The following is a 115343-nucleotide window of genomic DNA, read 5'->3' as shown; positions in this document are numbered from 1 at the left end:
CAAGGCACCCAGGGCCTGCCGGGCCAGTGCGATCGGAGAGCGGTCGCCGAGGTGTTCGGTCTTGGCTCGGGCGAGTGCGTCCAGGTCGACGGCAGCGTCGAACGCCGCACGGGCCACATCGACAGCGTCGGTCAGAGCTTCTTCCGAGAGGTCGCTGGGCTCGCCTTGCCGGTCAGTCTGGACAGCCACCCGGCGATCATAGCGACGGACCCACGCTGTCCCGCCGCCAGCGCTGCCCCGCCCGCGATGATGCTCGCCACAACGGCAGTGCCCGCCGGCGCGGAAGCGGCGACGACCAGGTAACCGAACGCCGATCCCACGGTCAGCAGCGCCAGCCGGGGCCCGGTCCATCGACCCGGGACGCCGAAGCGCGACGACACCAGCATGCCGAGGGTGAGGGCCACCACATGCCCGGCGTCGGTGAAGTCGTGGGTGCCGAGGACGACGACGGCGCCGAGTGTGAGCCACCAGCACACCCACGCCGGGCGGTGGCGTGACGGGATCGCCGCCGTCAGCATGCCCAGCACACCCATGGCGCCGTAACTCATGCCGACGTCGGAGACCCGGGTGATCGAATGCGCAACCCAGTCCTCGTGCACGGCCAGAGCCAGCGCCGCCGCGACCACCAGGGTGGCACCGATATGCGCGACCAGGAAGGTCAGCACGAGCGTGCGGCTGCGCCAGAGCAGCTCGGCCACCGCGAGCAGGCACACCAGACCGGGCAGCCACAATGCCATTCCGCCGTTGTCGACGACGAAGGCGCTGCCGAGCAGCGTCCCGATGCGGCCGTGTGCCAGGTTGTGCAGATTGGTGCTCGCGTGCTGGATCACCCGGTCGTGGACGGCGGGCCCCGCCGCCGCGAGCACCGCGGCGACGGCCACCAGCGCGGCGGCGTAGCCGATGGTCACCCGTAGTCCCGACACCCATTTCACCGGCATGGGCTACCCACCCGCCGCGGTATCTTCTTCGGAGTCCTCGCCCGGGTCTGCGGCGCGGGACCGCACCCAGTACATCTGCAAATCCTCCGGTACCCCGCTCGGCCTCGCGGCGAACAGTGGCTTGCGCACGCGCTTGGCAGACAGCCGCATGGCTTCGAAGTCCTCGTCGGAGATGCCGTCCAGGGTCGACTGGGACACCACCAGCCCGCCCTTGGTGGCCCGCTCCATCACCCGGGAGGCGATGTTGACGTCCACCCCCAGCCAGTCCGAGCCGATGCGCTGCGGGCGGCCGGTGTGGATACCGGCCCGCATCGTCGGCGTGTACCCGTCCACTTCGACGCTGCCGGCCGCATCCAGGGCGGTCAACACGGCCCGCACCGCGGGCACCGGGTTCCGGAACACCACCATGGCGCCGTCGCCCATTCGTTTCACGATATGCCCGCCTGCGGCCAGCAGCGGGGGCTCCACCACGGAGGTGACGCGGCGCAGCAGCCGCAGCGTGGCATCGTCACCGGCACGCAGCGACCAGTCCGAGAAGCCGACGAGGTCGGTGAAGACCAGCGTGACCTCGCGATAAGCAGGCCGCCCCGAGACACGTTCGGTGAGCGCCTGCCACACCTGCAGCGCGCCGAGGCTGACCTCCCGGGAGGCGGCGTCGCGCTCCAGCAGACGGTCCGCGGCCCGGGCTGCGGCTCGCGGGCCGCCGACACCGGCAGCCGAGAGCGGATCGCCGAAATCGGGATCGCCGGGCAGCGCCCGGCGCATCCGCTTGATCAGCGCGATCACCCCAGGGTGGTGGTTGGTGTCCTTGAGCCATTCCAGCGGCCCGCCCAGCGCACCCACCGGTGTCGGAAAATCGACCGCTTCGATGCCGCCGGACGGTCCGTCCAACGGTTCAGCATCCACAGCGCCACGATAGGTGGCACCGCCGGTAGCGGCAATCATGCTGCGACACGACCTTGCTCACACACGGAAAGCACCAGGTCACGGCTTCATGGCAGCAAGATCGCCATCACGTCACGGCCGCGCCCCACACCGTCCGGCACATAGACAACACCCGTTGTCAAGATTATGGTGGCGGGACAACGGTGGGGTTTCGTCAGCGAGGACGCCATGACCACAGCACAGTCTCATGCCGGCACGGAGGATCCAGCTCCTACGGCCACCGTGCCACTGGGCCCCGATTCACTGACCTGGAAGTACTTCGGCGATCTGCGCACCGGGCTGCTCGGGGTGTGGATCGGCTCCATCCAGAACATGTATCCCGAACTCGGCGCGGGCGTGGAAGACCACTCGATTCTGCTGCGCGAGCCGCTGCAGCGGGTGGCGCGGTCGGCGTATCCGATCATGGGCGTGGTCTACGACGGCGACCGCGCCGCACAGACCGGCGAGCAGATCAAGAGCTTCCACCACGACATCAAGGGCGTGGACGCCAACGGCCGGCGCTATCACGCGCTGAACCCGGAGACCTTCTATTGGGCCCACGCCACCTTCTTCATGCTCATCGTCAAGACCGCGGAGTATTTCTGCGGTGGGCTGACCGAGGCGGAGAAGCACCAGCTCTTCGAGGAGCACGTGCAGTGGTACCGGATGTACGGGATGAGCATGCGGCCCGTCCCGGCCACCTGGGAGGACTTCTGCACGTACTGGGATCACAAGTGCCGTGAGGAACTGGAGATCAACCGCGCCACGCTGGATATCTTCACCATCCGCATTCCCAAGCCGTGGTTCGTCCTGATGCCCACGCCGATCTGGGACCAGTTGTTCAAACCGATGGTCGGCGCCCAACGCTGGGTCGCGGCCGGGCTGTTCGACCCGGCACTGCGGGAGAAGGCCGGCATGCGCTGGACACCGGGTGACGAGGTGGTGCTGCGCCTGCTGGGCAAGATGGTCGAGTTGGCCTTCGTTGCGGTGCCCGACGAGATCCGGCTGCATCCCCGAGCGCTGGCCGCGTACCGCCGCGCCTCGGGCAAGGTGCCCGACGACGCTCCGCTGGTGGAGGCACCGGCGTTCATGGCACCGCCCCGGGACCGTCGCGGCCTGCCCATGCACTACCAGCCGCCGCACACGTCGCTGCTGGACCGTGCCGGGTCTCTGATCCACGCCACCTTCTCGCTGACGGGACTCAGTCGTCTCCCCTCACTTCGCTCACCCAGGAAGCCCGCGGGCTCCCGACGAAAGGTTGCCTGACCCGATGCTGGAATGGTCTGACGTCGATATCGCTGTGCGCGATGCGGTGCGCGAGTTCATCGACAAGGAGATCCGGCCTCATATCGACGCCCTCGAAGACGGCGAGCTTGAGCCCTACCCCATCGTCCGGAAGTTGTTCGCCACCTTCGGAATCGACACGATGGCCCGGGAGGCGCTGGAGCGCAGGCTGTCGCGGCTGCGGGACGGCTCCCCTGCCCGGGAAACCAAGTCCTCGGGTGGCATGTTCGGCGGCGGGCCCGAACAGGCCGGCATGGGGTTCGTCCTGATCAGCGAATTGTGCCGGGTGTCCATGGGTCTGGTGACCGGAATGGGCGTCAGCCTGGGACTGACCGTGCCCACCATCCAGAGTCGGGGCACGCTGGCTCAACAGGAACGGTGGCTGCCGGGCCTGGTGACCTACGAGAAGATCGGCGCGTGGGCCATCACCGAACCCGATTCCGGCTCGGATGCGTTCGGCGGCATGAAGTCCTATGTGACCCGTGACGGTGACGGGTATGTGCTCAACGGGCAGAAGACCTTCATCACCAACGGACCTGACGCCGACGTGGTGGTGGTGTACGCCAAGCTGGACGAGGGTGACGGAGCCGCCAAGCGCGATCGCAAGGTGCTGACCTTCGTGCTGGATCGCGGCATGGACGGCTTCGTGCAGTCGAAGCCGTTCCGCAAGATGGGAATTCACAGCTCCCGCACCGGCGAGCTGTTCTTCAACAACGTCCGGCTGGGCCGGGACCGCCTGTTGGGCGAGACGGAGGGAAGCGGCGACGGCACCGATCAGGGCCGGGACAGCGCACGGTCCAGTTTCTCGGCCGAACGCATCGGGGTGGCCGCGATGTCACTGGGCATCATCGAGGAGTGTCTGCGACTGTCGGTGGACTACGCCAAGAACCGGGTGCTGTGGGGCAAGGAGATCTCCCAGTTCCAGCTGATCCAGTTGAAGCTGGCGAATATGGAAGTCGCGCGGATGAATGTGCGCAACATGCTGTTCCGGGTGATCGAGTCGGCCCAACAGGGTTCCCCGATCTCTCTGTCCGAGGCGTCGGCCATCAAGTGGTACTGCTCGCAGGCCGCCACCGATGTCGCGATGGAGGCCGTGCAGTTGTTCGGCGGTAACGGCTACATGACCGAGTACCGCGTCGAGCAGCTGGCCCGCGACGCGAAATCGCTGATGATCTACGCCGGGAGCAACGAGGTACAGATCACGCATGTGGCCAAGGGGCTGCTGCGCGACAGCTAGCCCGTCACAGTCGGTCAATTATCTCTGGCGAGCTTGGGTTCGGCGTGAAGACCACCGGTATCGGTGTCGACGAAGTTGCACGCGCCGCGAGTGGTGAACGGTTCGACGAGTTGTCGCACATAGGCGGTCGGATAGTGGGGCTTGGCAGCCATGCCGAGATCGTCGGTGGTGAACCGGCGCTGCGGGTCATACGAATACGTTCGGTAGAGGTGGTCCCAGACCAGGGTGAACAGTCCGAAGTTGACGTCGCCGACACCGGCCCACTTCAGATGGTGAAACCGGTGGCCTTCGTTGAGGGCCAGTACTGAGCGGAGTGTTCCGACGCGGTAGTCGACGTTGGCATGCTGAAGGAGCAGTTGCACGGCAACGCAGACCGCAAGCACCGAGGCAACGTGTACGGGGATCCCCAAGATGATCAGCGGTAGAACCCCGCCCATCATCTCGACCGCCTGGTGCAGCGGATGCTTCATCAGGCCGTTGAGGCCGTAAAACCGACGAATGCTGTGGTGCACGGCGTGCAATCGCCATAACCATCCGACCTTGTGGCTGGCCAGGTGGATGGTGGTAATGCCGAAATCAGCAACCATGACTGCCAAGAGCACCTGTATGACGAACGGCAACGAGCCGGGCCACCACCGGTGGAAGGGCGTAATCGCGGCCAGCAGGGGAATGACGGCGACGCTGGCCAAGATGGACGTTTCATTGACGATAGCGTGGGCGGCGTCGCGACCCGCGTCATCGAGCCCGATATTCCATTCATCGCGATAGGGCAAGATTCGCTCGGCCGCGAACGAGCAGGCGACTGCTGTCAAAATCAGACTGATCAGCCACAGTTCTGAGACGCCGTGGGCAGCCAAATAGACAGCGGCGCCGTTGATCCCGACCAACATGAACGGCACATAGCCGTATCGGATCACGTTCTTCACCATGCCGACCACCGTCGCGCACGCCGGCGCTTCGTGGCTTGTACAGATCCGTCGTGATCGTCAAGTCACCGACGCTAGGCCCACACCAGGTTGCGGCTCGCTTGACTCGGAGACAACCCGAACATCTCATGGCAGACCCGGTTGGCGTGGGCACTGTCGGTGAAGCCGGCGGCGTGGACGGCATCGGTCAGCGACAGGCCCCGCTGTAACGCTTCGACAGCAAGCCGCAGCCGTACCCATCGCACATACGTGGGAAAAGATTGACCCACTTGGTCGTTGAACAAACGACTCAGTCGACTCGGCGAGAGCGCGACGGCGCGGGCGATCGTGGACAGATCGACACGTTCGGGCAGAAGTTCCGGCACCAGCTCGACTGCCTTGCGCACGCTTGGGTGCCAAGCCTCCCGTCCTGATCCGTCGTCCTGGCGCTGCGCATCGGTGATCCCCCGCAGAATCGACGCCGGGTCAGCCACCAATGGTTCCACCCAACTGAGCGCCTGCCCCGCCTCGGCCCACTGACTCGCGTCGTCGCTACTGCGAACGAGTCTTGCCACGTGAGACGCGACGGGACTTGCCGGGTCGACGAAGACCAGGACTCCACTCACGACCGGCTTCAGGATGCGGATGGAATGGTCGCACCCGGACGGAATGATCGCGGCCGATGTCACCACCCGGTTGTTGTGGCCATCGGCCAGTTCGAAGCTGCCCACCCAAGCGCGCACGAATTGGGTCGCTACGTGATGATGACCGTGGGCATCTGACAGCGCACCGACGTAGCACAAGGCGCCATCGGCGACTGCCAACACGCCTGACCAGGGAGCCACTCCGTTCCCCTGAGCGTCCATCACCAGAAGTCCTCACAATCGCCACGCCGACCGCAGCACCCCGCGACAAACGTCAAGTTCCCGCAACAGCTAGCGCGCTTGCGAACTCTGATACAGACAGATCGCCGCGGCCGCCGCGATGTTGAGGCTCTCGGCGCTGCCCTGCATCGGGATCGTCACCCGATGATCCGCCGCGGCGGCGACCTCGGGAGCCAGCCCGTGCGCCTCGGAACCGAACAGCCACGCTGTAGGAGTGCTCAATTCAGCTGCAGGCAAGGGTGTTTCACCGTCCAACGTGGTCGCGAGCACCTGCAGGCCCGCGTCCCGAAGCGCGGTGATGAGCGCCCCCGTATCGGGAGCCTGCACCACCGGCACCCCGAAGATGCTGCCCGCGGAAGATCGCAGGCACTTCCCGTTGTAGGGGTCCACCGAGTTGCCGGCCAGGATCACCGCGTCGGCGCCCATGGCATCGGCCAACCGGATCAGGGTGCCGGCATTGCCGGGCTCGGAGGTCTCGACGGCCACCGCCACCAGACGCGGCGCACCGGAGAGCACCTGTGCGAGGGTCGTGTCGGGCAGCCGGCACACCGCGACCAGCCCGACCGGGGTGACGGTGTCCGACAAGGCTTTCGCGGCGCGATCGGTGACCTCGAACACGGGTGCCCCGGCAAGCAGATCGCTGAATCGGGCGAGGGCATCCGCGGTGGCGAAAACCTCCTCAACGAGACCACGCCGCAACGCGGCCTCGACGAGGTTGGACCCCTCGGCGAGGAAACGTGCGGCGTGGCGACGTCCCGCGGGACGCTGCAGCTTGATCGCGGCAGCTACCCGATTCGACCGCTCCGTAAGGAGTGTCAGGCGGCTTCGCCCGACGGTGCGTTGACATCCTCGGGCAGCGCGGCCTTGGCGACCTCGACCAGGGCGGTGAACGCGGCCGCGTCGCTGACGGCGATCTCGGCGAGGTTCTTGCGGTCCACCTCGACACCAGCGGCCTTGAGGCCCTGGATCAGACGGTTGTAGGTGATGCCGTTGGCGCGGGCCGCGGCGTTGATACGCGAGATCCACAGCTTGCGGAACTCACCCTTGCGGGCGCGACGGTCACGGTAGGCATAGGTCAAGGAGTGCAGCTGCTGTTCCTTGGCCTTGCGGTAGAGCCGCGAACGCTGGCCGCGGTAACCCTTCGACGCCTTGAGAACTGTGCGCCGCTTCTTCTGGGCATTGAGTGCGCGCTTCACGCGTGCCATGTGAGTGTTCCTATTCTTGCGGGGGGAAGTCGAAAAGTGAAGCGGCTTGCGCCGTTCAACAGAATTAGCCGTTCAGCAGCTTGTTGATACGGCTCGCATCGGCGGGGGCGACCACTGCACGGCCGTCGAGACGACGGGTGCGCTTGCTGGCCTTGTGCTCCAGCAGGTGACGCTTGCCGGCCTTCTGGCGCACGATCTTGCCGGTCCCGGTCTTACGGAAACGCTTGGAAGCGCCGCTGTGGGTCTTGGCCTTGGGCATTGGTGTCCTCTGGTTTTCTCGTGGATCAGGTGGTCGGTGGTTCTTGGTTCTCGGCGGGCGGCTCGGCAGCGGCTGCGGCTGCGTTGCCTCGCTGAGCAGGTGGCGCATCTGCGTCATGGGCCGCCTTGGCGCGAGTCTTCGCGCCGCGGTGCGGCGCCAGCACCATCGTCATGTTGCGGCCATCCTGCTTGGCCGAGGTCTCGACGAAGCCGTAGTCGGCGACGTCGGCGCCCAGGCGCTGCAGCAGTCGGTAACCCAGTTCGGGACGGGACTGCTCGCGGCCGCGGAACATGATCGTGACCTTGACCTTGGATCCGGCTTCGAGGAAGCGGACCACGTGGCCCTTCTTCGTCTGGTAGTCGTGATCGTCGATCTTCGGCCGCAGCTTCTGTTCCTTGACGACGGTCTGCTGCTGGTTCTTGCGAGACTCGCGCTCCTTGAGTGCCGTCTCATACTTGAACTTGCCGTAGTCCATGATCTTGCAAACCGGGGGTTTGGCGTCAGGAGCTACTTCGACAAGGTCGAGATCGGCGTCGACGGCGACGCGGAGCGCATCTTCGATGCGCACGATGCCTACCTGCTCTCCACCCGGTCCGATCAGGCGGACTTCAGGTACGCGGATGCGCTCGTTGATGCGGGTCTCAGTGCTGATGGGGCCTCCTACGTTGTCTGCTAGTCCACGACCGTAGGAAAACGACGGGCCAGCAGGGGGCACCACACCATCGGCACTTCTGCTCTCGCGAACAGAAAGGCCCTGCATATAGCAGGGCCCGATGCCGACCGATCACGGCTTACGCCGCCTGCGCAAAACGCAGTACAGGGCATCCGCAGATGCCTGCGACCGGACCGCGGGACCGTTAAGGTCTGCGGTGGGAGCGGGACTCCACTTGCTGTCCCTGGCGTTCGCCGGGACGGTCGATCGTGACAGTCTATCAGGCATGACGGATGATCAGATACCACCCAGCAGCGACACCGCCGCGGAGTCGTCTGTGCGTGAGCTCGCCGAGATCCCCGCTGTCGAGGTCATCACCCGCTCCGCCGTGATGCTGATGAGCGCGGCTGCCGAGAAGCTGGGCCTGGCCGACCCGGATCCCGACGACAGCCCGCACCGCGACCTGGACGAAGCCCGCCGTCTGATCACCGCTCTCGCCGGTCTGGTGACCGCCTCCGCGGAGTATCTCGGACTGCACGCCGGCCCGTTGCGCGACGGATTGAAGAGCCTCCAGTTGGCCTTCCGGGAAGCCAGCGTGGATCCCGAAGAACCCGGCAAAGGGCCTGGCGAAAAATACACCGGCCCGGTCTGGTAGCCACTCACACGAAATTCATTGTTCAAAGGAATATCCTCGCCGCCTATGACCTCGACAATCGCCCGGCAGCCGTCGAGAACCGGCCGTCGGTCCAGATTTACGTGGGTGCCCGCCGTCGCGGGCTGGATCGTCGGCATCATCGCCACGCTGTCACTGCTCGCCAGCGTATCGCCGCTGGTGCGATTGTTGATCCGGGTGCCGCGGGAGTTCGTCAACGACTACATCTTCAACTTCCCCGACACCAGCTTCGCCTGGGCCGTCGTGCTGGGACTGCTGGCCGCCGCGCTGGCTGCCCGCAAACGGATCGCCTGGTGGATCCTGGTGCTCTACATGGTCGCCGCGGTCGGCTGGAACCTCGGCGATCTCGCCAGCGGCGAGGAGTCGGTCGCCGAAGAACTCGGCGAGATCGTCGGCCTGGTGTTCCACCTGGCCGCCATCGGGGCACTGGTGCTGGCGCGCCCGCAGTTCTGGGCGAAGGTCCGCCGCGGGGCGCTGCTGAAAGCGGCCGCGACGCTGGTCGCCGGGATGACCGTGGGCACTCTCGTCGGGTGGGGGCTGTTGGAGTTCTTCCCAGGTTCCCTGGCCCAGGCCGATCGCCCCTGGTACGCGCTCAACCGGGTGAGCGCGTTCGCGGGCGCCGACGCCGATGCCTTCACCGGCCACCCGCACGGCCTGGTCAATGCTCTGCTCGGATTGTTCGGCGCGGTGGCACTGGTGGTCGCCGCGATCGTGCTGTTCGCGTCGCAGCGCGCCACCAACGCGCTGACCGGTGAGGACGAATCCGCGATCCGCGGGCTGCTCGAACTGTTCGGCAAGAACGACTCGCTGGGCTATTTCGCCACCCGCCGCGACAAGTCCGTGGTGTTCGCCCCCAACGGGCGGGCCGCGATCACCTACCGGGTTGAGGTGGGCGTATGCCTGGCCAGCGGTGACCCGGTCGGCGACCCGCGGGCCTGGCCGGCCGCCATCGAGGCCTGGCTGCACCTGTGCGAGACCTACGGTTGGGCGCCCGGGGTCATGGGCGCCAGCGCCTCGGGTGCACAGGCCTTCCGGGAAGCCGGGTTGAACGCACTGGAGCTCGGCGACGAGGCGATCCTCTACCCCGACGGGTTCAAGCTGTCCGGCCCCGATATGAAGCCGGTACGCCAGGCGGTCACCCGCGCGCGCCGGGCCGGGCTGACGGTCCGGATCCGTCGCCACCGCGACCTGTCGGTCGAGGAGATGGCCCAGGTCATCAAGCGCGCCGATCAGTGGCGCGACACCGAGACCGAGCGCGGCTTCTCGATGGCGCTGGGTCGCCTCGGCGACCCGGCCGACAACGACTGCCTGCTGGTCGAGGCCGTCAGCGCCGGCGACGAGGTGGTGGCACTGCTGTCCCTTGTCCCGTGGGGCAGCAACGGCGTCTCGTTGGACGTGATGCGCCGCTCGCCGCAGTCCCCTAACGGCACCATCGAACTGATGGTCAGCGAGCTCTGCCTGCAGGCCGAAGATCTTGGTATCAGCCGGATTTCGCTGAACTTCGCCATGTTCCGATCCGCGTTCGAACAAGGCGCCCAGCTCGGTGCCGGCCCGATCGCCCGGCTGTGGCGCGCCCTGCTGGTGTTCTTCTCCCGCTGGTGGCAGCTGGAGACGCTGTACCGCTCCAACATGAAGTACCAGCCCGAGTGGGTGCCCCGGTTCGCCTGCTACGAAGATGCCCGGCTGATCCCCCGCGTCGGCGTCGCCTCGGTGATCGCCGAGGGCTTCCTGGTGCTGCCGTTCTCCCGGCGCAAGCCCCATACCGGTGAGCACATCGCCGCCCCGCAACGGCTGCTGGACAGCGGACTCCTGCATCAGGATGGCACCACCCCGGACGTCAGTGAGCTGCGCGCCGACCTGCCCGCCGCCGAGGACGAGCACCGATTGCCCGACCAGGTGCGGGTCCGGATGGCCAAGCTGAAGACCCTGCGGGACCACGGTGTGGATGCGTACCCGGTGGGGCAACCGCCGAGCCACACCGTCGCGGCCGCGCTCGAGATCACCGACCCCGCCGCCACCGTCACCGTTGCCGGCCGCATCCTGCGGATCCGCGACTACGGCGGGGTGCTGTTCGCGGTGCTGCGGGACTGGTCCGGCGAGGTCCAGCTATTGCTCGACGGGGCACAGCTGACGCAGAACGGCCTGGACTTCGACGCGTCGATCGACCTCGGCGATCTGGTCGAGGTGACCGGCACCATGGGGCACAGCCGCAACGGCACCCAGTCGCTGCTGGTCACCGACTGGCGGCTGATCGGCAAATGCCTGCGGCCGCTGCCCGACAAGTGGAAGGGTCTCACCGACCCGGAGGCCCGGGTGCGCAGCCGCTACGTCGACCTGGCGATCAACACCGACGCCCGCGACCTGATCACCGCGCGCAGCGCGATCCTGCACGCCATCCGCGAAACCCTGGTCGGCAAGGGCTTCCTGGAGGTCGAGACCCCGATCCTGCAGCAGATCCACGGCGGCGCCAACGCCCGCCCGTTCCAGACCCATATCAACGCCTACGACCTCGACCTCTACCTACGGATCGCTCCGGAGCTGTATCTCAAGAAGCTCTGCGTCGGCGGTGTCGAGCGGGTCTTCGAGTTGGGCCGCGCCTTCCGCAACGAGGGCGTGGACTTCAGCCACAACCCGGAATTCACGCTGCTGGAGGCCTACCAGGCGCATGCGGACTACAACGTCTGGGTCGACGGCTGCCGGGAGCTCATCCAGAATGCGGCACAGGCAGCCAACGGCGCCCAGGTGGTGATGCGGCCCGGTCCGGACGGCCGGCTGGAGCCGGTCGACATCTCCGGTGAATGGCCGGTGAAGACGGTGCACGGCGCCGTGTCCGAGGCGCTCGGCGAACAGATCGGGCCGGACACCGGCCTGCCCCGGCTGCGCGAGTTGTGCGACGGCGCGGGCGTGCCGTATCTGAAGCACTGGGATGCGGGCGCGGTGGTGCTCGAGCTCTATGAACATCTCGTCGAGGGCCAGACCGAGCAGCCCGCCTTCTACAAGGACTTCCCCACCTCGGTCTCCCCGCTGACGCGTCCGCATCGCAGCATCGCCGGCGTGGCCGAACGCTGGGATCTGGTGGCCTGGGGTGTGGAGCTGGGCACCGCCTACAGCGAGCTCACCGATCCCGTCGAGCAGCGCCGCCGACTGCAGGAACAGTCCATGTTGGCCGCCGGCGGTGACCCCGAGGCCATGGAACTGGACGAGGACTTCCTGCAAGCGATGGAGTACGCCATGCCACCCACAGGCGGGCTCGGAATGGGTGTGGACCGGGTGGTCATGCTGATCACGGGGCGCAGCATCCGCGAGACGCTGCCGTTCCCGCTGGCAAAACCGCGCTGAACCGGGCACGGGCGGAGACTCACAGCCATCACCCAGGATCTCCGTCCACGATGGAGGCGTGACACCTCCGACGATGACGGGCGCCGCACTCTCTCATTCCCCGTCGCTTCGCTCGCCCCTGATTCTGGCCGATGCGAATGATTCGATCCTGCACCGTATTTCGCTGATGCACGGTTGGCTTCCGGTGCTCGCCCAACTACTCGCGGCGGTCGTCGTCATCGCCGCCGTGGGCTGGCGCAGCAGACGCTGGCATCGGCTGGGACTACCGGTGTCACTGGTGGTCGGGATCGCGTTGGCTACCGTCGTGCACTGGTACATCGGCAGCCAGGGGCTGGCCGGTGACCCCGCCCCGCACGCCTTGTGGATCTGGGTGGGCCTGATCGGTTTCGTCGCCGCCGTCCTGGTGACGGGCTGGCGGCGTACCAGTTGGTGGCGTCGGGGCACCACCGCGCTGGCGGTCCCCCTGTGCGCCCTGTGCGCGGCCTTGTCGCTGAACTTGTGGGTCGGCTATTTCCCGACGATGCAGACGGCCTGGAGTCAACTCACCGAGGGCCCGCTGCCGGACCAGACCGATATGGCGACGGTCACCGCGATGCAGCACGACCGCGTCATCCCGGCCAACGGCACCGTGGTGCCGATCGACACCGGCGACGCCGGCTCGGGGTTCAAGCATCGCGGCGAACTCGTGTACCTGCCGCCGGCCTGGTACGCGTCCAACCCGCCGCCGAAGTTGCCCACCCTGATGATGATCGGCGGTGAGTTCAACACGCCGGCGGACTGGCTGCGCGCCGGCGACGCCATCCGGGTGGTCGACCGGTTCGCCGCCGCGCACGACGGCAACGCGCCGGTGCTCGTGTTCGTCGACTCCGGCGGTGCCTTCAACAACGACACCGAATGTGTGAACGGGCGCCGCGGCAAGGCCGCCGACCATCTCACCAAAGATGTGGTGCCTGCCATGATCGCGAAGTTCGGGGTGAGCGCGAACCCGGCCAATTGGGGCTCGGTGGGCTGGTCGATGGGCGGTACCTGCGCCGTCGACCTGACGGTGATGCATCCGGACATGTTCTCGGTGTTCGAGGACATCGCCGGCGATATCAGCCCAAATTCGGGCACCAAGGCGCAGACCATCGATCGACTGTTCGGTGGAAACATCGCCCAGTACGCGTCCTTCGACCCCAGCGCGGTGATGAACCGGCACGGCCGGTACTCCGGTATCGCCGGCTGGTTCGCGGTCAACGACGCGGGCTCGCCCCCCGGCAACCAGGCGTCGCACCCCAGCGACCAGGCGCTGGCCGCCCAGTCGTTGTGCGGGCTGGGGTCCACCAACGGAATCGACTGCGCGGTGATCATCCAGCCGGGCAAGCATGACTGGCCGTTCGCCGCACGCGCCTTCGACACTGCCCTGCCCTGGCTGGCCGGCCAGATCGGCACGCCGGGGGTGCAGCGGATCCCGCTCCCCCGCTCGGGACCGCCGACCCTACAGGCCGCCGCGCGCTGACCGTCCGGCGCTTCTCGAGGGTGACCCGCTGACGGTCACCGTGGCTCAGAAGTCGGCTTCGGCAGCCAGGATCTCGGCCAGGAATGCGTCCGGCCCCGGCCGGCGCAGCCGGTCGCGCACCATGGCCCGGACCCGTTCGCGCTCCTGCGCCGTCTCGGTGACACCGCCTCCGACCGTCACGGCGGTGTCCCGCCAATCGCGGCCCCAGGCCTCCGATTCCGTCACCGGCGCGCCGCGGTCGTCGAACAACGGGATCGTCGCGGACCCGGTGCCGTCCAGCAGCCCGGAGCCACTGAGCTCTCCCGCGGCGACCCGCACCGCGATACCCGCGGGTGAGCCCGGGCCGGCCAGCTCCGCCCGCACGATCACGGTGACGACCGCTCCGTCGGATACCACTCGCCAGTCCACCGTGCCCTCGGCCGCATCGAAGATGCCGGCCGGGACGGCCGCCCAGCTCACCGACGTCACGCCTGCGGCGATACCTGACGCCGCCGGGCCGGTTCGGTCTGCGCCGGCTACGAGCGCGTAGTCGTCTCGGCGACCCACCCGTACCGGGGCGACGGGGACGACCCCGGCGGCCCCGATATCCTCGGCCAATTCAGCGCAGGCGCGGGCGATCTCGCCGACCCGAGGGTCACCGAGCGCGGCGTGCGCTTCGAGCATGGCGACGTGCGGGCCCAGCAGCTCGGCCACGTCCGAGTCGAAGGTGTCGTCGGCGAAATACGCCTCGGCGGCCGTCGTCAGAAGCGCCAGTTCGCCGGCGAGGATCGCCGGATCGAGTTCGGCGATACCGTCGCGGCTACTGGCCGGCCACCATCGGCGCAGCCAGTGTCCCAGCGCCAAGCGCCGCAACGGTTCCAGTGCCGCAGCGTCGAAGGTCACGTCCCCGATGTCGACCGGATCTCCGGCGGCTGCCTCGAGCGCGCGGGCGATCGCATCGTGCCCACGCTCCCCGACCACCCGCCAGAGCCAGTCGGCGCGCGCCGGATCCGTGAAGGCGAGGTGCACGTCGGCGGCTGGGCGGTCCACCGGCCAGGACAACACGGCGCCCGCGACCTCCAGCACGGTGGTGAGCGGCACCGGCGCGGGCGCCGGTCCGGTGGCCCACAAGCCGGATTCCTCGACGAACCTCATGACAGGTCCTGCGCTTCGAGCATGGCTTTGATCCGCTGACGGTGGTCCAGGCTGACCGAACGCGATACGCCCTCCAGCAGCTCACGGATGTCATCGACGTCGGAACACGGCTCCTGCCAGACGTCGCGGCCGTGCAGGCGGGCCCACAACCGGTTCAGATACGGTCGGCAGAATGCGGCGAGTTCGTCGACGATCAGCTGCTGGCGCGGATGGATCGGGGCGTCGCCGGCCAGATAGCGCCGCGCGTGCAGCACATAGGCCTCTTTGCGGAGCCTGGCCTGGATCTGGCGCGACAGGTCATGACGGGCCTGCGTCGTCTCGTCGAGCGGCGCAAGATCGACGGCGATCTCGATACCGGCGATCAGCGTCGCCTGCTTGTCCTCGCCCAGTAGGCCCCACGGTGAACAGGCGCGATCCACCTCTTCGGCGCACAACAACGGCACATCGGGCAGTTCGTCGCGGGCCAGGGCCCGGCGTAGCGTCGCCCGCACGCGGTCGACGACGCTGCGGTCCAGCGGGCGTTCCCGCTCACCGCCGGCGATGGTCGGACATTGTTGCGGTGCAGCGGAACTCAGCCCCAGATCGACGATCGACCAGGGCAGTTCGGCGCCGGCCGAATGTGCCGCGGCCCCGAGGTTGTACGGGGTCGCGTCGGCCACCAAGGCCGACCACACCCGCTGTCGGGCCACCGCGGCGTTGTGCCCGTCGACACTGCCGAGCACGGTGCCCAGCCCGGCCAGGAAGGGGCCGGTGATCTCGTTGCCCGCTCGGACATCGCGCCAGCTGCGGGCCAGCTGGGCCGTCAACGCCGCCACCACGGCGTCGTCCCCGATGTGGCGGTTGAGTACCTCGATCGCCGTGCGATCGCGGTCGGAGTGGATGTCGCGCAGCAGAATTCCCGCGCCCGCCAGGTCCTCGTCCGACGGTGCACCCTTGGTGACCGCGAGTTCGAAACACAGCGGGAAATAGAGTTCCTGGGCGTTGCCCGTGGTGATGCGCTGTCTGCGGCGTTCCCGCTTGAGCGTGTCGAACCACCGTGCGGTGGCGCGCAGCGTATCGGCGTGGCCGACGATCGCGTCGTGGATCTCGGCGGCGACGTCCGGCGTCACGAACGGCGCCGAATACCTGGTGTTGGAGCGCAGACGCAGCACCAGCGGATCGATGATCCGTTTGACCGTCCGGCTCAACGGTCCGCCGTCGTCGGCGCTGAGCACCTCCACGCCGGCACCGATGGCGCGCCACGCCTGTTCGATCACCGCGCGGCGGGGCTGCCGCACGGCCACCGGCGTATCGGGGGCTGCGCTCATCGCAACAGGATAGAAGTTGGGTTCGGTAGCCGTGCAGGTCGTCCAGGGTGAACGCATGCTCAGCCTGCCAACCCTGGTGTTCTTCAGCTTCCTGTTCGGCGGAACGGCCGCGGTCCTGCTGGTCCCGACGACCGCCATGGTGCGATCCCGCGGCGTGATCGTCGGGTTGCGCCTCACCGGCGACTTCTGCGCGGACTGCCACGAGGTTGAACTCGACATCATGGTCACCCGTCCCGACGGCGGACAGTTCGCGGCCCGCGAGACGACGATGATTCCCGAAGCGTCGTTGGCGAGCTTCACTCCTGGCAGCATCGTCGACACCTACTACCGTCCCGGCGACGAGTCGTCGGTCGCGGTCGCCGCCCCGGACCCGCGTTGAGGGCTCATCGCGCACCGTCCACCGCGAAGGTGGCAAGGGCGGCCCAGTACAGCGGGCTCGCGGCACCGTCACCGTCGCGCCAGCGGATCAGCTGGGCGCGTTGCCATGCGTTGACCGCCCGGCCAGCGTCGTCCGCTTCGTGCGCGGAGTCGACGGCGATGACGACTTCGGCCATCGGATCGATGGATTCCGTTGCGGTGCAACTGAACTGGCGGTAGCCGGCGGCGGTGGGCAATGACCACAGCGTCGCCGTGACGAGCACGGCACCGCCGAGGATGAGTGCCGCGACCAGTCCGGTCGCCTCATCGAACCGGTAGTCGCCACCCGAGGAGCAGGCCAGCAGCGCCGCCCGCGGCGGGATCGGCAACTGCGCGGTCATCAGGTCCGCGGCCGACAGCGGACTGGCGTCGGCCAGATGCACCGATGCGCGGTCGGCGTGGCCGCCCTCACCGTCGGCGGCGGTGGCATGGCCGACGAACAACAATCGGCTCGGCGCCGCCGCGAGCTGGCCGGCGAACCACCTGCGGTCGGCTTGCGTGCTGCGGAACAGCTCGACCGTCGACTCCACCTGGGGTAGCACGTCGCGGTGGGCCCGGCGCTGCGCGAAGTGGCGGGTCAGCGGACCGGTGGGGTCGGGCCGGCCGAGGACCGAGCCGAGCGCGGAGTCCGGTCGCTGGCCGGGCACGCGCGGGTCGAGGATCAGCAGTGCCGCGTTATCGCACCGCTGCGCCCAGCTCGCCGGCTTTCGCGGGGCGTTGGCGATGTTGGGCGGCGCGGCCAACAGGATGTCGGCGAGTTCGATCAGCCGTCGCCCCGGTGCGTCCGGCATCGCCAGCGCCACCCACGGCACCTGGGCCAGCCCCGCGGTCGGCGCGACGAAGAGCGTGGCCGGCACGTCCCCCGCGGCAGCGACGATCAACTCCCAGCCGGCGGCCGGGATCAGCCCCGCGCCGAGGAGTTCGGCCATCTCCTGCTCGGCCGCCGGCGCCGCGAACGCCCCGGCGGTGAGGGCACGTTCGAGCGCTGTCCGGATCGTCTCGCCCGGACGCGGGTCGGGCAGCGCCTCGCCGAGCCGGTCGCGCACCGCACCGAGGGCGGGCTCGTCGAGCACCCAGGTGACGGTTCGGTCCGGTTGCCCGACGACGCGAAGGCTGCCGTAGGTGGCTACGCCGACGTCGGCGTAGCGCAGTACCAGGGTGGTTTCGCTCATGGCCAGGTGGACCATTCGGCTTCGGCAGAGGTGACGGTCTTGCCGTACCGCTGTTGCGCGAGTTCGCGGTAGCGCGCCAGGACCGGCCCCGTGGCCGGGTCCATCCGCAACGGCGGTAGCGGGCCGAGCCTGGTGAGCGCTCCCCCGGCCGTCGATCCCGGCCCGGACGCGACCAACGCGTATTCGTCGGCGTCGTCGACGGGCACCGCCGCGGTCGCGGTGTCCGCCCAACCCATCGTCAGTGGTGATTGCGGAACGCTGAATGCGCCCCGCGCGCAATGGTATTCGATGAGCTCGCTGACCAGGCCGGTGTTACCCCATTCCCACGCGACGGCGAATGCCCCAGCCAGCAGGCGGCCCGAGACGTGGGTGGCCCATCTCATCCGGGCGTCGGCGTCGGCAATGGTGTGCCGCACCGTGTCGACGGCCAGCGCGGCCGGCACCTTGAGATCGGCGGCCCGCGCGAACTTCCCCTCGGCGGTCTCCGTGTCCGCGAGCGCCTCCGCCCGCAGGATCGATCCGAGATGGTCGTCGAGCCGCGCATACTGCAGCCAGCTGCTCCTGGGCCAGCTGTCGAGTAGCTCACGCGCCTCCGCGACACGGTCGCCGGCAGCGGCGAAGTCACCGCGCAGGATGTCGACCCAGCTGCGCTGCACCAGGATTCGGTGGACGTGCAGCGGCTTTTCGATCTCACGCCAGTGCCGTTCGGCATGGCTGAGACGCTCGTCGGCGTCGTCGAGGGCTCCCACCGAGATGCTGATCAGGCCGAAGTACAGCCAGCTGCGCGAGACATCATGCGCGCGGGCATGTTCGGCGATGACCGGATAGGCGCCGTGCACCAGATCTTGCGCGCGAGCCCGGTCCCCCGCCGCCCACGCCGCGGTGGCGCGCTCCAATTCGGTTCTGGCCGTGGCGAGATCCCACCCACGTGCAAGGGCGCGGGCCCCGGCCCGGCGCAGCCAGGGTTCGGCCTCGGTCAGGCGGCCCGTCTCGACACAGAAACGTCCGTAGCCGGTGCCGGCCAGGACACGCAGGGTGTCGTCGAATTCGGTGCCGTCCCCCGGTCCGTCCAGGGCATCGAACACTTTCTCCCACAAGGGAAGTGACTGGACATGAAGATCGTCATCACACAGGGCGGCCGCGCACAGGATGCGGGCATGGGTCACCAGGTACGCATGCTCGGCGGTCAGGTCGTCGAACCTGCCGGGATCCTCGGCCAGCTGGTGTAGTGCGGCCGCGGCCGCCTCGTGCTCACCGTGTGCGGCGGCCAAACCAGTCTGCAGAAACCGGGCGCGCCGGGTGTAACGGCAGATCATGTGGTCGATTTCGGCCGTGGTCATGGTGACCTGCGCTGCGTCCTCGGGCCGCGTACCCGCCCGGATGCCACGATAGGTCTGTAGGCAGTCGTCGATACGTTTCATGGCTTCGGTGACTCCGTCGTAAGCCGTCCGCACCAGGTAGATCTCGCCGAGCTGAGCGAGAACCTCCAGCATCAGGTCGTCCCGGTCGGCCGTCTCGATCGGCGCCATCAGCGAGAGCAACAGCTCTTTGGCCCCGAGTTCATCGGAGGCGAAGGCCAGCCGCCGGGCCCGCTCCAGGTCGTCGGGTATCGACATCGGGCCATCATAAGTGGGCCACCGAAGACGGCGGGCGCGCCAGGCGCGCCCGCCGCCACCGGGGATCTTCGGGTCGCTTCGCTCGCCCCGGGTCTTTTTCCCGTCGCTTCGCTCGCCCCGACGGTGGACGATCAGTTGCAGGTGACCTTGATCTCGAACTTCTTGCTGATCATCCCGGCCATGGGGTTCTTCAGGTCGGCGCCGGCGGCTTCACCGGTGATGGTGTAGGTGCTGCCGTCCACCTTCACATCTGCCGAACCGGTGTTCGCACCGCCCATGGAGGCCACGGCGAGGGCGTTCCCGTCCACCACCAGGCCCAGCGACTCGACCTTCGGAGTTGCCTCGTCGGTCATCACGACGCCCAGGCCCTGCTGGCCGCCGATGGCGCCGCTGGCGATGTTGATCTTGCCGCCCTGCTTGACGCAGGTCACCGTCTTGACGTCCAGGCCGGACAGGTCCTGGCCCTCGACCTTGACCTCGGTGCCACCACCCGAGCTGACCTGGGTGCTGCCGTTGTTGGCCGACGGCGTGCTGCCCTTGGATGAGCTGTCATCGGAGCAGCCGACCAGTACCGCGGCGGCCGCGACCATTCCGATGCCTGCAACCAGAACGCGATTCTTCGTCATAACGTGTGAGTCCCTTCGTTTCGCCCGGCGCCCCGGTGGCGCGGCGTGGGAGAAGTACATCCGGGCGTCATTGCTACCGATCCCAAACTTCGCGGTGGGTATCGTGGCGATATGGCCGATGAGCAGCAGCCTTCCGTCCCGCCGGAACCCGTGCCACCGGCACCGGTGCTGCCCGCCACCCCGCCTGATCCCGGGTACGACCCCAGCGGTGTACCGACCTTCGAGTCGGTCCGGGAGAAGATCGAGAACAGGTTCGGCACCGCAATCGGAGCCACCGAACTGGCCGAGGCGACCCCCGAGGGCCGCTCGGCGGCCGAGCAGTACGAGAAGCGTCAGGAAGCCGCTGCCGAACGCCTGCGCCAGATCCGGGAGTCGATGGATCAGCCCGAGAAACCCCGTGCCGGTGGTGACGATTAGGTCCTTCACGGTCGAGGAGCGGCGCGCCCGGCTGGCCCGACGGCACTTCCTGGCCTCGCGCGGCAGCAGCGCGGAGAGCGTCTCCTCGGCACTGGTCGGCCTGCACTCCAGCGATCCGGCGACCCCTTATCTGTCGTTGTGGGCGCGGATGCCGGAATTCACCGTCGCCGATCTCGACAGTGCGTTGTACGAGCGGCGGTCCCTGGTCAAACATCTCGCGATGCGCCGCACCCTGTGGGTGGTCGGCTCCGAGAGTCTGGCCGCGGTGCAGGCGGCGGCCAGCGACCGGGTGGCGGCCAACGAACGACGCAAGCTGATCGCCGATATCGAGAAGGGCGGGATCGCCGCGGACGGCGCGGCGTGGCTGGACACCGCGTGCGCGGCGGTACTGGCATATCTGGACACCCACGGACCGACCGGTACGGCCCAGCTGCGCACTACCCTGCCCGAGCTCGCGGGCAGCTACGACCCCGCACCCGGAAAACCCTGGGGCGGAGCGACGCCGGTGTCACCCCGGGTGCTGACGGTGCTGTCGGTGCGCGGCGATATCGTCCGTGGCCCGAACACCGGCGCGTGGACGACATCGCGGCCGCTATGGGCGTCGCGGACGGCCTGGCTGGGTGACGGTGCGTCCGCCGACGCCGATTCGGCCGGAACCGAGCTGGTCCGCACGTGGTTGCGCGCCTTCGGGCCGGCCACCGTCGCAGATATCGCGTGGTGGTTCGGCCACACCCTGACGTGGACGCGGCGCGCCCTGGCCGAGGTTGGTGCGGTGCAGGTGGATCTGCACGGCACCCCCGGTGTGGTGCTGCCCGATGACCTGGAGCCCGAGCCTGCGGTCGAACCGTGGTGCGCGTTGCTGCCCGGCCTGGATGTCACCACCATGGGCTGGTTCGACCGCGACTGGTACCTGGACGGTCACCGCGAGCAGGTGTTCGACCGCTACGGCAATGCCGGGCCGACCGCCTGGGTGGATGGCCACGTGGTGGGCGGCTGGGCGCACGACGACGGCGGCCGGGTGCACCTGCAGTTGACGGCGGATGTCACCAAGGACGCACGGAAAACTCTGCAGCACAAGGCCGACGAGCTCACCACTTGGCTGGACGGGGTGCGGGTGAAACCGCGGTTCCCCTCCCCGCTGACGAAATCCGCTACGCGCTGACCTTGCGCCGCTTCCGGCTCGGGGCAGGCGCGGATACCGGCGCCGGCACACCCAGCATCTCCGCGAGGAACTGCCCGGTGTAGCTCTCCGGCGTGGCCGCCACATCCTCAGGGGTGCCCTGCGCGACGACGGTGCCGCCACCCGCACCCCCTTCGGGTCCCATATCGACGATCCAGTCCGAGGTCTTGATGACATCCAGGTTGTGCTCGATCACGATGACCGAATTGCCCTTGTCGACAAGACCGTTGATCACCTTGAGCAACTTGCGGATGTCCTCGAAGTGCAGACCGGTGGTGGGCTCGTCGAGGATGTAGACGGTGCGGCCGGTGGACCGCTTCTGCAGTTCGGCCGCCAGCTTCACCCGTTGCGCCTCACCACCGGACAGCGTGGGCGCCGGCTGTCCCAGCCGCACATAGCCGAGCCCGACATCCACGAGTGTCTTGAGGTAGCGGTGGATCGAGGAGATCGGCTCGAAGAACTCGGTGGCCTCCTCGATCGGCATGTCGAGCACCTCGGAGATGGTCTTGCCCTTGTAGTGCACCTCGAGGGTCTCCCGGTTGTACCGGGCGCCGTGGCACACCTCGCACGGCACATACACATCGGGCAGGAAGTTCATCTCGATCTTCAGCGTGCCGTCGCCCGAACACGCTTCGCAGCGGCCGCCTTTGACGTTGAACGAGAACCGGCCCGGCTGGTACCCGCGCACCTTGGCCTCGGTGGTCGCGGCGAACAGGGTGCGGATCTTGTCGAACACCCCGGTGTAAGTGGCCGGGTTGGACCGCGGGGTGCGACCGATCGGCGACTGGTCGACGCGGACCAGCTTGTCCAGTTGGTCGATCCCGTTGATCCGGGTGTGCCGGCCCGGGACCTGACGCGCGCCGTTGAGCTTGTTCGCCAGCACCGTCGCCAGGATGTCGTTGACCAGGGTGGACTTCCCCGACCCCGACACCCCGGTGACCGAGGTCAGCACCCCCAGGGGGAAGGCCACGTCGACCTCTTTGAGGTTGTGCTCGCGCGCACCCACCACGGTGAGCTGACGTTTACGGTCCACGGGCCGGCGAATGGCCGGGACCTCGATGCTCTCCTTACCCGAAAGATAGGCTCCGGTAAGCGATTCCGGGTTCTTCAGCAGGTCCGCGTACGAACCACTGTGCACGATCCGGCCGCCGTGCTCACCTGCATACGGGCCGATGTCGACCACCCAGTCGGCGTGCGCGATGGTGTCCAGATCGTGCTCGACGACGATCAACGTATTGCCCAGATTGCGCAGCCGCATCAGGGTGTCGATCAGCTTGCGGTTGTCCCGCTGGTGCAGACCGATGGACGGCTCGTCGAGCACATACAGCACGCCCACCAGTCCGGAACCGATCTGGGTGGCCAGCCGGATGCGCTGCGCCTCGCCACCGGACAGCGTCGCCGCGGCCCGCGACAGCGACAGGTATTCCAGGCCGACGTCCAGCAGGAAGCCCAGCCGGGACTGGATCTCCTTGAGCACCTGCCCGGCGATCGCCTGCTCGCGAGTGCCCAGGGTGAGTGCGTTGAGGAAGGCCGCGCAGTCGGCGATGGACAGTTCGGCGACCTCGGCGATGGACTTGGCACCGTGGGTCCCGGCGGCCAGGGTCACCGCGAGGATCTCGGGCTTGAGCCGGGTACCGGCGCATTCCGGGCACGGAATGTCGCGCATGAAGCCCTCGTAGCGTTCCTTCATCTGCTCGGACTCGGTCTGTTCCATCCGTCGCTGCAGGAAGGCGAGGACGCCCTCGAAGTCGGCGTAGTAGGACCGGGTGCGGCCGTAGCGGTTCTTGTACCGCACATGCACCTGGTGGTCGGAGCCCTCCAGAATGGCCTTGCGCGCCTTGGCCGGAAGCCGCTTCCACGGGGTGTCGACGTCGAAGCCGAGCTCCTCGCCGAGGCCGGCCATCATGCGGGTGAAGTACTCGGAGGTGTGGCCCATGGACCACGGTGCCACCGCTCCCTCCGCCAGGGTCAACTCCGGGTCGGGGACGACGAGCTCCGGGTCGACCTCCTTCTTGATGCCCAACCCGGTGCATTCGGGGCAGGCGCCGTAGGGCGAGTTGAACGAGAACGACCGCGGTTCCAGGTCGTCGACGGCCAGCGGATGCCCGTTGGGGCAGGCCAGCTTCTCGGAGAAGCGTTGTTCGCGATGCGGGTGGTCGTCTTCGCGGTCGACGAAATCGAGGACGACGATCCCGTCGGCCAGGCCCAGCGCGGTCTCGACCGAGTCGGTCAGGCGCTGTTTGCTGCTGGCCTTGACGGTGAGGCGGTCGACGACCACCTCGATATCGTGTTTCTCCTGTTTCTTCAGCTTGGGTGGATCGGTCAGTGGATGAACCACCCCGTCCACCCGCACCCGGCTGTAACCCTGCGAGTTCAGCTTGTCGAAGAGATCCACGAATTCGCCCTTGCGGGTACGCACCACCGGCGCGAGCACCTGGAACTTGGTGCCGTCCTCCATGGCCAGCACCTGGTCGACGATCTGCTGCGGCGTCTGCCGCGCGATGCGCTCCCCACACACCGGGCAGTGCGGCGTGCCGGCCCGGGCGTACAGCAGACGCAGGTAGTCGTACACCTCGGTGATGGTGCCGACGGTCGAGCGCGGGTTGCGGTTCGTGGACTTCTGGTCTATGGACACCGCCGGCGAGAGGCCTTCGATGAAGTCGACATCGGGTTTGTCCATCTGCCCGAGGAACTGCCGGGCGTAGGCCGACAACGACTCGACGTAGCGGCGCTGTCCCTCGGCGAAGATCGTGTCGAAAGCCAGCGACGACTTGCCGGACCCGGACAAACCGGTGAACACGATCATCGCGTCGCGGGGCAGGTCAAGGTCCACGCCACGCAGATTGTGCTCGCGCGCACCCTTGACGATCAGACGGTCAGACACACTCCACCCTTTCCGTTCCTGCGCAAGGCACAAGAATCCAGGCCCCATGCTAGGTGCCGGCACCGACAAGCCCGCTAGCGTGGGATTGTGAACAGCCCACACAGCCTCGTCAGCGACGACTACACCGGTCACGTCGACCCCGGAACCGCGGCCCGGCGCACGCTGCCCGCGGCCACCATCATCAAGGCATCCGTCGGCCCGATGGATAACAACGCCTACCTGATCACCTGTTCCGCAACCGGGAAAACCCTGCTCATCGACGCGGCCAATGACGCAGACCGGCTCATCGAGCTGATCGACACGTATGCCCCCGAGGTCTCGCTCATCGTCACCAGCCACCAGCATCTCGACCACTGGCAGGCACTGCAAGCTGTGGCCGAGGCCACGGGTGCACCGACCGCCGCGCACGCGCTGGACGCCGAACCGCTACCCGTCACCCCGTACCGCATCCTCTCCGACGGTGACACCATCGGTATCGGCGAGCTCACCTTCGACGTCATTCATCTGCAGGGTCACACCGAGGGGTCGGTCGCCCTGGCGCTGCGCGGCGGGGACGGGACGGGGGGCGTCACCCATCTGTTCACCGGGGACTGCCTGTTCCCGGGCGGGGTCGGTAAGACGTGGAAGAACGGCGACTTCGAGCGGCTGCTCGGTGATGTCGCCACCAAGGTGTTCGACCGCTATCCGGATTCGACCGTGGTGTATCCGGGCCACGGCGATGACACGACCCTCGGTGCCGAGCGGCCCCATCTCGCCGAATGGCGCGCCCGCGGGTGGTGACCCGATGAGCAGCTGGCCCGTCCCCGACAAACCCGGCCCCGGTCAGGAATCGGTGTGGGACTACCCACGCCCGCCCCGGCTGGAAGAGTTCCGGGGGTCGATCACCGTCGAACTCGGCGGCGAGCGGATCGCGTCGACCGACCGGGGCTGGCGGGTCCTGGAGACCAGCCATCCGCCGACGTACTACCTGCCCCGCGCGGCATTCGGTGACGGGGTGCTGCGGGACGCGGCGGGTGCGTCGTCGGGTGAGCGGACGTGGTGTGAGTGGAAGGGCGCGGCAAGCTACTACGACCTGGTGTCGGGGTCGGTCGTGGCGGAGCGGGCGGCGTGGACCTATCTCATGCCGACGCGCGACTTCGCACCGTTGACCGGAGCGATCGCGGTGATGGCCGCGGATGTCGACCGCTGCACCGTGAACGGCGAGGAGGTCCTGCCGCAGCCCGGTGGCTTCTACGGCGGATGGATCACCAGCTGGGTGACCGGTCCCTTCAAGGGCATCCCCGGATCGATGGGCTGGTGAATCGCGGGTCCAGGCTCAGTCCCATGCCACCGGCAGCCGCTTGATCCCGTGGATGAAGGCCGACCGCAGGATCGCCGGCTCGCCGGTCGCGACGATCTCGGGAACCTGGCGGTAGAGCTCGTCGAAGACCACCCGGACCTCGCGGCGGGCCAGGTTGGCCCCCAGACAGAAGTGCGCGCCGCCGGCGCCGTAGCCGATCTGCGGGTTGGGGTCGCGGGTCACGTCGAACCGGTAGGGGTCGGTGAAACGCTGCTCGTCGCGGTTGGCCGAGGCGTACCACATCGAGATCTTGTCGCCGGCCTTCATCTGAATACCACGCATCTCGATGTCTTCGGTCAGGTTGCGCCGCATGAAGATGAGCGGTGAGCCCCACCGGACGATCTCCTCGACCGCCGTCGGAGCGACCCGGTCGAAATCCTGCCACCAGATATCGCGCTGTTCGGGATAGCGGGTCAGCGCCACCATGCCGTGGCTGATGGCGTTGCGTGTCGTCTCGTTACCCGCCGCCGACAGCAGGATGAAGAACGAGGCGATCTCCGCGGAGCTCAGCCGCTCGCCGTCGACCTCGGCCTGCACCAGATTGGTGGTCAGGTCCTCGGCCGGCTTGGCCCGCCGTTGCTCGGCCAGATTCATCCCATAGTTGGCGAGATTCGTTGACACCTTCAGGATTTCGTCGTAGTCGCCGGACACTTCGTCATCGCCCGCGCCGAGCAGCACCGTCGTCCAGTGGAAGATCTCGGCCTCGTCCTCCTCGGGGATGCCCATCAGATCGCAGATGATCTGCAGCGGCAGTTGGCCGGCCACCTCGGACACGAATTCCGCCTCGCCGTCCGGGTGCCGCTCGACCATCTGCGCGACCAGCCGGCGGGCCCGCTCGCGCACACTGTCCTCGATGCGCGCCACCACCTTGGGGGTGAAGGCCCGGTTGACGATGCCCCGTAACCGCAGGTGGCGCGGATCGTCGAGGGTGATCATCGAGCCGAAGAATTCGGAGATCTCGGCAGGCACATCCGACAGCGAGGTGCTGGTCGGGCTGGAACTGAAGATCTCGGGGTGCCGGCTGGCGTGACGCACGTCGTCATAGGTGGTCAGCGCCCAGTGCCCCGCACCCGACGGGAACCCGGCGAACTCCGGCACCCCGAAGAAGGTGATCGGCGATTCGCGGCGCAGGGTGGCGAAAGCACCGTCGCGCAGGTCGTCGTCCCACTCCCAGAACGCCAGCGAGCCGAGGTCGATATCGCCGAGCGGCACGTCGGGCGGTGGCGCACCGTTCCTGCGGGGTGGGATTCCGGTATGGGTCAGTGTTGCGGTCATCGTCGACCTCCCGTCAGTGCCGAGTGTGGCACCGCGACAAGTGGTCTGTCCGCAATTTCTACGCCAGAGTCACTTTATTTTGTCTTCAGAGCTTGGCGATGACCTGCTCGCCGAACTGCTCGACCGCCTCGACTGCGTGGGCCAGGCTGTCACCGGGTACCTGCACCTGGATCCAGGTGACACCGCAGTGGGCCAGCGCGGCGACACCGTCCAGGTAGGCGGCGGCGTCGAAGCCGTCCGCACCGGGTGCACCGCCCTGGTTGTTGCTGAAGGTGATGTCGACGGTCGCCGGATCGCGGCCGGTCTCGTCCAGACGCCGCCGTAGATCGCCGATCCCCGCTTCGAGTTCGGCCAGCGATTCCAGCGATGCCGTCCGGGCGGTCTGGGCCAGCACCGCGGGTGCGGGAAACGGGCACCAGCCGTCGCCGTACAGCGCGGCGCGGCGCCTGGCGGCGCCGGTGTTGCCGCCGACCCAGATGGGCGGGGCGACGGCCGGGCGGGGATGAGCGGTGACCCCTGCGGCCGTGAAATGCCTGCCTTCGAAGCTGTAGTCGTCGGTGGTCCAGATGGCCCGGATCACCTGCAGCGCCTCGTCGACCAGGCCTGCCCGCTCATCGAAATCGACGCCCAGGGCCATGAATTCACGCTTGAGGTAACCGACGCCGACAGCCAGGGTGAAGCGCCCACCCGACAACAGGTCGAGCGTCGCACCGGCTTTGGCGACCACGAAGGGGTTGCGGTACGGCAGCACCACCACATTGGGTATCAGCCGCAGGGTCGTGGTGTGCGCCGCGGCAAACCCCATGGCCACGAACGGATCCAGGGCGTCATGCCCGCCGGCCCGCAGCCATTTCTCGGTGGGGGCCGGGTGGTCGGTGAAGCCGAACCCACCGAAACCCGCCTTCTCCGCTGCCACGGCCACCGCCGCCACCCCGGCCCCGCCGACCAGTTCGGGGTGGTACGGATGGTTGTGCATAGGGTGCGTGAACGCGAATTTCATCGGACTCCGCTCGAGGTCGGCGAGGGACCCGGCCGCCCGGAGAGCCAGATGTCCTGCCCGGCCGGAATTCTCACGGGTTCACGGTCCCGCCGGAGCGCCCGGCACTGCTCGGATAACGGCACGTCCACTCGGACACCGTGACATTTGATCACAATTTTGTAAAGTCCATCGAGGGCCGGAGATGCGAAAGGCCCGGCACACCGCAGTGTGCCGGGCCTTGGACGTGATATCAGGACGTGTGCACGATGAGCACGTCGACCTTCGACCGGCGTGCCACGTTCGCGGGTACCGAGCCCAGAAGCCGGCCCGCGATGGTCGAAAGACCGACGTTGCCGACCACCAGCAGATCCGCTCCGGAATCATTGGCCAGGTCGACCAGGGCATCGACGGGTGCCCCGACGATGGCCTTCTCCTCGATCTCCTTCGCGCCGGCGACCTTCGCGCGATCGCTCGCTTCCTTGAGGATCGCGTAGATCGGGGCGTTGCCGGTCGTCTTGTAGCCCTCGTCCTTCAGGACGTCGGCGGCGTGATGGTCTTCGCTCTGCGGGAAGTATGCCGTCGCGACGATGAGTTTCGCGCCCGCTCCAGCAGCGATCTCTCCGGCGCGTTCCACGGCACGCAGTGACGAATCAGATCCGTCCGTGCCGACGACCACGGTCCGATAGGCGCTCATTCATGCCCTCCAAGTGTCAGTAGCTAAGCCAACGCAGACAGTAACCCTTTGCTCGGCGGCCGTGGGCGCGATTCGCGACACCCGGCGCGCCGACCACCGTCCCGTTGGCGCCTTTCGAATACCGATGGTATCGGTCAGGCGTCCGGATCAGGCCTTTTGGTGATGCAGGACATGGGCTGGACGTGACGTGCGTCAAAGCCCTCCCGGCCCCTGCCGAGGGTCACAACGGTACCGAATTTCGTTCACTGCGCCGATGTTTGGCACGTCAGCCGTGTCGAGGATCGACATCCGCCCGACATGGCGTGACATGTCGGCGGCAAAATCACTGTCCGAGAACGTGTGCCGGTGCCGTCGCGGCGACGAACACCGGACCCGCACCGGCATGCGGTAGCGGCACCGCGGGCCGGGTATTACGGTTCTGCCCTACAGCGAAAAACGGGGGTCGGCCAGGTGCAACTGTCACAGCTCACGCTGGGCCGGCGTGATCCGGCTGCCCGGTTGCGCACCGGCGGACTCGACGGTGTCCTGGTCGGGGTCTTCGCCGTATTCGTGAGCGCGGCCGGCGCGGCCCGCCCCTCGCTGTGGTTCGACGAGGCGGCCACCATCTCCGCGGGGACCCGCACCGTCGGCCAGCTGTGGGGTCTGTTGGGCAATATCGATGCGGTGCACGGCGCGTACTACCTGCTGATGCACGGGTGGTTCATGGTGTTCCCCGCCACCGAGTTCTGGACCCGATTCTCCAGCTGCCTGGCCGTCGGCATCGCCGCCGCCGGGGTGGTGGCGCTGGCCCGGCAATTCGTCGGACGTTCCTCGGCCGTCACCGCGGGTGTGGTGTTCGCGATCCTGCCGAGGATGACGTGGGCCGGGATCGAGGCGCGGTCCTACGCGCTGACCGCCGCGGTCGCCGTGTGGCTGACGGTGTTGCTGGTCATATCCACCCGCCGGCGGCGACCCGGTTTATGGGCGTGGTACGGCGTCGGCCTGGCACTGGCCACCGTGCTCAATGTCTTCATGGTGCTGCTGGTGCCGGTGCACGCGGCCCATGTGGCGACGCTGAGAGCCCGCCGGCCGGCCGTCGCCTGGGCGGTCGCGACCGGCGCAGCGGTCACCGCGGTCGCGCCGTTCTTGTTCTTCTGCCGCACCCAGATCGCCCAGGTGCATTGGATCTCTCCGCTGTCGGCCGGCACATTCGGCGAAATTCTCAAGAAACAGTACTTCGATCAGAGTCTGGCGTTCGCCATGTGCGCCGCAGCGATTCTGGCTCTCCCGCTGGTGTTCCGGCGACTACGGCCGACCGACCCCGGCGCACAGGCCCTGATCCGGCTCGCGCTGGCGTGGGTGATATTGCCGACCGCCGTCATGCTGGCGTATTCCGCTGTGGCCGAACCGATCTACTACCCGCGCTACCTGACCTACACCGCCCCGGCCATGGCACTGCTGCTCGGAGTGTGCATCGTGGCCCTCGTGCGGACCCGCGAGCGGGCCACCGCCGCGGTGGCAGTGCTCGCCGTCGCCGCCACCCCGAACTTCCTGGTCGGCCAACGCGGCCCGTACGCGAAGGAGGGTATGGATTTCAGCCAGGTCGCCGACATCGTCACCGCGCACGCCGCACCCGGTGACTGCCTGATCATGGACAACACCACCACCTGGCTGCCAGGCCCGATCCGGCCCCTGACCGCGGCCCGGCCTGCGGCCTACGCCAAGTTGGTGGACCCGGGCCGTGGCACGCGCGCCGCGGACCGAAACCGGCTCTGGGACGCACATCTGGGCATTTGGGGGGTGGCCGACCAGGTCCGCAAGTGCACCGTGCTGTGGACGGTGTCGCAACGGGACGGGTCCGTGCCGGACCACCAGAGCGGCGCGGGCCTGGATCCCGGCCCGCGGTTGCGCCGGGCGCCGGCGTACCAGGTGCCCGAACGGATGGGGTTCCACATCGTGGAGCGCTGGCAGTTCAACTTCGCGCAGATCGTGAAGTCCACCCGCTGACGGGTTCAGTACAGTTCGGGGCGCCGGTCGCCGAACAGATCGACGTGATCGGTCAACGATTTGTCGTGGGTGACCGAAAGATCGACGTCGGCGATGGCGATACCCGCGCCGGACCCCACGCTGTCGAGTACCCACCCGTCGGGTGAGACCACCACACTGCCTTCGGTCCACGGCTGGCCACGTTCCACGCCGGTGCGGTCACAGCAGGCGACGGCCACCTTACTGGCCCGCGCGGTGGCCATGGCGTTGATCACCTCACCCGGATGCTCACCCTCGGGTCGCGGGAACAACGGCCAATTGACCGGTGCGGCAATCAGTTCGGCCCCGGCCAAGGCCACCGGCCGGGTCAGCTCGGGGAATTCCAGGTCGTAGCAGATCATCACGGCGATGGCGCCGTGCCGGGTGGCCAGCACCTGCGGGACCGCGGCACCCGGGGTGAAGATCAGTTTCTCCCGGTCCCACAGATGTGACTTGCGGTAGAACCCCAGCACGCCGGTGGCGTCGAGCATGACCGCGCTGTTGTACAACAGCCCGTCTGAGCCGATCTCCGGGAAGCCGCCGACGACGATCGCGTCACCGGCCGCGGCGATCCAGCTCGCGAACGACGTGGCGGTGGCCGGCAGGGCGTGCGCCCGGGCCTCGTCAGCGTCGTCGAACATGTACCCAGAGGTGGCGAGCTCCGGAAGGACGAGGACATCGGCGCCGGCCGTGACCGCAGCTCGGATCTGCTCGACGATCACACCGCTGTTGGCGTCGGAGGCTCCGAGCTGGGGTGCGATCTGTGCGCACGCGATCCGGGTCATCAGCGAAGTCTAGTCACGGCAGCGCCGTGCGGGCCTTGAGCGCCAGCCACAGCTCCATCCGGTCATCGCCGTCATCGAGCCGGCGCCCGGTGAGTTGCGCGATTCGGTCGATGCGATTGCGAACCGTGTTGCGGTGCACTGACAACCGGGCGGCTGCCGGATCCCAGGCACCGTTGACCCGCAGCCATTGATCGAGCGTCCGCAACATCTCGGCCCGTTCCCCCGGTTCGAGCGCCTCCAGTGGCGCCAGCACCGCATCGGCGAATCCGCGGACCGCCTCCGGCGCCCCCAGCGACAGCAGCAAGGACACCGTCTCGCCTTCGACTGCGCTGACGGTGCGGCCGAGTCGTCGGCTGACAGCGACCAGGGACCGCGCCTGCATGGCCGAAACCCCCAGCGTTTCAGGGCTGGTCGCCGCGCCGATGCCGGTGGGCAGTCCGCCGGCATGCGACGACAAGGTCTCGGTGAGTGCGTTCAGGTTCCAGTGCGCGATCTCCACTGTGCGGCCCTGAACCCGGACCAAGGCTCCGTCCAGGGTGGAACGCAGCCGGAACGCGAGCTCCTCCCCTGCCTCGTCCACCACTGCCACGTGGCAGTGCTCAGCGGTCAAGCCGACGCTCGACGCAAGTTGTTGGGCGCGTTCGCGTTTGATACCGGTGCGCAGTAGCTGTCCGAATACCTGTTCCCTGCGCCGACGCTCGGGCTCATCGGAGAGTTCGCGCCGCTCGCGGTCCACGGCGATGAGCGAGACCAGCACGGTCGACGAGGCGCGGGCGGTGGCGTCCATATCGGCGCCGAACGCCACGAACGCCAGGGGTATCTGCGCGCCGATGGTGTGCACCTCCACCCCATTGAGCACCGCCCAATTGCGTCCCTCCATCTGGGCGCAGGCCCGGCGCACCCGCTCGACGGTCTCCGGCGGGGTCCCCGGGCTGGCGGCTACCAGACCGCCGGCACCGTCACACACCACACACGGGGTGTCGCTCGTCGAGGCCCACGCCGCGAGCAGCGCCGGCAGCGGTGCGGAGCTCGTCGCCACTGCGGTGAGCCGCCGATTGTTCTCCATGGCCTGTTGAAGTCCACGACGTTCCTGCCGTGCGATGGTTTCGAAGACCCATTTGGTGACGGCGATGAACGGGGTCTGGTCGGGCACGACGAGCATGGCGATACCCGCCTGCTCCGCGGCCGCCCGCAGCGGTTCCGGACATTCCCGGTACGGCAGCCCGTGGCCGACCCCCAGCGCGAGTGCGGCCACACCGGCCGCAGCACATTCGGAGACGTAGGCGCGGCACGCCGCGGCGTTCATCGGTAGCAGCAGGCCCACGGTCATCAGGAGTTCGCCTCCGCGTAGCCAGTCCCCGGGCGAGGTGAGTTCGGAGACATGCGCGGTGGTGATCTCGCGTTCCAGCCCCGCCGCGCCGGCCACCACTGTCAGCTGCAGTGACGCAGCAGTCGCGACATCGCGGACGGTGATCATCGCCCCTCCGGTGTCTTGTACATATCGTCTAATCGTAATGGTCAGACTGAACAAAACCGCTATGGCTTCCAACAGCAGATTTGGCCAAAGTATGACCACCGCCACACAGGGAGATACACATGGCCATGCCCAGCGCCGACCGGACGGCGACGTTGATCGAGACCCGCTCCATCGACTACGTGCCCGATGACGAACGGCACGGCAAGGTCGGCCACCAGGGGCCGTTCTGGTTCGTCGGCAACTTCCAGCCGTTCACCCTGGCGCTCGGGTTCGTCGGCCCCAGCCTCGGCCTCTCGCTGTGGTGGACGGTGGTCGCCGGAATCGCGGGCATCGCGTTCGGCACCCTGTTCATGGCCTTCCACGCCACCCAGGGACCCGTGCTCGGGCTGCCCCAGATGATCCAGTCGCGGGCGCAGTTCGGCTTCCGCGGGGTGCTGGTGCCGCTGATCGGCACGTTGTTCACCTTCGTCGGATTCAACGTCGTCGATGTCGTCATCCTCAAATCCGGCCTCCAGGAGATCTTCGGCTGGAACTCGGTCGTGGTAGCGGTGGTGATCACCGTGGTGGCCGCCGGTCTGGCCATCTTCGGACATGACTTGCTGCACAGAGCTTTCCGCGTGCTGTTCTGGATATCCCTGCCGTTGTGGCTGGCGCTCACCTACGGTGTGCTGTCCGGCGGGGTACACGGAACCGATTCGGCTACAGGCTCTTTCACTTGGGTCGCGTTCCTGGCCCAGTTCGGGGTGGCCGCGTCCTACAACATCACCTATGCGCCCTATGTATCCGACTACAGCCGATACCTACCGCGGGGCACCCGGCCGTCGGCGATCATCGCGTCGGTGTTCGTGGGAGCCACCGCATCCCCGGTGTGGTTGATCCCGCTGGGCGCCTGGATGGCCACCTACTTGGGCGCCTCCGACGCGCTGGCCGGGATCAACACCGCCGGCAACGCCACGGTGCCGATGCTGGGCAGCGTACTGGCCGTCGTCGCGACACTCGTGCTGGTGGCGACCATGGGCCTCAACGCCTACAGCGGGATGCTGACGGTGGTCACCGGGTTGGATTCGGTGCGTTCGGTACGCCCCACGCGGAAGTTGCGGGTGATCACCATCGTGGTGCTCGCGGTTGCCTGGCTGGCCATGAGCCTGCTGTTGTCCAACGCGACAGCGGCGCTGAACACCACGTTGCTGATCATGCTGTACCTGCTGGTGCCGTGGACCGCGGTGAACCTCACCGACTTCTTCTTCGTACGCCGCGGGCACTACGTCATCGCGGACCTGTTCACCCCGGCGGGGGTGTACGGCGCCTGGTCCTGGCGGGGGCTGGTGGCCTTCGCCGCGGGCATCGCCGCAGAGATCCCGTTCGTGGTACTGCCGTTCTACACCGGCCCGGTCGCCGCCGCGATGGGCGATGTCGATATCGCCTTCATCGTCGGGCTGGCGGTGTCCGGTCTGGTGTACATCGCGCTGACCCGGTCGCTGAACCTGTCCCATGAGCTCGCTCTCATCGCCGAGGATCCATCCCTGGCCGATCCCGCCGATGCGGTGGCGATCGCCAACACCGTTGAAACGGAGGAGAAATGACCGATCCAATCGGTCCGGTGGATGCCACGCGCCGGCCCCGCTACACCGAACCCGGCACCTTTGCGCGACTGCCGCGCATCGACCAGGTCGGCAGCGCCGACGTGAGCATCGTGGGTATCCCGTTCGACAGCGGGGTGTCCTACCGGCCCGGGGCCCGCTTCGGACCCGGTCATGTCCGCGCCTCGTCGAAACTGTTGCGGCCGTACAACCCCGCGGTCGGGATCGAGCCGTTCGCGGTTCAGCAGGTCGCCGACTGCGGGGATATCGCGGTGAATCCGTTCGATATCGCCGAGGCGATCGAGACCATCGACGCCGCCGTGACCGACCTGCGCAAGGACGGCTCGAAGGTGCTGACCATCGGCGGCGACCACACCATCGCCCTGCCCATCCTGCGGTCCCTGGCCCGCGATCACGGCCCCATCGGCGTGCTGCATTTCGACGCTCACCTGGACACCTGGGATACCTACTTCGGGGCACCGTTCACCCACGGCACGCCGTTCCGCCGGGCCAGCGAAGAGGGTCTGATCGACATGGAACGGTCCCAGCACATCGGCATTCGCGGTCCGCTTTACAGCAAGCACGACCTCGAGGACGACGCGGTGCTCGGGTTCCAGGTGATCCGCTCCGACGACTACGAATTCGACGACGTGGCATCGATCGTCGAGCGGATGCGCAAGCGCCTCTCCGGCGGCCCGGTCTACGTCTCGGTCGACATCGACGTGCTCGACCCCGCGCACGCGCCGGGTACGGGTACCCCCGAGGCGGGCGGCATGACGTCGCGTGAACTACTGAACACGCTGCGTGGGCTGGTCGGGCTGGAGGTGGTCGGGGCCGACATCGTCGAGGTGGCACCCGCTTACGACCATGCCGAGATCACCGGCATCGCCGCAGCGCACGTCGGTTACGAACTGCTCTCGGTGCTGGCGGCCAATCTGGGTTGACCGGGCCGGGCGTGCCGGCCTGCGAAAGGGCGGTTATGGGGCGAGGTTTCGGGGAATCGCCGGTGCAATCCGTCGATCAGCCGGTGCGCCTCGTACAGCTCGCGCCGCAGATCGCCGGCACGGGGATCGACCCGCGCGTTGCCACGCGCACGTGCCCGGCGGTTTCGTGCATCGACGATTTCCAGTTTGTGCGAGATGTCGGCGACTTGGTCGTAGAGAGCAGTCAGTAGCTGTCGCGCCTGGCTCACCGCCGCATCTTCTGTCACGCAGGGATCTTCTCACCATTTTCTAAGGTGCGCGCACCGGGGTGAGCTTTCCGCCGCAATCGGCGAACCCTTTCGCACTCCGGCGAAATCCGCGACTTTGCTCGAGAATGCCTCGACCTGGCAAAGGCCGAGAGGCCGTTATTTGCCACCGTCACCGAGGGGGTTGGTGCTCCGCTGACCAGTCCGGTCGATGCGGTGTGATTGATCTGTTCACGGAGGATGTCGCCATGGCCGGCGTGGCCGCGGTGCCATCGAGATGCCATCACATCGGCCGGCCGATGTGTGCGCGATCACCGAATTCTTAGACTGCTTCGGCCTGGCGATGAGGTGTGGTGTCACCTCCCCGAGGCAGAATGCTTAAGCCGCCCGCCGATCGGGGGGCGGCTGACACGGCGAGGGCAGGCTCGCTGGGCAGTGACGCACCGACGGGATCCGGCCGCGCCGCGGCATCGGCCCTGGTGGAAGGGATAGCAGTGAGTTACAACGCCGCAGACATCACCGAGCTCGACGATGTCCAGCACACCCGCCTGCGGCCGGCGGTGAACCTCGGCCTGGATGTTCTCAACACGGCCCTGCGCGAGCTGGTGGACAACGCGGTCGAAGAGGTCGCCGACCCCAGCCACGGCGGCTCGACCGTCACCATCACCCTGCACGCCGACGGATCGGTCAGTGTCGCCGACGACGGCCGTGGCCTGCCCGTCGACTCCGACCCCGTTACCGGGAAGAACGGCATCGTCAAGACGCTGGGCACCGCGCGGGCCGGCGGCAAGTTCTCCGCCCATTCCGATGCCACCAGCACCGGCGCCGGACTCAACGGGATCGGCGCCGCGGCGGCGGTGTTCATCTCCGCACGCACCGACGTGACGGTGCGCCGGGCCGGAAAGACCTACCTGCAGAGTTTCGGCGGCGGCTACCCCGGCACCTTCGAAGGCAAAGACTTCGACCCGAACGCCCCGTTCACCCGCTCCGACACGCAGAAACTGCGCGGCGTGGGTAACCGCAAGCCGGACGCCCACGGCACAGAAGTGCGCATCCTGTTCGACTCGGCCGTGGTGCCCGATTCCAGCGTGGATGTCGGTGAGGTGCTGTTGCGGGCGCACGCCGCGGCGCGGATGTCGCCAGGTGTGCATCTCACCGTCGTCGACGAGGGGTGGCCGGGCGGAGAGATCCGGCCCGAATTGATCGAGCCCTTCACCGGTCCGTGGGGCACCGATACCCTGCTGGACCTCATGTGCACCGCCGCCGGCACACCCGTACCCGGCGTGCGCGCCGTGGTGGAGGGCCGAGGTGAATACACCACCGGCCGCGGGCCGACCCCGTTTCGCTGGTCGCTGACGGCGGGCCCGGCCGAACCTGCCACCGTCGCCGCATTCTGCAATACCGTGCGCACCCCGGGTGGGGGGTCCCACCTGACGGCCGCCGTCAAGGGGCTGTCCGAAGCCCTGGCCGATCGCGCTTCCCGGATCCGCGACCTCGGCCTGGCCAAAGGCGAGGACGGTCCGGAGCCGCAGGATTTCGCGGCGGTCACCGCACTGGCCGTCGATACCCGCGCCCCCGATGTGGCATGGGACTCCCAAGCCAAGACGGCGGTGTCCTCGCGGTCGCTGAACCTGGCGATGGCCCCGGATGTGGCGCGCAGCGTCACCGTGTGGGCGGCCAATCCCGCCAACAGCGACACCGTGTCGTTGTGGACGAAGCTGGCGCTGGAATCGGCGCGGGCGCGGCGCAGCGCCGAAGGCGCCAAGGCCCGGTCCCGCGCGGCGTCGAAGGCCAAGGGACTGGGCACCAACCTGTCGCTGCCACCGAAGCTGCTGCCCAGCAGGGAGACCGGCCGCGGATCCGGTGCCGAGTTGTTCTTGTGCGAGGGCGATTCGGCCCTGGGCACCATCAAGGCGGCGCGCGACGCCACCTTCCAGGCGGCCTTCCCCCTGAAAGGCAAGCCGCCCAACGTCTATGGGTTCACACTGAGCAAGGCACGGGTCAAAGACGAGTTCGATTCCATCGAACGCATCCTGGGCTGCGGCGTGCGTGACCACTGCGATCCGGAACTGTGCCGCTACGACCGCATCCTGTTCGCCTCCGACGCCGACCCCGACGGCGGCAATATCAACTCCAGCCTCATCTCGATGTTCCTGGACTTCTACCGCCCACTCGTCGAAGCGGGCATGGTCTACGTGACGCTGCCGCCGCTGTTCGTCGTCAAGGACGGCACGCAACGGATCTACTGCCAGGACGAATCCGAGCGTGATGCCGCGGTGGCCCAACTGAAAGCCACCTCCAAACGCAAGGTCGAAGTGCAACGAAACAAGGGTCTCGGTGAGATGGATGCCGATGACTTCTGGAACACCGTGCTGGATCCGCAGCGGCGCACCGTCATTCGAGTGCATCTCGATGACGGCGAATCCAAGCTGCACCACACTTTGTTCGGCGGGCCGCCGGAAGGCAGGCGTACGTGGATGGCCGATATCGCCTCCCGCGTCGACACCTCTGCTCTTGACCTGACGTAGGAGAACCTATTGTGACCGCCACCCTGGACGTTCCCGAGCAGAACCCCGATCTGGTGCTCGACCAGAGCGCAGATGACTATTGGAATCACTACCAGCTGACCTTCGCGCTCTACAGCGTCAGCGACCGCGCCATCCCGTCCGCGTTCGACGGGCTCAAGCCCGGCCAGCGGCGCCTGCTCTATCAGATGCACGATTCGAAGCTGCTGCCCGGTAACAAGCCGCAGAAATCGTCCAAGGTGTGCTCGGCCGTCACCGGCAATCTGCACCCGCACGGCGGCGCGTCGATGTACGGCGCCGCGGCGCTGATGGCCGCCGAGTTCCAACGGGTGAAAGTCATTGACGGGCAGGGCGCATTCCCGCGTATTCAGGGTGACATTCCCGCGGCTGACCGCTATACCGAGATGCGGCTGTCGGCGCCCGGTGCGGCACTGACCGCCGAACTCGACGATCACGCCGTACCGATGGTCTCGACGTTCGACGGAGAGTGGATCGAGCCGACGGTACTGCCGGCACGCTGGCCGGTGCTGCTGTGCAACGGCGCCGTCGGTATCGCCGAGGGCTGGGCCACCAAGGTGCCGGCGCACAACCCACGCGAGATCATGGCCGCCTGCCGGGCCCTGCTGGCGACGCCGAAGATGACCGACGACAGGTTGGTCAAGCTCATTCCCGGCCCCGACTGGGGCTGCGGCGCCACCGTGGTCGGCACCGCCGGGTTGCGCGAATACATCACCACCGGACGCGGCGCGTTCACCGTGCGCGGCACCGTATCCGTGGAGGGCAAGAACGTCATCATCACCGAGCTTCCGCCCGGTGTCGCCAGTTCCACTGTCCAGGAACGGATCCGCGCCTTGGTCGAGTCCGGGGAACTCGCCGGTGTGGCCGATATGTCCGATCTGACCGACCGGCGTAACGGGCTGCGGATCGTCGTCACCGCCAAACGTGGTCACAATGCCGAGCAGATCCGTGAGCAGTTGCTCGCACTGACACCGTTGGAGTCCACCTTCGCCGCCAGCCTCGTCGCTCTCGACGAGGACCGGGTACCGCGCTGGTGGTCGGTACGTGAACTGATCTCGGCATTCCTGCACCTGCGCGACTCGGTGGTGGTGCGCCGCAGCGAGTATCGCCTGGAGAAGGTCACCGCCCGTCGCCACCTCGTGGCCGGCCTGATGCTCATTCACCTCGATATCGATGCCGCGGTGGCGGTCATCCGCAGTTCCGATACCGTCGACGAGGCTCGCCAGGGCTTGCAGGAGCGCTTCTCCATCGATGCCGAGCAGGCCGATTATGTTCTGGGACTGCAGCTTCGCCGGTTGACCCGACTCGACGTCATCGAACTGCAGGCCGAAGCCGAAAAGCTGGATGCCGAGTTCCTCGAACTGACCGAACTGGTGTCGAACCCCGACGCCCGACGCGCGGTCATCGACAAGGAACTGGTGGAGACCGCGAAACTGTTCAAGGGGGCCGAGTTCGACCGTCGCACGGTGCTGGACTTCGAGGCCACACCGACGGTGGCGGGCTCCGATGACGACGGCGCGCGCGAGCGGAAGGTCAATGCCTCCTGGCGTCTTGACGACCGCGGGGTGTTCTCCGACAGCCATGGCGACCTCCTCACCTCGGGTCTGGGGTGGGCGGTGTGGACCGACGGGCGCGTCAAGTTCACCACCGGCAACGGCCTGCCCTACAAGATCCGCGACATCCCCGTCGCGCCGGACATCACCGGGCTGGTGCGCTCAGGTGTGCTGACACCGGGGCATCACCTGGCGCTGGTGACCCGGCGCGGAAAGGTGTTGCGCATCGACCCCGCCGCCGTGAACCCGCAGGGTGCAGCCGGCAATGGTGTGGCCGGGGTGAAGCTGACGGCCGGTGACCCCGGCGACGAGGTCATTGCAGCGCTGCCGCTCACCTGCGAGAACGGCGAGGCTCTTCTTTCGATCTCCGAAAAGGGTTGGAAAGTCACCGAAGTCGCCGATATTCCGGTGAAGGGGCGCGGTGGCGCAGGCGTCACGTTCCACCCGTTCGTCAACGGCGAGGACGCGTTGATGGCGGCCTCGGTCTCCCCCGCCGGGTTCGTCCGCGGCGGCAAGCCGGTGCGCGCCGAGAAGCGCGCGAAAGCTTCGGTCAAGGGTTCCGGCAGGGACGTGACGCCTGCGACGTAGCAGCCGCTCAACTACGCAGCGGGCGGCCCTCCACATCGGGCACCTTGCCGAGGAGAATCAGGATGCCATCGATGAAAGGCCAGATGCCGCCGATTCCCAGCGTCAGCCAGGTGACCGCGATCTGTGCGACGGCCAGCTTGGTGTACCCGAGGTAGAAGCGGCCGAGGCCGAAGCTGCCGAGGAGAATTCCCAGCAGACCCGCGGTCACCTTGCTCTTGTCGGAGAGGGGCCGACCGGTCAGCGGGTCCACTCCGGGGTGGGCCGGCTGGGGTGCATACGTGGGGTCTTGCTGGGGCTGAGGTGTTGTTGTCATGGCGGTAATCGTCGTTGCGGTCCTTGGAATAATCTTGGAGCTCGCGCACGCCGATGTGGACGGTCGATCGTGCACTCACGGGCCGATGCGCACCGGCCCCGGATTCCAGAGGCCGCTCCGGGTGGCGGTCGCGAGGTTCAGGTGCGCTTCGGGGGCTTCCACGACGGGATCGAAGCGGCGTAGCGAGCCCCAGTCGCGGCCCCAGTCCCGGGACAGGTAGGTGGGCATGACGTGGGCCCTCAGCAGTAAGTCGGTAATACCCAACGGCCCGCCGTTGTCGCCGGACTGCCAGGTGTCCGGCATTTCGATCTTGGCGGGATAGTCCGGGGAGATCCGGTAGGTGGGGACTTGGGTGACACCATTGGCGTGCAGCATGGGCTGCTGACAAGGGAACACCAGTCCCACCGCCCAGTCCAGCAGGATCGGCTGCGTGGAGCCCAGGTACTCCTGCACCGACCGCAACTCGGGCACTCGCGGCGGGGTGACCGCGACCCAGTCACCTCGATTGAGCGAAGTGTCTTCGGCAACAACACGGATATAGCTCGCATCGGCGGGGATATCCGCGCGCGGGAAGCGCAGATTGCGCCATGCCGGCTGCGGACCGATGTCGTACGGGGTGAGTCGCCCGCGTGGCACCAGTGTGCCTTCGGGGGTCTCCGTGCCGTACTCCAGGACGACGGTCTGCGCTGTGGTGTGGCCGGACAGGACGCTGTCACCGGTGATGGTGCCGGCGGCGGTGATCACCACGAGCGGATGTTGCGTGTCGGCGGCCGGGAGGCGATACCACGCCGAGGTCAACGTGCTGACCTGTTGAGGTCCGGCGGTGAAGCTCCCGGCCACCGGCACCTTGGCGGGGTCCAGGCCGTAGGGCAACACCACGCCGGACCCGTTGATCCCTGGCTCATCCGATGCCGTGGGGGCTTCCCAGTCGTAGTCGGTGCCGGACTTGGTTTGGCTCTGCCAGATCGCTTCGGCCAGTGTGTGTTCCGGCCGCCCGTTGGGATCGAAGCCGACCGGGGCGGCCCCGCCCAACGGGCCCAGCGGGCCGTAGCGGCCCTGCAGTGGGGCCAGGAATCCGTCGTTGGCCTCGGGTTCGACGAGGACGTCGTCGGCCAGTCCGCACCCACCGGCCAGCTCACGAAGGTTGGCCCATCCGTTGGAGTAGCTGGGGTACTCCTTGATCGCACCGGCCAGCATCGATCCGGCGCACACCACCACCATGGCGCCCGCCGCCACCGGCACGGGCGCGCGCGTCAGGAGCCCGACCGGACGTGCCTCGGGCCGATTCGCGGCGCCGGCCAGGTGCAGCCGCCCCGCGTAACCGGCGGTCGCCACACTCAGTACGAAGAACACCGCACTCACGGTGACAGGACCCCAGTGCGGACTGCTGTCGTTGAACGGCACCCCATAGCTGGAGACATACCAAAACCCGTTGGTCGAGGCGAAACACAGGGCAAGAACCAAGAATACGGCCGCAAGGAACGCGACTCGGTTACGCGCCGAGCGCAGCACCGCCGGCCCGAACAGCACGGTCGCCACGGCCGCCATCGCCGCGCCGACGGCGGCGAACAGCCCGAAATGGTGAATCCACTTCGTCGGGGCAAAGGTGAGCAGGAACAACGTGGCGAAGATGACGCCCATCAGTCGCCACACCGGGCCCACCGCAATGCCGGGAATCCGCTTGCGGCGCAACAACAGCAGCATCGACGCGAACAGACATGTCATGGTGATCAAGATCCCGAACCGCCGCGACAACGCGCCATCGGTGGTCGGTAGGAACAAGTAGTAGTAACGCAGGTTCTCGGTGTACCAGGGCTGAGCCGGGCCGATCGCCGTGCGCACCGCGGTGGCTTCGCGCACGGTGGCCAGGGTCTGATCGGCAAAGATCACCGTCAGTACCACGACCCCGGCTGCGGCCAGCGGCAGCAGGATCGGCCAGATTCCGACCCTCTTGGCGCGGGTGACGATGATACGCACGATGGGGCGCCCACCGGCCAGCAGCACGGCCACGGCGATGATCCCGGTGGGTTGGATACCGAGAGTGAACGCCGCCACGACGATCGCCAGTCCGACCAAGGTGGGGCGGCGAGTGATGATGGCCCGTTCGACGAGCACGTAGGTGACCAGGGCGCCGGTGGCGATCTGCCCTTCCGGACGCAGGCCGTTGTTGAAGGGCATCCACGCAGCGAGGAACACCAACGCCGCCGCCCACACCGCGGCCTTGCTTGCCGCGACTGCCGGGCCCAGCCGGGGCAGCACCTCTCGGGAGAGCAGCAGCCAGCACAGCAGCGCGCAGATCAGGTCCGGCAGACGCAGCCACAGGCTGGCGTGGCTCACGTGGGTCATGAGGGCGATCAGGTCGTAATACCAGCCGAAGGGGTCCTCAGGACTGCCGAACCAGCGGAAGTAGTTGGCCATGTAGCCGGCGTGGCTGGAGGTGTTGGCCATACCGAATTGGTAGCCGTCATCAGAAGATCCGGCACCCGCGATGAACCAGAAGACCGACGCGACGATCACGGTCGCATCCACCACGGTGACGTTGCGCCAGCGGATCGGGACGAGCCGGCGACTGCGGCGCGCATCGAGGCGATCCAGTCGCCACAACGCCAGCAGTCCGGCGACCGCGCCGAAGATCCCGGCGAGTATCGCCGCCGTCTTCATCGGTGACGGGGAACTGGTGTAGCGGGTGTCGATGGTCGCAGTGAACGTCAGTCCGGGCGGTGCGGGTCCCGTGAGGTCGGTGAACACCCCGACGATCTGGGGTCGCAGGTTCGGATCGCTGAACCCACCTCGCAGTGCCGCACCGGTATCGGGATCGGACAGTCCGCGAACCGAAGCGAACGTGCCCTCCACCGAGGAGGACACGTCCAGCCGTTGACATTGCGGGTCGGCCATGAGGGTGCGCGGCACGCTGAGGATCACCACGTTGCGAGCGATCACATCGACGCGCTGGCGGGTCGCCGTGACGAACAGGCCGTTGAGCATCGCCTGCTTGCCTGCCGCCGGGGCGGTCCCCAACACCAGCCCGCCCGAGGTGGGCAGGTCCCGAATGACGCTGCAGGGCACCGATGCCGTCAACGAGACCGGTGTCAACGTGATCAGCGGTGCGGTCACGCTGCCCAGCCGGCCGGCTTGGGGCCACTGCAGCGTCGCCGTGGTCTGCACCACCGGCAGCACCGGAACCAACAGACTCGCCACGAATCCCACCAGGCCCGCGACGACGGCGACCAGCCTGGTCAGTCGCATCGGCCGACCTGGTTCCCCCGTGTTCTCCCCCACCGCATCATCAGTATCCGAAGCAACTGTTACAGTCAAGCGTGCCGCGACCGTTCGACCACGCGAAGCGCGAAGAGCTATTGGCCACTGCGGGGGCCATTTTGGCGCGCACCGGGGTGGTCGACACATCGCTGCGCGAGCTTGCCGCCCAGATGGGCACGAGTGCCCGCATGCTGGTCTACTACTTCGGCGGCAAAGAGCAACTCATCCTGGAAGTCCTGACCCGTCAACAGCGCGCGGCAATACCGGAGACCGAGCAGCTGGACCTCCCGGATTCGATTGCCGCTCATCGCGCATGGTGCTTCGACGACTGGTACGAATGCACGCAAGGAGAACGGCGCAACAGCCTGCGCGTCGTGTTGCAGGTGTTCGGCGCCTCCTGCGGACTCGACAGCCCCTATCGCGAGTACACCTGGGACACCCTGTCCTTGCTCACCCGCAATTCCAAGGCGCGCCTGCAAGCGCTCGGAATGCCCGACCATGTCGCCGAAACCCGCTCGCGCATAGCACTGGCCGCGTTCCAAGGCTTCATCATCGAGTATTTCACCGCACCCGACCCCGCCTTCGTCGACGACACCTTCGCCCGATTCGTCGACGAGTTCCTGCTCGCGCCGTTCACCTCCGCCGACCGGTCGGAGTCATACTGACCCCGTGGGGGTACGTCATTCATGGCTCTGATACTCATCGCCGCCGGCGTGGCGCTGGCCGTCGCGCTTCTGCTCACGCCCGTGTTGATCCGCGCGTTCACCGTCATGGGCTTCGGTCAGGAGATACGCGACGACGCACCCCGGAGTCACCAACGCAAACGGGGCACGCCGACCATGGGCGGTCTGGCGATCCTCACCGCGATGTGGGCAAGCTACCTGGGCACCAACCTCGTGGGGCTCGGTCTCGGCGGTTCCGGCCCGTCGGCATCTGGGCTGCTCGTCCTCGGGCTCGCCACCGCACTCGGCGTGGTGGGCTTCACCGACGACTACGTCAAGTTACGGCGCTCGCGTAATCTCGGCCTGAACAAGAGGGCCAAATCCGCAGGCCAACTGGTTGCGGCAGTCCTTTTCGGTGTGCTCGCGCTGCAGTTCCACAACGCCGACGGTCTCACCCCGGGCAGCGCGGCACTGTCCTACGTCCGCGATATCGCCGCGCTCACCTTGGCGCCCACGGTGTTCGTGCTGTTCTGCATCGTCGTCGTCTCCGCGTGGTCGAATGCCGTCAACCTGACCGACGGCCTGGACGGGCTCGCCGCAGGTGCCATGGCAATGGTGAGCGCCGCCTACGTCCTCATCACCTTCTGGCAGTTCCGAAACGCCTGCACCGTCAATCCCGGGCCCGGTTGCTACCAGGTCCGGGATCCCCACGATCTGGCCCTGCTGGCAGCCGCAACTGCCGGCGCCTGCATCGGATTCCTGTGGTGGAACTCCGCACCCGCTCGGATCATCATGGGCGACACCGGATCGCTGGCGCTGGGCGGCATCATCGCCGGCCTGTCGGTCACCAGTCGCACCGAGGTCTTGGCCATCATCCTCGGCGCGCTGTTCGTGGCTGAGGTGACATCTGTCGTCATCCAGGTCATCGCATTCCGCACCACCGGCCGCCGGGTCTTTCGCCTCACTCCCCTGCACCACCACTTCGAGCTGATGGACTGGCCGGAAAGCACACTGACCATTCGATTCTGGCTGATCACGGCCATCTCCTGCGGTCTCGGAATCGCGCTCTTCTACAGCGAATGGTTGACGGCCGCCGGATCGTGAGCGCCGGGCACCCTGCTGTCGCGTCGGTTCAGGCGGTCGCCGACTCAGCCTTGCGGGCGTGCAGCAGGTATCCGGGAAACTGCAGCCGCCCGAGCGAGTCTCGGTCGAAGGGCAGTGTGAGATCTGGAAGTCCGGGCAAGGAACCGACTTTGGCCAAGATCGGTGCCGGGCGGATGAAGTCGATGTCGAAATAGCGTCCGACCGCGGCATGTAGTTCGTAGGCATCGACCTCGTTGGGCTTGGACGCCATCTCTGCGGGGTAGGCGCCCTTGGCGAAGACCAGGATGTAATAGTCGGCGCCTCGGGCGGCGGAACGATGGACTGCTTTCAGGTAGGCATCGCGCCTGTCCACCGGCAGCGCGTGGAACAGGGTGCAGTCCACCACGCTGAGAAAGCGCTCGTCGTAACCGGTGAATGCGGTGATGTCGGTCTGCACGAAGGTCGCGTTCGTCAGTCCGCGTTCAGCGGCCGTGCGCTGTGCCCACGCGACGGCGGCACCCGATAGTTCCAGACCGACCACGGTATGGCCGGCCTCCGCCAGGGCGAGGGACACCTCACCGTGGCCGCAGCCCGCGTCGAGCACGTCGCTACGGAATGCACCCGCGCGGATCAGGTCGGCGATCACAGGTTGGGGCTCGCCGATGTTCCACGGCGGCGGGCCATCGAAGAAACCATCCTCGCGGTAGGCACCGTCCCAGTCCATCGTCTCAATCGTCATGCATTCCACGGTAGTACCGAATTTCCGCAGCTAGAGCCGACTTTCGGTGTGGACCTTTTCACCTTGCCAACCCGACCGGGACCTGCTCGAAGCCGACCTCACCGACCCTTGACAACGGCCCGGCCATCCGCTCGGAGGTTCCTCAGCGGCGCTCGTCGACAGCCGCTGCGAACTGCACGTGCTTTCGCTCAGCTCGCTCGCTTCGTCGCGGAATCAACTGCGCCACTTCCGGATCGTCCTCGTGCACAGGCGGACGCGGATGACTTGTCTGCGCCACTCGTATTCGCACGGCAAGATCGCGCAGTGCGGTCTCCTCATCACTGCCGACGAACCCATTTATCCACGCCCACAACGACGCCACGAGGGCGGGAGGCAGCGTCGCACCGTTGCCCACGATTCGTTCGAGAAGTTCTCTGATGGCGACGTTCTGCTCGCCCGCGCCGATCTTGACGCACAGCCATGAATTCACCGTGTCCGCGAGGAACGGCTTCGCCGATCCCATGAGAGCCCAGGCAAATTCGTTCTCGTCAGCTCTGTTCATCACCGCACTCCGAGTCATCGGACGGTTTCGGGTACGGTCGGCACGAGGTGGATTCGCCACCAGATAGGGCCTGACCGCCCGCATCACCGCGTGATCGCCGCGGTCGCAGTGCCGTCGAGATCGTCGAGGATCGCGGCCTGCGCGGCCGGGGGCAGCGTGTGCAGGATCTCGCGCACCCGAGCCTGACGACGCGCCACACCCTTACGCTCAGGCATCCCCGGCGTCGCAATCAGCTGCGGCGGCACACCCTCGATCTCCTCCACACCACCATCACTCTGACCGGCATCCATCATCGCCTGCTCCGCCGCCGCAGTCGCCTCGTCCTTCTCCTCGGACATACCGATCGGACCGATACGACGACCATTGAGGAACTGCTTGACCACCGGCTCCTCCGAGGTCAACAACACCTCACGCGGACCGAACATCACCAAATGCTTGCGGAACAACATCCCGATGTTGTCCGGCACCGTCCGCGCGATATTGATGTTGTGCGTCACGATCAGCACCGTCGCATCGATCTGGGCATTGATATCGATCAACAACTGCGACAGATACGCCGTACGCACCGGATCCAGACCCGAGTCCGGCTCATCACACAAGATGATCTGCGGATCCAACACCAACGCCCGCGCCAAACCGGCACGCTTGCGCATACCACCAGAAATCTCACCCGGGAACTTATGCCCATCATTGGGCATACCCACCAGCTCGAGCTTCTCCATCACGATCTTGCGGATATCGGACTCGGACTTCTTGGTGTGCTCCCGCAACGGGAACGCGGTGTTGTCATAAATGTTCATCGACCCGAACAGCGCACCATCCTGAAACAGCACACCGAACAACGTCCGGATCTCGTAGAGCTCCTTGGCCGAACACTCCAAGATGTTGGTCCCATCGATGACGATCGAACCCTTCTCCGGGCGCAACAAACCGATCAACGACTTCAAGAACACCGACTTACCCGTACCCGAAGGCCCCAGCAACACGCTGACCTCACCCTCGGGAACCTTCAGCGTGACGTCTTCCCAAATCTTCGACGACCCGAACGACTTACTCAGTCCAGTCACATCGATTGCGACACCCATACGAAATCCTCTCGTGTTCTTGTCAATTCGGAGGCCCGAGCCTCAGATGCAGCCACTGACGCACGGATCGGCTGGAGGCACCGCAACTCCGGGATCTCCCGCAGGAAGCTGTGTGGTCAGATCGACGTCCCCGTCGAGATCCGGGGCCATCGGGACGAAGTGGCACAGCAGCGAGACCGCCATGCTGCACGGCGAGTCATTCGGAGCGGCATGTGCGGGCCAGGCCATCGCCAGGGCAATCAGACATCCGAAGATCGCAAGGGATGAAACCTTCACCGGCCGAACCACGTTTCTCTCCTTTGTTGCGTGCACTAGGCGATGGTGGCCGCCAGGTCACCGGACATGGCGGCCAGTTGCGGACCCCAGCTACCCCAGTCATGCTGACCTCCGGTCGGGAAGTCGAAGTGCCCGTTACGACCTCCCATGGCACGGTAATGCGAATAGAAAATGCGGTTGCTGCCCTGGGCCTGATCGCAATACCCGATCATCGCCACGGGATCACTACACGTCAGCGTCTGCGGACTGAACACCCACAGCCGGGTGTTGTTGTCCACCAACAACTGTCCATGCACGTCGGGGTCATGCCACTTCCACCGACCGAGCTGCGCCGCACCCCACATCGCCTGGGTGTTCACCCCACCGAATTGCGCCATACCCGCGGTGAGCGCACCATTGAGAAACGTGTTCGAGGGGGTCAGGAAACCCGACAGCGACCCCGCGTAGCGGAATCGATCCGGGTGGAACTCGGCCAGCGTGAGCGCCGCCGTACCGCCCTGAGCCGCGCCCACGATCCCGTGTCCCGTGGGCGCCAGGCCCTTGTTGGCGGCCAGCCAGTCCGGCAGTTCCTGAGACAGGAACGTCTCCCACTGCAAGCTGGCGTCCGCCTCCCAGTTCGTGTAGAGGCTGAACGCACCACCGGCCGGGGCCGCCACCGAAATACCCTTACCGGCCAAGGTGCTGAACGCGCCGGCACCGACCCAGTTGCTCACCTCGGGACCCGCGTTGAACGCATCCAGCAGGTACACCGCGTGCGGTCCACCTGCCTGGAATGCCACCGGGATGTCACGACCCATCGCCGCCGACGGCACCATGAGGTACTCGATCCCGTCTGCTTTCGCCTGCCCCGTAGAACACAGGCAGACGCCCACCATCAACGCGAACAGGTTCCGCAGCAGCCGACTGGCCGTGCTCATCGCCGCCCCCGTTCCCACCGCGGTACAGACGGTGCGTATTTCGCCTCCGGCATCGAGCAACGCTCAGACAGGGGGGTACGCCGGCGGCGGGTACACGCCGCGAAGCGCCCACGGCAACCAGCTGAAGAAATACTCAAGTTCATCACTCGCGTCGTAGTCGGGACTTGGATCCACGGCTATGTCTCCGATTCGAGGCGCCGCAACGCACGGAATGCACATGGCGTCACCACGGCGATGAGCACGAAGAACATGACGAACACTGCCCAGAAGTTCAGGACACCATGCCATGCGAAGGGACCGGTACGCGCGAAGGGAATGAAGACGAGCGGCACGTAGACAGCGGCAGTCAGGAAGCAGATATAGCCGACCCAGCGCGGAAACAGTGGCCGGTCACGTCGATCCATCAAGATCGCGATACCCAAAGCCACGCTCTGCAGGAAGGAGAACATCCACGTCAGATCGAAGAACAACCAGCCGAGGTCGTACAACGTCTGGATGGTTTCGGCAGACCTCGTTTCGACCCGGAAGGCCGCCGTCTGCCACACGATCGCCGGAACCACGGTCACCACACCCGTCATCAATCCGCCGATGAGCTCCGTCATCGACAGGGGCCCCATCGGACCCTCCATCCGGCCGACGAGCTTTGACAGGACGATGCTCCAGGTGTAGTAACACGGGGCCCCAACCGCCATGAGCACCATGCCGATTCGGATCGAGGTCTGGTGTTCGTGGAAGTACGCGGCGATGCCGGCCGCGTCCAGGTCTTCACTCGGTGGCGGCCAGAAGCCCGCGAACACCGCGAATCCCAGCAGCCCCAGGCCGACATAGACGCAGACCGACCACAGCCCGACGCGAAGCAGTCGATAGTCGGCCCGCTCGGTGGAAGCCCGACCGTTGACCGCCGGGTTCAGCGTGGATGTCACAGTTCCTCCTCATGGTTCTGCCGTGACTTCTTCGGGCACAGGGCCGAAGAATGACAGCTCGACAAACGGACCATAATCGAATCTTGGATAGAAAAAGTGCAGAACGGTCGTTTGACGCGTTCGTCAAATCAAGAAGCCCCGGACCGTGGCCATGTCATCGAGCCTGCGCGCGTGTGAATCCGCAACGGGATCAGCCAGCACACAGGTGACCCCGGCGGCGTGTAGCGCCGCGACCCGGTCCCGCACCTGCGCCCGATCGCCGATCAGCGATATGGCGCGCGCGAACTCTTCCGGGACAGCCTCAGCTGCTGCCGATTTCGATCCGCTCAGGAATTGCCTTTGGATCTCGGCGGCTTCCTTCTCATACCCGTACCGCGCGAAGAGCGTGTTGTAGTAGTTCTTGCCGGCGGCGCCCATTCCGCCGACGTACAGCGCGACATTCGCACGGACGGCGTTCACCGCACGCGCTGCATGGTCGGGATCGTCGGAGATCAGCAGCGGGCACTGGACGCTGATGCCGAGATCACCGAGTTCATCGTCACGATGGTTTCGCCCTGCCCGCAGGGCGTCACCGAATGCGCGGTCCGCGCGTTCGGGGTGGAACAGAATGGGTTGCCACTCGTCGAAGATCTCAGCCGCCAGTTCGACATTCTTCGGCCCTATCGCCGCCAGCGACATCGGGATCCGGTCCCGCACCGGTGTCCCGATGATCTTCAACGGCTTCCCCAGGCCGGACCCGCCCGATGCCTCGTCCAACGGCAGTGTGTAGTGCTTACCGCGATACTCACTGGGCTCCCGCCGCCAGATCCTGCGGCAGATCGCCACGTGTTCGCGGGCACGTTCGACCGGCGCGTCGTATCTGACCCCGTGAAAGCCCTCGATGACCTGGGGGCCTGACGCACCGATTCCCAAGACGCACCGTCCACCACTGACGTAGTCGATACCGGCGGCGGTCATGGCCAGGTTGGTCGGTGTCCGCGAAAACATCGGCAGGACACCGAAGGCCAATTCGGCGTGACGGGTCTTGGCCGCGACGTAGCCCATCTGACTGACCGCGTCCACGCTGTACGCCTCGGCGATCATCACCCGCTGCAGACCCGCCTGCTCGAATTCGGGCAGCCGATCGACGACGGTCGCGAAATCATTTCCGTAGTACCGCAGGGGCATACCCAGCCTCACCGCACCCCCTCCTTCGTCGTCGTCAACCGGGTGAACCTTCGAGAATGGTCAGCAGATCTCGAAAGATCGCCTCCAGTCCCTCAAGGTCCGGCGCCACGGCCGCCTGCTCGTAGCCGATGAGCAGATACAGTGCCGCGTCCGCGAAGCGATGTGCCCGCAGGTCGTCGTCGGCGATCTGGCGGGCGGAATCGAAGACGACCTGTCGCCGCAACATATCGACTTCTGCCTGCACTCGACGCACATCGGGGTCGACTCGGCTCCAGGCGCGAATGGCACTCTCGGCGGTGTGGTCCAACCGCAGCGCCACGTCCACCAGTCGCTCGATGCGCCGATACGGATCGGGCTCACCGCGCAGAAGCTGCAGTTGGGTGAGTGTCGCCTCGTTCTTCCAGTGGTCGATCACCTGAGCGCGGTATTGCGCCCAACCCTCGAAGAAGTGGTAGAACGAACCGCTGGTCACCCCCAGCCGACTGCACACCTCTGCGAGCTTGAGTTCGAGGTGTCCCCCGTCGGCGAGTACCTCCAAGCCGACAACCATGTAGTCCTCACGCGTCGCGGACTTGTGCGCACGCCCCCGCTCGGACGCCACCGTTGCCATGATCGTATTCTAATCTACAGTAAATAATTCGCGGCGCTTTCGAAGCGGTCGAGCCTCGATCGACGGCGGCCGCGGCGCACCCAACCGCTTGGACGCCACCACAGAAGGGCTGACGGTATGGTTCTGCACGAGAACACCCCGCCGATATCGGCGCCCGGTATGTGGACAGACCCTCTGGCTACTGCGGAGTGGCTGGAGCGGCACGTTGCCGAGATCACCTCGCCGGTGACGATCCAGAGGGTGGGAATCGGGCAGTCGAATATCACCACAGTCGTGACTGACAACGTCGGACGCCAATGGGTGATGCGTGAACCGCCGCCCGGCGATTCCGCGGGTAAAGCGCATGACGTGGTCCGCGAGGCGCGCATCCTGGCAGCCCTCGCGGATACCGACGTGCCGGTGCCCCGGGTCGTCGGTACCGGCACGACTCCGTCCGGGTCACCGTTTCTGGTGATGGAGCGGATGGCCGGCGCACCGCTGGAAAGCGAGGCAGATGCCAGGGCATTGGCTCCCGGTGAGCGCCGAGACCTCGGCGTGGCCGTCGCGGAGACCTTGGGCCACCTGCACCGTCTCGACCCCGCGAGATTGGGCATCGCAGCATCGAGCAGCCCCTACCTGGTCCGGCAGCTGCGCCGCGTGTCTGCAGCGTGGGAGCGGGTGGGCGCCGCGAGCCGCCACGATCGAGACTGGCAGGCCGTCTGTCGTGGTTTATCGCAACGGCTACCTCAGCGGTCACCGGAGGTCATCATGCACGGGGACTACCGGCTGTCCAATCTGCTGGTCTCCGGCGGGCGCATCACCGCAGTGCTGGACTGGGAGCTGTGCACCGTCGGTGATCCCTTCGCCGATCTCGCGTGGCTGCTCGACGACTGGCGACCGGCTGAGGAAGCGGCGATCGTGATGCCGTCACCGACGCGTGCGGGAGGCTTCCCCGATCGCGACGACATGGTGGCGGTGTACCGGGATATCACCGGCTTTACGGTCGACGACCTCGACTACTACCGCGCATTCTCACAGTGGCGGGCCGCCAGTCTGCTCGAAGGTGTGCGAGCCCGGCGGCTCGCCGGGGTGATGGGATCCCACGCGGCCGTTGACCCGACGGCCCTCGAACACTCGATCGGCGTCCTCTTGACCTCCGCGGCGGGGCACCTCGCACGTAGAGCCTGATACGGGAACCCACCGCACCCAGAGCATCATCGCAAAGCCCGCCCCTGCGGAGGGCGCGTTCTAGCTCTCGATCTCGTTGCAGTTGGGAGCGGTCGGCACACCGTTGAAGCGGTCCGTCATCCACGCCATGCTCCTCTCCCCGTCGACGAATGGTGGCAGGAGGGTGTTCACGTCGAGCTTGTTGAACAACGGGGGCTCCTCGTTGGTCCAGAAGGTCACGTCAGCTCCCTTCCCGCACCAGTCCGCCGCAGTCTGCCGCGCTGACTGGTAGGGCGCGAAGGGGTCCCACCGATTGTGCGTGATGTAGACGGGCCCTTTGGGCTCTAGATTTCCGATCCGTTGTGCGGCCAGCAGACTCTTGAACGGGTCGTTGGAGACGAGTTGGCCCAGGTCGGCGTTGAACCAGTACTGAAGATGCCGGAATGCGTAGTCGACCCCGCCCTGTACCACGCAGGCATGTCCACTCCAGTCGAGCATCTGGAGTCCGCGCGGCGTCAGCGAATCCCGGATGGGCTGTTCGGTCTCCGGATACGACGCGAAGATGCCGCGCAACACGTAGCCCACCACCACGGCCAGGAAGTTACCGTCGATTCCCGGTATCGCCGCCGCGATATCGGTGACCGGAGCCGCTGCGTAGGTCCCGACGACATCGAGGTCGGGTCCGTAGGTGGATGCCAGTTCGGCCGCCGACAGCGAAGCCTGTCCACCCGAGGCCCAGCCCCAGAAGCCGACCGGCCCATGAGGATCCAGGGAGGTCCCCGGGAGCTTCTGAGCAGCCCGGGCCGCATCGATGAGCGCGTTCCCGGCGGCGACCCTGTTGAGGAACTGGGGTGATTGTGGACCGTGGACACCCATTCCCACACCGTCGGTCACCACGATGGCGAATCCGCGCGCCAAGAGCGTCGCGATGAAGCCCTCCTCGTAGTTGAGCATCAGATCGAAGCCCTGCGAGAAGTGGATACCTTGGTTGAACAGCCGCGACGGCGCACACTGTTCACCCATTCCGTAGGGGCCCGTCGCGTACGCGAGCAACGGTCTGGGCCCCTTACCGGGCCACGGAACGTCGGGTTCGATGTAGGTACCGGTCACGGCGACCGGTATCCCTCGAGCATCGGTGCTGCGGTACATGATTCGCGTTCCCACGCCAACGAACGAACCAAGCTGACCTGACGGCTCCAGGACCAGTCGCGACGGCTCCGTGCGCAGGATGTCTCCCGGTTGCCCGGGCGGTAGTGGCTCTGGGGGTGTATAGAACTGCTCGTACTGGCGATCGTCTGCTCGGGCAACGGGTGTCACCGCGATCGTCGAGACCACTGAGAGGGCCGACATCATCACGACTGCCCCCATTCGCAGCCACGTCGCCCACCGTAGCTTGACTGGGTATGACTCGTTGGACACGTAGTCCACTCCTCGCTCTCCGCATGAACACACGTGAATCGACCGCTCGGCCCGACCTCCGCCCGCGCGAAGTGAGGTGAGCCGACCGGCCGAAACTCGGTGGAATCGATGAATACTGGGCCGTATCGGTGGTCCCGGACTCAGCCCGCCACCTGAACGTGGGCACCGCGTTCGACGATGTGTAGCCGATCGGTCGCGCCGGCTCGTTGGAACACACCGAGCAGGTCGTCGGCGTCCTCGCGGAAGTGCTTCCAGGAGTCGTTGTGCACGGGCACGATGGTGGCCTTGGTCAAGATGTTCGCCACCTGGAGAGCACGTTCGTTGGACAACGTGATGTAGACACCGTCGGCAAGCTCCTCGAACCCCGCGCCGCCGACGAACAGCACGGCGAGTTCGATGTCGGGGAACCGTTCGGCAATTCCCTTGACGATGTCGACCGACGAGTTGTCACCGCTGACGTACGTCGTCGGGATATCGCCGCTGAGAACGAATCCCGTGACCGGACCGATCGCTTGCCACACCCCGTCAGGACCGTGCTGAGCAGGCACGCCAGTGATGGTGACGGTTCCGCCGTCGGGGAGCGGAAGCTGCGCAGTCTTGTAGTCCTCCAGGCCGACCGCTCCCCCACCGAGCCGTTCGGCACCCAGGTCCGTGGTGTACACGTGTGTGACATCCTTGAGGAGCTCCCGACCCGAGGTGTCGAGATTGTCGATGTGATGGTCATGGGAGACCAGGGCGACGTCGATCGTGCCGAGCTCGTGTGCGCCGACCGCGGGACCTTCGGTCCGGATGACACCCTTGAGGCCAACGGTGCCTTCGTGTCCGGTGTAGTCCTGGGGTTCGTCGAAGGTGGGATCGATGATGACCCGTAGGCCACCGAACGACAGGATCGCGGTGGGTCCGCCGATCGGCTGGAACGAGATCTGGTGGCGGGTAGTCGAGGTCGTCATGGGTATGCACTCTTCTTTCATTGGTTGTGATGGAGGGGAATTCACGCGGGGAACGAGGTCAGAGGGATGGAGCGGGTCGAACGGTGCGCACGTAGGGAAGGATCCGGGTGACCGCGCCGAAGCGCCGCTCGGCCTCGTCGTCGGTGGTCTCGAGTGGGACGAGGACGTCCTCGTGGGGTGACCAGTTGACCGGTGTCACGATGTGCTGCCGGTCGGCGAGTTGGAGAGAGTCGATGGCGCGCAGAATCTCGCGGAAGTTGCGGCCGGTGGTGTGGGGGTAGCTCAAGGTCAGGCGGACTCTTCGGTCCGTATCGACGACGAAGACGGATCGGATAGTGGTGATGTCGCTCTGCTTGGGATGCACCATGCCGTACCTGTGTGCGATCGTCAGTGCCTCGTCATCGACGATCAGAGGGAACCGGATCGGCACACCGAAGGCTTCCGAGAGCTCCGCGGCCCACACGCGGTGACTGTCCGCCGTGCCTGCCGAGAGGGTCGCGACCTTCACGTTCCGGCGCGCAAACTCGTCGGTCAAACGGGCGACCTCGGCGATCTCGGTCGAGCACACGGGCGTGAAGTCCTTGGGGTGGGAGAACAAGATCGCCCACCCGCCATCGAGCCAGTCGTAGAAGTTGAACGGCCCGTCCTGTGTGACGGAGTCGAAGTCCGGGGCAGTGTCCCCCAACAGGAGGGTGCTCACGAGAGACCCTCTCCGGCTTCAGGCTCCTGACCTCGAAGCGGAGGCGAGCATCTTGGTGAGTGCATCGAAATTCGCATGCCCACATGGAACGCGAGGCCTTGAGCTCACGACTAGTACAAACGTTGTACCGGATTGCGATCATGCCTAGCGTTATTTCCCGTGACCGTCGAATACTGCCCCGTGTCCATGGGTGTCGACCTGCTCGGAGAGCGCTGGTCGTTGCTGATCGTTCGCGAGATCATTACCGGCGCAAGCCGTTTCAACGAGATCCACCGTGGGCTTCCCGGGCTCTCCCGCACCCTGTTGTCCAACCGGCTCCGCTATCTGGAACGTACCGAGATCGTGGTCAAGACCGATTCTGGTTACCAGCTCACCCAAGCTGGCGAGGATCTGCTGGATGTGATCACTGCGTTCGGTTCGTGGACCGTGCGTTGGCGGTTTCCGCGGCCGAAGCAAGGACAGGCCGACCCCTACCTGCTGCTGTGGCGTATGCATGCAGGTCTCGACTACACGCGTGTTCCTGCCGATCGCCGCATCACGCTGCACTTCGAGTTTACCGAGCCACAGGTCCACGGCTGGATCGTCATCGACCGCGACGAATCGACCGTGTGCTTCCAAGATCCGCACTACGACGTTGACCTGCATCTCACGGGCAAGACGTCGGCCTGGTACGAAATCTGGTACGGGCATCGGACATTCGCTGCTGCCAAGAGCACCGGTGCCATTCGAGTCGGAGGCCCCGAGCATCTCGTCACGGCACTGCCGACCTGGTTCGTGCTGAGCCCCTTCGCGGCATCGGTAGCCGCTCAGCCCCATCCCGTGCGCGCCGTCATCTAGACGGCTTCACACGTCTCCGCGCAGCCGTCGCCCTCAGCGCACACTCACCTGGAGGCGCTGTCGAGAACGCACGCCCTAGCTGGTGGATGTCTCCGCAAGCCCATGACGGATGACCGATTGCGCATTGGCGACCACCGCTTCTATCGATCCACGTCGCGGATTCCACCATTCCACAGCCCAATTCAGTGCGCCGAGCACCAACATCTGGGCGATATACAGGTCCAGTTCCGGCCGCAGCACCCCTTCGCGGGCCACGTCGTTGATCAGCCTGCGCCAGATCTCGCCGTACCGCTCTTCCTCCAGGACCTGGCGCTTTCGAATCTCTTGGGGAACCTGCCCGGCGTTGCGAATCGCGGCGGTGGTGTAGTGCGAGATCTCAAGTTCGTGCCTCAGGTGCGCCTCGACGGCGATCAGGAGCTTCTCCAGCGGAGCAGTCCCATCTGGGACCTCGTCGAGGATGGCCGAGACGTGAGCCCTCATATCGGCGATACCCGCCCACATGACCTCTTCGATCAGTTCGTCGCGGGACGGGAAGTAGTAGTAGATCGCCGGCGCCTGCAGCTCGGCCTCGGCCGCCACATCGGTGAGCCGCAATCCGGCGTATCCGTGCTCGGAAAGGACACGAGCGGCGGCATCCAAGATCCGCGAGCGCGTCAACGCCGATTTAGATTCCGGCACCGGTTGACCGGAAACCGCCTCGTCAGCGTCAACGGGCAGCCGGGAGCTTTGCCTGGGCATCCACTCATGATACGGCTGAAACGGCGAGCTCACGCAGGCCTATCACGATTCACGCCGCACACCGCCACCATGGCGTGTCCGGTGCGCCCTCGCGCGCGAGCTACCACGTCGACACCACAGACGACCGGATGCTTAATTTATAATAAAAAATGCTTGACCTCAGCACATCCGTTGCGCACAGTTGACGCGTGATCTCCACAACATCCGGTGCGGGTATGGTCGCTCACGTGCCCATCGCGCGCTGTCGAGCACTGCACCGGCGCACGTCGGCTCGACTTGCCCTGACTCTTGCCGGCGCCGCCCTCGGCGGAGCGGCAGTCTGGAGCTCACCCGTCGTCGCGCACGCCGACGCGGTGGCGTATCTGGTCAACGTCACGGTGCGACCTGGCTACGGGTTCCCCGACGCCCAGGCGGCCTTGGCCTACGGCAACGGTGTGTGCGACCAACTGCGGTCCGGCACGGGATACCCGTCGATCATGGCAGACGTCAAACGCGATCTCGGGACATCAGACGAATATCAAGCGTCCTACCTCATCACTCAGGCAGCCAATGAACTGTGCCCCGCCGCCATCTGGCAGCTGAGACACTCGGCCGCCGGCTACCACCTTGAATCGGAGTAGGTCAGTGCCGTCATCGCCCCAATCGGTCAACGAACACGGCCGGTACCGCACCGCCGGCACGCCCCGCCGCGCAGCAACCGTGATCGGGTTGGCGATGGCCGTGGCTACCGCTGCCGCAGCACCGGCGCACGCCGACAATCGTCGGTTCAACAACAGCGTCATCGCCGATGTGTATACCGTGCAGCATCAGGCCGGGTGTACGAACAATGTGGTGGCGAACCCTCAGTTGCAACTGGCCGCGCAATGGCATGCCCGCGATGTCCTCAACAACCGCGAACTCGGCGGTGATCTCGGATCGGACGGCTCCACACCCCAAACACGTGCAGACACAGCGGGATACCACGGCGTGGTGCAGCAGACGGTCGCCATCAACCCGGCCCTGGCCATGAGCGGCATCGAGTTGATCAACCAGTGGTACTACGACCCGGGCGCCCTGGCCATCATGCAGAACTGTGCCAACACTCAGATGGGGGTCTGGTCGGAGAACAGCCTGGACCGCACGGTGGTTGTCGCACTCTACGGCCATCCCGCCTGACGGTCAGCCGTGAAGATCAATCGAGTTGCCGCGCTCCGCGACGAACGCACCGCGCTGTTGACGCTGTGCGAAAGCTTCACCGAAGAGCACTGGCGCGCCCCGAGCCGGGCAACCGGATGGACCGTGCAGGACGTCCTCGCCCACATGGGATCTGGCTGTCACGCCATGTTCACCGCTGCCGCTCCACGAATGCTCTTCAGCCGTGACATCGAGTCCACCAACGACGAAATGGTGGACGTGCGCCGCGGTTGGTCTCCCGCGCAGGTGCTCGACGAGTACCGCATCTGGAGCGCACGTGTCATCCAGGTGGCAGGCGCATTGTCCCGCACCCCAATGGCATTCGTGCCGATCAGGCTCGCGGAGCTGGGCCGCTTCCCCCTCCGGATCCTGCCGGCGGGGGCCCTCACCTTCGACCACCACGCCCACCTTCGGCACGACATCCTGCCTGCCCTGGACTTACCGGATCCCGGTACGGATGCCAACCGGATGGACGTCGTCATCGAGTGGATGTTGGCGGTGCTGTCCAATCAGATCCGAACGTCGGCTCCGTGGATGGACAAGCCGGTCACACTGACACTGCGGGGTATCGGCGGTGGTGTCTGGACGGTGCGGCCATGCGGAACCATCGTGCGGGGCAATGGACACGCCGAGGTGATCGTCGAGGCCACGGCGATCGAGTTCCCGGAATGGGGAACCACGCGGGTTCCCTGGCGCGAACGCGACGTGTCGATCATCGGCGATCACGACTACGGCAGCCGATTCCTGGACCAGCTGAACGTGGTATGACAGGCTGCTAAAAGGCGTCGAGTTCGTCGCCCGTGCGCCTGGTGACAGGTGGAAGCCGCGCCGTCACCGTGGACACCGTGCACAGTTCACCCCGACCGCCGCGCCCCGACACCTCGACCACCGCCGAGGACCGTCCGATGTGGTGGAGTCGGGCGACTGCGACGAAGGGCGCATCGGCCACGACGGGCCGTAAGTAGTTGGTGTGCACGTGTGCCGTTGCCAGAGCGGGGTTTCGGGCGCCGACCGCCGCGGCCGCCGCCAGTTCGGTGACACAGGCCGACACCCCGCCGTGCATGATCCCGAATCCGTTGACCCAGTTTCCGGGTTCGGCCAGCGAAATCTGTACGCCCTCGGCGAGGTGGTGAACGTCGATACCGAGCACCGCCTCGATACTGACCGCACCCGTGCCGACACTCGACGCAGCCTCCGTGACGACCACGGGATCCTGTGCGGTGGCCGCGAAGAACACCGTGCGCGTCGTTCCCACTGCGACCAGATCCCCGGCACCGGTGGTGATTCGGCACTGCACGAATGCCTCCGTCCCCTGGACGACCTCGACCGCCTCCGCGAACAGATGACCGCCGACGGGAAGTTCACCGATCACATCCAGCGTCAGCTCGGCGGTCAAGGACCAGGTGTCGGGCGGGCGGCGCATGTACGGCAGCTCACCGAGGATATGGTCGGCCAACACCATCAGCGCGCCGGCCAACGGCCGCCCCTGGGCGTCGCACGCCCAGGAAGGGACGACGTAAGCACAGCGGTTTCCCGACGCAGTCGGCGCACAGTCCCGAAGTCCGAAGCGCGCTTCGACCGATCCCGGATCGTCGATCGTGCACCACTGCGTGCGAGCCTCGACACTGGTTGGCAGGTGGCGGTGATCAACCAAGGGGCATCCTCAATGAAGGGTGATAGGTACTGAGATACAACAGAATTGCGGGCGACGGCGGCCGGTGGTTACACCGGCTCTCCGAGAAGACGCCGGGCGGCACGCTCACCGCTGACCACCGCGGTCTCCACACCCAGGTGCGCCAGGTAGTCCCCGGCAATGCCGATGCGTGCCGGCATCTTGTTCCGGAGTTCTTGCATGGCGCGATAGTGCCCCGGCGGACAGATTGCCAGCGCACGCTCGATTCCGAAGACCTCTGCGACCGGATCCGGGAATCCCTTGCCCAGGGTTTCGCTGACATGGCGCAGCGCAGTCTCGATCAACTCGTCGTCGGTGAGTTCTCGGGTGGCCGCGCTGGAAAAGTACGAGTTCGTCATACACCCGCCGGCCGGTACCAACTGCGATGTCGCCGAAGTCTTCACGATGGTGCCCAACAACGGACGAGGTCCGGCGCCGATCGGCAGAAGCATCTCGAATTCGTTTGCGGGCCAGGGATTTCTCACCCACCGCAGATTGACATGGGCCATCGACGCATACGGGGCAGATCTGAGCGCCTGCACCTCCGTGGCCCCCAGACCGGACTCGAGGAGACCGGCTGCACGCGCAGCGTCCGTGGCGACGATCACCCCGTCGACACGCGACGTCTCGCCCTGCGCGGTGGATACCACCACCTCGGCACCGTCGAGATCCACCGCCACCACCTCGACCCCAAGGCGCACGTCGACATTTCTCGTCAATGCGGCACACACACTGCCCATACCGTCACGAGGCAGGAAGAACTTGGCGCGGTGCGCCCGCTTCATGATGCCCTGCAGGTATGGCACGGAAAGGTCGCGGCAGTCGGTGCCGAACGACGGCTCGATCAAGGGACGAACGAAATATTCGAACGCGTTGTCGCCCAGCCTGGCCCGCGCCCACGTCTCCATATCCTCGCCCCGGTCGAAATCCGCAAGGCTGTCGGTTTCGAAGGGATCTGGCGCAGGCCCGGCAATCGCCAGGACTGCTCGCAGCACCAGGCGCGCCTTGTCGCGGACCGACAACATCGGAAGCTTGAAAAACGACGGTGCGTAGTCATACCGGATGGGATGTAGGGTGTCGCCGTCCCACAGACCGGCAAGGGGTGACCAGGGTTTCAGCAGGTCCTTGGTTCCACTGTGCGCCAGCAGTTCGATACACCGCGCATACGAGTTGAGCATGTAAATCGCGCCCAGTTCGACACCGAAGCCATCGCGTTGCACGGTCCGGGTGCGGCCGCCGAGATTGTCCGAAGCCTCGAAGAGAACCACATCATGCCCGGCCCGCGTCAGCACAGACGCCGCCGCGCTGCCCGCAGCTCCCCCGCCCACTACCGCAAACATGCATTTCCCTCTCGACCTCGAATATGTCGTGATATGTCGTTCCGGCAGAATCGATTCCGTCAGCGGATTACGCCAACAGATACAGACCGATCAACACCGCACCCACCACCACATTCCACACACCGAAGACCGCCTTCAGCGCAACCGGCGCTTCGCGGATCTCCATGAAGTACCTACCTACGAAATGCACCTTGGTGAAGGCGATCACGATGATGCTGATGGCCGCGTAACGCTGCGGCAGCTCGTGCCCGACACCCAGAATCCAGGACGCCAGCGTCGCTGCGATCAGAGCAAACCACACCACGGTGATACGGTCGCGCAGAAGTGTTGTCAGCATCATTTCACCAGGTAGAGGAGTGGGAAGATGACGATCCACAGCAGATCGACCATATGCCAGAAGCACGCCGCGCCTTCGAGATAATCCCGCTCGCGGCCCACCAGGACCGGCTTCCGCGTCAGCTTGGCCATAAACCCGAGTAGCGCCAGACCGATGGCGACGTGGAACAGGTGCAACCCGGTCATCACGTAGAAGTACATGAAGAATTGATTGGTTGTGGGCACCAGATCGTGGGAGATCTTCACGCCGTATTCGATGGCCTTGTTGACCACAAAGATCCCACCACAGGCCATGGCACCGAAGATCAGCCGGCGGGCCAGCTGGTGGGCGTTCTTGCGGACCGCGCGGACCGCCGTGACCACCAGCAGTGAGCTGGTCAACAGCACCAGCGTGTTGAACACTCCGAAAGTCTGGTTCAGTGCGAGCTGGGAGTCGTTGTAAAGCCCGGGATCTTGGCCGCGGTAGTACAGGAATACGCCGAATAACACTGCGAACACTGTCATATCGCCGAAGAGGAAGACCCAGACGCCCTCCTCGGCCGGCAGCCGCCGCTCGGGTTTCTCCGCTTCCGCCGTGGCGTCGGTGGGCCGCATTCGCGCCGACGTCATCGCACCCGGGCCAATACCACTGCGCTTCGGTCAGCCTCGTCGTGGTCGCTGCCGGTGGCAGGCGTCCTGGTTTTCACTGTCGGGCACCCCTTCGTCGTCGATGCGGGCCGATCGGCAATAATTTAACATGAAATAAAAACGAGGGTAAGGTGCGTGCCATGCTCAATCAGCTCAGTGATGAAGAGGCGTTTCTGGTCCAGACGGTGCGGGCTTTTGTTGATCGTGAGGTCAAGCCCACTGTGCTGGAGGTGGAGCACGCGAATAGTTATCCCGAGCGGTGGATCGAGCAGATGAAGCAGATCGGGATTTTCGGGTTGGCGGTGCCGGAGGCTTTTGGGGGCAGTCCGGTGTCGATGCCGTGTTATGCGCAGGTGACTCAGGAGTTGGCGCGGGGGTGGATGAGTCTGGCCGGGGCGATGGGCGGGCACACCGTGGTGGCCAAACTGCTCACGTTGTTCGGTACCGAGGAGCAGAAGCAGGCGTATCTGCCGAGGATGGCGTCCGGGGAGGTACGCGCGACGATGGCGTTGACCGAGCCCGGTGGGGGTTCGGATCTGCAGGCGATGAGCACCGTGGCGAAAGCTGATGGTGAGGATCTGGTGATCTCCGGGGCCAAGACGTGGATTTCGAATGCGCGGCGTTCGGATCTGATCGCGTTGTTGTGTAAGACCGATCCGTCCGCGTCCCCGAAGCATCGGGGTATCTCGATTGTGTTGGTGGAGCATGGGCCGGGTTTGACGGTGTCGCGGGATCTGCCCAAGTTGGGGTACAAGGGGGTGGAGTCGTGTGAGTTGGCTTTTGATGGGTACCGGATCAGCTCATCGGCGATTCTGGGGGCGCAGCCGGGTCGGGGTTTCGCGCAGATGATGAAGGGGTTGGAGACCGGGCGGATCCAGGTGGCGTCGCGGGCGTTGGGGGTGGCCACGGCGGCGTTGGAGGATTCGTTGGCTTATGCCCAGGCGCGGGAGAGTTTCGGTCAGCCGATCTGGAAGCATCAGTCGATCGGGAATTATCTGGCCGATATGGCCACCAAGTTGACCGCGGCGCGGCAGCTGACCTGGTATGCCGCGCGCATGTATGACAGTGGGCAGCGCTGCGATATGGAGGCCGGGATGGCGAAGCTGTTCGCGTCCGAGGTCGCGATGGAGATCGCGTTGAACGCGGTGCGCATTCATGGTGGGTACGGGTATTCCACCGAGTACGACGTGGAACGGTATTTCCGGGATGCCCCGTTGATGATCGTCGGGGAAGGCACCAACGAGATCCAACGCAACGTCATCGCCGCACAACTGGTCGCCCGCGGCGGACTCTGACGACGCCGTGACCGACAGGACGATCGAACGCAGCACCGACGCTCGCTGGGACGGACTGGAGGCGCCCTGGCCGACGCTGTTCGCCTGGGTCGAGCATACGACCGGTGGTCGAATCCTGGAATGGAAACGGCAGGCCCGCTGGCGACCGGCGTGGTTTCTCACCGTGGAGATCGATGGCGAGATGCGCCGGCTCTACGCACGTTGTCAGCGCGAAGAAGCCATGCCCTGGACGCGGACGCTCTCACTTCGACGCGAGTACGACATCATGCGGGTGCTGCACGACGAAGGTGTCACGGTGCCCGCTCCCCTGGCGTTCTGCGAGGAACCCGAGGCGATTCTGATGGCCTCGGTCGATGGGCGGGATCGATTCGACGAACGCGACGACCCACGGGTCCGCGACCTGGTCATCGCCGACTACGTCCGCCGGCTCGTTGCCGCTCATCGGCTCGACACCGGTCCGTTCGAGGCGATCGGCCTGTCCAAGCCATCCTCACCTCAGGACATCGGATACATGGGGTTCGGGCTGTCCGAGAAGTGGTACCGCGAAGTCAAGCCCGCCCCCGACCCTGTCATCGAATTCATCGTCGCCTGGCTTCATCGCCATGTTCCGGCGCACCGGCATGAGGTGTCCTGGATCCATTTCGACGCAGGCCAGTTCCTCCATGCCGAGGAACACGTCACCGCGTTGATGGATGTCGAGTTCTCTTGTCTGGGCGATCCGATGGCCGACCTCGGTGCGATGCGGATGCGCGACACCGCCCAACCCATCGGCGACCTGACCCATGCCTACACGTTCTACGCGAACGAGAGCGGCCGGCCGATCGATCGCGCTGTGGTGAACTTTCACGCGGTCCGCTTCGCCTTGCTCACCGCGATGCTCTCGGCGGGCACCCGCGCAAACCCGCCGGCCGAGTTCGATCTCGCCCAGTGGCAGGCGTGGTCGTTGATGTCGCTGACGCTGTGTCTGGAGATCATCGCCGAGGAGAGCGGCTTTGAGCTCGACCCGCCTCCGGCGCTGACGTATCCGACCATCCGCAACGATCCGGCTCACCTGGCCGTCCAGCGAATCGTCGACGACATGTTGGCCGACGAGAACCTCGACGACCACGCGGGATTCCGCCTCCGGGTGGTCAGAGACCTGCTCCCCGGGCTACAGCGCAGCGCGCAGGCGATGTCCTACGTGGACGCACTGGACCAAGTCGAGGCCGACGAACTGCTCGGCTTCGCGCCGCGGGACTGGCGACAGACCGATGAGGAACTGGAGGACTTCGTTCGACAGCACGGGGCCACCCGTGAGACCGAGGTCGCCCGCTTGCTGGCCCGGCGTCTACGCCGGCAGATCGACCTCATCGAGCCCGGGATGCGCGACGTCCGCGAATTCCGGGTACAGCGCATCGATTGGGCGGCGATACCGACGAAATGAGACTCCACCTCCCGCGCCGTAGGACATGACGGGGTGGCGCTCCTATCATCGAGCCATGCCCGCGAAACTGCCAGCACCCGAGTCCAGCGACACCAAAGCGCAACGGACGCGCACGCGCATCCTCAACGCCGCCGCCCAGGTGCTCAGCGTCAAGGGCTACGCGGGCACCCGGTTGACCGATATCGCCGACCAAGCCGAACTCCGTGCCCCCGCGATCTATTACTACTTCAAATCGCGCGAAGACCTCATCGAAGAGGTCATGTTCTGCGGGATCAGCGACCTGCGCACCTATCTCCAGGACGCTCTTGACGCGCTGCCGCCGGACACGGCACCCATGGACCGCATCATGACTGCGGTCGAATCACATCTGCGCCATGAGCTCGAGTTGTCCGACTATGCGCGGGCATCGATCCGCAATTCCGGGCAGATCCCCGTGCACCTGAAGACTAGGCAGAAGAAGGAAGAGGCCGCCTACGACCGGATCTGGCGCGGGTTGATGAAAGACGCCGCAGCCGAAGGCCAGATCCGTGACGACCTGAACCCTCCACTCGCCCAGGCCTTGGTTCTGGGCGCCCTCAACTGGACTGCCGAGTGGTGGCATCCGCGGCGCGGCTCGGTCGAGACAATGGTGTCCAACGCACAGGTTTTCGTGAAACACAGCCTGAGCCCGGTTCCCAAGAAGCAACGCACCACACGGCGCCGCTGATCCGCCCCCTGGCACCACTGCCCGGCGCGGAATCCGGTTTACAGTATTTTTGATTCTATGTTAAATTATTTTCCATGACTGAGGCTTATATCGTTGACGCAACTCGAACCGCAGTGGGCCGCCGCAAGGGTGGTTTCGCGGGGTCACATCCGGCCGATATGGCCGCGCATGTGATCAAGACCGTCGTCAACCGTCACGACATCGATCCGGCCGCCATCGACGACGTCATCCTGGGGTGTCTGGACAACATCGGATCCCAGGCCGGCGATATCGCACGCACCGCCGCCCTGGCTGCCGGGCTTCCGGAATCGGTGCCCGGCGTGACCATCGATCGCCAGTGCGGATCCGCCCAGCAGGCAGTGCATTTCGCGGCCCAAGCGGTCATGAGCGGCACCTCCGATCTCATCGTGGCCGGTGGCGTCCAGAAGATGAGTCAGTACCCGATCCTGAGCGCTTTCGGCGCCGGCGAGCCGTTCGGATCGACCGATCCGTGGACGGGTTGCGAAGGCTGGCGGGCCCGCTACGGCGACCAGGAGATCTCCCAGTTCCGTGGCGCGGAGATGATCGCGGAGCAGTGGAAGCTCAGCCGTGAAGACAACGAGCGTTTTGCGCTGGCCAGTCACCAGCGCGCGCTCGCCGCGATCGCGGAGGGCCGCTTCACCCGCGAGATCACCGAGTTCGCGGGGATCAGCGTGGACGAGGGACCGCGTGCCGACACTTCGTTGGAGAAGATGGCGGGGCTGCCGACCCTCGTCGAAGGGGGCGTCCTGACGGCCGCTGTCGCCAGCCAGATCTCCGACGGCGCCGCAGCACTACTGGTGGCTTCGAAGGCCGCCGTCGACCGGTTCGGCTTGACCCCTCGCGCCCGCATCCATCACATCTCGGTCCGTGGCGCGGATCCGGTGATGATGCTGACGGCGCCGATCCCGGCCACCCAGCACGCGCTCAAGCGCGCCGGCATGTCCATCGACGATATCGATACCGTCGAGATCAACGAGGCTTTCGCTCCCGTGGTGTTGGCCTGGCTGGCCGAGCTGGGGGCCGATCCCGCGAAGGTCAATCCCAATGGCGGGGCGATTGCCCTGGGGCACCCGATCGGCTGCACCGGCGCGCGACTGATGACGTCCATGCTGCACGAGTTGGAGCGCACCGGGGGCCGGTTCGGCCTGCAGACCATGTGCGAAGGCGGCGGCCAGGCCAACGTCACGATCATCGAACGGCTGTAGGCGATGAAGCGTTCCCTCTACGAGGCCGACCACGAGGCCTACCGCGAGACCGTTCGCGAGTTCCTGGCCAGAGAAGTCGTTCCCCATCAGCATGATTGGGATCGCGACCGCTGGATCGACCGTTCGGTCTTCGCCCGCGCTGCCAAGTCCGGTATCTACGCGCTGCAGATCCCCGAGGAGTACGGCGGGGCCAGCGAGGCCGACTACCGATACCGCATGGTGGTCTGCGAGGAGATCGCCAGGATCAACGCACTGTCGTTCGGCCTGACGGTCAGCCTCCAGGATGACCTGGTCCTGCACTATCTGCTCGATCTGACCAACGACGAGCAGAAGGCACGCTGGCTGCCCGGTTTCGCCGCAGGCGAGCTGATCGGCGCGCTGGCCATGACCGAACCCGGCGCGGGCAGCGATCTGCGAGGCATCCGCACCACGGCGCGCCTGGACGGTGACAACTGGATCCTCAACGGCCAGAAGACGTTCATCTCCAGCGGAATCATGTCCGATGTCGTCGTGGTGGCCGCGCGGACCAATCCGGACGGTGGTTCCAACGCGCTGAGCCTGTTCGTCGTCGAACGCGATACGCCGGGCTTCGAGCGTGGCCGCAAGCTCGACAAGGTCGGACTCCCCGCCCAGGACACCTCCGAACTGTACTTCCGCGATGCAGTGGTGCCCGCGCAGAATCTGCTGGGCGAAGCAGGTAAGGGGCTGCAGTACCTGATGAGCCATCTGCCGCGGGAACGACTCGGGGTCACCGCGAAGGCGATGGCCACCACCCGCGCGATCTTCAACATGACCGTCGAGTACTGCCAGAGTCGTCAGGCGTTCGGCGGCCCGCTGACGGACAAGCAGCATGTCAGGTTCGAACTGGCCGAGATGTCCACCGAGATCGACATCGCCGAGGCCTACACGGACCGGAGTGTGCTCGCCTACAACGCCGGCGAGCTCACGCCCGTCGATGCCGCCAAGGGCAAGTGGTATTTGAGCGAATTGCAGAAGCGCGTCATCGACCGGTGCTTACAGTTGCACGGCGGTTACGGGTACATGCTCGAGTATCCGGTGGCACGCGCCTATCTCGATACCCGCATCCAGACGATCTACGGCGGCACGACCGAGATCATGAAGGAGATCATCGGCCGCGATATCGCCGCGTCCTGAAATCGTGACCAGCTGCGCGGGCCGAGGTGTCACTCGGTCCGCGCAGCTGCGTTCAGGGCTCCGCGCCGGCCCGACTTCGTCAACTTCCCCACTCGACAGCATTTTCGAATCTACAATAGAAATATCTCAACCATTCGACATGAGGAGTGGACGGTGTCCAGCAGCCCAACGGATTCGGTGACGCAACAGGCAGCCGACACGCCGCCCACCGATACCCCAGATCGACCATTCGACCCCGTCGACATCTCTCCGAAGGCGTTCTGGGCGCTCTCCGCCGAGGAACGCGACGTCTCGTTCGCCGAACTCCGTCAGCGCGCGCCCGTGAGCTGGCAACCGCCCGCCGAAAGCGACCTGGCACCGCCGGGGATCCCCGGCTTCTGGGCGGTCACCACACACGAGTTGATCCGTGAGGTCAGTACTCACCCAGAGTTGTTCTGCTCAGGTCAGGGCATCCAGCTGGAGGATGTACCCGACGAATTCCTCGAGGCGGCATCGTCATTCCTGGCCATGGACGGTCCGCGGCATCTCACCTTCCGCCGGTTGATGAGTGCGTCGTTCACCCCCAAACAGGTCAAACGTATCGAGGAACAGATCCGCGAGCGCGCCGCCACGATCGTCGACGAGTTCTTGGCCAAGGGCGAGGGCGACTGGGTCGAGAATGTCAGCAAGCAGATGCCCATGCACACCTTCTACGACATGGTGGGGCTGCCGCAGGACCGCCGGGAAGAGGCGGCCCACTACGCCGATGAGCTTGCCGGCTGGAACGATCCCGATATCGCCGCCGGCCGCACGGCGGCCGAGGTGATGAACGACGCGTTGGTGGGCAACCTCAGCATCGGCCTGGACTTCGCCGAAGCCACCCGTGCCTGCCCGCGCGACGACATCTGGTCCAACCTGGTGTCGGCGCAGGTGGACGGTCGCGACCTCACCGACGACGAACTGGCCTCGATGTTCGTGCTGATGTCCTTCGCCGGCAACGACACCACACGCACGACCCTGTCCCTGGGTGTGAAGGCGTTCGTCGACAACCCCGACCAGGTGGCCTACCTGCTGGAGGACTTCGAGGGCCGCATCGACGCGGCCATCGACGAGGTACTGCGGTGGGTGACACCGGTGATGACCTTCCGCCGCACCGCCACCCAGGACACCGTCTTGGGCGGCCGGCAGATCCGCAAGGGTGAATGGGTGGTGATGATCTACTCATCGGGCAACCGCGACGACACTGCCTTCACCGACCCGTGGACATTCGACATCTCCCGTAAGCCCAACCAGCATGTGGCCTTCGGTGGTGGGGGGCCGCACTACTGCCTGGGCGCATTTTTGGCCAGGATGCAGATCCGGCACATGCTGGACCAGATCCTGCACCGGCTCCCCGATCTCCGACTGGACGCCCCCGACATGTTGGTGAGCAACTTCGCGGCCGCCGTCAAGCGCATGCACGCCGGCGCAGGCTGCCCCGTCCAGCACTGACGGAAAACCTGCGCCTGCCACCGATGCGATATCGGTGGCAGGCGCAGGTATTGTCTTGGCGCACTGGGCGGATGGCCAGATCAGGCCGCGAGCTGGAAGAGCCCCTCGATCAGTCGGCGCCGTTCCGACCACCCGGCCGAACGCAGATCGACGTGACCGTCCTCGGTGACGATCACCTCCACATCGTGGGCAGGCGTCGACGCCGGCCGACTCAACACCTCGACAAGCGTTGAGCGGCCGTTGAATTGCGCCGGCACAGCGATGATGGACAATCCCGATCGGTTCATCCGGGCCGCCGTGCAGTAGTCCGGGTGTCCCCCGATACCGCCCACCACCTTGTGGCCGACGCCCTCGACGTTGACTTGACCGAACGGGTCGATCTCGATCGCGGTGTTGACCGCGACGAACGGCGCACCCCGGGCCAGTCGGGTGACGTCGTGGCTGTGTTCGATGCCCCGCAGGATCGGCCGACCGTCGGCCCATCGGTACAGCTCGGCGCCTCCGAACAGGTAGGTCGCCGCCGGCTCACCGATGAGCAGCCCCCGCCGTTCCAGGTCCATCACCGCATCGGTGAGCAGTCCGGTGTCGATGGCCAGTGCCTTGGTGCAGCGATGCAGCAGCGCGGTACCGAGCTGACCGGGTCCGCACTGGAGTCGGGCGCCTTCGGGAATGAGGTCCAGCACCCGGTCGGCCAGGGCTTCGTGGATGGCCTCCGCCGGCCGCGACGGCAGATCTGCGGGGCTATCGCCGGTGCGGCCGATGATCGTCACCGCCTCCGGTGCCACCGGTTTTCCGGCGCACGCCGACGGCGCCCCTTCGTCGAGTACGGCCCACACCGGCACGCCGATGTCGACGAGCGTCTGCTGCCACGACACCTCGGTGCAGAACTGAAAGCCGCCGTCACGTCGGGTCATCCGGGTGAGCAGCACGTCCGGACGCAGATGCGAACCCAGTAGTGCGGGGATGGCGGCCATGCTGGTCGGCACCGCACTGGTGACCGGGCTGGGAAGCAACGTCCGCACACCCCAACCCGGCATGAGGGTGACGATCCGGGTAAAGGCCTCCGGGGTGATCCCCAGCGGCGCCACCGGGCTCCAGCCCAACACCAAGGTGAGGCCGAGGCCACCGGCCGCGTACGTGCTCAGCACCTCGCCGACGGTGGAGCCGTCGTCGAGCATGTTCGCCGCGCCCACACCATCGCCGAGGGCGATGACGAGATCTCGATCGCCGGCGCGACGCAGCAGGGCGGGCAGTTCCGTCGTTGACACCTCGGCGATTCCTAGGAGCCCACGCCGGCTGCGGTGAGCAGGGCCCTGCGGTCGACGACCTTGACCCGGGGTCGCGAGGCCGCCGCACCCAGCTGTCGCTCGGCGGCATCGATACGGCGCCAGCCGGCCAGGTCCACCACGGTCACGCCGTGCGCCGCGAAGTCCGTGGCATCCAGCCCGGTCTGGGAAGCCGGGTCCGGCAAGCTACCGGCCCGGGCATCGGCCAGGAGGTTGGTGACGGTCTCCCGCGCACACAACCGGTTGGTGCCGATGACACCTCGGGGGCCGCGTTTGATCCAACCGGTGACGTACACCCCCGGTACCGCGACACCGTCGCGGATCACCCTTCCGCCCTCGTTGGGAACGACACCGGCGGCCTCGTCGAAGGGCAGCCCCTCGATCGGCGTGCCGCGATATCCGATGGACTTCAGCACCAGCGCCGTGTCGATCGAGACGACGCCCGCGGCGCCCTCCACTTCCAGGGCCTGTACGCGATCGTCGCCGACGATGCGCACCGGCCGGGTACCGAAGCGCAGCACGATCCGCTTGTTGCCCGCGGTGCTCGGCCGCTGCGCGTACTCACCGACGATATCGAATTTCAGGGCACGCTCGTGATCGTCGGGCCGCTCTCCGAGCTCTCCCTCGATCACCACATCCACACCCGGTAGCCCACCGAGCGCCAACAACTCCCCCACCGAGAACGCGCCGTCTGCCGCACCGCGGCGGCCCAACAAGACGACTTCACGCACGTCACCGGCGGCCAGCTGGTGCAAAGCGTGTTCGGCGATATCGGTGGCCGCCAACTGATCCGGGTCCATCACCAATACCCGCGCCACATCCAGCGCCACGTTGCCGTTGCCGACGATCACCACGCGCGGACCGGCCAGATCGAATCGCCGCTCGGCATGGTCGGGGTGTCCGTTGTACCAGTTCACGAACTCGGCGGCCCCGATGGTGCCCGGCAGCTCCTCCCCGGGGATGCCCAGCTCGCGAGTCGTGGAGGCGCCCACCGCATAGATCACCGCATCATGGTTGGCCATCAGCTGGTCGTGGGTGACGTCTTGTCCGACCGCGACGTTGAAGAAGCACGTCACGTTGGGGCTGGCAAGCGCCGTCTCGAAGACCTGCACGACGTCCTTGGTGCGTTGATGATCGGGCGCCACGCCGAAACGCACCAGGCCGAACGGTGTTGGCAGCCTGTCGAAGACATCCACCTGAACTCCGTTGGTGCGCGCCAGATCGGCCACGGCGTAGCACGCCGCCGGGCCGGCGCCCACCACCGCCACCCGCAGCGTGTCTCGTCCCACCGGAGCCGGGGTCCAGTTCGCCGGGATGGGACGGATGGCCAACGGCTCGGTGGCGAAGAAGTCGGCATTGATCGTCTTGAATCGTTGCTGAGATTCCGGCAGTTCATCCTCGTGGTAGATCGCCCCGACAGGACACACCGCGACGCACGCACCACAGTCCACGCACGACGCCGGATCGATGTACAGCATCGGTGCGGCCGCGCCGGCCTGATCGGGCACGGGCCGGATGCAGTCCACAGGACATACGGGGACGCAACTGGCGTCGGTGCAACAGTTCTGGGTGATGACGAAGGCCATTGCCTTGTGCAACCTCTCCTGTGGTTTTCGAAGGAATGCGGGGAACGGCACACCGACGGTGTGCCGGACGTCGGTCAGCCGTCGATCGAGATGGCACCGGTCGGGCAGTTCGCCACGGCTTCTTGCGCCATCGCGGCATCGTCTTGCGCGCCGCCGATCACGTGTGCCTGACCGTCGTCCCCGACCTCGAACACGGTCGGTGCCGTCATCTCACACATTCCGATTCCGGAGCATTTGGTGCCGTCTACGCGGATATTCATCAGAACAGCCTTCTCATGAGTTTCACTGCCCGGTCCGTATAGGGCGGGTAGACGAGCGACAGGTCCGGCCGCGCGGTTTTGGCCAACACGGCACGGCGGTGGCTCAATGCCTCGAACCCCCAACGCCCGTGGTACTGCCCCATCCCGCTGGCGCCCACGCCGCCGAATGGAAGCTGCGGAACCAGGCAGTGCATGGCGATGTGGTTGATCACCGCGCCGCCGGAGGGAATGGCGTCGATCAGTTCGCGGCCCAGCCGCTGCGAGCCGGTGAAGACATACAGCGCCAGCGGTTTGGGTCGTGAGTTCACGAACTGGACGGCGGCCTGGGTGGATTCCACGCTCATGATGGGCAGCAGCGGGCCGAAGATCTCATCCGCCATCACAGGGTCGGTAGGCGCCGGATCGCGGATGACGGTCGGTTCGATGGTCAGTGCGTCGGCATCTGCACGACCGCCGGCGACGATCGTGCCGGTGGTCGTGTCGATCAACCCGGCAAGCCGGTCGAACTGCCGCCGGTTGACGATCCGAAGACCGCTGGTGTGTTCCTGAGCCCGAAACGCCGCAACGGCGGCGATGACCTTATCGGTGAAGCTGTCCGCCACGGCCTCTTCGACCAGCACGTAATCCGGCGCGATGCAGGTCTGGCCGGAGTTCATGAGTTTGACCCACGCGACGCGGCGCGCCGCGACATCCAGGTCGGCGTCGGCAGTGACCAGCACCGGGCTCTTGCCGCCCAGTTCGAGCGTCACGGGCGTCAGTGTGGGGGCCGCGGCCGCCATGATCTTGCGGCCGATCTCGGTGCCACCGGTGAACAACACGTGATCGAACCCTTGCGCGATCAAGTTCTGCGTGGTGCCACCGTCCCCCTCGATCACCCTGATTGCTTGATTGTCAAGGTATTTGGGAATGAGTTCGGTCAGCAGTTCCGAAGTGGCCGGTGCGAGTTCCGACGGCTTGAGCACGGCACAGTTGCCGGCCGAGATCGCGGCGACCAGCGGAGCGACACTGAGATAGAACGGGTAGTTCCACGGCCCGATGACGAGCACCACGCCCAGCGGGTCGTACTGCACCCAGCCTCGGCCGGGCATTTGCGCCAGCGGAAGTGGCTGTCGGTCGCGGCGCATCCACTTCTTGAGATGCTTTCGCGCATAGGCGGCTTCACCTTTGGTGGAGGCGATGTCGCCCAGCCAGGCTTCCACCGGCGGGCGGCCCAGGTCATGGGCCAGGGCCTCGGCGATCGCCGGCTCCTGCTCGTCGCACAGCGCTTCGATGGCTGCCAACTGGTCCAGGCGCCACCGCAGCGGCTTGGTGCGGCCGGTCGCGAACGCGCGCCGCAGATCGGGCAGCGCGGTGCATTCGTGCGCGGCGCCCGAAGTGTCGGTTACTGCTTTCAGTGTCATCGAGGCCTCAGAATTCCGGCTTCGGGACCACGCCGGTGCTGACGGCGCCGGTGAGGCCGCCGTCGACCGCCAGAGCCTGCCCGTTCACCCACCGCGCGGCGTCGGAGGCCAGGAAGAGCACCACCGAGGCGATATCGGCGGGGTCTGCGTGCCGGCCGAGGAGTTCCTTGACCCCGTCCAGGGTGTCCTTGCCCATCGACTCCTCGAAGTCGACCAGGATCGGAGTCTCCACCGGGCCCGGGAGAACCGCGTTGATCCGCAATCCCATCTGGGCCAGGGCCAAGCCCATCGACTGGGTGTACACGGTGCTGACTTCTTTGGAGAAGTTGTAGGCGTTGCCCTGCTGCGGGTTGGCCTTGAACCAGGCGGCGCCCTCCTCGAAGGTGTCGGTGGCCAGCACGTCGCGTATCGCCTCGAGCCGCTCCGGCCAGCCGAAGCCGGCGGTCGAGGACACGATGGTGATCGACCCTCCGGGCACGAGCCGTTCGAAGAACGCTTCGCTGAGGTGGCGCACAGCCAGGCTGTTGACCGCGAAGACGAGATCCGCCGGCGCCGTCCCCGGAATACCGGCGACGTTCATCAGTCCGTCGTAGGGCCCCTCGAGGGTCTCCAGGGCCGCGTCGATACTGCGCGGGTTGGCGAGATCGACCTCGATATGTCGGGTGACCTTGGCCTGCGGCTGATTTCGGTCCAGGCTGGTCACTTCGGCTCCGGCAGCCAACAGCTGCTCGGCGACGGCGTGGCCGATACCGGAGGCGGCCCCGGTGACGACGTAGTGCTTTCCCGAGTACTCGGTCATGGTGGTTCTCCGGTCAGTCGAGGGTGTAGGGCAGGGATTTGACGGCGTGCACGAAGTTTCCGGTCAAGAATTCGGGGTCACCGACCCGTAAGGTGGGCGCGCGATGGACCAGTTCCCGGAAGATGGCCTCCAGCTGCATCTTGGCAAGGAAGGCGCCCATGCAGAAGTGGGGTCCCCCGCCGCCGAAACCGACGTGTGCGTTCGGCTCCCGGGTGATATCGAACTCGTGTGGATTGGCGAAGGCGCGCTCGTCCCGGTTGCCCGATGAGTACATCATCAGCACCCACTCCCCTTCGCGTACCAACTGGCCGCACAGTTCGGTGTCCTGGGTGGCGGTTCTGCGGAACGTCATGACCGGACTTGCCCAGCGCACGAACTCCTCGATACCGCGCTTGATGTGGCCGTCGAAGTCCCGTTCCAGCAACGCGCGCTGATGCGGAAACTGTTGCAGGGCCATCGTGGTCAGCGTCACGGTGTTCCGGGTGGTGTCGTTGCCGGCCACCGAGAGCAGCACGAAGAACGCGCCGAGTTCCTCGTCGGTGAGTCGGCGACCGTCGATCTCGGCCTGCACCAACAGCGACATCAGGTCCGATGTGGGATGAGCACGACGCTGCTCGGCGAGTTCGAGCCCCGTGGTGAGCAGCCCGACCAGGGATTCGTTGAGGACCTCGCCCGATTCGCGTCCGGCGGCCACATCGGCATCCGCCCAGGACACCATGCCGTCCGCATTGTGCGCCGCCTCATCGCGGTATTCCGCAGGCAGCCCGATCATCTCGTAGATGGTCCACATGGGCAGCCGCTTGGACACCTGCTCCACGAAGTCACCGCTGCGCGTCTTGAGCAGGTCGGTCACGATCGTCGCCGCCTGGACCTTGATCTGGTCCTGGATCTTGGCCACCTGGCGTGGCGTGAACACCGAGCTGATCAGCCGGCGCAGGATGGAATGCTGGCTGCCGTCCATCGCCAGGAAGGACTGTGCGGCGTCCAGAATGTCTTCCGGCACCGCCTCGATCATCACGCCTTGGCCCGAGCAGAACAATTGCGGGTTCTTGCTGATGTAGGCGATGTCCTCATTGCGGGTCACCGCCCAGAGGCCGTCGATCTCGGCTTCCATCAACGCGCCTTCGATCGGCGCGTGCCAGCTCAGCGGTCGTTCGTCGCGCAGGATCTTGAACGACTGCTCGCGTTCGTCGGCGGTCTTGGCCCAGAAGCTCAGCGGGGAGATGCTGACGGGATCGTATTCCCTGGCGGTGGTGAGCATTTGGGTATTCATCAGTGTGCCTCCGCGTAGCGTTGTTGGAGCTTGCGTTTGGCCAGCTTTCCGGTCGCCAGCCGTGGGAGTTCGTCGACGAAGTCGACGCTGCGCGGCGCCTTGTAGTGCGCGATCCGTTCACGCACATAGTCGATCAGCTCCGCGGCCAGCTCGTCGGAGCCCGACCAGCCGTCCCGCAGTTCGATGACGGCCTTGACCTGTTCACCCATCTCGGGGTGCGGAACACCGATGACGGCGACATCGGAGACCTTCGGGTGCAGCGCCAGCACGTTCTCGATCTCCTGGGGGTAGATGTTCACCCCGCCGGAGATGATCATGAACGCTTTACGGTCGGTCAGGAACAGGTACCCGTCTTCGTCCAGGTATCCCACGTCACCCACGGTCGACCAGTTGTCGTGGCCGGGATGTCGTGCACTGGAGGTCTTTTCCGGGTCGTTGTGGTACTCGAACGGGGCCTGTTCGCGCTCGAAGTAGACGGTTCCGACGTCGCCGGGGCCGAGTTCGACGCCCTCGTCGTCACAGATGTGCAGGGTGCCCAGCGCCGCCCGGCCCACCGACCCACGCTTGTTCAGCCATTCAGGGGTGGTCACGACGGTGACGCCGTGACCCTCGGTGGCGCCGTAGTACTCCACGAGAATCGGTCCCCACCAGTCGATCATCGCCTGCTTGACATCGGGTGGGCACGGCGCGGCGGCGTGCACCGCCAGCCGCAGCGTCGACGTGTCGAAGGAGTGCCGCACGTCCTCGGGCAGCTGCAACATCCGGATGAACATGGTGGGCACCATCTGGGTCACGGTGATGCGGTGGGCCTGGATGGCGGTCAAGGCGGCGGTCGCGTCGAACTTCTCCATCAAGACCACGGTGCCGCCCAGGGCGTGCACACCGCCGCACCACTTCAGGGGTGCGGCGTGGTAGACGGGCGCCGGGGACAGGTAGCGGTCGCCGGCACTGATACCGAACGCATGCGCCAGCATGCCCACCAGAGGATCACCGGGTTCGTCGACCTGAATGTCCAAGAGGACGGGTTTGATCCCCTTCGGCCGTCCGGTCGTCCCCGAGGAGTAGAGCATCTCGGTCCCGCGAGGCTGGTCCCGCAGAGCCTCGAAACGATCGTCGATGAGAACGTCGTAGGGCTGATGACCGGCGATCTGGCCACCGTAGGAGTACCGATAGCCAACCTGGGGTGTCAGCGCGACGATCTCTTCGGCCAGGCCCCGCACCCCCGCCGAGGCGAACAGCACACGCGCGCCGCAATCACTGACGATGTAGGCCGCCTCGTCCGCGGCCAGGTGCCAGTTCACCGCGGTGATGTACAGACCTGAACGAATGGCAGCCCAATAGACCTCGAAGGCTTCCACCGTGTTGTCCGATAACAGCGCGACCACGTCGCCGCGGCGCAGACCCATACCGTGCAGAGCGCTGGCGATGGACGCCGAACTCCGCTCCAGCTCGCCGTAGGTCAACGTCCGGCCCGACTCGGCCATGATCACGGCCGGACGTTCCGGATCCGATGTTGCGTGGATTCCCGGGAACATCGGTCAGGCCAGCAGGTCGTCGCGGCCGTCGGCCTTGAGACGTTCGATGTAGGACGGGTAGAGCTTCTTGCCGAGCGGCGCCAATTTGAGCAGGCTGGCCACGTTTCCGTCGACCTTGATCTTCTTCTTGGCCATCGCCAACGGCAGATTCACTTTGCCCTGCCAGTAGGCACTACCCGTGTCGGCGGTCATCGACATGGTGGCCATCGGCTCCGGGCCCCCGTCGAGGCCTTCGTGGACCACCTTGTTGGCCATATCGATCAGGACCACGGCCTCGGGATCGGTGAAATCGAACGCGACCACCAGGCCGGTGGCTTCGAGCTTGGGGCCGATCTCGGGATCCACAAAGGCGGCCTCGAAAATGCCGCCGATGTACTTCGTGACCTCGGCCGAACTGGCGAACCCCATCGTTCTCCTTAATTTACGTTTGATTCAAAACTTACGTTGGCCCACACTCACCCCAGGGCTGAGACCATGGTCACACCAACTTTGCCATAAGTCAACTTATGGCGGGCGTGAGCCACGCTTCCGGGACCGCGTCCACAGGCCACCCCCCAAGAAAGATCCGCCACGCCGAAACCACGTTGCCGCACAGATCCTTTGAGCACATTCCCTGGGGATTCCCCGCCCTCAGGCGGGCACCGCCCGACTCGGCGATTCCTCCGGGTCGACGTCCTTCAAGGCTGCCGCCCGCATGACCAGGCCCATGCCGACGAGGAAAACGGCATAGGTGGTCAGCGCCAGCCAGAAGATGAACACACCTCGCCACGAGAACGGCCCGCTGTGGAAGAAGAAGGCCAGCGGGTCGGGGATGAACGACGCGGCAATCCAGAAGTTCATGTAGCCCACCCAGCGGGGCAGCGTCGCACGCGGATCGCGCAGAATCGCCGTACCGATGGCGATGTTCTGGATGATGAACGGCGCAATGGGCGTGATGAACAACAACCAGGAGATGTCGTTGAGCGTGACCGTCAGCTCCGGGTTGCGGTCCGGACGAAACGCGATGACGGCCATCAGCAGCATCGGCAACAGGAGAAGGACACCGGTGGCCGCACCCGTGACCAGCTGGACGAAGGTGAGGATCGGGTGTCGCCCCTCGATCCGCAGCATGCGGTAGCCGATCAGCCCGATCAACGGAAACACCAGACAGATGCCGAGTTGCGCGATCACCAGGCCACACAGCACCCGGGTGTCGTTGGCGTAGAAGCTCACCACCTGCTCGGTCGTACTGGAGGACCCCAGCGGGATCGGCAAGACGCCGGCGATGAGCCAGCCGCACAGCGCAACGATCACGGTTGCGGGCCCACACCAGGCACAGATGAGCTGGATACGACGTGACATGACAAACACCCATCTGCCGATAAATTTTATTCTTCATTAGAAGATAGGGCTTGTGAGGGCGCACACACAAGGGTCGGAGACAACTCGGACGTCGCCGCCGCCAATCGATACCCGATACCGGTGACAGCGAGGAGAGAATTGACTTGCAAATAGAAAACACCGACCCCTGGTCTTGACGCACGTCGCGATGGCCACCTACCGTCGGTGGCGCGTGCGTGATCCGTGTCACGCCGGCCGAGCAGGGTCATGCCACCACACCCGCCTGGCGCGAATCCCTCATCCTCCGCCACCGGATGATCCGTTGAACACGAAGGAATCTGCCATGTCGTCGATCCCGTACACGATCGCGGAGGTCACCCCGGAAGCCGTGACCGAGCTGTTGTCACAGCGCACGGGATGGACAGATCTCTCTATCGCCTCGCTCGAATCCGCTCCGGTCGGCACCGGCCAGATGGCGAACAGCTACCGGTTGACACTGGAGTACACGATCCGACCAGATGGCGCCCCGGACACGGTGATCGCCAAGATGTCGAGCACCGATCCCGACAGCCGCCAGATGGGTGCGGCGACGGGCGCCTACCAGCGCGAAGTGCTGTTCTACCAACACCTCGCCGACCTGACCGACGTGCGGGCACCCGACTGCTTCTCGGCCCAGATCACCGATGACCACCACGACTTCCTGCTGCTGTTGGAAGACATGGGCCCGGCCCGGACCGTGGAACAGATCGGTGGCTGCACCCCGGATCAGGCGGACTCGGCGCTGGGCCAGGCCGCCGCTCTGCACGCCGGATCCTGGGGTCACGCCACATTGACCGAGCAGTCCTGGCTGCCTGTCGAGCACGTGTGGAACGCACTGGCCGGCGCGCTACCGGAGATCGTCGACCCGTGGCTGCAGCGATTCGGCAGCTACCTCAAGCCCGAACACGTGGATGTGTTGCATCGCCTCGGCCGCGAGATACCGGCCTGGCTCGCGACGCTGAGCGAGCACCGGACGTTGTGGCACGGCGATTTTCGGCTCGACAATCTGTTGTTCGACGCCCAGGACGGACGGACCCGGATCGCCGTCGTCGACTGGCAGAGCGTCGCCGCCGCCCCGGGTGTGATCGACGTGTCCTACCTCCTGGGCACGTCGTTGGCTGAGGCCGATCGCGTGGCGCACGAGCGCGCCCTCGTCGGTGAGTACCACCGGCGGTTGCTTTCCGCCGGCGTCACCGGCTACGACGCCGACCGCTGCTGGCTCGAATACCGGGCACACGCCCTCTACGGTCTGGTGCTGACGGTTCCCGTCTCGCTGGGTGTGGCGAGTACCGAACGAGGTGATGCCATGTTCGGTGCGATGGCCCGCCGGGTGGCACAGCAGATCGTGGACAACGACAGCTTCACCGCACTCACCGCAGTGACCGGGTGACCGAGCCCGACCGGGGCGGTCCGGCCCAACAGAAAGAACGATCGATGTCAGATTCCCGTTCGGCGCCGCTCGACGGTGTGAAAGTCCTCGAGATCGGCGGGATGGGCCCAGGCCCCTATGCCGGTATGACGTTGGCCGGTATGGGAGCCGATGTCATCAGGATCGAACGGCCCGGCGGGTTGGGGGTCTTCCCGGGCGAACCGACCCGGGATCTCCTGAATCGCGGGAAGCGGTCGGTGTGCCTCGATCTCACGCACGACAGTGCCGTCGACGCCGTACTGAAGATGGTCGAACGTGCGGACATCCTCATCGAGGGTCATCGACCTGGCGTCGCCGAACGGCTCGGGATCGGGCCGCAAGAGTGTCAGCAACGCAATCCGGCACTTGTCTACGGCCGCATGACCGGGTGGGGACAGGACGGTCCGCTGGCGCGAGTTGCCGGCCACGACATCGGCTACATCGCGCTGACCGGTGCGCTGCACGCGATCGGGGATGCCGGCGGCCCACCGCAGATCCCGGTCAACCTGGTCGGCGATTTCGGCGGCGGCGGCGCCTACCTCGTGATGGGTGTGCTCGCCGCGCTCTGGGATGCCGCCCGTACCGGCCGGGGGCGCGTCGTCGACGCCGCGATCGTCGACGGTGCCGCGCACCTACTCACCGGGACGCACGCCATGCTGAATGCCGGGGCGTGGCGCGACGAGCGTGGGGTGAACATGCTCGACGGCGGCGCTCCGTACTACGCCATCTACCGCACCGGCGATGACCGGCACATGGCGGTCGGGGCCATCGAGGCCAAGTTCTACGCACTCCTGTTGTCGGGTCTGGGCTTGACCGACGTCGAGGTCGGCCAGCAGAACGACCGCGCCACCTGGCCGGCGACCCGCGCTCGCATCGCGGCGGCGTTCGCCACCCGTACTCAGCGCGAGTGGACCGAGATCTTCGGCACGAGTGATGCCTGCGTCTCCCCCGTGCTGAGCATGCAGGAAGCCAAGGACCACCCACACATCGCGGCGCGCGGCACTCTCACGGCCGACAACGGCGTGCTCCAGGCCGCACCGGCGCCGCGGTTCGACGGCCTGACCGTCCCACCGCAGTCGGCCCCGCCGCGGCCTGGTCAGCACACCGCGGCCGTACTGTCGGAATGGGGTATCGATCCGGCCCCACTCCTGGCCGACGGCGCAGCGTCAGCACCGCAGTAGCGGGCGGGCACGCAGCCCACCGGAATCACTGAGCCGTCGACTGCCCAATCATGCCGGCCCGCAACAGTATCCGCTCCGCACGGGCAAGAACCGGCTTGTCGACCATCTTCCCGTCCACGACGCGCACCTCACCGCCGGCCGCCTCGTCGATGACCTTGCGTGCCCATGCCAGTTCTTCGGGTGAGGGAGAGAACCGCTGGTTGACGACGGCCACCTGGCGCGGGTGGATACACAGCTTCCCACCGAAGCCCAAGCGAACCGCGTGGGAGATGTCGTCGGCGAGCATGCCCATATCGCCGAGTTCGGTGGTGACCCCGTCCAGCGGGGCGGCCCGTCCCGCGGCCGCCGAACCGAGTACCACGGCACTACGGGCGTACTGCAACGCTTGATGCACGTCGGGGTCCACACCGAGTTCAGCGCCGAGGTCGATGCTGCCGAACGCGGCGCGCACCACGGTGTCCACCGCACAGATCGCCTCGGTGGCATTGACTCCCGCCGCCGTCTCGATGAGCGCGACCAGCGGTGTCCCCGGCGCCAACTGCTCGGCGATGCTCTGCAGCTGAGAAGCGCTGTGCGCCTTGGGAACCATCACCGCGCACTTCCACCGCGCCAGCATCTGAAGATCATCGGCGCACCACGAGGTATCGGTACCGTTGACCCGCACCAGCACCTGGACGCCGGTGCTCAGAAAGTCGCCCACCGCCACGCGCGCAGCGTCCTTGTCGCCGACGGCGACGGCGTCCTCGAGATCCAGCACCGCGATATCCGCACCGCTGGCGAGGGCCTTGGCGAAGCGGTCGGGCCGGTCGCCGGGGACGAACAGGACGCTGCGCGCGGAGGCGATGCGCTCAGCCAGTTTGCTCAGCGCAGCACCGCCGGTTTGTGGGCGGCGACGATCTTGTCCACCACCAGCTTTGCCGTCTCCGCACAAGCGGTGGTACCGCCGTTGGCGTACTCCTTGACCCCGTCGCCGACGTTCCACAGGTTCCGGAACGGAGTGTCGTGGGTCAGGTCGTACCCGGCGACCGCACGCTGCGGGGGCCAGTCATCGCGGGTGATCGCGATATTCAGGATGCGCGCACGACGATCGAAGTCGTCGATGTTATCTCGCAGGTCCTGCAGCAGGAATTCGGTCTCCGCCGCCTCGTCGAAGTCACCGGTGGGATTCTTGGGCACGGCGGTGCCCGCGTAGAGATTCCAGCCCTCCGGCGCCATCTCGGGACAGACATCGGTGAAGTTGGCGATATAGGCCAGTCGGCGTGATTTCGCGAAGCTGAGCATGCCCGGTACGTCGATGAGACGTTCCTGGCTGGCGAAGTTCACCGTGATCATCGATGTCGGGCGATCGGCGGCCTTGACGAGATCCTGATAGTCCGGCGGAACGTTCTCCTCACCGATCAGCTTGACGGTGCCGGCCGGGCCGATATCGCTGACCACCACGGGCGCGTCGATGCGCACCGTCTCGCCGTCTCGCGTGACGTCGATCCCGGTCACGACGTCACCGTCACCCTTGTGGATCTTCGTCACCGGCGTCGACAGCCAGATCTGTCCACCGTTGGCCACCACGGCCTCGGCCAGCGCGCGCCAGATGCCGATGGTGCCCTCGGGATGGAAACCGAACCTTTTGAACGCACTCTTACGGGTGAAGTAGGTGAGGAAGACCCGCGCCGGCAGATCCTCTGAGCCCACCGCGAACACCGAGGCGCACATGTTCCGGAAGATGCCGTGCACGCCTTCGTTCTTGGTGTACTTGGACACCCAGTCCGCGGTGGACAATTCGTCCTCGGGCAGACCGGAGTCGTTGCGGGCGGCGCCGATTCCCTTGACCAGCTTGGCACCCTGGCGGGTGAGCTTGCCGAGCAGGAAACCCCAGCCGCCGCCGGTGACATCGACATCCTTGCCCGCGATGCGGTACAGGATCGGCGGTTGCGGCTCGCGGATGTCGAAGCGGGCCCCCACCTCGTTGCAGGTCTCTTGGGTGATACCGCCGACCTCGATGACGATGGCACCGTTGTTGACCTTGAAGCCGTCGATATCGTCGGTGGAGGCACGACCTCCGACCTTGTCGAACTGCTCCACCACCAGCGTGCGGTAGCCGAGTTTGGTCAGGCGAGCAGCCGTGAAAAGGCCACCCGCGCCGGCGCCGATCACCACGGCGTCAAATGCGTGTTCTGCTGACGTCATCGTCATTCTCCTTCGGTCAAGTGTCAGGGTTCAGGGGTCAGTACGAGCGGGGCAGGCCGAGCGACGTCTGTGCGACGAAGTTGAGCACCATCTCCCGGCTGACCGGGGCGGTGCGCATCAGCCGGGTCACGAACCACAGTTCGGAGAGCCCGTACTCGTGCGAGAGGCCATTTCCGCCATGGGTTTGGATCGCCTGATCCAGCGCCTTGAGGGCTGCTTCGGATGCCGAGAACTTCGCGATGTTCGCCGCTTCGCCGGCGGGCTCACCCGCGTCGAACTGCTGCGCGGACAGCGCGGTGGCCAGGCGGCTCAGCTCGACGGCGATGTGGCTCTCGGCCAGCGGATGGGCGATGCCCTGATGCGCGCCGATCGCGGTCGACCACACCTTACGTTCCTTGGCATAGGCGACGGCCTTCTCGATCGCATACCGCCCGACACCACCACAGATGGCGCCGACGAGGATCCGCTCGGGGTTCAACCCGTCGAACACCTGCCTCAGCCCGTTTCCGGCCTGTCCGATCAACGCCTCCGCACCGACCTCGACCTCGTCGAGGAAGACGGTGAACTGCTTGTCCGGTGAGACGATCGAGGTGTCGATTTCCTGATAGGACAACCCCTTCGAGTCGGTCGGCACCACGAACAGCGACAACTTGGACTTCTCCGGTGTGGACAGATCGCCGTCGCGCGCCACCACCAGAAGAGCGTCGCATTGATCGATGGCCGAGATGTAGTACTTCGAACCCGAGAGCACCCAGCCGGTGCCGGTCTTGCGCGCCGTTGTCTTGACATTGTGGCTGTTGGAGCCCGCATCGGGCTCGGTGAGACCGAACGCCACCTTCTGACTGCCGTCGGCGATCCCGGGCAGCCACCGCTGCTTCATCTCTTCGGAGCCATGGATGGCGATGATGCTGCCGCAGATGGCCGGGGAGATCACCCAGATGAGCATCGGCATCCCATGGGCGGCAAGTTCTTCGACCACCACGACCGCCTCGGCCATACCCCCGCCGCCGCCGCCGTAGGCCTCGGGCAGATGAACCCCGAGAAGGCCGGCGGCGCCCAGGTCCTTCCAGAGTTCCTCGATGCCTTCGCCCGCCCGGCCCCGCTCCAGAAAGTACTGCTGCCCATAACGACTGGCGATACCCGCCACGCTCTCCCGGATCGCCTTGTGCTCGTCGGTGTCCTGAATAAGCCCTGCCATTGTCATCGCCCTTCGAAAGTCGGTGTCCGCTTCTCGGCGAACGCGGTGAACGCACCCGCCGCATCGCGGGTGATTCCTGTCTTCTTGGTCCCGCGCAATTCCGCGGCCAGTTGTCCGGTGAGGTCGTTGCCCCAGCTTTCCCGCAACAACGCCCGCATCGTCGCGAACGCGACAGTCGGCCCTTCGGCCAGTTCCCGAGCCAACGCCGCGGCACGAGCCTGCAGTTCGTCGGCGGGCACGATCTCGTTCACCAGACCCCATTCGAGGGCCTCCTCGACACTGATCGGCGTATTACGCAGATACGCCTGGGCAGCCCGGCGCGGTCCGATCAGCCGTGGGAGGTGATAGGTACCGCCGCCGTCGCCCGACAGCCCGATGGCGGCGAAGGCCGGAACGAACCGGGTGCCCGTCGCGGCAAGCACGAGGTCGGCGGCATAGACGAACCCCATGCCACCACCGGCCACCGCACCGTGCGCGGCCGCCACGATGGGTGCTTCGAGCCGACTCAGGATGTCGAAGGCCTCGTGGAAAGGCCAGATCATCCGCTCGAACAGCCGGTCGTAGCCTTCACCCCCGCCCTCCAAGAAGTACGAGATGTCACCACCCACGGTCAGCGCCGGGCCGTTGCCACTGATCAGGACCGCGCGCACCGAGGGATCAGCGGCGATACGCCGTACCACCTCCAAGAACTCCTGGGCCATCCGCAGATTGATGGCGTTGCGCTGTGCAGGGCGATTCAAACAGATCGTCGCCACCCCGTCTTCGACCCGGAAGTCGATGGTCTGCAGACGGCCGTCGCCCTCGAGTGCGGCATGCCAGGCAGCGGTGTCGGTCAGCTGGTTCAGTGACGCGATGTGACCGTCGCCGTCGAACGACAGGACGTGGACGAAGGCGGCCTCGAGTTCGCCCCCCGAGCGACGAGCGCTGCCACGATAGGTGCCGGTCACCACCAGCCGGCCGTCCTCCAGTGTCTGGAAATCCTCCGCCACCGCGCGTGCCTTGAAATGCTCACCGATACGCCACCACAACTTTGTGCGCATGGCATCCGGTCCGACGTGCGTGCCCCCCATGCCCAGCGGCAGACCCTGCGCGGCGTGGCCGACGAAGTCCGCCGCCAGAAGCTGATCCAGTGTGTCCACGTCACCGTCGGCCAGCGCCTGGTAGAGGCGTTCCGCTGTGGCGACTTTCGTGTCCCTGGTGAGCTCAACCGACATAGCGGACAATCGATTCGATCACGGCGGCAGGCTTGGCGGCCCCTTCCACCTCGACGGTGGTCACCAGGGTGGCCTGTACCGCCGCATCGAGCTTGTCGATCTGTGTGATGCGCGACGAGGCCCGCAGCTTGGCGCCCACGGGCACAGGTGTGATGAAGCGGACCTTGTTGAAGCCGTAGTTGATGGCCATGGTGACGTTGTCCACCCGGTACAGATCGTGCATGAACCGCGGCAGCAGCGACAATGTCAGAAGCCCGTGCGCGATGGTGCCGCCGAACGGCCCGGATGCGGCCCGTTCGGGGTCGACATGGATCCACTGATGATCGTCGGTGGCATCTGCGAACACGTTGACGCGCTGCTGGTCCACTTCGACCCAGTCGGTCGGGCCGAGTTCGGCCCCTTGCGCTGTCTCGAACTCCGCGAGATCCTGAAAAACCTTCATGCCGTGAGGGATCCTTTCTTTAGACGTGCTTTCCGACGGGTTGTCCGTCGTGTATCTGGTCGAGGTACTCGGCCATTCCGTACAGTTCGCCATCACCGTCGCGATGCCAGCGGATGGCGGATTCGACGATGCGGGTACTCGCCGATCCATCGGCACTGCGATGTCTGAGTGGGACCGAGGACAGCGCCTCACCGCGCAGTCGCCAACGCCGCTCCCCGGCAACAAGGGTGACGTCGATGCGCTGCTGAAAACCGTCCTGGTCGCGCGCGGTGATGATGGTGACGTCGTCGCAGCGATGCACGTCCGCACCGTCGAAGACGAATCCCCCGCACCGGCTACTGCCATCTTCATCGCCGAAATATGCAGCCATGAAACCGAATTCGTCTGCGCACCCATGCAGCCAGCGGTAGAACCAGGGGGCTTGCCACGACCGAGGCCCCCAGGAGTGATCGCGCAGGCCATGCCCCAGCACCTCGTAGGTGTGTGTCCCGATCTCCAGACGACCGGTCACCGCACAGAGTTGTTCGTAGTGGTTGGGGGCGAAGGACTGACCTGCGGACTCGAATGTCTGCTCATGCGGTGCGGCGATGGCACGGTATCGAAGGTGAATCTGCGCTGACACCAGCGGGCTTGAGGTCAACGCCGACTTCGGATCACACATCACCCGAGGGTCGGCCAGCACGGAGACCTCACCGGTGAACCGAATTCCGATCTCCGCCATGGGCTGCACCACCTCGACCACCAGGCCACCGGCGTTCATCGCGGCATTGGTGGTCACGGCCGGGCGATCGAATCCGAAACCGACCGCCCCACCCGGAAGGTAGAGGCAGACCGTGCGCTCCCCGATGCCTTCGTTCGGCCGGTTCGCGAGTCGCAGAAACCCAGCGAGACCGGTCGCCGGATCGTGGAACTCGAAGTACATCGACTCGTTGAAATTGTGCTCCGGCCCGACCACATGGGTGTAATCGTCCTGCGCCACTACCACGTTGGTCTCCTCAACAGCGAAGCAGCCTCGATGAGGCTGAAGGTGATCTCATCGTCGACGTTTCCCAGCAGCTGACGCGACGCATCAGCGCGGCGCCTAGTTTCGGCCGCCTGCAGAAGCGTCGCCGAGGTCCAGTAGGCCAGTGCCCGATAGAAGTTCACCTCGTGCAGATCGACGTCGGTCCGGTCGGCATAGAATCCGGCCAATTCCTCTCGTGACGAGAATCCGCCGATCCGCGTGGGACTGAGCGGGCAGCCGATCGGCTCACCCGGTGCGCGCCAGCTGTTGAGCAGCCACGCCAGATCCATCAGCGGATTCCCGGCCGTGCAACGCTCCCAGTCCACTACCGTGAGGACCTGCGCGTCCTCTCGCGTCACGATGTTGGCGAGCCGGTAGTCACCGTGCACCACCCGGGCCCGGGACTCCCGTATCGGTCTACGCGTGAGCAATCTGGTGCGCAGGGCGCACCAGGCCGAATCGTGCACACTGCTGGTGCCCGAGGACATCCAGACATCCGATACCGCGGCGATCTGTCGATCCAGGTGCGACGAGCCGAACACCGGCAGTCCGATGACCCGCGGATCCACGGTGTGCAAGCCGGCCAGCGCGTCGATGATGCTCTCGCCCAGCCGCCGACGCTGAGCCGGGTTCAGACGCGAGGCCTGGATCTCGTCGTCGATGACCACACCGGGCACGAAACGCAGCACCATGAAGTGCCTGCCGCGTTGTTGGCCGTGGCCGACAACCTCCGGAACCGGCCGGCCGGCGGCCCGCAACCGCGTCAGCAGGGCCGCTTCGCGGTCGAAGGAGCGCGGGTCGGGATTGATCCGCTCCCGCAGCACCCACTGCCGCCTGGCTTGATCGGTGACCAGCCACGTCGCGTTCGTGCAGCCGAGACCCATCTGGGTCACCGTGACGGGCCCGTGCGGTGCCTCGCCCTTGTCGGCCAGCCAACTCGCCAACACGCGTGGCCGCCCCGAGACCGGCCGATCGTATGCCGACACACGCGGCCGGTGCGGCGATCTGATGATCATCGCTGCCGCCCTCCTGCGCGCTGACAATATTTTTTCGAATGCGGCCTAGACCGCCCATGGCGGGGTTCATCACGCCTATATCGCCACGCTAACATACTTTTCTAGTTGCTGTTAAATTTTATGCAGCGCAGCAGAACGGGAGCAATGCACATGTCACAGTCATCCGCCGAGATGAGCACGAGCATGGAGAAGGTCACCGATACCGTCACGTGTGTCGCGTTGCCACTGCCCCTACCCGACCTACAGGTGGTGAATTCCTATGCCGTGCAATCGCCGGACGGGGTGACCCTGATCGATCCAGGGTGGGCCTATCCGCAATCCGAGACGATCCTCCTCGGTGCACTGGACAGCCTCGGATATTGCGTGCGGGACGTACGGCGCATCGTGGCGACCCATCAGCACTGGGATCACTACTCACTCGGTGTGAAGTGGCGCGATCGATACGGCATCGAACTGCTGCTGGGCCGTGAGGAGCAACACAGCATCGCGGCTTTCTTGGCGCAGCCCGACGTCGTCCACCCCCATCAGGTGGGCATACTCAGAGAAGCCGGCGCACCCGATCTCGCCGGCGAAATCGACTCTCTGGACTGGGAACCCTACGAACGCGATGTGGCGTTCGCCCCGCCGGATCGCTGGCTCGACGATGGGGACGTGATCGACTGCGGCACCACGCAGATCGTCGTGCGTGCAACACCCGGTCATACTCGGGGGCACATCGTCTTCGAGGACGCCCACCAGGGTGTGATCTTCACCGGAGACCATCTCCTGCCCCGCATCACGCCATCGATCGCGTTCGAACGAGCGCCCGGGAAACTCCCGCTGCGCTCCTATATCGACTCACTGAACCTGGTGTTGCGACTGCCCGATGCCCGGATGTTGCCCGCGCATGGCACGACCGCACGGACCACGCATGCCCGTGCGCAGGAGCTGCTCGAGCACCACGAGACCCGACTGCGCCAGATCGGCGATCTGGTCGTTGCCGGAAGTTCGACGGCGCTGCAGGTGGCCTCGGAGATGCGGTGGACCCGCCGCGAACGGACGCTCGACGAGTTGGAAATCGTGCACCGCATGACCGCCGTGCTTGAGGTGCAATCTCATCTGGACTTGCTCGAGGTGCGCAATGTGGTGACGTGTTCGGTCGTGGACGGCGTCCGTCACTTCGCCGTGCGTTAGCGTCGCGTCGTACCCGACTGCAGGGTGGTCAACTGCTGCACCAGGCGGTACTTCTGCACCTTCCCCGTGGGTGTGGTGGGTAGGTCCTGCCCGCGGTAGAACACGACGCGTTTCGGGACTTTGAACCGCGCCAGCTTCTCCCGGCACAGAGCGAGCACATCCTGCTCGGTGAGCTGCCAGCCGGGAGCCGGAACCACCACGGCACAGCCGATCTCGCCCCACCGTTCATCCGAGAGTCCCACGGCGAAGACCTGGCTGATGCCGGGGTGCCCGGCCAGCAGGTCTTCGATCTCCTTGGGCATGACCAGTTCGCCACCACTTTTGTAGAGCTCTTTGCTCCGGCCGGTGACCTGGAGGTAGCCGTCGGCGTCGACACACCCCAGGTCACCCGAGTGCAGCCACCCGTCGCGAAGGGTGCGTGCGGTGTCCTCCGGGCGATTCCAGTACCCGAGCATGGAGGTCGGCCCGGAGGAGAGCAGCTCACCTTCGATCCCGGCCGGCATCGTCTCGCCGGTATCGGGATCGACCGCGCGATAGATCACGAGCGCGTCGGACCCGGGCACACCGGCCGCACCCGCCAGCTTCGGCTTGCCCACGGTCCCGCAGAGCACGTCGAGCGAATCCTCGGGCAGGGTGAGTGTCATGGCCCCGCCGCATTCGGTCATGCCGTAGCCGGTGACGATCTCGGTGACACCGAAATCTCGCGTGACCTGTGGCCACAGCCATCGTGGAGCGGGCGCGGACCCGCACAGGACGGCCTGGAGCGAGCTCAGGTCGAAGTCCCCGCGTACCGGGCTTTCCACCATGGCGACCGCCATGGTCGGCACACAGAGAAGATCGGTGGCGCGATGCTCGGCGATACCCCGGAAGTAGCCCTCCGCGCTGAACGTCGGCTGCAGGATCACCGCTCCCCCGACGAACATCACGGACAACAAACCCTCGACATAACCGAACATGTGGTAGCAGGGCAGCGAATACAGGATTCGGCGTCCGTCTTCATACGCGCGGGTGAGGGCGGATGCGTAGGCGGTGCGCAGCACCGCATCGTGGGTCACCACGACGCCTTTCGGGGCCCCGGTGGTACCCGAGGTGTAGAGCATGTCGCCGGCAGACAGCGGGTCCACGGCCCGGATCGACGATGCGGTGTGGCCGTCATGTCCGAGATCCGCCAGCGACCGCACCGACAGCGCACCGCGCCGAGGTTCACCCCCGGTGTCGAGAACGACGACCCGGCGCAACTCCGGCAGGCCGTCCGCCCCGGCATCCCGGTCGGCGAAGCCCGGCGAGTGCCAGCCCGGCACGATGGTGTCGAGCATGTGCTGATAATCCAATGACCCGAACTCCGTCATGGTGACCAGCACGCGGCAGCCGGAATCAGCCAGTACGAAGGCCAATTCGTTCTCGCGGTAGAGGTAGTTGAACGGTACGGCGATCGCCCCGACGCGTGCGATCGCGAACTTCACACTCACGAACTCGGGATAGTTGGCCATCAGCATGCCCACCCGGTCGCCGGCCCGCACCCCGAGTGCGAACAGGCCGGCGGCGAGTCTGCGGGATTCCTCGGCGACCTCGCGGTAGGTCATCGTTGCCGAGTCGGCAAGCACAAACGGCCGCGACGGGTACCGATCGGCGCACGCGTCGAGCCAACCGGCCAGACTCACCGGCTGCCATGAGGGAAACCTGTGGCGCAGCACCTGACGACGTGCCTCGATCGACGGCCGCACGGTCACAGCTCGTGCAGTTCGTGTTCAAGAATGGCGTCACGCAAGGCAAACCGCTGCACCTTACCCGTCGGCGTCCGCGGGAAATCGTCGGCAAGGAACCATCGGGCCGGCACCTTGTAGGAGGGCATCCGGGCGCGGACGTGGTCGACCAGACGATCCCGTAGGCCTTCTCGGTTCCCCGGGGCAACCCGGCATGCCACCGCGACGATCTCACCCATCCGCTCATCGGGAAGTCCCACGGCAACCACGTCGATGATCTCGTCGTGGTCGGCGATGATGGACTCCACCTCGGCGGGTGAGATGTTCTCACCGCCGCGGATGATCAGCTCTTTCAGCCTGCCGGTCACGGTGAGGTAGCCACGATGGTCCATGGCACCGAGGTCACCGGTGCGCACGAACCCGTCCGGGTCGAGGGCGCGTGTGGTCGCTTCCGGATCGTGCAGGTACTCGACGAACTGCTGATACCCGCGCGCGCAGATCTCCCCTACCTCGCCGACCCCGACGGTGACCCCGGTGTCGGGATCGATGATCTTGCAATCCAGGTGGGGTAGTTGTCGCCCTACCGTGTTCAGCTGATCCTGCGGACTGTCCCCCGGACGGGTGAGCGACAGCACCGGCGCGAGTTCGGTCTGGCCGAACAGGTTGTACACGTGCGCCCCGAAGACCGACGCGGCACCGTCGATCAGATCGGCGGCGACATTCGAGGCCCCACCCATGATGACGCTCAACTGCGGTGCGGGCGTGCTGATCTCACGCTGGCGCCGCAACAGGGCGTGCAGCACCGTCGGGACGTAGAAGAGCACCGAGACGTTCTCCCGGCGCATCGCCTCCAGCGCCTCGTCGGCGGCGAAACGCTCGCACAATACCGAGGTGCCCGCCAACCAGAGCGGCCCCAGGGTGGCGATGACACACCCCGCGGTGTGGAACAACGGCAACGGATTGAAACACCGCGCCTTGGGGGGTGCCCCCGTGGCTTCCATCGTCAGTTTGGCCACGTTGACCAGGGCCCGGTGGGTCAACAGCACGCCCTTGGGGCGACCGGTGGTACCCGAGGTGTACTGCAGCATGACCGGCGAGTCCGCGCCGACCTCGGGTGCCGAGGCTGCTGCCGCCGGGGCCAGCCACACCTCACGTTCTGACAGCGAGATCCGGCGCAGACCAGGGATACCCGCGCACACCCGCTCTGCCACTTCACCCATCGCGTACCCGCGGCTGACATCGGCGTGCAGCAACACATGGGCACGGCTGTGCCGCAACGCGTAGTCGAGTTCGTCGTCGCGCAGCACCGGGTTGAGCGCGACCAGTACGACGCCGGCCAGTGCGGCGCCGTACTGGATCACGGTCCATTCGATGACGTTGGGGGCCCACAAGGCCACGTACTGACCGGGCTCCACCAACGTCGACAGCGCCGCTGCCACCCGACGCGCTTCGCCGAAAAGGGCGGCGTACGTGAGTCGTTCGACATCGCCGGTACCGTGCCGGATGCCGATCACGGCTTCGGTGTCCGGGTGATCTGCGGCTCGCGCCGCGAGCAGCCCACCCACCGAATCGTCGACGAGCGGCACCGAGCGATCGCCCTCCCGGTACGCCGGCGCAGATCTCATGGCGTCGCTCAGACGGGGTTGCTGCCGAGCTTGGCGTCGGACATATCGCTGATCTGCGACCACTTCGCCGTGATCTCCGCCAGGCTGGGCTGGGCGGTGAAGGTGACGCCGTCGTTCTGGAACTGCGCCACGCGCTGCACCAGGCCGCCGCCGACGACGAACACCGATGCGGTGTCCTCGTTCTCTGCGGATACCAGATAGCCGACCGCCGGAGCGACGAGTTCGGGATTCAGCTTGTCCAACAACTCCTGCGGGGCGATGTCGGCAGTCATCCGGGTCGCGGCCATGGGCGCAATGGCGTTCGCGGTGATGGAGTACTTCGCGCCTTCGATCGCCAACGTGTTGATCAGACCGACCAGACCGGCCTTGGCTGCCGCGTAGTTCGCCTGGCCGAAGTTGCCGTACAGGCCACTGGTGGAGGTCGCGACGACGATCCGGCCGAACTTCTGCTCGCGGAAATGCGGCCACGCGGCACGGATCACGTTGAAACCACCGTAGAGGTGCACCTTCTGCACGGCATCCCAGCTGTCTGCCGTCATCTTGTGGAAGGCGCCATCGCGCAGGATGCCGGCGTTGCTCACCACGCCGTGCACCGCGCCGAACTCGTTGAGCGCGGTGTCGATGATCGCCGCCGCACCACTTTCATCGGCCACGGAATCGTAGCTCGCCACTGCCTTTCCGCCGGCGCTGCGGATCTCCTCGACCACGGTGTCGGCGGCCTGGGTTCCCGCGCCGGAGCCGTCCCGAGCGCCACCGAGGTCATTGACGACGACGAGTGCGCCGTTGGCCGCCAGGAACTGGGCGTACGAGCGCCCCAAGCCGTTTCCCGCACCCGTGACAACGACAACCTTGTCTTGAACACCCGACACTTGAGCTCCTCCGTTAACTGTGCTTTGCGATTGAATTTAGGTTAGAAAAAAGTCTCGCGTCAAGGCAGTCGCAGCGCGCCGCCCCCTACCTGAGTCGGCGCGGCTCCCGTGACACCACCGATACGAACGACACGCACCCACCGGGCCGCCCACCGAGATTGTGCGTCAGCGCGGTGTGCGGATCGGCCAGCTGTCGTTCGCCGGCTTGCCCACGGAATTGCAGCCACGCCTCGTAGAGCATGCGCAATCCACTGGCGCCCACGGGGTGACCGAACGACTTCAACCCGCCGTCGGGATTGACCGGCAGCCGTCCACCCGCGTCGAATTCGCCCGCCAGCACGTCCTTCCAGGCCTGCCCGGTGTCGGAGAAGCCCAGGTCCTCCATCAACACGATCTCGGTCGGTGTGAAGCAGTCGTGCACCTCGGCCAGCGACAGCTGCTCGGCCGGACGCTCGATTCCCGCCTGGGCGTAGGCATCCTTGGCCGCCTTCACCACCTCGGGAAACGTCGTGTAGTCGTACGCCGAGTCCATCGATCCACGCGTCGATCCCGCGATCAGCGACAGCGCCTCGACATACATGGGTGCGTCGGTGAACTCGTGTGCCCGCTCGGCGGAGACGATCAGGGCGCAGGCCGCACCGTCGGACACGCCGGAGCAGTCGAACACCCCGAGGCGGCCGGCCACCTTCGGGGCACCGTCGATGGTCTCGCGGGCCACCGGGGAACGGAACTGGGCCTTCGGGTTTCGCGTGCCGTTGTCGTGGTTCTTCCAGGCGACGTGTGTCATCGCGGCCCGCATCTCGTCGGGATGCACCCCGTAGCGGTCGCAATAGGCGGGATCGAGCAACGAGAAAGCGGCCGGCGCGGTCATCGAGATCTCCGGCGCGGTACCGTCGCCCGGCGGGTCCTGCCGTAACAGCCCCGAATAGCCCGAGTCCTTGAGCTTCTCCACACCCACTGCCATCACGATGTCGTAGGCGCCCGCGGCGACGGCGTAGCACGCGTTGCGGAATGCCTCCGACCCGGTGGCGCAGAAGTTCTCGACACGGGTGACCGGTTTGTCGTCACTACCGATCGCGCGGCTCAGGGTCAGACCGCCCAGCCCCGAGCTCAGCGTGCCGAGCCAGTAGGCGTCCACATCCGCGCGACCGACTTGGGGCACACCCGCAAGGCACTCCTGGTAGGCCTCGAGGATGAGGTCATCGGTGGAGGCGTCCCACCGTTCGCCGAACTTGCTGCAGCCCATGGACACGACCGCGACCTTGCCTGCGATTCCGTTACTCGGCACTGTCCTGCACCGCCTTCCAGAAGTAGTCGTGCACACCGCCGGCGGTGAACAGCCGCCGGAAGGAGAACCGAACCCGGCTGCCGACGTTCAACTCCGACGGTCGGGCGTCGGCCACCTCCAGGGTGCACCGTCCGCCGCCGTCGATGTCGATCACGGCTTGCACCATCGGCGGCGACGGCGAGAACGCCAGCCTGTCCACCGTGTAGGTGACGACCGTACCGGCCAGCTGCCCGGCCGCGACGTCGACCATATCGTCGACCGCGGCGCACGATCGGCACACGCGCGTCGGCGGCAGATGGGTGAAACCGCAGTGCGTGCAGCGTGATCCGGTGAATCCGAACTTCCACCGCTGCGATCGTGCGGCCGGTGGCGCAGCAGCCCGATCGGGTTCGGGCCTGCGCGGCGATTCCCGTTCGACGAGTCCGCGCCACGACAGGTAGGTCAGGTGCGGCACCGGGAGTCCGCCACCGCGCTGCGTGCTCAGCGCTGTGCGCTGACGGGCCTCGGTGAGCGTGGCAGTGGTGCGGAAGACGACGGCGTCGCAGCCGTCCACGGCCGACAGAAGCAGGATGGTCTCGCCCGGCTCGGCGGTATCGAGGGCGCCGGCCAGGGCGATGAGCGGATCGGCGGCACCGGTGTGCCCGACGGGCGAGGTGATGACCGATTTCTGGCCTTTGACCAAGGTGGCGGCGCGCTTGACCACAGCCGTGTTCGGGCAGGCGAGGACGACGTGATCGGCATCGGCCAGGCCGGCCGCATCCAGCGCCTCGCGCGCGGTCGACCGGATCAACGCGCTGTAGCGCTCGGCCCCGAACCGTTCCTCCCACTGGTACCCGGTGGTGGACGCCGGATCCCGCCACCGGTCCAGGAACTCGTCGGTCTGCGAACGGGCCGCGAGAATCTCGGCGATGGGGTCACCGTCGCCGAACCACAGGGCCGCCGCGCCATCACCGCCGGTCTTCTCGTCGGCCGACCCCGGTTTGCCGACGCGCACGTCGGCGGCGATGACCAGTCCCCCACCCCGCGCGCAGGCGAGCAATCCGGCGATGGCACTGCGGGCCGTACCGCCCAGATCGGCGGCCAGCACGTCGGTGGGCAGACCGAGTGCCGCGTGCACCGCACTCGCGTTCGTCTTGTCGGCGTAGGCGGGCGTGGTGGTGGCCAGGTAGAGCGCACCCGGGTGCGCACCTGGCTCCACCACCAGGCCGGCAGCGCTGACGGCCATGGTGGTCGAGTCTTCGTCGTACGAGGCGACCACCCGGTCGCCCCTGCGCAGGCCGATATCGGCTGCACTCAGTCGATGGCGGGGTAGGTAGCTGCCGTACCGCAGCAATCCGAACGTCACGATGCCCCCCTGAACACGGCAGCGATCCCCTGCCCGCCGCCGATGCACATCGTCTCCAGGGCCAGCCCCCCACCGCGGCGCCGAAGTTCGTGGAGCATGGTGGCCAGGATGCGCACGCCGGTCGCCCCGATCGGGTGGCCGAGCGAGATGCCCGACCCGTTCACGTTCAATCGGTCCTCGACATCGGCCGGCTTGAGCCCCCACCCGGACAGCACCGCCAGCACCTGGACGGCGAAGGCCTCGTTGATCTCGATCAACGCGAGGTCATCGAAAGTCAAACCCGTTCGGCTGAAAAGCTTCTCGACCGCGCCGACCGGCCCGATACCCATCCGGGAGGGCTCGCAACCGACCGCGGCCCAGCCTTCCAGGAATCCGATCGGTTCCAGGCCGAGTGATTCCAGCCGATCCTCGGCCACGACGAGACACGCGGCGGCGGCATCGTTCTGTTGGGCGGCATTCCCCGCGGTGACGGTGCCACCCGGCTGGACCGTACGCAGTCGCGCCAGGGTGTCGATGGTGGTGTCGGGCCGCACGCCTTCGTCAGCGACCACCACGATCGGATCACCGCGCCGCTGAGGCACCTCCACGCTGACGAGTTCGTCGTCGAAGAGGCCGTTGTTCTGTGCTGCGACGGCGCGTCGATGGCTTCGCACCGCGAACTCGTCCGCAGCCGACCTGTCGATACCGTAATCGGAGGCGAGATTCTCCGCGGTTTCGATCATTCCGCTGATGGGACCGAACCGCCATACCGGCTGCGACAATTCGCGTCCGCGGTCCAGGCGGTCGTAGAGCATCTGGTTACCGGACCGGGAGCCCCACCGGGCGGTGGTGGTGTAGTGCTCGATATTGCTCATCGACTCCACACCGCCGGCCAGGACGACATCGGCCGCGCCGGTCTGCACCGTCATCGCTGCCGTGATCACGGCTTGCAGCCCACCACCACAGCGGCGGTCGATCTGCAGGCCGGAGACGGTGATCGGCAATCCGGCGTGCAGGGCCGCCCACCGACCGATGCACGGGGCCTCGGAGTTGGCATAGGACTGCGCCATGACGACGTCTTCGATGACCTCGGGATCGATACCGCTCTGGGCGACCACGGACTTGATGACGTGCGCCGCGAGGTCTTCGGCCCGCAGCGGTCGCAGGCTGCCGCCGAAGGTGCCCACCGGCGTGCGCAGCGGCGCGACGATGGCGGCGCGCCTCATTTGTCGCCCCGCCAGCGATCGGCCGACGGGTCGAGCAGGCTGTTGAGCCGCTCGTCGGGTAACCACACGATGGTCTCGAGTTCGAGTGCGTCCAGGAAACGCACCCGGCCCGTGCGCAGGTCCACCAACTTCAGCCGTGGAGAATTGGCCTGGTCATCGATGCTCACGGCGACTTCGGCGAACTCGCTGCCGATGACAGCACCCACCCCCGGAATCGTCACCGGTGCCGACTCGTCGAACTGGATTCCCATGAATGCTCCTTAGATGAGGAAGCTCAGTGACGGCACCGGCTGGTCGGCGTCGACCAACTGCACCTTCTTGTACGCCAGCCGCATCTCCCCATCGACGAGGCGCAGTCGGTAGGTGACCCGACCGCCCCAGATGTGGTTGCCGCGCGGGCGCGATTCGACAACCAGGAAGTTCGCCCCGACCTCAAGATCGAGGGAGCCTTCGGGATTCGGTCGCCCACCGAGGAATTCGATGTTGGAGATCAACCGTCGCAGATGTGACGGCGGAGCCTGGGCGTACCGGCGCCCGGTACGCACTTGTTTGAGCCTGGTCGAGATTCGGCTGCGGTTGTCGTAGATGATCGACATCTGACGCGTGGGGTCGGATCCGCCTGAATCGGCAGGCACCCAGTACAACGCATCATCGGTCCACAGGGACTCCCACGCGTCATAGTTGTTTTCGTCCGCGTAGCGCGCCTCGCGGTAGAGGAACTGTTCGACAGCGAATCGCTCGAACTCCTCGGGTGCCGCCTCGAGCACGTCCGAGCCGTGCAGTGACGTGGTCACGGTGCTCAGTCCCTTTCCATCAGCGTCTTGTAGTGGGACCAGAAGCCGCGCATCCCCGTCTCATCGGTATTGGTACCGATCTTGAATCCGTTCTCGTCGACGGTTTCGCGGTTCATCCCCCGGCGCACATCGAGCCACTCCGGGGTCAGGGCGGCGATGCCCTGCTGATTGCGCTCATACATCTCGGTGTCGTCGGCGAGCAGCATGCCTGCCGGCCCCACCGAGCCGATGCACTGAGAAACCATGCGGCGATTCAGTTCTGGCGCGCCGGCCAGTTGGACTGCGGTGGCGTACTGCACGCACTGGTCCACCGCGACCGGCTGGATGTTGAAGACCTGAATTTCGGCGATGAACAGGTTCGGGAAGATCATCACGTGCGGCGCGCCTTCGATGAGGATCTGCTCGGCGGCCTCCCCATGCTTGGCCCGCATCGCGGCAACGTAGTGGGGCACCCGCGATTCGGTGGTTCCGAACCAGCGCATCGGCTCGGCGTACTTTCGGAACTCCGGCCGCAGATCGTTCTCGCTGTGTCCGCCGCCGAGGTCTCGGGTCACCGCGGTCGAGGAGTCACTGTAGAGGGGGCCAATGGTGCTGCCGGTGACGCCGAAGATGGATCCGTGCACGAACTGGGGGTGGTAGCCATCGGTCTCGTTCTCGGCCAGCAACTTCCAGTTGGCCTGCGCCTTGTGCTGAAGCCAGCCGGCGGTGAGTTCCACCCGGCCCTCCGGCGACAGCCGGGTCAGCCGGTCGATCTCGCCGGCGGCGGCACCCAGATGCTCGACCAGCGACGGCCCGTCGGGTGCAAAGCTGCCGAAGACGAAGCCGCCGTAGGAGTCGACGCGCGGTACCCGCCCCATCGCGAGGTCCAGCTTGCGGTCGCCGTAACCCTTGAAGAACGGAAATCCGATGAGCTCGCCGTCATTTCGGAAGGTCCAGCCGTGGTACGGGCAACGGAAGGTGCTGGAGTTGCCCTTGGCGTCATCACACACCTGGTTGCCACGATGAGCGCACCGATTGAGCAGCAGGTGCACCTCGCCGTCCCGGTCCCTGGTCATGATGACGTCCTGGGGTCCGAGCTTCTTGCGCACGTAGTCGTTGGGCTGGGCGACCTCACTCTCGTGGCCGACGAACACCCAGGTGCGGTACCAGATCTTGGCCAGTTCTTCGGCGTAGATCGAGGCGTCCGTGTACAGGGTGCCGTGCACCTTCTCCGGCCGGATCAGCCGGTCGTACCGGCTGCCGGTGTCCGCGGAGGGATCGATGACAGAGGTCATGAGTGAACTCCTTGTCGTGGGCCGAACGAGGGTCGCCGCTTCTCGCCGAAGGCGGCGACGCCTTCGGCGAAGTCGTCGCTGCCGAACAGTCGTGCCTGATGCGCGGCTTCATGATCGAGAACCTCGATCGGGGGCAAGGTGGGACTGATGGCCAGCAGGGCCTTGATGACGCCATAGGCCTGCGCAGGCCCCGCGGCGAGCCGGTGCGCATCGGTGCGCGCGGCCGCCAAGGCTGCGCCGGGTTCGGTCGTGGCGTCGACCAGCCCCCAACTCTCGGCAACCCGTGCGTCGATCGGTTGCGGGAGCATCAGCATCTGCCGGGCACGGGCCGTGCCGACGCGACGTGGCAGCGACGCGAACGCGCCCATGTCGCCGGCGAGACCGACGTTGGTGAAGGTGGTCGCGAAACGGGCGTCGCTGCCGGCCACGACGCGGTCGCACGCCGCTGCCAGCGCGGCACCGGCACCGAATGCGGCGCCCTCGACCGCGGCGATGACCGGTTTCGGGGTGTTCCAGATCGCCCGGATCACGCGCTGTGCCAGCTGCGCGCGGTCCATGGCTTCGGTTTCGGACATCAGCTTCATCGTGGAGATGTCACCGCCCGAGCAGAATGTGCTGCCCGCACCGGTGAGGATGATCGCCCGCACCCCGTCGTCGGCATCCGCCGATTCCAGGGCATCGGCCAGTTCCAGCCGCAGCGGGATGTCGATCGCGTTGCGCACCTGCGGGCGATTGAGGGTGAGGGTGCGCACGGCACCGTCATCCTCGATGAGGACGTTCATCGCCCGGTGAACTTCGGTGCTCGCCGTTCGATGACGGCGCGAAGCCCCTCCAGGGCATCGGCTGTGCCGGACAACTCCGAGACGGTGCGCGATTCCTCGGGGAGCCGCTCCTCGATCGAGGCACCGACACCCGACCACACCAGCCGTTTGGTGGCCGACAGTGCCTTGGTGGGCATCGCGGCCAGCTCGGCGGCAATGGTCTCGGCGCGATCGGTGAGCTCGGAGTCGTCGACGACCTCGGTGATCAGTCCGATCGCCGCGGCCTCGGCCGCCGTCAATGTGGGGTTGGTGAGCAGGATGCGCAACGCCTGGCGCAACCCCACCAGCTGCGTGAGAGTGACCGAGGACCCGCCATCGGGTGCCATCCCGACCCGCACGGCCCCGGAGAAGAATTTGGCCGACTGCGCGGCGATGACGATGTCGGAGGCGCAGACCAGTCCGAGTCCGCCGCCACCGGCCGCGAACCCTTGTACGGCGGTGACCACCGGTACCCGCAGTTGGATGAGGGCAGCGGTTGCCAGCTGCAGCCAGGCGGTGGCTTCGCGCAGGTAGTCCGGCAACGCCTCGCCTTTGGATTCGAAGGTGTGAATGTCACCGCCGGCGCAGAAATTACGGCCTGCTCCGGTGAGCAGCACCACCGTGACCGCGGGGTCGGCGTGGCAGGCGAGCACCGCCTCGTGCAGTGCCTTGAGGGTTTCGACGTTGAGACCGTTCGACGTGCCGGGGCGGTTCAGCCGGATACTGGCGACACCGTTGGGTGCGACCTCTCGTAATACTGCGGCGTCGATCGCTGTGGTCATGCCTTGACCTCTCTGTTCTTGAATGCCGATACCCCGGCTTGGCCGGCCTGACCGCCGATGCGCCAGACGACGGCATCGGTCTCGTCGGAGTTTGCGATGTCGAAATCCTTGTTGAGACCGTCGATCACCAGCCGCTTGATGGTGGTGAGGGCCGAGCGGTCACGTCCGGCCAGTTTCGCCAGGAACGTTTCGACGGATTCGTCAAAGGTTTCCGCAGGAAAGCCCATGTAGGCCAAGCCCATTTGGACGGCAGCCGAACCGGTGAGCTTGTCGCCGGACAACAGCAGCCCCAGGGCCTGCTGCCGGCCGAGCAGGCGCGGCAGGCGTGCGGTGCTACCCCCGCCGGGAATCATGCCGAAGTTGATGTGGTTGTCCGCGATCCGTGCCTCGTCGGCGACCAGCACGATGTCGGCGGCCTGCATCAGCTCGAAGCCACCGGCCATGGCCACACCTTCGATAGCTGCCACGACCGGCACCTTCGCGCGGGTGATCGCCTCACAAGCGGCTTTGAACGAGGTGAACAACGTCCGCAACTCGGCGGAGCCTTCGGCGCGCAACCTCTGGACTTCGTCGAAATCGCCTCCGGCACAGAAATTCCCGCCGGCCCCGCGGATCACGATGACATTGACGTCCTGGCGGTCGCCGAGCTGGTCGATCGCGCTCTCCAGCGCATGGGCGAGCGCGACGTTGATCGCGTTCATCCGATCCGGCCGATTCAGCGTGACGCGCCCGATACCGCCTTCGATATCGCTGAGAACAGATTTCACATGTACCTCCCGCCACCCACTTCGATCACCGTTCCGGTGATGTAGCTGGACAGTTCTGAGCCCAGGAACACGACGGCGCCGGCCACCTCGCCCGGTTCGCCGGCACGCTTCATCGGCACATCGGCTTCGCGTTGAGCGAAGACATCCGCAGGCATGGCCGCGGTCATCGGCGTGCGGATCAGGCCGGGTTGCACTGCATTGATCCGCACGTTGTGGTGGGCCACCTCTTTGGCGGCCGCCTTCGTCAGGCCCACGATTCCGGCCTTGGCGGCGCTGTAGTTGGTCTGGCCGGGGTTACCCGACTTGCCCGACAGCGACGAGATGTTGACGATGCTGCCGGACTTCTGCTCCCGCATCACCGCCGAAGCCTCACGGATGCCGAGCCAGGTACCGCGCAAGTGCACCGTGATGACCGCGTCGAAGTCGGCGACCTGCATCTTCTTCAGGGAGGCGTCACGCGTGATACCGGCGTTGTTGACGAACACGTCCAGGCGGCCGAAGTCGCGACACGTGTTCGCCACCAGCGTCTGCACCTGGTCTTCTGCCGTCACATCGCACACCGCGCCGACGCAGTCGAGATCCGGGGTGGCGATGTCGCGTGCCGCACGGGCCGTGGCGTCTCCGTCGAGATCGGCCAGCACCACCTGCGCTCCGTGCTGATGCAATGTGCGCGCGATCTCGAGGCCGATCCCCTGGGCGGCGCCGGTGACCACCGCAACCTTGCCCTGCAGCAGTTTCTCCATACCCGTCTCCCGTCGATACCTCCGGCATAGACAAATCTAGCCGATATTTCTAATCTAGGTTAAATCAAGTGGCTACGGTGATTCAACAGGCCACGTCGAGGAAGAAGGACCACCATGGATCTGGGACTGTCAGGAGCACGGGTCGTCGTGACCGGTGGCGCCTCCAACATCGGCCGGGGAATCGTGCACGCGTACGCCGCCGAGGGCGCCCGAATCGTGTTGAACGACATCGACGAACCCCAGGCCAAGAAGGTGCGGGACGAGGCCCTCGACCTCGGAGCCGCAGCAGTGGAACTGGCCATCAACGATCTGACGACCCCCGGGGGCGCGGAGGACACCATCGGCCTGGCGGTCACCACCTGGGGTGGTGTCGACGTGGTGGTCAACAACGCCGGCTGGAGTGTGCCCGGTTTCGTCGCCACCGATACCGATCGCGACAAATGGCAGCGCACCATCGAGGTGAACTTCTACAGTGCGGTGGCCACCACACAGGCGGCCATCGGCCCGATGAAGAACGACGGCGGTGGCGCGTTGGTGTTCATCGCCAGCGACGCGGCGTTCGGTCAGATACGCCAGGGCATCTACGGCGCTTCAAAGGCCGCCATGGTCGCGTTCGCGCGTACCACCGCACGCGAACACGGCCGCCATGGAATCCGCTCCAACATCGTCTGTCCGGGCCTGGTGATGCCGGAGAGTGCCGACGCCGTCGGCGCCTCCAGTCTGTGGGCCGTGGGCGAAGATGAAGTGTTCAACCCCAACCAGATCGAGTTCATGCTCAAGGACACCCCGATGCGCCGGTTGACGACCGCCGAGGATGTCGCTCGGGCGGTGCTGTGGTTCTCCTCGCCGCTGGCCGCACGCCAGGTGACCGGGCAGATGATCTCGGTGAGCGGCGGCTACACGATGCCGTGATCCGGTCAGATGGGCTCGGTCAGATGGGCTCGAAGGAGGAGATCAACCACTGGCCATCGACCTTGTCCAGACCGACCCGCACCGACGAGGCGGTGTCGGTGGGCGCATCGGTACCGACGATCGACGTCTGGTTGACGAAGACCAAGACCTCTGCGTGGCCGCCGGTTGACGAAATCGAGCCCGCTGCAGGGACGTTCGCGATCGCCGAGATCTTCTTCTCCCGAGCGCCGGGGATCACCACATCATGGATCAGCTTTGCGTAGGAGTCACGGAATGCGCCCGTCAGCCGTGCCTGAGCGGTGCCGAGCGTCTGCTCGACGGTATCCGGCTGGTAGGAAAGCAGCGCGACGGTGCCCTCGCGCGCGGCCTGCACCGACGCGGCGGCGGCCGCCCGGGCATCCCTGGAGGAACCGTCCACCCACTTCAACCATCCGGTGACGCCACCGAGTACGACCACAAGCAGCGGCAGCACGATGTAGGCGACGACCTGCCGCCACGACATACGGTTCTTTGCAGCCGAATTCGTCGAGGTCGCCGGCTCGCTTTCGTCGTCGATGAGGTCGGCAGATGAGGTCGGCGCGCTGGTCATGCTAGGGGCGGTCACGTGAGTCCTTCTCGCGGTGCGGAACTGATGATGAAGTGCCTAGGGCACGAAGGCGACGTTGGATACCTTGACCTCGTTACCCAGTCTCTGTACCGAGATCCGCATCCGCCACGACCGAGGCCGTTGTTCTGTCCCGTCTGCGACAGTCGTCTTGACGCTCACCGCGACCAATACCTGCGCGTCCCGATCGGTCTCGGACTCGACGCCGGCCGAGACCACCGTTCCCACGGACTTGGACTGCGTCTTCTTCACCACCTCGATGAAAGGCTGTGCGCGATTGTTGAAGTCGTCGTAGAACGCGCCGGTCGCCGAGTCCAGGATGCGCTTCACATCGCCTTCGACCTCGTGGTGATCGATCGTGGTGAGATCGGTCGCGGCTTGCCGCGCCGCGTCGACAAACGTGGTCTGCCGTTGGTCGAGCTGCCGGGACTGATGGGCCCGCACGCCGAGCCAACCCCCCAGCGACGCCACGCCGATGACGGCGACGAGACCGCCCACCAAGGCGATCTTGGTCGGGTCGCGGCGCCATGTGCGTGATGCGCCGTCCTGGTCCGGCGGGTACTCCGCGGTGTCCGCGGTTGCTGTCGTCACTTCGGGTTCGGCGGCATCATCATCGACTGCCATGTCTGCTCCTGAGCATTGTGGGCCAGGTTGGCCTGGGTGTAGACGTGGCCGTCCGGACCGAGGTAACTACCTGTGGCCGGGTCGTACTGCGCCACGGCGATCGGCGGCGCAACCGGGCCCGGCGGCGCGGTCCCCGGTGTACCGGTAGGAGCCGGCCCCGCCGCGGGCGGCAGCTGCGGAATCGGCTGCCCGGACAACGTGGCGTTGGGGTCGCCCTTCCAGTTGAAGCCGTCGTTGAGGGGGACGTAGTTCTCGTCGCTCTCACACATCTTCACCGTCGGCGCACGCTTACCCGGACGTGTTTCGCACGGATAGTTGCGCGCACCCCGCACGTTGAACTGCGAGTCCTGTGGTACCCGGCAATAGAATTCACCGGCCGGGCGGTCCGGATAGTCGGTGAGACTGGTCGTCCGGGCCTGCTGTGGCGGGAGATAGCCGGTCAGGCATGGTGGCGGCAGGTTGAGGTTCAGGTTGAAGCTCAAGAAGGCACCTTTGTACGCCTGCTTGGTATTGCGGTTGGTGACGCCCGCACCCTGTACCACCTCGACCGCTGACGGGGCGAGAACCAGCAGCTGTTCGATATTCGGCTGATAGGTCACCGCCACGTTGCCGATCGTGACCAGGTTCGCCAGGACCACCGGCAGGGTGGGCTGCAACCGGTCGAACAACTGCCGGACCTGATCTGCCGCGTCCGGGCCGTCTGTGAGGATCCCCCGGACCGACGTGTCCTCGCGCTTCAGTTGCGATGTCACCGATGCCAGGTTGGCGGCCCAGTTCTCGATCGAGCCGGCGGTCGCGGTCTGCGAATCGAGGATGGGTCTGGAGTTGTCGATCAGATTGGTGAGGGAGTCGAGATTCTTGCGTGCGTCGATCGCCAGCGTGGTGGAGCCCTTGACCAGTCTGGCCAGATCCGGTCCCAGTCCCCCGACCGCGGTGGCCGCCTCACTGACCGCCGTCTGCAGGTTGTCCCCGGGGATGGCGTCCAGACCCTTGTCCGTCGCCGCCAGCAGCGTGCTGATATCAGGAGGAACCGATGCGCGATCCCTCGGGATGACATCGCCTGCCTTCAGCGGACTTCCATCCCCGTGCGGCAGCAGGGCGACATACTGCTCACCGATCGATGACGCACTGTGCACTTCGGCCGTCAGGTCACTGGGAATCGGGATTCCGGATTTCAGCGCAAGATCGGCGACCACCCCGTTGTCGTCGAGACGGACATCGGTCACCTTGCCGACCTCGGTGCCCCGGTAGGTGACGTTGGCGTTCTTGTAGAGACCTGCCGCCGCGGGCAACTCGACGGAGACCTTGTACTGACCGACGCCGAACAGCAGGCCGGGCAGACCCATGTAATTGAAGATCATGATGGTTCCGCCGACCAGCGTGATCACGGCGAAGAACGCCAGCTGGATGAGGACTCGTCTGCTGAGAACCATCTAGGGCCCCTGATTCAGGTGGTACGGGATGATCAATGGATTGCCTGAGGTGTAAGGACTCGGCAATTGACCGATGGTGCGGCCCCATTGCATTTCGAGTTCGGTCAGGTTGCCCTCCCACCGCGTGCCGGTGAGGAAGGACGAGTCGAGCCGGCTCAGTGTCAGATCGATGATCGCGGTCAGGTTCGCATAGTCACCGCGGAACCACTTGCTCAGCGTCTCCTTCGCGAAGGGGTACACCGAGAAGAAGCTCAGGGAACGGGTGAGTGCAGGCCCGGAGTCGGCCAGCGACTTCAGCACAGGGCCGATGTCCTTGAGTTCCTGGACCAGTGCGTCTTTGGTCTGGTTGGCCGAATCTGCGGCCAGTGCACTGAATTTGCCGAGCTGATCGAGGGTGTCAGCCAGCTTGGTGCGTTCGTCCTTGATGACTGCCAACGCATCCGGGATGGTATCCAGAGCTTTGTCCACCACGGGCCTCTGCTCGGCGAATCCGGAGACCAGATTGTTGAGGCTGTCGGTGGCGGCGATGATGTCGTCGGTCTGAGCATTGGTGTTCCGCACGAACGTATCGAGTTGATCGATCAGACTTCTCAGATCTTTCTCGCGTCCGGCGAATGCGGTGCTGAATGCGGTGGTGATGTCTTGTATCTGACCGATACCGCCACCGTTGAGCAGCAGCGACACGGCGGCCAACGTCTGTTCCGTCGACGGGTACCCACCCCCGGATGCCAACGGGATCAACGACCCCTCGTGCAGTCTGCCCTCGGCCGGTTCGGCGACCGGTGGCGCCAGCTCGATGTGCAGTGAACCGAGCAGGCTGGTCTGGCCGATCGTCGCGGTCGCGTTGGCGGGCAGTTTCACGTCACCGTTGACGCGCATCGTCAGCAGAGCGTGCCAGCCCTGGCGTTCGATATTGGTCACTGTGCCCACGTTGACGTCCCCGACCCGGACGCGGGAGTTCTGCTGAATGTTGTTCACGTCAGGCATCTGCGCCTGGATGGTGAAGGCTCCGGGCCCGTCGCCCTCGGTCCCCGGCATCGGGACGGAGTTCAAACCGTGCCATCCCCCGCAGCCGCTGAGCAGCATGGACAGCACGGTCACCGCGATCACCACCGTGCCGAAACGCCTGGACGCCGTCATGAGCCTGCTCCGGCGGGGACCATCATCCCCGGAAGGCCCGCCGCGGGATCCGGTTGAGCCGCCTCGGCCGGCAGCGGCGCTGCGGCGGTCGGGGCTGGGGCTGCCGGTGACGGCGGGACATAGTCGGGACGCATCCAGTCCTCGCTGTAGGTCACTTCGTTCGGCCGCGCGGTGGCGCCGACGATGGGGTTGCCGCCGATCGGGAAGAAGTTCATCTGGCGGTTCTTCACAATCGGGGCCAGGTACTGCACGCACAGCTTCGACGATTGCTCGGCGTTGAGTCGTGACGCGGCCTGGACCGCACCACAGATGAAGCTGATCGGATCGCTGAAGTTGTTCGTCGACAGGGCGCCGGACAACGTTCCCTGCGCGGGCTGATAGATGTTGATGAAGTTCTGCAAGACGGTCGGCGAGATGTGCAGCAACTGCTTGACATCGTCGATGCTCTCGGTGACCGTCTGCGACACCGCACCCAGTTTGTCGGAGGTGGTGCCCAGTGATTCCTTGTTGTCTGCCACGAATTTCGACACCGATCGCGAGACATCGCTGACATTGCGCACGGCGTTGCTCACCTCATCCGGGTCGTTCGCGAGAGCCCCGCTGACCGACGCCAGATTCTGGTTGAGCTGCTTCATCAGACCCGAGCTGTCCTGCAGCGCCGAGACGAGCAGTGACAGATTCCGCAGCGTGCTGAACAGGTCGGTGCTGTGGTCACCGAGCGCCGAGGTCGCCTGGGACAACTTGACCAGCGTGTCGTGGATGCTCGCCCCCCGACCGCGCAGGTTGTCGGCGGCTGTGTTGACCAACGACCCGAGTGTGCTGGTGCCGCCGGGTTCGGTGGGCTGCAGCATCTCGGTCAAACGCTGCAGCTGGGTACGGACATCGTCCCATTCCACCGGGACGGCGGTCCGCTCCCGCGGGATGACGGCCCCGTCGGCCAACGTCGGTCCCGCCGTGTAGGCGGGCGTGAGCTGAATCGCCCGGGCGGTGACCAGCGAGGGCGCGAGAATGACCGCCTTGGCGTCGGCCGGCACTTTGTACTTGTCCTGAACCCAGAAGCTGACCTTCGCCCGCTGCGGCTCGACGTCGATCCGGTCGATCTCGCCGACCGGGACGCCGAGGATGCGGACCTCGTCACCGACGAAGAGTCCGTTCGTGTTGTCGAAGTAGGCGACGACCTGGGTGCGCGAGATGTTCGTCGTCGCCGGGATGACCACGACGAGCCCGGCGATCAGCAGTAGCGCAAAGAGGGCCACCACGGCAATGCGGATGCGCGGTTGTGTCATTGGTGTTCTCCTGCAACGGGAGTGCCGTCGGGACCGATTTCACCGGGCGCAGGCTGGAAGACGGCGCTCGGAGTCGGCTCGGGCACGGACACGTGGCCTGGGGATTCGGGCGCCGGTGGACCGGGCGGGGGTCCGCCGGGCGCCGCCGGCGGACCGGGGTCGCGGTAGGGATAGCACCCGGGGCCGGGCAATGGGACGCCCGGCGGCCCGCATTGCTGATCGCCGGGATTGCCGGTGATGGCGTCCGGGATGGTCATTCTGGGCTCGCCGCTCTGCCCGGTCCGCGGGAACGGAACGGGAAGTGCCGGGGTGCCGGGCTGGCCGGTCTGGGGGTCGGTGCGCTGGGAGGGCGCGAGCACGTGCGGGTCCAGGCCGAGATCCGAGAAGGCGGCGTCGATGAACGGCTGAACGAACTGCCCCGGCAACAGGTTGGACAGGTAGGCCTTGAAGAACGGGCCCGACGCCACCGACTCGCCGAGTGCGAAGGCGTACGACGTGAAGCCCTTGATCGACTGCTGGACTTCGGCTTTGCGGTTGGCGACGATGGTCAGCGCGCCGTTCAGCATGTCCAGAGCCGGTTTGAGCGTGTCACGGTTGTCACCGATGAACCCGTTGATCTGGGCCGCCAGCGCCGAGATGTTGTTCGAGATCTGATCCAGCGCGGCGCGCTGACCCTCCAGTGCTATGAGCAACGCGTTGGAATCACGTACGAGTTGGACGATCTTGTCACTGCGTTCGGCGAGAACGCTGGTCGCCTTGTTCGCGTTGGCCAGCAGGTTGCGTAGTTGGTCGTCACGGCGGTTGAGGGTGTCCGAGAAGCGACCGACACCGTCCACGGCGAGCCGGAGGTCTTCCGGGGTGTTGCGAAAGGTGTCGGCCAGTGTGGAAAGCGACGCGGACAGCTGATCGGTGTTCAATCCGCTGATCTGAGCCGTGATGTCGCCGAGCGCATCCGGCAGCTGATATGCCGAAGTGGTGCGCTCCAGCGGGATGACGTCCTTCTGCTCTCCGTCACCGCGTGGGGTGATGTCCAGAATCTTGGACCCCAGCAGGCTTTTCGTCTTGACCGCGGCTTCGGTGCGATCACCCAGGTGCACATCGTCGTCGACCTGGAACCGGACGAGAACCTTTGCGCCGTCGAGAGAGATGCTCTCGACCTTGCCGATCTTGAATCCGGAGACCTGCACCTCGGCACCGGACGTGAGACCACCCGCTTCGGCGAAATAGGCGGCGTAGCTGGTCTGCGCGGACACCAGAGGTAGCTTGTCGTAGTTGAGGACACCGACGCCGATCGCCGTCACCGCGACGACTCCGACGGCACCGATGATGAACGGGTTTCGTTCTTGGAATGCCTTCATCGCGGAGTGCACCTGCCCGAATCCTGGCCTGCCATCTTGACGTAGACGGGCTGTCCACCTTTACCGTTGAGCTTCAACACCAAGTCGCAGATGTAGAACGAAAAGTAGTCGCCGTTGAGGCCCTGCCGTCCCAGAATTCGGTACGACTCGGGCAGGGTGGCCAAGAGATTGTCGACGTAGTCGTGGTCGGCGACCACGATGCCGGCTGTCCGGTCGGTCTCCTTGACGGTGGTGGCCAGTGGCGGCCGCGCCTGGGCCAAGAGATCGCCGATGCTGCCGGCTGCGGCATTCGTATACGCCACGGCGTTGCTCAGATCGCCTTTTCGCGATTCGAGGGTGTGCACGATCTCCGACAGTGAATCGACTGCGGCGCCGAACTTCTCCTTCTGATCGCCGAGGGAACCGAGCACGGTGTTGAGATTGGTCACGACCTGGCCCACCAGTTGGTCGCGGTCGGCCAGGGTGTTGGTCAGTGCCGCGGTCTGTGAAAGAAATGAGCCGACCGTCGCGCCTTGACCTTGTAGCGCCGAAAGTAGTTGTCCGCTCAGCGCATTCACCTGGTTGGGATCCAAAGCGCGGAACAACGGCCGGAAGCCACCGATCAGGGCATCCAGGTCCAGGGCAGGCGAGGTGCGGTCGACGGGGATGGTGGCGCCGGGCTGCAGCAGCCTGGGTGACCCGGTGCCCTCTTCGAGGGCCAGGTAGCGACCGCCGATGACGTTGTCGTAGCGGATCGCCGCGCGGCTGCCTTCCGTCAGCACGACCGAGTCCTGCGCGGTGAACTCGACGGTCACGGTGCTGTCCTTGTTCAGCGCGATGCGCTTGATCTTGCCGACCTCGACGCCGGCGATGCGCACGAAGTTCCCGTTCTCCAGTCCGGTGACATTCGTGAACACCGCGCGAAACGTCCGCGCCTCATCGAAACGGAACTGCGCGAAAATGGTGAGCAGTGCGAACATTCCCAGTGCTGCCACGATCACGAACACGGTGAGCCGCCAGGCTGCGCCTGACAGGTTGTCTCTCACGTCGTCGGCCTCTCACTGCTCGTCTGATGGGGTCGTGTCATGCCTGTGCTCATCCCGGCGGCTGCGTCGACGGATCCGGCGCCGGGCCGCCGATCCCCGGAGGGATGGGCGCCTGGGCGTCCGGCGGCGCGGGTGGCACTCCGGGGAAGAGCGGCGTCCCGCCGGGTCCGTACTGCGCAGCGCCGTAGGGCGGTTCCCATGGCGGCGTCGGACCGGGGGCCGGACCACCCTGGTAGCGGATGCTCGGAGGTTCCGGCACAGCCCGGGTCACCGGGAAGAAGTTGGCCCACCCCGGGAAACCGATTCCCGGATTGGGTCGGTTGTCCAGTCCGGTACCGAACCCGGTGTTGGTGACGAGGGTGCGTACCGGCCAGTTCTTGGCGACATCCGGCAACGATCCACAGCCCGGTTTACCGCCGGGACCGCCCTTGGCCCCGTTGATCGGGAGATTGTCGGGATACCGGTAGGGATCATCACCGAGGAGCAGCGCGGCGTCGACGATCAGCGATTTGCCGTTGGCGCCACCGGTGTAGTCCGCCTGGCCGAAGTCGATCGCGTTCTTTCCGCCGAGGAACAGACAGGTCAACTCGGGGTTGTACTTGTTGAACAAGCCTGTGGTGGGGCGCAGGACGTTGACCGCGTCGACGAGGTTGTCCTTGTTCGGACCGAGAAGTTGGGTGCCGCTCTGGGAGAACCCGATGACGTTGACCAACAACGAATCCAGTTGGTGAGCTTGGGATGCCACCGTGGTGCTCGTGGTGCTGGCACCGTCGAGGATCCGGATGAGGTCCGGTGCCGCGGCCGCATAGGTGTCGTTGAAATCTCTGAACGCGCGCCAGTCCTGCCCGATGGTCTCCGACCGCGCGTTCAGGGCGGTCAGCACTTCATTGGCCGACGTCGTGGCCTCGCCCATCCGCGGACCCTGACCACGCACACCCTCGGCAACCGCCGAGAGCACCGAATTCAGCTTCGCGGGATCGATCTTCTTGATGACGCCGACGAGGTCCTGGAACACGGTGTTCACCTCGGTGCTCACGTTCTGCGATTGCAGCACCGCACCGGCCGCCAGCGCTTTACCCGACGGGTCCTCGGGGTAGATCAGGTCGACATACTTGGCCCCGAAGACCGTGGTCGACGCGATCCGCGCCACCACGTTGGAGGGCACGTAGCGAACCTTGTCGGGGTCCAGCTCCAGTCGCAGGCTCACCGGATCTCGCCCCCCGGCGATCGACCCGACACGCCCCACCTGCACACCGCGCAGCTTGACTTTAGCGCCGACCTCCATCACCAGGCCGGCCCGATCGGAGGTGAGGGTGACCGGAACATACCGCCGGAACGAACCGTTGAACAGCGCCCAGGTGAGGGCGATGCATCCGACCGTGAAGACGATGAGAATCGCTGTCCACCAATCGGCGTGGATCCGAGGTTCGCCTGCTCGACGCGCCATCCGCTCAGCCCGCCAGGTTGAAGTTGCCGGACTGCCCGTAGATGGACAGCGTGACCAACAGGGTGACGAACACGGCGACGACCAGTGAGGTCCGCGTGGCCCGACCGACCGCTTCACCCACCCCGGCGGGGCCCCCGGACGCGGTGAAACCGTAGTACGTATGGACAAGCATGATGACGACCGCGGTGACCACGGCTTGGACGAACGACCAGATCAGGTCGGTGGGAATGAGGAAGGTGCGGAAGTAGTGGTCGTAGACGCCGGTGGACTGTCCGTAGATCACGGTGGTACCGATACGGGCGGCCAGGAAGGACATGATCACCGCGACGCAGTACAGCGGTATCACCACAACGACACCGGCGAGCACGCGCGTCGTGGCCAGATAAGCCAGCGAACGGACCCCCATCACCTCCAAGGCGTCGATCTCCTCGTTGATGCGCATGGCGCCGAGTTGCGCAGTCGAGCCGGCGCCGATGGTGGCGGCCATCGCGATGGCCGCCGTCAGCGGCGCGATGAGTCGCACGTTGAAATACGCTGATGCGAAACCCGTCAACGCCTCCACGCCGACCTGGGCGAACTGGTTGTAGCCCTGTACGGCAACCAGCGCACCCGTCGAGACGGTGAGAAAACCGACGATGACGACCGTGCCACCGATGACGGCGAGCGCGCCGGTTCCCAGACTCATCTGAGCGATCAACCTGACCAGTTCGGTCTTGTAATGCACGAACACATCCACCGCCGAGCCCAGCGTGCGCCCATAGAACTGGGTCTGCTCCCCGACCCTGGTCCAGCTCGCATGCCATGCCCGCGACTGTCGCGACAGGCGCGGGAACCGCTGTCGGATAGTGGTTTTGACGCTCACAGGTTCACCTTGATTCCCACTGCGGTCATGAAGATGTTGATGATGAAGAGCGCGAGGAACGAGAACACCACGGTCTCGTTGACCGCATTGCCGACACCGGCCGGGCCGCCGCCGACGGTGGTGCCCATGTAGCAGGCGATCAAACCGGCCGTCATCCCGAACAACGTGGCCTTGATGAGGGAGACGACGACGTCTCCGACACCTGTGACCAGGGTGAGTCCGGCCACGAACGCACCAGGCGTCACGTGCTGAAAGAACACGGAGAAGGCGAATCCGCCTGCGAGACCGACCAGAATGACCAGTGAGGACAACAGCAGCGCCACCACGGTTGCGGCGAGCACCCGTGGGACCACCAGGGCCCGGATCGGATCGATCCCCATCACGCGTTGGGCGTCCAGTTCCTCGCGGATGGTGCGTGCTCCGAGGTCCGCACACATCGCCGTGGCGCCGGCACCGGCGACGACCAGCACGGTGACGATGGGACCGATCTGGGTGACCGCGCCCAGCGCTGCGCCGGTACCCGAGAAGTCCGCTGCGCCGAATTCGGCCAACAGCACGTTGAAGGTGAACACCGTCAGCACGGTGAACGGGATCGACAGCATCAGCGTCGGCAACAGTGACACCCGCGCCACAAACCATGACTGGAGGACGAATTCACGCCACGGGAACGGCGGCCGGAAGGTGGCGACAGCCGTATCCAATGCCATCGCGAAGAATCCGCCGATGGCCCGTACAGGTTTCGCCGCGGTACTGGTCTTGAACACCAAGCTCCTCACAAGTTCCCGTCTGAACTGGC

At 66.1% G+C, this 115343-nt stretch carries 109 protein-coding genes and 2 pseudogenes (1 of these 111 cut by a window edge); 33 read left to right on the top strand and 78 right to left on the bottom strand.

Annotated elements, in window-relative coordinates; genetic code table 11:
* The 3 genes in view from pheS to QN239_RS15245 are tightly spaced (at most 3 nt apart) and all read right to left on the bottom strand, a layout consistent with a single transcriptional unit that may run on beyond the window.
* On the bottom strand, positions 1–189 hold the start of the coding sequence (gene pheS / locus QN239_RS15255; protein WP_499011541.1) for a phenylalanine--tRNA ligase subunit alpha. It extends 873 nt beyond the left edge of the window; the window shows 189 of its 1062 coding nt (coding positions 1–189); the start codon lies at positions 187–189; the stop codon falls past the left edge of the window.
* Positions 132–938: a rhomboid-like protein gene (locus tag QN239_RS15250; protein WP_499011540.1), complete on the bottom strand. Its 807-nt coding sequence runs from the start codon at positions 936–938 to the stop codon at positions 132–134. Before QN239_RS15250 ends, pheS begins: the two co-directional genes overlap by 58 nt.
* Positions 939–941: 3 nt before the next feature.
* Positions 942–1844: an adenylate/guanylate cyclase domain-containing protein gene (locus tag QN239_RS15245; protein ID WP_499011539.1), complete on the bottom strand. Its 903-nt coding sequence runs from the start codon at positions 1842–1844 to the stop codon at positions 942–944.
* A 207-nt stretch (positions 1845–2051) separates the two neighbouring features.
* Here QN239_RS15245 and QN239_RS15240 point away from each other — a divergent pair, with 207 nt between their 5' ends.
* Both QN239_RS15240 and QN239_RS15235 read left to right on the top strand, forming a co-directional pair.
* Positions 2052–3128, top strand: coding sequence for an oxygenase MpaB family protein (locus QN239_RS15240; protein WP_499011537.1), 1077 nt, complete (start codon positions 2052–2054; stop codon positions 3126–3128).
* A gap of 4 nt (positions 3129–3132) precedes the next feature.
* Complete coding sequence (locus QN239_RS15235; RefSeq protein ID WP_499011536.1) at positions 3133–4383, top strand: acyl-CoA dehydrogenase family protein; 1251 nt, start codon at positions 3133–3135, stop codon at positions 4381–4383.
* Between the two features lie 14 nt (positions 4384–4397).
* Here the strand turns inward: QN239_RS15235 and QN239_RS15230 are convergent, their stop codons facing one another.
* The 6 genes from QN239_RS15230 to infC all read right to left on the bottom strand — a co-directional run bounded on the left by QN239_RS15230 (position 4398) and on the right by infC (position 8288).
* Positions 4398–5312, bottom strand: coding sequence for a sterol desaturase family protein (locus QN239_RS15230; RefSeq protein WP_499011534.1), 915 nt, complete (start codon positions 5310–5312; stop codon positions 4398–4400).
* A gap of 71 nt (positions 5313–5383) precedes the next feature.
* Complete coding sequence (locus QN239_RS15225) at positions 5384–6031, bottom strand: AraC family transcriptional regulator (protein WP_499011532.1); 648 nt, start codon at positions 6029–6031, stop codon at positions 5384–5386.
* A 192-nt stretch (positions 6032–6223) separates the two neighbouring features.
* Positions 6224–6991 carry a TrmH family RNA methyltransferase gene (locus tag QN239_RS15220; protein ID WP_499016807.1) on the bottom strand — a complete coding sequence of 256 codons (768 nt, stop codon included), beginning with the start codon at positions 6989–6991 and terminating at the stop codon, positions 6224–6226.
* Positions 6988–7377 carry a 50S ribosomal protein L20 gene (rplT, locus tag QN239_RS15215; RefSeq protein WP_090364263.1) on the bottom strand — a complete coding sequence of 130 codons (390 nt, stop codon included), beginning with the start codon at positions 7375–7377 and terminating at the stop codon, positions 6988–6990. Before rplT ends, QN239_RS15220 begins: the two co-directional genes overlap by 4 nt.
* Positions 7378–7441: 64 nt before the next feature.
* Entirely contained in the window at positions 7442–7636 is a 195-nt protein-coding gene (gene rpmI, locus QN239_RS15210) for a 50S ribosomal protein L35 (RefSeq protein WP_090364265.1), read from the bottom strand.
* Between the two features lie 25 nt (positions 7637–7661).
* Entirely contained in the window at positions 7662–8288 is a 627-nt protein-coding gene (infC, locus tag QN239_RS15205; RefSeq protein ID WP_499016806.1) for a translation initiation factor IF-3, read from the bottom strand.
* A gap of 286 nt (positions 8289–8574) precedes the next feature.
* On the opposite strand from infC, the gene QN239_RS15200 reads away from it, so the two are divergent.
* The 3 genes from QN239_RS15200 to QN239_RS15190 all read left to right on the top strand — a co-directional run bounded on the left by QN239_RS15200 (position 8575) and on the right by QN239_RS15190 (position 13798).
* Complete coding sequence (locus QN239_RS15200) at positions 8575–8943, top strand: DUF1844 domain-containing protein (RefSeq protein WP_499011531.1); 369 nt, start codon at positions 8575–8577, stop codon at positions 8941–8943.
* A gap of 45 nt (positions 8944–8988) precedes the next feature.
* Entirely contained in the window at positions 8989–12300 is a 3312-nt protein-coding gene (gene lysX / locus QN239_RS15195; protein ID WP_499011529.1) for a bifunctional lysylphosphatidylglycerol synthetase/lysine--tRNA ligase LysX, read from the top strand.
* Between the two features lie 73 nt (positions 12301–12373).
* Positions 12374–13798, top strand: coding sequence for an alpha/beta hydrolase (locus QN239_RS15190; RefSeq protein ID WP_499016805.1), 1425 nt, complete (start codon positions 12374–12376; stop codon positions 13796–13798).
* A 45-nt stretch (positions 13799–13843) separates the two neighbouring features.
* On the opposite strand, the gene QN239_RS15185 is transcribed toward QN239_RS15190, so the two are convergent.
* Complete coding sequence (locus QN239_RS15185) at positions 13844–14932, bottom strand: hypothetical protein (RefSeq protein WP_499011527.1); 1089 nt, start codon at positions 14930–14932, stop codon at positions 13844–13846.
* A complete protein-coding gene (locus tag QN239_RS15180; protein ID WP_499011525.1) occupies positions 14929–16239 on the bottom strand; it encodes a hypothetical protein in 1311 nt (436 codons plus the stop codon). The genes QN239_RS15185 and QN239_RS15180 overlap by 4 nt, the downstream gene beginning before the upstream one ends.
* Before the next feature lie 55 nt (positions 16240–16294).
* Here QN239_RS15180 and QN239_RS15175 point away from each other — a divergent pair, with 55 nt between their 5' ends.
* Entirely contained in the window at positions 16295–16618 is a 324-nt protein-coding gene (locus QN239_RS15175; RefSeq protein ID WP_139170281.1) for a hypothetical protein, read from the top strand.
* Between the two features lie 4 nt (positions 16619–16622).
* Here the strand turns inward: QN239_RS15175 and QN239_RS15170 are convergent, their stop codons facing one another.
* From QN239_RS15170 to QN239_RS15160, 3 genes are all read right to left on the bottom strand, one after another.
* Positions 16623–17843, bottom strand: a complete 1221-nt coding sequence (locus tag QN239_RS15170) for a CHAT domain-containing protein (RefSeq protein ID WP_499011523.1) — start codon at positions 17841–17843, stop codon at positions 16623–16625.
* Positions 17825–19444: a hypothetical protein gene (locus tag QN239_RS15165; RefSeq protein ID WP_499011521.1), complete on the bottom strand. Its 1620-nt coding sequence runs from the start codon at positions 19442–19444 to the stop codon at positions 17825–17827. Before QN239_RS15165 ends, QN239_RS15170 begins: the two co-directional genes overlap by 19 nt.
* 131 nt (positions 19445–19575) lie before the next feature.
* A complete protein-coding gene (locus QN239_RS15160) occupies positions 19576–20070 on the bottom strand; it encodes a lipoprotein LpqH (RefSeq protein ID WP_167162757.1) in 495 nt (164 codons plus the stop codon).
* A 111-nt stretch (positions 20071–20181) separates the two neighbouring features.
* On the opposite strand from QN239_RS15160, the gene QN239_RS15155 reads away from it, so the two are divergent.
* Both QN239_RS15155 and QN239_RS15150 read left to right on the top strand, forming a co-directional pair.
* Positions 20182–20487 (top strand): hypothetical protein, encoded by a 306-nt coding sequence (locus tag QN239_RS15155; RefSeq protein ID WP_499011519.1) that lies wholly within the window; start codon positions 20182–20184, stop codon positions 20485–20487.
* Positions 20483–21649: a winged helix DNA-binding domain-containing protein gene (locus QN239_RS15150; RefSeq protein WP_499016804.1), complete on the top strand. Its 1167-nt coding sequence runs from the start codon at positions 20483–20485 to the stop codon at positions 21647–21649. The genes QN239_RS15155 and QN239_RS15150 overlap by 5 nt, the downstream gene beginning before the upstream one ends.
* Here QN239_RS15150 and uvrA read toward each other — a convergent pair.
* Positions 21639–24551 carry an excinuclease ABC subunit UvrA gene (gene uvrA / locus QN239_RS15145; protein ID WP_499011517.1) on the bottom strand — a complete coding sequence of 971 codons (2913 nt, stop codon included), beginning with the start codon at positions 24549–24551 and terminating at the stop codon, positions 21639–21641. The two genes, QN239_RS15150 and uvrA, sit on opposite strands and share 11 nt — an antisense overlap.
* Positions 24552–24638: 87 nt before the next feature.
* On the opposite strand from uvrA, the gene QN239_RS15140 reads away from it, so the two are divergent.
* Positions 24639–25331 carry an MBL fold metallo-hydrolase gene (locus tag QN239_RS15140; protein ID WP_499011516.1) on the top strand — a complete coding sequence of 231 codons (693 nt, stop codon included), beginning with the start codon at positions 24639–24641 and terminating at the stop codon, positions 25329–25331.
* Positions 25332–25335: 4 nt separating this feature from the next.
* A complete protein-coding gene (locus tag QN239_RS15135) occupies positions 25336–25851 on the top strand; it encodes a DUF427 domain-containing protein (protein WP_499011514.1) in 516 nt (171 codons plus the stop codon).
* Positions 25852–25866: 15 nt separating this feature from the next.
* On the opposite strand, the gene QN239_RS15130 is transcribed toward QN239_RS15135, so the two are convergent.
* The 3 genes from QN239_RS15130 to QN239_RS15120 all read right to left on the bottom strand — a co-directional run bounded on the left by QN239_RS15130 (position 25867) and on the right by QN239_RS15120 (position 28838).
* Positions 25867–27165, bottom strand: a complete 1299-nt coding sequence (locus QN239_RS15130; RefSeq protein WP_499011512.1) for a cytochrome P450 — start codon at positions 27163–27165, stop codon at positions 25867–25869.
* 85 nt (positions 27166–27250) lie between these two features.
* A complete protein-coding gene (locus QN239_RS15125; protein ID WP_499011510.1) occupies positions 27251–28165 on the bottom strand; it encodes an LLM class F420-dependent oxidoreductase in 915 nt (304 codons plus the stop codon).
* A gap of 229 nt (positions 28166–28394) precedes the next feature.
* Positions 28395–28838 carry a universal stress protein gene (locus QN239_RS15120; protein WP_090364295.1) on the bottom strand — a complete coding sequence of 148 codons (444 nt, stop codon included), beginning with the start codon at positions 28836–28838 and terminating at the stop codon, positions 28395–28397.
* A gap of 450 nt (positions 28839–29288) precedes the next feature.
* On the opposite strand from QN239_RS15120, the gene QN239_RS15115 reads away from it, so the two are divergent.
* Positions 29289–30824 carry a glycosyltransferase family 39 protein gene (locus tag QN239_RS15115; protein ID WP_499011509.1) on the top strand — a complete coding sequence of 512 codons (1536 nt, stop codon included), beginning with the start codon at positions 29289–29291 and terminating at the stop codon, positions 30822–30824.
* A gap of 5 nt (positions 30825–30829) precedes the next feature.
* Here the strand turns inward: QN239_RS15115 and QN239_RS15110 are convergent, their stop codons facing one another.
* A complete protein-coding gene (locus tag QN239_RS15110) occupies positions 30830–31627 on the bottom strand; it encodes a nitrilase-related carbon-nitrogen hydrolase (RefSeq protein ID WP_499011508.1) in 798 nt (265 codons plus the stop codon).
* A gap of 13 nt (positions 31628–31640) precedes the next feature.
* Positions 31641–33104 (bottom strand): PucR family transcriptional regulator, encoded by a 1464-nt coding sequence (locus tag QN239_RS15105; RefSeq protein ID WP_499011505.1) that lies wholly within the window; start codon positions 33102–33104, stop codon positions 31641–31643.
* A gap of 119 nt (positions 33105–33223) precedes the next feature.
* On the opposite strand from QN239_RS15105, the gene QN239_RS15100 reads away from it, so the two are divergent.
* The 5 genes from QN239_RS15100 to QN239_RS15080 all read left to right on the top strand — a co-directional run bounded on the left by QN239_RS15100 (position 33224) and on the right by QN239_RS15080 (position 40557).
* Positions 33224–34687 carry a purine-cytosine permease family protein gene (locus tag QN239_RS15100; protein ID WP_499011503.1) on the top strand — a complete coding sequence of 488 codons (1464 nt, stop codon included), beginning with the start codon at positions 33224–33226 and terminating at the stop codon, positions 34685–34687.
* Complete coding sequence (gene speB / locus QN239_RS15095; RefSeq protein ID WP_499011501.1) at positions 34684–35628, top strand: agmatinase; 945 nt, start codon at positions 34684–34686, stop codon at positions 35626–35628. The genes QN239_RS15100 and speB overlap by 4 nt, the downstream gene beginning before the upstream one ends.
* Before the next feature lie 62 nt (positions 35629–35690).
* On the top strand, positions 35691–35858 hold the full coding sequence (locus QN239_RS15090; protein WP_499011499.1) for a hypothetical protein: 168 nt from the start codon (positions 35691–35693) through the stop codon (positions 35856–35858).
* Positions 35859–36367: 509 nt separating this feature from the next.
* The gene (locus QN239_RS15085) at positions 36368–38401 is read left to right on the top strand and encodes a toprim domain-containing protein (protein ID WP_499011497.1); all 2034 of its coding nucleotides are present in this window, start codon (positions 36368–36370) and stop codon (positions 38399–38401) included.
* An 11-nt stretch (positions 38402–38412) separates the two neighbouring features.
* Positions 38413–40557: a DNA gyrase subunit A gene (locus QN239_RS15080; protein WP_499011494.1), complete on the top strand. Its 2145-nt coding sequence runs from the start codon at positions 38413–38415 to the stop codon at positions 40555–40557.
* Positions 40558–40564: 7 nt separating this feature from the next.
* Here the strand turns inward: QN239_RS15080 and QN239_RS15075 are convergent.
* Positions 40565–40852 (bottom strand): annotated as a pseudogene (locus tag QN239_RS15075) (TM2 domain-containing protein); the annotation flags it as partial.
* 93 nt (positions 40853–40945) lie between these two features.
* A complete protein-coding gene (locus QN239_RS15070) occupies positions 40946–44116 on the bottom strand; it encodes an arabinosyltransferase domain-containing protein (RefSeq protein ID WP_499011492.1) in 3171 nt (1056 codons plus the stop codon).
* Between the two features lie 71 nt (positions 44117–44187).
* Here QN239_RS15070 and QN239_RS15065 point away from each other — a divergent pair, with 71 nt between their 5' ends.
* Together QN239_RS15065 and mraY are read left to right on the top strand one after the other, a co-directional pair.
* Positions 44188–44793 (top strand): TetR/AcrR family transcriptional regulator, encoded by a 606-nt coding sequence (locus QN239_RS15065; protein WP_499011491.1) that lies wholly within the window; start codon positions 44188–44190, stop codon positions 44791–44793.
* A gap of 21 nt (positions 44794–44814) precedes the next feature.
* Positions 44815–45894, top strand: coding sequence for a phospho-N-acetylmuramoyl-pentapeptide-transferase (gene mraY / locus QN239_RS15060; protein ID WP_499011489.1), 1080 nt, complete (start codon positions 44815–44817; stop codon positions 45892–45894).
* A 28-nt stretch (positions 45895–45922) separates the two neighbouring features.
* Here mraY and QN239_RS15055 read toward each other — a convergent pair whose 3' ends face one another.
* The 9 genes and pseudogenes from QN239_RS15055 to QN239_RS15015 form a co-directional block, all read right to left on the bottom strand.
* Positions 45923–46612 (bottom strand): class I SAM-dependent methyltransferase, encoded by a 690-nt coding sequence (locus QN239_RS15055; protein WP_499011487.1) that lies wholly within the window; start codon positions 46610–46612, stop codon positions 45923–45925.
* A 142-nt stretch (positions 46613–46754) separates the two neighbouring features.
* Positions 46755–47153 carry a hypothetical protein gene (locus tag QN239_RS15050; RefSeq protein WP_499011485.1) on the bottom strand — a complete coding sequence of 133 codons (399 nt, stop codon included), beginning with the start codon at positions 47151–47153 and terminating at the stop codon, positions 46755–46757.
* An 83-nt stretch (positions 47154–47236) separates the two neighbouring features.
* Positions 47237–48238 carry an ABC transporter ATP-binding protein gene (locus QN239_RS15045; RefSeq protein ID WP_499011483.1) on the bottom strand — a complete coding sequence of 334 codons (1002 nt, stop codon included), beginning with the start codon at positions 48236–48238 and terminating at the stop codon, positions 47237–47239.
* Between the two features lie 42 nt (positions 48239–48280).
* Positions 48281–48514 carry a fibronectin-binding protein gene (locus QN239_RS15040; protein WP_499011481.1) on the bottom strand — a complete coding sequence of 78 codons (234 nt, stop codon included), beginning with the start codon at positions 48512–48514 and terminating at the stop codon, positions 48281–48283.
* 35 nt (positions 48515–48549) lie between these two features.
* Positions 48550–49389 (bottom strand): alpha/beta hydrolase-fold protein, encoded by an 840-nt coding sequence (locus tag QN239_RS15035; RefSeq protein ID WP_499016802.1) that lies wholly within the window; start codon positions 49387–49389, stop codon positions 48550–48552.
* A 105-nt stretch (positions 49390–49494) separates the two neighbouring features.
* A pseudogene (locus QN239_RS15030) lies at positions 49495–49614 on the bottom strand (CAP domain-containing protein); the annotation flags it as partial.
* Positions 49608–50354: a hypothetical protein gene (locus QN239_RS15025; RefSeq protein WP_499011479.1), complete on the bottom strand. Its 747-nt coding sequence runs from the start codon at positions 50352–50354 to the stop codon at positions 49608–49610. The pseudogene QN239_RS15030 and the gene QN239_RS15025, both read right to left, overlap by 7 nt.
* 123 nt (positions 50355–50477) lie before the next feature.
* The gene (locus QN239_RS15020) at positions 50478–51533 is read right to left on the bottom strand and encodes an LLM class F420-dependent oxidoreductase (RefSeq protein WP_499011478.1); all 1056 of its coding nucleotides are present in this window, start codon (positions 51531–51533) and stop codon (positions 50478–50480) included.
* Between the two features lie 22 nt (positions 51534–51555).
* Positions 51556–52131, bottom strand: a complete 576-nt coding sequence (locus QN239_RS15015) for a TetR/AcrR family transcriptional regulator (RefSeq protein WP_499011476.1) — start codon at positions 52129–52131, stop codon at positions 51556–51558.
* Between the two features lie 117 nt (positions 52132–52248).
* On the opposite strand from QN239_RS15015, the gene QN239_RS15010 reads away from it, so the two are divergent.
* Positions 52249–53298 carry a phosphotransferase family protein gene (locus QN239_RS15010; RefSeq protein WP_499011474.1) on the top strand — a complete coding sequence of 350 codons (1050 nt, stop codon included), beginning with the start codon at positions 52249–52251 and terminating at the stop codon, positions 53296–53298.
* A 60-nt stretch (positions 53299–53358) separates the two neighbouring features.
* Here the strand turns inward: QN239_RS15010 and QN239_RS15005 are convergent, their stop codons facing one another.
* From QN239_RS15005 to QN239_RS14995, 3 genes are all read right to left on the bottom strand, one after another.
* Positions 53359–54645: a lipase family protein gene (locus tag QN239_RS15005; RefSeq protein ID WP_499011470.1), complete on the bottom strand. Its 1287-nt coding sequence runs from the start codon at positions 54643–54645 to the stop codon at positions 53359–53361.
* A gap of 191 nt (positions 54646–54836) precedes the next feature.
* Positions 54837–55646: an MBL fold metallo-hydrolase gene (locus QN239_RS15000; RefSeq protein ID WP_499011468.1), complete on the bottom strand. Its 810-nt coding sequence runs from the start codon at positions 55644–55646 to the stop codon at positions 54837–54839.
* 58 nt (positions 55647–55704) lie between these two features.
* Complete coding sequence (locus QN239_RS14995; protein WP_499011466.1) at positions 55705–56346, bottom strand: redoxin domain-containing protein; 642 nt, start codon at positions 56344–56346, stop codon at positions 55705–55707.
* A 159-nt stretch (positions 56347–56505) separates the two neighbouring features.
* On the opposite strand from QN239_RS14995, the gene QN239_RS14990 reads away from it, so the two are divergent.
* A complete protein-coding gene (locus tag QN239_RS14990; protein ID WP_499011464.1) occupies positions 56506–57183 on the top strand; it encodes a winged helix-turn-helix transcriptional regulator in 678 nt (225 codons plus the stop codon).
* A 75-nt stretch (positions 57184–57258) separates the two neighbouring features.
* Here QN239_RS14990 and QN239_RS14985 read toward each other — a convergent pair whose 3' ends face one another.
* Positions 57259–57921 (bottom strand): TetR/AcrR family transcriptional regulator, encoded by a 663-nt coding sequence (locus QN239_RS14985; protein WP_499011462.1) that lies wholly within the window; start codon positions 57919–57921, stop codon positions 57259–57261.
* A gap of 188 nt (positions 57922–58109) precedes the next feature.
* Here QN239_RS14985 and QN239_RS14980 point away from each other — a divergent pair, with 188 nt between their 5' ends.
* From QN239_RS14980 to QN239_RS14970, 3 genes are all read left to right on the top strand, one after another.
* Positions 58110–58541 carry a DUF732 domain-containing protein gene (locus QN239_RS14980; RefSeq protein WP_499011460.1) on the top strand — a complete coding sequence of 144 codons (432 nt, stop codon included), beginning with the start codon at positions 58110–58112 and terminating at the stop codon, positions 58539–58541.
* A gap of 94 nt (positions 58542–58635) precedes the next feature.
* Entirely contained in the window at positions 58636–59076 is a 441-nt protein-coding gene (locus QN239_RS14975; protein WP_499016801.1) for a CAP domain-containing protein, read from the top strand.
* A 9-nt stretch (positions 59077–59085) separates the two neighbouring features.
* Entirely contained in the window at positions 59086–59862 is a 777-nt protein-coding gene (locus QN239_RS14970) for a maleylpyruvate isomerase family mycothiol-dependent enzyme (RefSeq protein ID WP_499011458.1), read from the top strand.
* A 7-nt stretch (positions 59863–59869) separates the two neighbouring features.
* On the opposite strand, the gene QN239_RS14965 is transcribed toward QN239_RS14970, so the two are convergent.
* The 4 genes from QN239_RS14965 to QN239_RS14950 form a co-directional block, all read right to left on the bottom strand.
* Positions 59870–60571 (bottom strand): PaaI family thioesterase, encoded by a 702-nt coding sequence (locus tag QN239_RS14965; protein ID WP_499011456.1) that lies wholly within the window; start codon positions 60569–60571, stop codon positions 59870–59872.
* A 245-nt stretch (positions 60572–60816) separates the two neighbouring features.
* The gene (locus tag QN239_RS14960; protein ID WP_499011454.1) at positions 60817–62106 is read right to left on the bottom strand and encodes a protoporphyrinogen/coproporphyrinogen oxidase; all 1290 of its coding nucleotides are present in this window, start codon (positions 62104–62106) and stop codon (positions 60817–60819) included.
* Between the two features lie 67 nt (positions 62107–62173).
* Positions 62174–62443 (bottom strand): cytochrome C oxidase subunit IV family protein, encoded by a 270-nt coding sequence (locus QN239_RS14955; RefSeq protein WP_499011452.1) that lies wholly within the window; start codon positions 62441–62443, stop codon positions 62174–62176.
* The gene (locus QN239_RS14950; RefSeq protein ID WP_499011449.1) at positions 62443–63051 is read right to left on the bottom strand and encodes a cytochrome c oxidase subunit 3; all 609 of its coding nucleotides are present in this window, start codon (positions 63049–63051) and stop codon (positions 62443–62445) included. The genes QN239_RS14955 and QN239_RS14950 overlap by 1 nt, the downstream gene beginning before the upstream one ends.
* 158 nt (positions 63052–63209) lie before the next feature.
* On the opposite strand from QN239_RS14950, the gene QN239_RS14945 reads away from it, so the two are divergent.
* From QN239_RS14945 to QN239_RS14920, 6 genes are all read left to right on the top strand, one after another.
* Positions 63210–64364 carry an acyl-CoA dehydrogenase family protein gene (locus tag QN239_RS14945; RefSeq protein WP_499011443.1) on the top strand — a complete coding sequence of 385 codons (1155 nt, stop codon included), beginning with the start codon at positions 63210–63212 and terminating at the stop codon, positions 64362–64364.
* A 7-nt stretch (positions 64365–64371) separates the two neighbouring features.
* Positions 64372–65787, top strand: a complete 1416-nt coding sequence (locus QN239_RS14940) for a phosphotransferase (protein ID WP_499011441.1) — start codon at positions 64372–64374, stop codon at positions 65785–65787.
* A 55-nt stretch (positions 65788–65842) separates the two neighbouring features.
* Positions 65843–66493 (top strand): TetR/AcrR family transcriptional regulator, encoded by a 651-nt coding sequence (locus tag QN239_RS14935; protein ID WP_090364224.1) that lies wholly within the window; start codon positions 65843–65845, stop codon positions 66491–66493.
* A gap of 74 nt (positions 66494–66567) precedes the next feature.
* Positions 66568–67719, top strand: coding sequence for an acetyl-CoA C-acetyltransferase (locus QN239_RS14930; protein ID WP_090364202.1), 1152 nt, complete (start codon positions 66568–66570; stop codon positions 67717–67719).
* Between the two features lie 3 nt (positions 67720–67722).
* On the top strand, positions 67723–68874 hold the full coding sequence (locus tag QN239_RS14925) for an acyl-CoA dehydrogenase family protein (protein WP_187095937.1): 1152 nt from the start codon (positions 67723–67725) through the stop codon (positions 68872–68874).
* A gap of 153 nt (positions 68875–69027) precedes the next feature.
* The gene (locus QN239_RS14920) at positions 69028–70344 is read left to right on the top strand and encodes a cytochrome P450 (RefSeq protein ID WP_499011438.1); all 1317 of its coding nucleotides are present in this window, start codon (positions 69028–69030) and stop codon (positions 70342–70344) included.
* An 80-nt stretch (positions 70345–70424) separates the two neighbouring features.
* Here the strand turns inward: QN239_RS14920 and QN239_RS14915 are convergent, their stop codons facing one another.
* The 9 genes from QN239_RS14915 to QN239_RS14875 all read right to left on the bottom strand — a co-directional run bounded on the left by QN239_RS14915 (position 70425) and on the right by QN239_RS14875 (position 79824).
* Entirely contained in the window at positions 70425–71612 is a 1188-nt protein-coding gene (locus QN239_RS14915; RefSeq protein WP_499011436.1) for an acetyl-CoA hydrolase/transferase C-terminal domain-containing protein, read from the bottom strand.
* A gap of 11 nt (positions 71613–71623) precedes the next feature.
* Positions 71624–73216, bottom strand: coding sequence for an FAD-dependent oxidoreductase (locus QN239_RS14910; RefSeq protein WP_499011434.1), 1593 nt, complete (start codon positions 73214–73216; stop codon positions 71624–71626).
* Between the two features lie 74 nt (positions 73217–73290).
* Positions 73291–73476, bottom strand: a complete 186-nt coding sequence (locus tag QN239_RS14905; RefSeq protein WP_499011432.1) for a ferredoxin — start codon at positions 73474–73476, stop codon at positions 73291–73293.
* Complete coding sequence (locus QN239_RS14900) at positions 73476–74876, bottom strand: aldehyde dehydrogenase family protein (RefSeq protein ID WP_499011429.1); 1401 nt, start codon at positions 74874–74876, stop codon at positions 73476–73478. The genes QN239_RS14905 and QN239_RS14900 overlap by 1 nt, the downstream gene beginning before the upstream one ends.
* A gap of 7 nt (positions 74877–74883) precedes the next feature.
* On the bottom strand, positions 74884–75675 hold the full coding sequence (locus QN239_RS14895) for a coniferyl-alcohol dehydrogenase (RefSeq protein WP_090364194.1): 792 nt from the start codon (positions 75673–75675) through the stop codon (positions 74884–74886).
* Positions 75676–75688: 13 nt separating this feature from the next.
* Entirely contained in the window at positions 75689–76948 is a 1260-nt protein-coding gene (locus QN239_RS14890) for a cytochrome P450 (protein WP_090364192.1), read from the bottom strand.
* The gene (locus tag QN239_RS14885) at positions 76948–78483 is read right to left on the bottom strand and encodes an acyl-CoA synthetase (RefSeq protein WP_499011427.1); all 1536 of its coding nucleotides are present in this window, start codon (positions 78481–78483) and stop codon (positions 76948–76950) included. Before QN239_RS14885 ends, QN239_RS14890 begins: the two co-directional genes overlap by 1 nt.
* 3 nt (positions 78484–78486) lie before the next feature.
* The gene (locus QN239_RS14880) at positions 78487–78891 is read right to left on the bottom strand and encodes an SCP2 sterol-binding domain-containing protein (protein WP_090364189.1); all 405 of its coding nucleotides are present in this window, start codon (positions 78889–78891) and stop codon (positions 78487–78489) included.
* Positions 78892–79113: 222 nt separating this feature from the next.
* Positions 79114–79824 (bottom strand): hypothetical protein, encoded by a 711-nt coding sequence (locus tag QN239_RS14875; protein WP_499011425.1) that lies wholly within the window; start codon positions 79822–79824, stop codon positions 79114–79116.
* A 322-nt stretch (positions 79825–80146) separates the two neighbouring features.
* Here QN239_RS14875 and QN239_RS14870 point away from each other — a divergent pair, with 322 nt between their 5' ends.
* Together QN239_RS14870 and QN239_RS14865 are read left to right on the top strand one after the other, a co-directional pair.
* Complete coding sequence (locus tag QN239_RS14870) at positions 80147–81232, top strand: phosphotransferase (RefSeq protein WP_499011423.1); 1086 nt, start codon at positions 80147–80149, stop codon at positions 81230–81232.
* Positions 81233–81276: 44 nt separating this feature from the next.
* The gene (locus QN239_RS14865) at positions 81277–82431 is read left to right on the top strand and encodes a CaiB/BaiF CoA transferase family protein (protein WP_499011422.1); all 1155 of its coding nucleotides are present in this window, start codon (positions 81277–81279) and stop codon (positions 82429–82431) included.
* Positions 82432–82456: 25 nt separating this feature from the next.
* Here QN239_RS14865 and QN239_RS14860 read toward each other — a convergent pair whose 3' ends face one another.
* Genes QN239_RS14860 through QN239_RS14830 form a run of 7 tightly spaced genes read right to left on the bottom strand, consistent with a single transcriptional unit; the run spans position 82457 to position 89458 of the window.
* Positions 82457–83287 carry an HpcH/HpaI aldolase/citrate lyase family protein gene (locus QN239_RS14860; protein WP_499016799.1) on the bottom strand — a complete coding sequence of 277 codons (831 nt, stop codon included), beginning with the start codon at positions 83285–83287 and terminating at the stop codon, positions 82457–82459.
* A 5-nt stretch (positions 83288–83292) separates the two neighbouring features.
* Positions 83293–84615 (bottom strand): phytoene desaturase family protein, encoded by a 1323-nt coding sequence (locus QN239_RS14855; protein ID WP_499011420.1) that lies wholly within the window; start codon positions 84613–84615, stop codon positions 83293–83295.
* Between the two features lie 37 nt (positions 84616–84652).
* Positions 84653–85813, bottom strand: coding sequence for an acyl-CoA dehydrogenase family protein (locus QN239_RS14850; RefSeq protein ID WP_187095947.1), 1161 nt, complete (start codon positions 85811–85813; stop codon positions 84653–84655).
* A gap of 2 nt (positions 85814–85815) precedes the next feature.
* The gene (locus tag QN239_RS14845) at positions 85816–87027 is read right to left on the bottom strand and encodes an enoyl-CoA hydratase-related protein (RefSeq protein ID WP_499011418.1); all 1212 of its coding nucleotides are present in this window, start codon (positions 87025–87027) and stop codon (positions 85816–85818) included.
* Entirely contained in the window at positions 87017–87469 is a 453-nt protein-coding gene (locus QN239_RS14840) for a MaoC family dehydratase (RefSeq protein WP_090364183.1), read from the bottom strand. Before QN239_RS14840 ends, QN239_RS14845 begins: the two co-directional genes overlap by 11 nt.
* 19 nt (positions 87470–87488) lie before the next feature.
* Positions 87489–88454, bottom strand: coding sequence for a DUF7064 domain-containing protein (locus QN239_RS14835; protein WP_499011416.1), 966 nt, complete (start codon positions 88452–88454; stop codon positions 87489–87491).
* A complete protein-coding gene (locus tag QN239_RS14830) occupies positions 88448–89458 on the bottom strand; it encodes a phosphotransferase family protein (protein WP_499011415.1) in 1011 nt (336 codons plus the stop codon). The genes QN239_RS14835 and QN239_RS14830 overlap by 7 nt, the downstream gene beginning before the upstream one ends.
* Before the next feature lie 174 nt (positions 89459–89632).
* Between QN239_RS14830 and QN239_RS14825 the strand changes: the two genes are divergently transcribed.
* Positions 89633–90661: an MBL fold metallo-hydrolase gene (locus QN239_RS14825; protein WP_499011414.1), complete on the top strand. Its 1029-nt coding sequence runs from the start codon at positions 89633–89635 to the stop codon at positions 90659–90661.
* Here QN239_RS14825 and QN239_RS14820 read toward each other — a convergent pair.
* From QN239_RS14820 to fabG, 13 genes are all read right to left on the bottom strand, one after another.
* A complete protein-coding gene (locus QN239_RS14820; protein WP_499011413.1) occupies positions 90658–92391 on the bottom strand; it encodes a class I adenylate-forming enzyme family protein in 1734 nt (577 codons plus the stop codon). The genes QN239_RS14825 and QN239_RS14820 overlap by 4 nt on opposite strands.
* Positions 92388–93989, bottom strand: coding sequence for a class I adenylate-forming enzyme family protein (locus tag QN239_RS14815; RefSeq protein ID WP_499011411.1), 1602 nt, complete (start codon positions 93987–93989; stop codon positions 92388–92390). The genes QN239_RS14820 and QN239_RS14815 overlap by 4 nt, the downstream gene beginning before the upstream one ends.
* An 8-nt stretch (positions 93990–93997) precedes the next feature.
* The gene (locus tag QN239_RS14810; protein ID WP_499011409.1) at positions 93998–94858 is read right to left on the bottom strand and encodes an SDR family oxidoreductase; all 861 of its coding nucleotides are present in this window, start codon (positions 94856–94858) and stop codon (positions 93998–94000) included.
* 85 nt (positions 94859–94943) lie between these two features.
* Positions 94944–96146 carry an acetyl-CoA acetyltransferase gene (locus tag QN239_RS14805; protein WP_499011407.1) on the bottom strand — a complete coding sequence of 401 codons (1203 nt, stop codon included), beginning with the start codon at positions 96144–96146 and terminating at the stop codon, positions 94944–94946.
* Complete coding sequence (locus tag QN239_RS14800; RefSeq protein WP_499011405.1) at positions 96136–97491, bottom strand: OB-fold domain-containing protein; 1356 nt, start codon at positions 97489–97491, stop codon at positions 96136–96138. Before QN239_RS14800 ends, QN239_RS14805 begins: the two co-directional genes overlap by 11 nt.
* Positions 97488–98696 carry an acetyl-CoA C-acetyltransferase gene (locus QN239_RS14795; RefSeq protein ID WP_499011403.1) on the bottom strand — a complete coding sequence of 403 codons (1209 nt, stop codon included), beginning with the start codon at positions 98694–98696 and terminating at the stop codon, positions 97488–97490. Before QN239_RS14795 ends, QN239_RS14800 begins: the two co-directional genes overlap by 4 nt.
* A complete protein-coding gene (locus tag QN239_RS14790; RefSeq protein ID WP_167162663.1) occupies positions 98693–98947 on the bottom strand; it encodes a hypothetical protein in 255 nt (84 codons plus the stop codon). The genes QN239_RS14795 and QN239_RS14790 overlap by 4 nt, the downstream gene beginning before the upstream one ends.
* Positions 98948–98956: 9 nt before the next feature.
* The gene (locus tag QN239_RS14785; RefSeq protein WP_499016797.1) at positions 98957–99478 is read right to left on the bottom strand and encodes an aromatic-ring-hydroxylating dioxygenase subunit beta; all 522 of its coding nucleotides are present in this window, start codon (positions 99476–99478) and stop codon (positions 98957–98959) included.
* Between the two features lie 17 nt (positions 99479–99495).
* Positions 99496–100764, bottom strand: a complete 1269-nt coding sequence (locus QN239_RS14780; protein WP_090364166.1) for an aromatic ring-hydroxylating oxygenase subunit alpha — start codon at positions 100762–100764, stop codon at positions 99496–99498.
* The gene (locus tag QN239_RS14775) at positions 100761–101546 is read right to left on the bottom strand and encodes an enoyl-CoA hydratase/isomerase family protein (RefSeq protein ID WP_499011400.1); all 786 of its coding nucleotides are present in this window, start codon (positions 101544–101546) and stop codon (positions 100761–100763) included. Before QN239_RS14775 ends, QN239_RS14780 begins: the two co-directional genes overlap by 4 nt.
* Entirely contained in the window at positions 101543–102346 is an 804-nt protein-coding gene (locus QN239_RS14770; protein WP_499011399.1) for an enoyl-CoA hydratase/isomerase family protein, read from the bottom strand. The genes QN239_RS14775 and QN239_RS14770 overlap by 4 nt, the downstream gene beginning before the upstream one ends.
* Positions 102343–103113, bottom strand: a complete 771-nt coding sequence (locus QN239_RS14765) for an enoyl-CoA hydratase/isomerase family protein (RefSeq protein ID WP_499011397.1) — start codon at positions 103111–103113, stop codon at positions 102343–102345. Before QN239_RS14765 ends, QN239_RS14770 begins: the two co-directional genes overlap by 4 nt.
* Positions 103110–103856, bottom strand: a complete 747-nt coding sequence (gene fabG, locus QN239_RS14760) for a 3-oxoacyl-ACP reductase FabG (protein ID WP_499011395.1) — start codon at positions 103854–103856, stop codon at positions 103110–103112. The genes QN239_RS14765 and fabG overlap by 4 nt, the downstream gene beginning before the upstream one ends.
* A 114-nt stretch (positions 103857–103970) precedes the next feature.
* Between fabG and QN239_RS14755 the strand changes: the two genes are divergently transcribed.
* Positions 103971–104768: an SDR family NAD(P)-dependent oxidoreductase gene (locus tag QN239_RS14755; protein WP_090364157.1), complete on the top strand. Its 798-nt coding sequence runs from the start codon at positions 103971–103973 to the stop codon at positions 104766–104768.
* A 19-nt stretch (positions 104769–104787) separates the two neighbouring features.
* Here QN239_RS14755 and QN239_RS14750 read toward each other — a convergent pair whose 3' ends face one another.
* The 10 genes from QN239_RS14750 to QN239_RS14705 are packed head-to-tail and all read right to left on the bottom strand — an operon-like array spanning position 104788 to position 115254.
* Entirely contained in the window at positions 104788–105372 is a 585-nt protein-coding gene (locus QN239_RS14750; RefSeq protein WP_499011393.1) for an Rv1363c family protein, read from the bottom strand.
* Positions 105373–105411: 39 nt separating this feature from the next.
* Positions 105412–105996 (bottom strand): Rv1363c family protein, encoded by a 585-nt coding sequence (locus QN239_RS14745; protein ID WP_499011391.1) that lies wholly within the window; start codon positions 105994–105996, stop codon positions 105412–105414.
* The gene (locus tag QN239_RS14740) at positions 105960–107429 is read right to left on the bottom strand and encodes an MCE family protein (RefSeq protein ID WP_499011389.1); all 1470 of its coding nucleotides are present in this window, start codon (positions 107427–107429) and stop codon (positions 105960–105962) included. The genes QN239_RS14745 and QN239_RS14740 overlap by 37 nt, the downstream gene beginning before the upstream one ends.
* Positions 107430–108569, bottom strand: coding sequence for a virulence factor Mce family protein (locus QN239_RS14735; RefSeq protein WP_499011387.1), 1140 nt, complete (start codon positions 108567–108569; stop codon positions 107430–107432). It abuts the gene before it with no gap.
* Positions 108566–109855, bottom strand: coding sequence for an MCE family protein (locus QN239_RS14730; RefSeq protein WP_499011385.1), 1290 nt, complete (start codon positions 109853–109855; stop codon positions 108566–108568). Before QN239_RS14730 ends, QN239_RS14735 begins: the two co-directional genes overlap by 4 nt.
* Entirely contained in the window at positions 109852–111213 is a 1362-nt protein-coding gene (locus QN239_RS14725; RefSeq protein ID WP_499011383.1) for an MCE family protein, read from the bottom strand. The genes QN239_RS14730 and QN239_RS14725 overlap by 4 nt, the downstream gene beginning before the upstream one ends.
* A complete protein-coding gene (locus QN239_RS14720) occupies positions 111210–112238 on the bottom strand; it encodes an MCE family protein (protein ID WP_499011381.1) in 1029 nt (342 codons plus the stop codon). Before QN239_RS14720 ends, QN239_RS14725 begins: the two co-directional genes overlap by 4 nt.
* 49 nt (positions 112239–112287) lie before the next feature.
* On the bottom strand, positions 112288–113685 hold the full coding sequence (locus QN239_RS14715) for an MCE family protein (RefSeq protein ID WP_090364146.1): 1398 nt from the start codon (positions 113683–113685) through the stop codon (positions 112288–112290).
* A gap of 4 nt (positions 113686–113689) precedes the next feature.
* Positions 113690–114529 (bottom strand): ABC transporter permease, encoded by an 840-nt coding sequence (locus QN239_RS14710; RefSeq protein WP_090364211.1) that lies wholly within the window; start codon positions 114527–114529, stop codon positions 113690–113692.
* 14 nt (positions 114530–114543) lie between these two features.
* The gene (locus QN239_RS14705) at positions 114544–115254 is read right to left on the bottom strand and encodes an MlaE family ABC transporter permease (RefSeq protein ID WP_499016795.1); all 711 of its coding nucleotides are present in this window, start codon (positions 115252–115254) and stop codon (positions 114544–114546) included.
* Between the last annotated feature and the right edge of the window lie 89 nt (positions 115255–115343).

It is taken from the genome of Mycolicibacterium sp. Y3 (assembly GCF_051188035.1).
GTDB classification, from domain to species: domain Bacteria; phylum Actinomycetota; class Actinomycetes; order Mycobacteriales; family Mycobacteriaceae; genus Mycobacterium; species Mycobacterium fluoranthenivorans.
Note: the sequence above shows the minus strand (reverse complement) of the source record. Positions and strands in the feature narration are given on the sequence as shown.

What these genes read in the sequence shown, in the direction of transcription:
- QN239_RS15250 (WP_499011540.1), bottom strand. Translation starts at nt 938, where the DNA reads ATGCCGGTGAAATGGGTGTCGGGACTACGGGTGACCATCGGCTACGCC.
- QN239_RS15240 (WP_499011537.1), top strand. Translation starts at nt 2,052, where the DNA reads ATGACCACAGCACAGTCTCATGCCGGCACGGAGGATCCAGCTCCTACG.
- QN239_RS15235 (WP_499011536.1), top strand. Translation starts at nt 3,133, where the DNA reads ATGCTGGAATGGTCTGACGTCGATATCGCTGTGCGCGATGCGGTGCGC.
- QN239_RS15230 (WP_499011534.1), bottom strand. Translation starts at nt 5,312, where the DNA reads ATGGTGAAGAACGTGATCCGATACGGCTATGTGCCGTTCATGTTGGTC.
- rplT (WP_090364263.1), bottom strand. Translation starts at nt 7,377, where the DNA reads ATGGCACGCGTGAAGCGCGCACTCAATGCCCAGAAGAAGCGGCGCACA.
- rpmI (WP_090364265.1), bottom strand. Translation starts at nt 7,636, where the DNA reads ATGCCCAAGGCCAAGACCCACAGCGGCGCTTCCAAGCGTTTCCGTAAG.
- QN239_RS15200 (WP_499011531.1), top strand. Translation starts at nt 8,575, where the DNA reads ATGACGGATGATCAGATACCACCCAGCAGCGACACCGCCGCGGAGTCG.
- lysX (WP_499011529.1), top strand. Translation starts at nt 8,989, where the DNA reads ATGACCTCGACAATCGCCCGGCAGCCGTCGAGAACCGGCCGTCGGTCC.
- QN239_RS15190 (WP_499016805.1), top strand. Translation starts at nt 12,374, where the DNA reads ATGACGGGCGCCGCACTCTCTCATTCCCCGTCGCTTCGCTCGCCCCTG.
- QN239_RS15185 (WP_499011527.1), bottom strand. Translation starts at nt 14,932, where the DNA reads ATGAGGTTCGTCGAGGAATCCGGCTTGTGGGCCACCGGACCGGCGCCC.
- QN239_RS15180 (WP_499011525.1), bottom strand. Translation starts at nt 16,239, where the DNA reads ATGAGCGCAGCCCCCGATACGCCGGTGGCCGTGCGGCAGCCCCGCCGC.
- QN239_RS15175 (WP_139170281.1), top strand. Translation starts at nt 16,295, where the DNA reads ATGCTCAGCCTGCCAACCCTGGTGTTCTTCAGCTTCCTGTTCGGCGGA.
- QN239_RS15170 (WP_499011523.1), bottom strand. Translation starts at nt 17,843, where the DNA reads ATGGTCCACCTGGCCATGAGCGAAACCACCCTGGTACTGCGCTACGCC.
- QN239_RS15165 (WP_499011521.1), bottom strand. Translation starts at nt 19,444, where the DNA reads ATGTCGATACCCGACGACCTGGAGCGGGCCCGGCGGCTGGCCTTCGCC.
- QN239_RS15160 (WP_167162757.1), bottom strand. Translation starts at nt 20,070, where the DNA reads ATGACGAAGAATCGCGTTCTGGTTGCAGGCATCGGAATGGTCGCGGCC.
- QN239_RS15155 (WP_499011519.1), top strand. Translation starts at nt 20,182, where the DNA reads ATGGCCGATGAGCAGCAGCCTTCCGTCCCGCCGGAACCCGTGCCACCG.
- QN239_RS15135 (WP_499011514.1), top strand. Translation starts at nt 25,336, where the DNA reads ATGAGCAGCTGGCCCGTCCCCGACAAACCCGGCCCCGGTCAGGAATCG.
- QN239_RS15130 (WP_499011512.1), bottom strand. Translation starts at nt 27,165, where the DNA reads ATGACCGCAACACTGACCCATACCGGAATCCCACCCCGCAGGAACGGT.
- QN239_RS15125 (WP_499011510.1), bottom strand. Translation starts at nt 28,165, where the DNA reads ATGAAATTCGCGTTCACGCACCCTATGCACAACCATCCGTACCACCCC.
- QN239_RS15120 (WP_090364295.1), bottom strand. Translation starts at nt 28,838, where the DNA reads ATGAGCGCCTATCGGACCGTGGTCGTCGGCACGGACGGATCTGATTCG.
- QN239_RS15110 (WP_499011508.1), bottom strand. Translation starts at nt 31,627, where the DNA reads ATGACCCGGATCGCGTGCGCACAGATCGCACCCCAGCTCGGAGCCTCC.
- QN239_RS15105 (WP_499011505.1), bottom strand. Translation starts at nt 33,104, where the DNA reads ATGATCACCGTCCGCGATGTCGCGACTGCTGCGTCACTGCAGCTGACA.
- QN239_RS15100 (WP_499011503.1), top strand. Translation starts at nt 33,224, where the DNA reads ATGGCCATGCCCAGCGCCGACCGGACGGCGACGTTGATCGAGACCCGC.
- speB (WP_499011501.1), top strand. Translation starts at nt 34,684, where the DNA reads ATGACCGATCCAATCGGTCCGGTGGATGCCACGCGCCGGCCCCGCTAC.
- QN239_RS15070 (WP_499011492.1), bottom strand. Translation starts at nt 44,116, where the DNA reads ATGCGACTGACCAGGCTGGTCGCCGTCGTCGCGGGCCTGGTGGGATTC.
- mraY (WP_499011489.1), top strand. Translation starts at nt 44,815, where the DNA reads ATGGCTCTGATACTCATCGCCGCCGGCGTGGCGCTGGCCGTCGCGCTT.
- QN239_RS15055 (WP_499011487.1), bottom strand. Translation starts at nt 46,612, where the DNA reads ATGACGATTGAGACGATGGACTGGGACGGTGCCTACCGCGAGGATGGT.
- QN239_RS15050 (WP_499011485.1), bottom strand. Translation starts at nt 47,153, where the DNA reads ATGAACAGAGCTGACGAGAACGAATTTGCCTGGGCTCTCATGGGATCG.
- QN239_RS15045 (WP_499011483.1), bottom strand. Translation starts at nt 48,238, where the DNA reads ATGGGTGTCGCAATCGATGTGACTGGACTGAGTAAGTCGTTCGGGTCG.
- QN239_RS15035 (WP_499016802.1), bottom strand. Translation starts at nt 49,389, where the DNA reads ATGGTGGGCGTCTGCCTGTGTTCTACGGGGCAGGCGAAAGCAGACGGG.
- QN239_RS15015 (WP_499011476.1), bottom strand. Translation starts at nt 52,131, where the DNA reads ATGGCAACGGTGGCGTCCGAGCGGGGGCGTGCGCACAAGTCCGCGACG.
- QN239_RS15010 (WP_499011474.1), top strand. Translation starts at nt 52,249, where the DNA reads ATGGTTCTGCACGAGAACACCCCGCCGATATCGGCGCCCGGTATGTGG.
- QN239_RS15005 (WP_499011470.1), bottom strand. Translation starts at nt 54,645, where the DNA reads ATGGGGGCAGTCGTGATGATGTCGGCCCTCTCAGTGGTCTCGACGATC.
- QN239_RS15000 (WP_499011468.1), bottom strand. Translation starts at nt 55,646, where the DNA reads ATGACGACCTCGACTACCCGCCACCAGATCTCGTTCCAGCCGATCGGC.
- QN239_RS14985 (WP_499011462.1), bottom strand. Translation starts at nt 57,921, where the DNA reads ATGCCCAGGCAAAGCTCCCGGCTGCCCGTTGACGCTGACGAGGCGGTT.
- QN239_RS14975 (WP_499016801.1), top strand. Translation starts at nt 58,636, where the DNA reads ATGGCCGTGGCTACCGCTGCCGCAGCACCGGCGCACGCCGACAATCGT.
- QN239_RS14960 (WP_499011454.1), bottom strand. Translation starts at nt 62,106, where the DNA reads ATGTTTGCGGTAGTGGGCGGGGGAGCTGCGGGCAGCGCGGCGGCGTCT.
- QN239_RS14955 (WP_499011452.1), bottom strand. Translation starts at nt 62,443, where the DNA reads ATGCTGACAACACTTCTGCGCGACCGTATCACCGTGGTGTGGTTTGCT.
- QN239_RS14950 (WP_499011449.1), bottom strand. Translation starts at nt 63,051, where the DNA reads ATGACGTCGGCGCGAATGCGGCCCACCGACGCCACGGCGGAAGCGGAG.
- QN239_RS14945 (WP_499011443.1), top strand. Translation starts at nt 63,210, where the DNA reads ATGCTCAATCAGCTCAGTGATGAAGAGGCGTTTCTGGTCCAGACGGTG.
- QN239_RS14935 (WP_090364224.1), top strand. Translation starts at nt 65,843, where the DNA reads ATGCCCGCGAAACTGCCAGCACCCGAGTCCAGCGACACCAAAGCGCAA.
- QN239_RS14930 (WP_090364202.1), top strand. Translation starts at nt 66,568, where the DNA reads ATGACTGAGGCTTATATCGTTGACGCAACTCGAACCGCAGTGGGCCGC.
- QN239_RS14925 (WP_187095937.1), top strand. Translation starts at nt 67,723, where the DNA reads ATGAAGCGTTCCCTCTACGAGGCCGACCACGAGGCCTACCGCGAGACC.
- QN239_RS14910 (WP_499011434.1), bottom strand. Translation starts at nt 73,216, where the DNA reads ATGGCCTTCGTCATCACCCAGAACTGTTGCACCGACGCCAGTTGCGTC.
- QN239_RS14905 (WP_499011432.1), bottom strand. Translation starts at nt 73,476, where the DNA reads ATGAATATCCGCGTAGACGGCACCAAATGCTCCGGAATCGGAATGTGT.
- QN239_RS14900 (WP_499011429.1), bottom strand. Translation starts at nt 74,876, where the DNA reads ATGACACTGAAAGCAGTAACCGACACTTCGGGCGCCGCGCACGAATGC.
- QN239_RS14895 (WP_090364194.1), bottom strand. Translation starts at nt 75,675, where the DNA reads ATGACCGAGTACTCGGGAAAGCACTACGTCGTCACCGGGGCCGCCTCC.
- QN239_RS14890 (WP_090364192.1), bottom strand. Translation starts at nt 76,948, where the DNA reads ATGAATACCCAAATGCTCACCACCGCCAGGGAATACGATCCCGTCAGC.
- QN239_RS14885 (WP_499011427.1), bottom strand. Translation starts at nt 78,483, where the DNA reads ATGTTCCCGGGAATCCACGCAACATCGGATCCGGAACGTCCGGCCGTG.
- QN239_RS14880 (WP_090364189.1), bottom strand. Translation starts at nt 78,891, where the DNA reads ATGGGGTTCGCCAGTTCGGCCGAGGTCACGAAGTACATCGGCGGCATT.
- QN239_RS14875 (WP_499011425.1), bottom strand. Translation starts at nt 79,824, where the DNA reads ATGTCACGTCGTATCCAGCTCATCTGTGCCTGGTGTGGGCCCGCAACC.
- QN239_RS14870 (WP_499011423.1), top strand. Translation starts at nt 80,147, where the DNA reads ATGTCGTCGATCCCGTACACGATCGCGGAGGTCACCCCGGAAGCCGTG.
- QN239_RS14865 (WP_499011422.1), top strand. Translation starts at nt 81,277, where the DNA reads ATGTCAGATTCCCGTTCGGCGCCGCTCGACGGTGTGAAAGTCCTCGAG.
- QN239_RS14855 (WP_499011420.1), bottom strand. Translation starts at nt 84,615, where the DNA reads ATGACGTCAGCAGAACACGCATTTGACGCCGTGGTGATCGGCGCCGGC.
- QN239_RS14850 (WP_187095947.1), bottom strand. Translation starts at nt 85,813, where the DNA reads ATGGCAGGGCTTATTCAGGACACCGACGAGCACAAGGCGATCCGGGAG.
- QN239_RS14845 (WP_499011418.1), bottom strand. Translation starts at nt 87,027, where the DNA reads ATGTCGGTTGAGCTCACCAGGGACACGAAAGTCGCCACAGCGGAACGC.
- QN239_RS14840 (WP_090364183.1), bottom strand. Translation starts at nt 87,469, where the DNA reads ATGAAGGTTTTTCAGGATCTCGCGGAGTTCGAGACAGCGCAAGGGGCC.
- QN239_RS14825 (WP_499011414.1), top strand. Translation starts at nt 89,633, where the DNA reads ATGCACATGTCACAGTCATCCGCCGAGATGAGCACGAGCATGGAGAAG.
- QN239_RS14815 (WP_499011411.1), bottom strand. Translation starts at nt 93,989, where the DNA reads ATGAGATCTGCGCCGGCGTACCGGGAGGGCGATCGCTCGGTGCCGCTC.
- QN239_RS14795 (WP_499011403.1), bottom strand. Translation starts at nt 98,696, where the DNA reads ATGAGGCGCGCCGCCATCGTCGCGCCGCTGCGCACGCCGGTGGGCACC.
- QN239_RS14790 (WP_167162663.1), bottom strand. Translation starts at nt 98,947, where the DNA reads ATGGGAATCCAGTTCGACGAGTCGGCACCGGTGACGATTCCGGGGGTG.
- QN239_RS14780 (WP_090364166.1), bottom strand. Translation starts at nt 100,764, where the DNA reads ATGACCTCTGTCATCGATCCCTCCGCGGACACCGGCAGCCGGTACGAC.
- QN239_RS14775 (WP_499011400.1), bottom strand. Translation starts at nt 101,546, where the DNA reads ATGAACGTCCTCATCGAGGATGACGGTGCCGTGCGCACCCTCACCCTC.
- QN239_RS14770 (WP_499011399.1), bottom strand. Translation starts at nt 102,346, where the DNA reads ATGACCACAGCGATCGACGCCGCAGTATTACGAGAGGTCGCACCCAAC.
- fabG (WP_499011395.1), bottom strand. Translation starts at nt 103,856, where the DNA reads ATGGAGAAACTGCTGCAGGGCAAGGTTGCGGTGGTCACCGGCGCCGCC.
- QN239_RS14755 (WP_090364157.1), top strand. Translation starts at nt 103,971, where the DNA reads ATGGATCTGGGACTGTCAGGAGCACGGGTCGTCGTGACCGGTGGCGCC.
- QN239_RS14745 (WP_499011391.1), bottom strand. Translation starts at nt 105,996, where the DNA reads ATGGCAGTCGATGATGATGCCGCCGAACCCGAAGTGACGACAGCAACC.
- QN239_RS14740 (WP_499011389.1), bottom strand. Translation starts at nt 107,429, where the DNA reads ATGGTTCTCAGCAGACGAGTCCTCATCCAGCTGGCGTTCTTCGCCGTG.
- QN239_RS14735 (WP_499011387.1), bottom strand. Translation starts at nt 108,569, where the DNA reads ATGACGGCGTCCAGGCGTTTCGGCACGGTGGTGATCGCGGTGACCGTG.
- QN239_RS14730 (WP_499011385.1), bottom strand. Translation starts at nt 109,855, where the DNA reads ATGACACAACCGCGCATCCGCATTGCCGTGGTGGCCCTCTTTGCGCTA.
- QN239_RS14725 (WP_499011383.1), bottom strand. Translation starts at nt 111,213, where the DNA reads ATGAAGGCATTCCAAGAACGAAACCCGTTCATCATCGGTGCCGTCGGA.
- QN239_RS14715 (WP_090364146.1), bottom strand. Translation starts at nt 113,685, where the DNA reads ATGGCGCGTCGAGCAGGCGAACCTCGGATCCACGCCGATTGGTGGACA.
- QN239_RS14705 (WP_499016795.1), bottom strand. Translation starts at nt 115,254, where the DNA reads ATGGCATTGGATACGGCTGTCGCCACCTTCCGGCCGCCGTTCCCGTGG.